Raw genomic sequence first — 112,151 nt, forward strand, 5'->3', positions numbered from 1 at the left:
TCGAAAGCGTCAAGGCGGCCAGCGACATCCTTGCGCCGCTGGATGGCGAGATCGTCGAGGTCAACGACGCGATTGTCGACGATCCGGGCAAGGTCAACGAGGACCCGATGGGCGATGCCTGGTTCTTCAAGATCAAGGCCAGCGATACAGCGCCCTTGGCGGATTACATGGACGAGGCCGGCTACAAGAGCTTCATCGGCTGAGCCTGACGCAGCCGGAGGAGCCTCCGGCGGGGATATTTGGAGCAAGAGGAAGCGGGGGGGCGGGGCCTTTTCTGTGACCGTGGGAGATATTGAAATGCCGTTCAAACCGACCGACTACCTGCCATATGATTTCGCCAATCGCCGCCATATCGGGCCAAGCCCGGCAGAGATGGATGGCATGCTCGAAGTTCTGGAGGTTGACAGCCTGGATGCTCTGATTGACGAAACCGTGCCCAAGGCGATCCGGCAGGAGGACCCGTTGGACCTTGGCCGGGCCAAGTCTGAACGCGAGCTGTTGCATTTCATGCGCGTGACGGCTTCGAAGAATAAGGTGCTCAAGTCCCTGATCGGGCAGGGGTATTACGGCACGGTGACGCCGCCGGCGATCCAGCGCAACATTCTTGAAAACCCGGCCTGGTACACGGCCTATACGCCCTATCAGCCGGAGATTTCTCAAGGGCGGCTTGAGGCGTTGTTGAACTTCCAAACCATGGTCAGCGACCTGACCGGGTTGGAAATTGCCAATGCGTCACTTCTGGATGAGGCAACCGCCTGTGCCGAGGCGATGACCATGGCGCAGCGGGTCTCGAAGTCGAAGATGCAGGCGTTCTTTGTCGATCGCGACTGTCATCCGCAGAATATCGAGGTGATGAAAACGCGCGCCGCGCCCTTGGGTATCGAGATCATTGTCGGCAATCCCGACAAGATGGATGCGGAAGCGGTGTTCGGCGCAATCTTCCAGTATCCCGGTACATATGGTCATGTGCGCGATTTTTCCGCACACGTCGAAAAGCTGCATGAAAACAAAGGGGTCGCCGTGATGGCAGCGGACATCATGGCGCTGACCCTGCTGAAAGAGCCGGGGGCGATGGGGGCCGATATTGCCGTGGGCAACACCCAGCGGTTTGGTGTGCCGGTTGGCTATGGCGGGCCGCACGCGGCCTATATGTCGTGCCATGAAAAGCACAAGCGGGCCATGCCGGGGCGGCTGGTGGGGGTCAGCATCGACAGCCATGGCAATCGGGCCTACCGGCTGGCGCTGCAAACCCGGGAACAGCATATCCGTCGCGAGAAGGCGACATCGAATGTCTGCACCGCGCAAGCGCTGTTGGCGGTCATGGCGGGGATGTATGCGGTCTATCATGGGCCGGACGGGCTGAAAGCCATCGCTCAGAGAATCCACCGCAAGACCGTGCGCCTGGCCAGGGGGCTGGAGGAGAACGGGTTCAAGGTCGACCCGAAGGTGTTCTTTGACACGATTACGGTGGATGTGGGCCCGCTGCAGGCGGCGGTGATGAAATCGGCGGTGGACGAGGGAGTCAATCTGCGCAAGGTGGGCGATCGTCGGGTTGGGATTTCCTTCGACGAGGCCACGCGAAGCGGCGATACCGAACGGGTGTGGAAGGCCTTTGGCATTACCCGCAAGGATAATGATTACACCCCGGAATACCGCGTGCCCGAGGCGATGCATCGCAAGAGCGACTATCTGACCCACCCGGTGTTCCAGATGAACCGGGCCGAGACCGAGATGATGCGTTACATGCGCCGTCTTGCGGATCGTGACCTGGCGTTGGACCGGGCAATGATCCCGCTGGGCTCCTGCACGATGAAGCTCAATTCGGCGGCGGAAATGATGCCGGTCAGCTGGCGTGAATTCTCGATGATGCATCCGTTCTGCCCCAAGGATCAGGCCGAGGGCTATCGCATCCTGTTGGAAGATCTGACCACGAAACTCTGCCAGATCACCGGCTATGATGATTTCTCGATGCAGCCCAACTCGGGGGCGCAGGGCGAATATGCCGGGCTGTTGACGATTGCGGATTATCACCGTGCGCGCGGAGAGGGGCATCGCAATGTCTGCCTGATCCCAATGAGTGCCCATGGCACCAACCCGGCCAGCGCCCAGATGGTTGGCTGGAAGGTGGTACCGGTGAAATCAGCCGAGAATGGCGACATTGATCTGGAAGATTTCCGCGCCAAGGCCGAGGCGCATTCCGAGAATCTCGCCGGGTGCATGATCACCTATCCCTCGACCCACGGGGTGTTCGAGGAAACGGTGGTCGAGGTCTGCAAGATCACCCACGATCACGGCGGCCAGGTCTATATCGACGGGGCCAATCTGAACGCGATGGTGGGGCTGTCGCGGCCCGGTGATCTGGGCGGAGATGTGAGCCATTTGAACCTGCATAAAACCTTTGCCATTCCGCATGGCGGTGGTGGTCCCGGCATGGGGCCGATCGGGGTCAAGTCTCACCTGATCCCGCACCTGCCCGAGAAGGCAGGAGCGGTGAGTGCCGCGCCGTTTGGATCGGCCTCGGTGCTGCCGATTTCCTGGGCTTACGTGCTGATGATGGGCGGTGAAGGGCTGACCCAGGCGACCCGGGTGGCGATCCTCAATGCCAACTATATCGCCAAGCGGCTGGAAGGGGCCTATGACGTGCTGTTCCGCGGGCCGGGCAACCGGGTGGCGCATGAGTGCATTCTGGACACGCGGCCCTTCGCCGAAAGTGCCGGGGTCAGCGTTGATGACATTGCCAAGCGGTTGATCGACAACGGTTTTCACGCGCCAACCATGAGTTGGCCAGTGGCCGGTACGCTGATGGTGGAGCCGACCGAAAGCGAGACCAAGGCCGAGCTGGACCGGTTCTGCGACGCGATGCTGTCGATCCGCGAGGAAATCCGAGCCATTGAGGATGGCAAGATGGACGCCGAGAACAATCCTCTGAAAAACGCGCCGCACACGATGGAGGACCTGGTTAAGGACTGGGATCGTCCCTATACGCGCGAAGAGGCCTGTTTCCCGCCCGGTGCTTTCCGGGTCGACAAGTATTGGCCGCCGGTCAACCGGGTCGACAATGCCTGGGGCGACCGCCACCTGGTCTGCGTCTGCCCGCCGATGGAGGATTATGCCGACGCCGCGGAGTGAGTGACTTGCAACCGTGCCGCGTGTGGTCAGGATGGACATGAGTATTTGGGCCAGTAGTAAAGCCCGGATTGGTGCTCTTTCTTGGCGGTAAATACTCCAGGGGGTCTGGGGGACTGGTCCCCCAGGACCTGCGTCCTCTTAGGATCTTTCCTTCCGAAAGGCCCTGTCGGCAGCGGGCCCGAACGCAGTCAAACCTGCGCGCGCAGCACTCCGCTGGATCAGGTTTCGGCCAGTGCCGGGGCGAGCGTGTCGCGAACGGCGTTCCAGGTGTCTTCGTCACAGGCGGTCAACAGATGACCATCCTTGACCGAGATGTCATAATCGCGCCCGTCGACGAACCGGCTGACGCCGCCGGCACGCCGGGTGATCAGCACGCCCGCAGCGTGGTCCCAGGGATTGAGTGTCCCTGACAGCACGAAATCGACCGCGCCTGCCGCCATCAGCCGGTATTCATGAGCCGAGCAGCGCAGGGCGTTGGTGCGGTCGAACGCGGTGAGTAGCGGGGCCAGGACCTCTTGCTCGTCCTGGGGCATCAGCGACAGGTGGACAAAGCCTGACAGCGTTTCCAGCGCCCCGCCGTCGGAGGTGAAGAGCCGTTTTGCCGGGACGCCGATTTCCGATTGCAGGGCGTGGCCGTCCTCGGAGGCGAACATCCAGTCATCGGTCTGCGGGTCGTAGATCAGCCCGAAAATCGGTTTTCCGAAGCGGGTGGCGGCGAGGATGATGCCGAAGAGCGGTACGCCGTGGGCAAAGTTCCAGGTGCCGTCGAGCGGATCGACGATGAAGGCCAGTTCGGCCTGCGCTGCGGTGTCGCGCAGGCTGGCATCGCCAGCAAAAGCTTCTTCGCCAAGAACCACGGCATTGGGGAACAACCGCAAGATGGCACGGGCGATCATCGCCTCGGCGCCTGTATCAGCGGCGGTGACGATATCCTGCGGCCCGGACTTGGTGGAGATCTGCCCGGCGGTCAGTTTGCGAAAGCGCGGGCTGATCTCGGCCCGCGCGGCGCGGCGGACAATCTGGACCAGGCTTTTTTCCTGAGCCGGGGTCAGTCGGGTGGCGGGCATGGGAAGGTTGTCGCTGGGCATGGCTGTGCGCTCCGTACGTCGGATCCGTATTTTGCAGGTGCAGCATTTGGATGCCACCGGGCGGCGGTACGTGCAAGGGGAAGATTCCCACAATTCACTCGCGCGAGCGGAGAGTGCGGGCCGGGCGGGTGGCCAGGGCGCGCAGCGCAAAGCCGGCGCTGGCCAGGAGGGTGGCCGCGACCCCACCCAGGATGATGGCGAGCCCCGAGGGCCAGATCACTGCGAAATCGGTGTCGAAGACGAAGTGGCAGACCGCCCAGCCGCCGGTGATGCCAGCGATCAGCGCGACAGTGCCGGCCGCAAGACCCAACAGGCCCGAGCGGATCAGGAAACTCGACAGGATGCGGCGACGGGTGGCACCGAGGGTTTTCAGCACGGCGGCTTCATGTGCGCGGGCAGGGCTGCCAGCGGCTGCGGCACCGATCAGAACCAGGAAACCGGTCAAAAGCGTGGCCGAAGCCCCCCAGGCGGTTGCCGAAGCGAGTGAGGACAGCATCTCGGTGACGCGGGCGATGGCGTCCTTGACCCGGATGGCGGTGATGTTGGGAAAGCGCTGCGACAGCTCGCGCAGGATGCGGGCCTCGTGATCGGGTTCGGCATAGACCGTGGCGATATAGGTGTGCGGCGCAGCCGAGACCGAAGCGGGGTCCATGATCATGACGAAGCCCATGCCGGCGGTGGAGAAGTCGACCTCGCGGAAGCTGGTGATCGTGGCCTCGATGTCGCGGCCCATGACATTGACGGTGAGCGTGTCGCCCAGCGACAGGCCCATTTCCTCGGCTTCTTCGGCGGCGAAGCTGACTTGTGGTGGACCGATATCCCCGGACCCCCACCAGTTGCCGGCAACCACGCGGGTGTTGTCGGGGATATCGGTGGCGTAGGTGATGCCGCGGTCACCCTGGACGACCCAGTGTTCTCCGGCGACCTCGCGTGCGGGGCGGTTGTTGATATGCGAAATCACGCCGCGCAGCATGGGCGCGTTTTCGATTTTCGAAACCGCGCTGTCACCTTCCAGTTGCTCGGTGAAGCCGGGCATCTGGTCCTTCTGAATATCGACGAAGAAGTACGATGGCGCGATCGTGGGCAGGTCGCGGGCGATGGCGCCGCGCAGGTTGCCGTCAAGCTGACCGACTGTGGCCAGAACGGTGAGCCCGAGGCCGAGGGAGAGAACGACGGGCAATGCTTCGGAGCGCGGGCCGGAGATTGCGGCAAGGGCCCAGCGCAGGGCAGGGCGGCCCTGGGCCAGAGGGCGCAGGCGGCGGGCGATGAAGCGGGCCAATGCAGCCGAAAGGCCCAGAAGCAGAAGCGCGCCAAGCAGACCAAGGGCGGTGAAACCGGTGAGCCGGAAGGAGCCCGAGAAGGCCCCGGCGGTGCCGATAAGCACGGTCAGAAGCGCCAGTGTGGCCAGGATGTAGCGGGCGCGTGGCAGGCGGGCGGCCGCGCCCATGGCATCGCGGAACAGTGTGGCGGCGCGGATGCTCTCTGTCCGGGCGAGTGGCCAGAGGGTGAACAGCGCGGCGGTGAGAGCACCGTAGAGGGCGGCCTCGAAGAGCGGCGCGGGATAGAGCGAAAAGATCGCCGGGACCGGGAGCTGGGTCTGGAGGATGGGGGCGAGGGCAAGCGGCACCAGTCCGCCAAGCGCGAGACCAATGGCGATGCCGAGGGCGGAAAGCGCGGCGATTTGCAGGGCATAAGCAAGGAAGACGGTGCCATTTGTCGCGCCCAGCGTGCGCAGGGTGGCGATGGTGGCGGCCTTGGCCGAAAGATAGGCGCGCACCGCAGCCGACACGCCGACACCTCCAACGGCCAGGCCCGACAGGCCGACGAGGACCAGAAATGCTGAGAGGCGTTCGACAAAAGTGGCAACCCCGGGTGCGCCGTTGCGGGCATCGCGCCAGCGCAAGCCGGATTTGGGCAGCTCGGCCTTGGCCTTGGCCTCGTAAGCGGCGAGATCGCTGCCCGGGGGCAGGCGCAGGCGGTACTGGGTCTCAAAGAGCGTGCCGGGGGACAGGAGGTTCGACTCTGCGAGCGCCGACGTGGCGACCATGGTGCGCGGACCGAGGCCGAAGCCGCCGGTGGCATTGTCGGGTTCATTAACAAGGATGGCAGAGAGGCGGAAAGGGGTGCCGCCGAGGGCAAATTCATTTCCGGGGGTGAGGCCGAGCCGGTCGGCAAGGACGCGGTCCATCACCGCGCCGGGCAGGGTATCTTCCCCGGCCAGCGCCTGGTCTAACGGCATGTCGGGGGAGAGAGTGACCGTGCCTACGAGGGGGTAGGCATCATCGACGGACTTTACCTGGGTCAGGGCGCGATCGTCACCGACCACGGCCATGGAGCGAAAATCGGCAATTTCCGAAACTTCGGTGGCGTTGGCCTGCATCCAGTCAAGCTCGGTCTCGCTGGCAAACCGGTAGGTCAGTTCGATTTCGGCATCGCCGCCAAGCAGGGCGGCGCCCTCCTGCACCAGGCCTGCCTCGATCGCGGCGCGGACCGAGCCGATACCTGAGATGGCAGCGACACCCAGAGCAAGACAGGCGAGGAAGATGCCGAAGCCGCGCAAGCCGCCGCGCAGTTCGCGCCGGGCGATACGGGCGGCATGGCGCAGGCTCATGCGCCGGTCTCCAGCCGGCCGTCGAGCAGGTTCAGCACACGGTCGCAACGCGTGGCCAGGGCGGGGTCGTGGGTAACGAGCACCAGCGTGGCACCGTGGGCCGCGCGCAGGGCGAAGAGTTGTTCGATGATGGTTTCACCGGTGGTGCTGTCTAGATTGCCGGTGGGTTCGTCTGCCAGCAGGATGTCGGGACGCGGGGCGGTGGCGCGGGCAAGCGCAACGCGTTGCTGTTCGCCGCCGGAAAGCTGGGACGGGTAGTGGTCGGCGCGCTCGGCCAGGCCGACATCGGCAAGCGCCTGGCGGGCAAGCGCGAGGGCATCGCGCGTACCGGCCAGTTCAAGCGGCGTGGCAACATTTTCCAGCGCGGTCATGGTCGGGATCAGGTGGAAGGATTGGAACACGACGCCCATGTGGGCGCGGCGGAAGCGGGCCAGTTCGTCCTCACTCATCGCCGAGAGGTCATGATCGAGCGCCGTAATGGTGCCACCCGAGGCCAGTTCCAGCCCGCCCATCAGCATCAGGAGCGAGGATTTGCCGGAGCCTGAGGGACCGACAAGCGCCAGGGTCTCACCCCGGTTTACATCCAGTGTTATGGCGTGAAGGATGTCGACGGGGCCGGCATTGCCCTGAAGTGACAGAGAAACATCAACGAGCGAAATGGCAGGTGGGATCATGGCGGTAATTCAATTCCTTGGGTCTCTCACATATGGGGTGATGGTGGCAGCCCGCAAGGCGGGGCTACTGGCAATTTGCGCCATTTTTCTTGCTGGACAGGTGGCGGCCGAGAAAGTTCATCTGATCGCCTTCGGTGACAGCCTGACCGCAGGTTGGGGATTGCTGGACCATGAGGGCTATGTGCCGGTGCTGCGCGGCTGGATGGAGAGCCAGGGTGAAGATGTGCGCATCGTGCAGGGCGGCGTGTCGGGCGAGACCACGTCCGGCGGGTTGGCACGGTTGGAATGGGCGCTGAGCGAGGAGTTGCAGGGCATCATCATCGGTCTCGGCGGCAACGACATTCTGCGCGGTGTCGATCCGGGCGTTGCGCGGGATAACCTGAGGAAAATGCTTGAAATCTGTCGGGAGAAGAAACTGGAGGTCCTGCTGGTTGGTATGCCGGTGGCGGCGAATTACGGCGCGGCATACAAGGCCGAGTTCGAGGCGATCTGGCCGGACTTGGCCAAGGAGTTCGGCGTGGCGTACTATGCGAACTTCCTCGCACCGATCCAGAACAGCGCGGCCGACCCGCTGAGCTTCATGCAGGAGGACGGGATCCACCCCAATGCCGAAGGGGTGCAGCGGATCGTTCTGGGGATCGGGCCGGACGTGCAGGCGATGGTGGCGCGGATCCGGGCGAAGTGAGGAACGGTGGGTGACGCTCCCGCGTGCCGCGGATCGCCCCACCCGCCGTCCCATGGGCCGCAATGCGCAACGTGAGTAGGTGACATGCCGGGACGTCTGTTTCTGGAACGCAAAATGGAAGAGATCGGCGACTGGATCGGGCGGGCCGGTGCACCGACACAGGCGCCGCGCCGCAATATTCAGCCGGGGCAGGATCTGGTTGTGCTGACGAATGGTGGCTGGCGGTCGATGCGCTGGGGCCTGATCCCGGTGGGGCGGGTCAATGCCCGTGGGCGTCCAGTGATGGAGACGATCATCAACGCACGCTCTGAGACGGTGTTCGACAAGAGCGCCTTTGACGGGGTGCGGCGGGGCGTCGTGGTGGTGGATGGCTGGTACGAGTGGACCGGCAAGAGGCGGAAGAAAGTGGCGTGGCGGATTGCGCCAACGGACGGGGCACCATTGATCTTTGCCGCGGTCTGGGACGTGTGGCGCGCACCGGGCGGGCGCGAGCTGGCGCAGGTCGCCACCGTGACCTGTGCGCCGAACAAGGATGTCGAAGCGATTCATCACCGGATGGGGGTGTTATTGACGCGCAAAGATGCGGGAACATGGTTGGAAGGTGAGGACGCAGAATCAAAGGCGTTGTGCGTGCCCTGGCCAGAGGGTCGCCTTGGGATCGAAAGGGCGGGTGATGTGGATTGGAGCGCGGCGTGAAGGACGAGGCCGAAAGCGAGCTTAACCGGCTGATGCGCGGGGTGTCGAGCGATCATGTCGAAACCGTGCGCGATGCCTGGCGCGCGGTGCTGGCGGCAGGCGACAGTGCGGTTCCGCTTGTGCGGCACCGGTTGCAGAGCGATGTTTGGGGCTCGCCGCCGAAGGGACCGGTTGGCAAGTATCTTGGCGTGCTTTTGGCGGTGCTGCATCAGTTGGACGCGAAGGTCTTTGGTGTCGAGATCGAGCGGCTGCAGTGCGAGCGATTGCATCCGATCCATGCGCAGACAGTGAAGATCATGGCCGGGCGGCGCAATGAGGCGCCGGTGGCCTGGGTTGGGCCGATCACAGAGCAGGTGCCGGTCTATGTCAGCAAGGATCTCGATGATCGGCGCGGGATAGCCGAGAAGATCGACCACTGGTGCCACACGCCGGGGCTTGATTTGCGCAAGGTGACGCGGATCGACGTGATCGATCATGCGCCGGGGATCGACTATCTGGGCTGCTATGACCTGTTTTTCTCTGGCATTGTGATGGTCTGGCCGGGGATACGGGCTGGGCCGCGCTGGCTCAGGCGTCTGGCGCGGGAACACACGTTCTATCACGAGGTCGGCCACCATGCCTGTGGTCATGCCGAGTTCGGGCAGGTGACCGAGCAGGAGCGCGAAGCGGATGCCTATGCCGCGAAGATGATGCGGGTGGCGCACCCGGTGTTGATCCGGGTTGGACGGGTGATCTTCTGGCCGCTTAGGGGATTGGCACGGCGCAGCCGGCTTCGCCGTGAACGGTTGTCGGAATGAAAACGGGCGCCCGCGAAGGGACGCCCGTTTTGCAGAATTCGATATCGCTGTGGCCTCAGGCCAGGGCGATGTTCACCGCGGCTTCGCGGCCGTCACGGCCGGGCTCGATGTCGAAGGTGACTTTCTGGTTGTCGGCCAGGCCGGTGAGGCCCGAGCGTTCAACGGCAGAGATGTGCACGAATACGTCGCGCCCGCCATCTTCGGGGGCAATGAAGCCATAACCTTTGGTGGTGTTGAACCATTTGACGGTGCCATTAGCCATCGTCGTTTCTCCTATTTTAGCTGCCCACGGAATGCGGCAGGTCGGCGTAGTCAGTGCAAGATCGAGTGACTGGGCCGATAGAGGAGCAGTAGGTCGATAGTGGTAACGTCGCGCGAGTCATATGGGGGCGGTGCGACAAATAAGCAAGGAAAAGTTTTGAAACACGGGGGGATGGGCCGGTTTCCGCGTGAGCTTGTGCGGGGCCGGTTATCAATGGGTGAAGCGATTCCCTTGTGCCGGATGCCCGCTTTGAGCCCTTGATGACCAGTGTTGTTGCGGCAGTTACTGGCCATAACCGCATGGGAATGCAAATTCATGTATTTGTCCGGTTTGAAGTGTGAATGAAACAGGCCAGCCGACCCGCCATAGGGATTGGTTTTGTTCGCGAGATTGGCTTTTGATCGTCCCGAACTTGTTATCCCGCGCCGCCCGGAATAGCGTGCGCCGATCCCGAATGTAGCCGAAAGCCAATATCCTGAACGACTCTTCCCTGTATTTCATCGGCGACCCTCCCGAGGCCCTCAAAGCGCTTTGGGCCGAAAAAGGTGTCATAGAGCCTGGAGCGGTTTGGTCTCCTCTCGACGGGGGGCGAACCAACTTGATATGGCGGGTTGATACCGCTGGACGGTCACTTGTTTGCAAGCTGTATAAGGAAGGGCGTGATACGCCCTTGTTCGTCAACGATGCGAAGGCTGAAGCGCTGGCTTTGCAGACCTTGACCGGGACGGGCATCGCCCCGGAACCTGTTGCCACCTCTGACGGGGAAGCCGGGCAAAGCCTGATTTATTATTTCGTTGAAGGCGTACCTTGGCGCGGCGACATAGCTAAAGCTGGCAGGCTGCTCAAACGATTGCATGACGAACCTGCACCACAAAAACTGCCACGTGGCCCAATGGGACCCTTAAAGCTGCTTTCACAAGCCAAGGGCATGTTGGACGAAATTGGATCGCTGGGCGACCGTCTGCGCGAATTGGAGCCGCAAGCCCCTGACGTCACTGCCGGCGCGTGTGCATTCCTGCATGGCGATCCTGTCCCGGGCAATCTCGTGGAGGGGAAAGACGGCCTCACGCTAATTGACTGGCAATGTCCGGCGATAGGGGACCCATGCGATGATCTGGCGGTGTTTCTGTCGCCTGCGATGCAATATGCTTATGGCAATGCGCCCCTGAGCCGATCTCAGGAGGAGGCGTTTCTACTGGCATATGGCGACAGAACCACCATCGACCGCTACCGGAAAATGGCTCCTGTGTATCACTGGCGAATGGCGATCTATTGTCTGTGGCAGCACGCCCAGGGGGAGCCCGATTACAAAACCGGTGCTGAACTTGAAATCCGGCGTTTGAAACGCGGGTGACTGCATTGACCGATGATGCGCCTTCGTCGCTCAGCCTGAGACAGGTCGGTTCGGTCCGCAAAGCCGATCGCCGCGTCGGCTGATTGAAATGCCATCCTATGCGCCGTTCACCAGGGGCTTCGCCGCCAGAGCATCGGCCAGCGACTGGAACCGCGCTTCGGCGACTTCGCCGAAGAGGGGGGCGGCGTCGGCGGAGAGGGTAAGTTCGAGGACCTTTTTCTTCGGATAGAGTTTCAACTTGCCCAGTTCGGCGTCCGTCTTCAGCCAGAGCATGGCGCCGAAGCGCATGGCCTTGCCGATGACTTCGGCGATCTTCTGGTCGTTTTCCGGGATCAAGTCGAACAGGGGTTCGAACCGCGAACCCTTGCGGGTATTGGAATAGCGGTGCATCAGCGCAAGCCCGAGGAAGATGCGTTCAGAGTGTTTCAACCCGCCCAGGTTGGCGCGGGTGGCGTTGTCGAAACAGAGTTCGGCGCGGTAGTCGGGATGCGCCCGCCAAGTCACGTCATGCAGCAGGCAGGCGGCCTTGATCAGGCGGCGGCGTTCCTGCGGCGCGTTCTTGAACAGCGGCTGGATGAAATCATAAAGCGTGCGGCCAAAGCCGGGCAAGCGCGCATCCTTGGCCTCGCCGAAATAACAGGCCTCGATCAGCGGATCGCGGTCGCGCAATCTTTGCGGCATCTGTTCATATAGCATGCCCTCGCGGATGCCGTAGGAGCTGACAGCAATGTCGCGCGGACCGAAGGTCTTGATCACCTCTTTCAACACCTCGATGGCGACCGGCACCAGCGCCATACGGGTCGAGGAGATACCGCAGCGGGTGCGCAGGGCGTCGGCATCCTGTTCGAGGATGTATTTGGCGGTGGCGAACACCGCTTTTCGACTCATCCGGTATTCGTGCAGCACGTGCAGCGGATAACCGCGCCGGTCCATGTCGATCTTGGCAATCGCCCGCCACGAGCCGCCAACGAGGAACAGGCGGTTGTGCTGTTCGCCCATCGCGGCGTAGAGGTCGGCCATGACCGATTTGATATGCGCCTTGCGGCCCTTCTTGCCGCCCTTAATGTTTCTGAGTTGCAGCGGGCCGAGGCGTGAGGTGACGCGTTTGCCAACCTCGCCATGGTTGATTTCGGCCAGTTCCATCGAAGCGCCGCCGATGTCGCAGATCAACCCATAGGCGCCGGGCCAGCCCAAGAGAACGCCCTGGGCCGAGAGGCGCGCCTCTTCCAACCCGTCGATGACGTGGAGTTTCAATCCGGTTTCGGATTCGACCAGGTCACGGAATTCACGGCCATCCTCGGCATCGCGCACGGCGGCGGTGGCGACGGCGGTCAGGGGGCCGGTGTTCATGCCTTCGGCCAGGCGCTGGAACCGGCGGATGGCGGCAAGGGCGCGAACCCGGCCCTGGGGGTTCAGGCGGCCGGTTTCGGCAATTCCATCACCTAGGGCACACATGATTTTTTCGTTGAAGAAGTAGGCCGGGCTACGGGCGGCACCGTCAAACACCACCAGTCGAACCGAGTTCGAGCCGACATCGACCACGCCGACACGCGACAGGGCGCGGGAAGAAGGGTCATCGAATAGTGGGCGGCCAAAATGGCCCCAATCGCTTGAATTGGCAGGATTTTCGCCGTCCATGTCATCCCCGGGCATGTATGCGCGCGTTGCTTACCCGGTTATGGCAGGTCCGGGCGGGGCGGGTCAACGGGTGGTTTGGCACAGCGTGAAATTGCGGCACGGTTATGCCCGCCGACCCTGTTTCAGATCAGCAGGATTTCAGCGTCCTCCGCCGTTCCGGCGGAGCTGTCCGGCTCGTCAGTGAGCGGGACCGAGATGCTGGCATAGAAGGCAGCAGATGCATCGGCCGAGACGGTGTATTCCTCGGCGACATATTCCCGTAGCAGCCATTCGATATAGGCCTCGCCATAAGTGCCGTCTCCGAACCAGACCTCGGGGTCGTAGGCGGCATATTCAGCAAAGCTTTGGCCTACGGTGGCGGTTTCCTCGGGCGTCAGATTTTCCTCGAGTCCCCAGCTTTCGTAGCCGACATAGTGGGTGACGGTGAAGGAGGCGTCATAGGCTTGAAGCGCGGCGGTGGCGAATTGGGTGGTGTGAACGTGATCGGAATGCTCGATCTCGCTGGTGTGATCCTGAAGATGGATGTGATCGGGTTGGTGTTGTTCCATCAAGGCACCGATCACGCCGGTCAGCTGTTCAGCGCTGTAGCTGGCGCTTCCGTCGATGGTGTTGATCGTGTTCAGCGTACCATTCCACAACTGTTCGAGGCTCTGGAAGTCCTGGGAATCGGTGCCCGACCCGGTGCTGAACCCATCAGGCAGGCGCAGGAAATAGAGGCGGATGTCGGGTTGCGAGGCGAGGTAGGAACTGGCGATCTCGTAGACGGTATCACCATAGGTGACGCTGACGGTTTCATTCACCCAGTCGTCTGCGCCAGCCATGTAGGAGTAGGCCGCGCGGATGCCATCCTCGCGGTCCTGCCAATACTCCGGATCCTGTCCTGCATCACCCGAGGTCAGGTAAACCGTGGTGACGGGTGTGTCGCCGTCGATGGCGTAATCAATGGTGGGGTTGATGAATAGGAGGTCGTCGTCAGGATGAGCGACGATGATCATGTCACCGCCCTCGGTGGCCGGATCGGTTGGGTCCGTTGGCCCGGTGGGGTCGGTCGGGTCAGTCGGGTCTGTCGGGTCTGTGGGATCAGTTGGGTCTGTGGGATCAGTTGGTGAAGTGGTGTCCTCGGCGACGGTGATGTCGATCACCTCACCGATCAGGGGCGTGTCTTCTGCCCAGTTCGACGATCCGACCAGCATGTTTTCCCGAGGCTCGTCAGCGGGCACGACGCCCTGGGCTTCGGCAAGGCGCACCCCGTCCTTTTCAATATACATCAGGCCGGTGTCGTCGACGCCCGCGGTCCAGGTGGCGACCTCGCCTTCAACGATGGCATTTTCGGCGATCACCCGATAGGCGGTGCCATCCTGCCACACCTCGAGCATGATGTCGGTGGTATTTTCGATCTGACCAAAGAGGATGTTGTTGGTGGCCGGACCGTCGCCGAAGTCGAACACCCGCTGCCAATAACCGCCCATGACATCGTCGAAGCGCACTGCGACGTCGACCGCGAAGGCGCCGGTGATTTGGGGCAACTCGCCGGAGGTGTCGGGTGGTGTCGGGTCAGTTGGTTCCGTCGGGTCTGTCGGGTCAGTTGGATCAGTCGGGTCTGTCGGGTCTGTGGGATCAGTTGGGTCTGTGGGATCAGTTGGTGAAGTGGTGTCCTCGGCGACGGTGATGTCGATCACCTCACCGATCAGGGGCGTGTCTTCTGCCCAGTTCGACGATCCGACCAGCATGTTTTCCCGAGGCTCGTCAGCGGGCACGACGCCCTGGGCTTCGGCAAGGCGCACCCCGTCCTTTTCAATATACATCAGGCCGGTGTCGTCGACGCCCGCGGTCCAGGTGGCGACCTCGTCTTCAACGATGGCATTTTCGGCGATCACCCGATAGGCGGTGCCATCCTGCCACACCTCGAGCATGATGTCGGTGGTATTTTCGATCTGACCAAAGAGGATGTTGTTGGTGGCCGGACCGTCGCCGAAGTCGAACACCCGCTGCCAATAACCGCCCATGACATCGTCGAAGCGCACTGCGACGTCGACCGCGAAGGCGCCGGTGATTTGGGGCAACTCGCCGGAGGTGTCGGGTGGTGTCGGGTCAGTTGGTTCCGTCGGGTCTGTCGGGTCTGTGGGATCAGTTGGGTCTGTCGGGTCGGTGGGGTCTGTGGGATCGGTCGGGCCCGTGACCGGATCGCCGCTGATGGTTTCAAGCCCCAGCACAACCCCGTCCAGCGCATCCGTGCCCGAGGCGGTGGCCGCCCCGACCGCGACGGGGTCCATGAGCGCATCAGAAGGCGGGTCGGCCTGAAGTTCGCCCAGGCGGACACCGTTGTGCTCGACCCACATCAACCCGTCGTCATCAATACCTGCCGACCAGTGGCCCAGCGTCCCTTCGGTTAGCGCGCCCGGGATCACCAGTTGATGGGTGACGCCATCCTGAACGATTTCGAACAACAGGTCGTTGCTCTGGCCGTATTGGCCAAGGGTCACGCCGTTGGTACCGGCGGCATCGGAAAAGGCCACAAGCGTTTGGTCGGCACCGGAGAGATTGTCGAACCTTGCTTGCAGGTTGATGGTGAAGGCCCCGGTCAGGGCAGTGGGGTTGTTCAGCAGCCCGCCATCGACCGCATCTCCGGCATTTGTCACGTCGAGGCCCAGAACCGCACCGTCAAGCGGCGCATCCTCGGCCCAGTTGGACTGTCCAATCAATTCGTTGGTCCGGAGCGTGGCGTCGGGCACGACACCCTGGGCCGTGGCCAGAAGCGTGCCGTTCTTTTCGATATACATCTGCCCTGTGGCATCGATACCAACGGTCCAGGTCGCGACCTCGCCTTCTACGATGGCGTCGGGGGCGATCACCCAATGCGAGACCCCGTCCTGGTAGATCTGAAAGATCAGGTCATTGGTGTTTTCATATTGGCTGAGAAGAATGTTGTTTGCGTTGGCGCCATTGCCGACATCGAACAGGCGCTGCCAGCTGCCTGACATAAGGTCATCAAACCGGGCAACCAGCACGATTTCGAATGCGCCGGTGATGTCTTCTATGTCGCCCAGCGGTTGGCCCGGGTCAAAAGGGGGCATTGTGAGTCCCTTGGGTTAAATGCCTTTTTGTTCGAAGCGCCGTCGCGCAGAGAGAGACAGCCAGATGGAAAACTCGGTTAAGCCACTGCAAAAAACGGCGCCGGAATTGGCAATAGAATAATTGTCCGGGACGGTATCACGTGACAGGTCGCAGCTTTGTGCGCACGCGCCGTGCCTGTTGTTCTTCAGCCCCAGTGGTCGATCAAGATGACCTTGGGTAAGGCTATCGCAGGATGTGACTTATGTGGTGGGTTTTTCTGTTTCCATTTTGGAAACTCAGTGTTTCCAAATCATGGAAACGCTGAGTTTCATATGTCTGTTCAGATGGTTATGCGGATATGTTCCAAATGTAGGCCGCCAACGACGACGTAAGATCCGCCCTGCGCGGGGCCGCGATTTGGCGCTCAATGTGTGGCTAACCGGCGCGAATCAATAAATTGGACACACTGTCCAGGCCGGCCCCCGTGACGTCGATTGTTCGACGTCACGGGGCACATTGAAGTCCATTGGATGAGGCCGGGAAAAGTGCTTTGCTGAAAAGTCGGTTCGTCACCCAGCGGGTCGGCGGCTTCATTTTCTCAATACCTGATCTAGGCCCGATGCAGGCCCAGCTTGCCTGACCCTTGAGGACGGGCGCTAGTCTTCGCTATGGGTCAATTTCGGTACATCTGCGGCCCCGGCGCTGCCCCGGCCGGAAAGCGAGGGGTTTTCCATGAAGAAACGGTGGCAGTTGAAGGCGAATTTGCCGTCGGGCAGTGGCGCGCGGGAAAAGCGTCCATCGGGCGACATGACCCAGCTTTGGGCAATGTCGGCCATGTTGGCAGCCATGATCTGATCGGTGATCTGGGCCTTGACCGTGGCGTTGGTGATCTCGACCAGGGTTTCGACCCGGCGGTTGAGATTGCGGCCCATCCAGTCGGCCGAAGAAATAAAGACCCGCGCCTTTTTGTGCGGCAGACCCTTGCCGTTTCCGAAACAGACGATGCGGGAGTGTTCGAGGAACCGCCCGACGATGGACTTCACGCGTATATTGTCGGACAGGTCCTTGATGCCGGGGCGAAGCCCACAGATGCCACGGATCACGAGGCTGATCTTGACCCCGGCCTGAGAGGCGGCGTAGAGCGCGTCGATCACCTCGGAGTCGATCAACGAGTTCATCTTAGCCCAGATTTCTGCCGGTCTGCCTGCTTTGGCATGGGCAATCTCACCCTCGATCATTTCCAGAAGCTTGGGCTTGAGCGAGAGCGGTGAGATTGAGAGGTTTTCAAGCGCCTCGGGCTGGGCGTAACCCGAGAGATAGTTGAACACCTTGGTGGCGTCGCGGCCAAGGGCTGCATCGCAGGTGAACAACGACAAGTCGGTATAGATGCGCGCCGTAATGGGGTGATAGTTGCCGGTGCCATAGTGGGTATAGGTCACCAGCCGGTCACCCTCGCGCCGCACCACGGTGGAAATCTTGGCATGGGTCTTGAGGTCGAGAAATCCATAGACCACATGCGCGCCGGACCGTTCCAACCGGCGGGATTGGCGGATATTCGCGGCTTCATCGAAGCGGGCCTTGAGTTCGACCAGCGCGGTGACGGATTTGCCGTCCTCGGCCGCCTCGCACAGCGCTGAGACGATGGGCGAGTTGTGCGACGTGCGATAGAGCGTCTGCTTGATCGCCACCACATTGGGGTCCCGAGCGGCCTGTTCGAGGAACCGCACCACCATGTCAAAGGTTTCGTAGGGGTGGTGCAGCAGCATGTCCTTTTGCCGGATCGCGGCGAAGAGATCGCCATCGAAATCAGTCACCCGTTCGGGGATGCGCGGGGTGAAGGAAGGCCAGAGCAGGTCGGGGCGGTCATCCAACACCAGCTCGCCCAGATCCGCCATGCCAATCAGGCCGTCGATTTCGACAATCTCGTCGTCGGTGACGTGCAGTTCGCGCCGGATCATCGACAGCAGGCTGGCGGGGGCGTCGGCAGAGATCTTCATCCGAACCACCTCGCCGCGCTTGCGGCGTTTGAGGGCGGTTTCGAACTCGCGGACCAGGTCTTCGGCCTCGTCCTCGACTTCGAGGTCGCTGTCACGCAGCACCCGGAATGCGCAATGACCCTTGAGCGCGTAGCCGGGGAAGAGCGAGGAAATATGTTCCAAGAGAAGGTCTTCGAGCGGCAGGAACCTGTGGGTGCCGTCCGTAGTGGGCAGGGGAACGAACCGGTCGATTTGATGCGGGATCGGCAGTAGCGCCTGAAGCGGGCGCTTGTCGGATTTGCGCTGTAATTGCAGGGCAAGGGCAAAGCCGGTGTTGGGAATGAAGGGGAACGGGTGGGCCGGGTCGATGGCCAGCGGCGAAAGTACCGGGAAAACCTGGGCCAGGAAGACGTCGCGCAGGTGGGTGCGGTCAGCGTCGGTCAGCGTGTCGCGCAGGCAAAGGGAAATGCCAGCCTGTTGCATTTCCGTGGTCAGGTGGTCGAACGTGTCCTGCTGATGCGCCATCAGGCGGCGGGCCTCGGCGTGGATCAGTTTTAGTTGTTCGGCCGGGCTGAGGCCGTCGGCGGCAGGAGTGGTGACGCCTTCGCGGGTAAGTTCGCGCAGGCCAGCGACGCGGACGGTGTAGAATTCATCGAGGTTGGTTGCCGAAATCGACAGGAACCGCAGCCGTTCCAAGAGCGGCACGCGCGGGTTTTCGGCCTCTTCCAGCACTCGCCAGTTGAAGCCCAGCCAGGAAAGTTCGCGATTGTAGAACCGGGCCGGGGTGGTCGGGTCGAAATCTGGCAGAGTGACCGGTTCGGGAAGCGGGTTTTCAAGAAAATCGGCGTGCGTCATGGCGGGTTTGTTCCGGCAGGCATGTAACAGGATAATGAAGGCGAAGCGGGATAATGCGCCCGTTGGGCGAGGATGTCCAGATGGCGCGGATCGGCATGGCCAAACGAGAGGTGGCTGGGAAGGACAGGTACCCAGCCACGCCCCGTTGGACTTTTTTCGATGCGACCGGTTAGGAAGGAGGACGCGGGCCGCATCCGTCTTTCCGGCGCTGCCTCAGGGAGGAGGAAGAGGAAAGCGTCGGTGTGAGTCGAGATTGCTGCGCTGCGGCAAAAATGGGAAGGGTTGAATGCTGCAACTGCACGGCGGCGTGTGGGTTGCTGCTTTTTCGGTGCGAACAAGCTGTTTGGTGCCAAAGGATTGAGCGGTTTGGCGATGGCAAACCTGAAACGGGCGAGCGGATTGATCTCTCGTAAGGTTGTGCGCTGATCGGTTTTGTAAAATCGGCGTGAAGCCAGCCACCAGCTGCGGGTGCTGGTGTGACTCTTACTTATTGCGGCTGGGGCTGGCGCGATTGGAGGGCAAGATGCTTAGAAATGGCAAATTGGGTCTTGTGGTTGCAGGGTTTCTCGCGGCCTGCACGTCGCCTGGAATGACAACGGATAGCGGATTGCACCAGGGGGCCTTGGGGGCCTTTCTGGCGGTCGCACCCGATATGAGCACCTGTAGCGCCGAAGCGGTGTCGGAGCGGCTGGATGTCCGGTTCGAACTGGTCAAGCAGGGGCGCGGGGCGAAGGTCTTCCGGGCCGAGGGCAGTGGAGTTATTGCGGATTACGAGCTGAAAGTGCCGAAAACCGGAAGCGGTTTGGCGACGATTCTGATCGCTAACGTGATTTCGGGGACGGTGCGTTATCAGGCGCTGTCCGACAAGCTGGGCGGGTCGATTGACGGATCGTTCGATGTTCAACCCGCAGGCGGGCCGGTGGCCTACTACGAGACGTTCAGGCCGGGGCGAAATGAGATCCACGTCGGTGCCGGTCTTGATAAGCCACTCAGCGCCGTCGATGTGATTGTGGAGTGCCGCTAGGCAAAGCTGTTATCGCATAACCCCGTCCAGCACCTCGCCCGCCAGTTTGCGGTTGACCTCGCGTCCCTGTGACAGGGCAGCGTGATCGAGGGCCGCAACCACTTGGCGGGCCATGTCGAAGCTGCGATCGATGCGACGGGTCAGGTAGGGGATGGTGTCCGGTGTGGGCGAAAGCTGCCGGTCGGAGAACAGCTTCATCAGCACCGCCATGAGAAGTTCGTCATCGGGGCTTTCGACGATCACGTTGGCTGTGCCTTCGACCCGGCTGGTGAGATCGGGCAGGATCAAGCCCCAGCGGGACGGGGGCAGATGGGCCGTCATCAAAATCGAGTGGCCCTCGGCCAAGGCAAGGTTGTGGAGGTGGAACAGCGCGACTTCAGCCTCGGCGTTGCCAGCGATCATCGGCACGTCTTCGATTGCGACATTGGCTTGCGCCAGCGTTGGGATGTCGAGCCGGGGCAGGGCGGTGGCCTGGACGATCTGGGCGCCCGATTGGGCGGCCCAGACATGAGCGAGATGGGTCTTGCCGGCTCCTGATGGCCCGACCAGGGCAAGTTTGCGCGAAGGCCAGCTTTGCCAGTTTTCGACCATCGCCACCGCATGGGCATTGGCGGGCGAGACAAAGAAATCCTCGCGGCCCAGCGCTTCGATGGCGGGCAGGTCAAATGCAAGCTGATGCGACATTACTCGGCGTTGGCCTCTTGGCTGTCGTCCTGGTCCGCCAGCCCGCGATAAAGGCGGCTGTCGCGGTAGCGATCGGTGAAAAAGCGTGCAAGCACACCCAGCGAGGCCGCCAGCGGCACGGCCACCAGCATCCCGACAAAGCCGAAGAGCGAGCCGAAAACCGACAGCGCGAAGATAAGCCAGACCGGGTGCAGGCCGACGGATGAGCCGACCAGTTTGGGGGTAAGAAGGTTACCCTCGATCACTTGGCCCAGAACGAAAATCCCGGCGACAAGACCGAGCGAAAGCCAGTCTCCCCAGAACTGGAACAGGCCGAGGCCAATGGCGAGCACCCCGCCGAGGATGGCCCCGACATAAGGGATGAAGGTGAGGGCACCGGCGACAAACCCGACGACGAGGCCGAATTGCAGCCCGACGAGCATCAACGCCACGGCGTAATAGGTGCCAAGGATGAGGCAGACCGTCCCCATGCCACGGATGAACGAGGCCAACGTGTTGTCGATCTCGCCCGCCAGTTTGCGGATCACCGGCGCGTGGTCGCGCGGCAGCATCTCGTCGACCGCGGCGATCATGCGGTCCCAGTCATAGAGCAGGTAGATCGCCACCACCGGTACGATCACGAACAAAAGCGCGATGTTGATGATCGAATAGGCAGAGCTGAGAACCGCTTCCAAGAGTTGGCCGCCGCGTTCCTGGACCTTTTCGCCGACGGAAGTGAGCGAGCGGCGCAGAGTGCTGTCGGCATCCATTAGCTCGGGGAAACGATCGGTCAGGAAGGTCTGAAGATCGCGGGCCAGCTGCGGTGCAGTATTGAACAGCGCGATGGCCTGTTCGATCAGCATCGGAATGATCAGAAGCGCCATGACGACAAAAGCCACGACGGCAAAGATCGAGATGATCAGCGTTGCCACGGCGCGCGAGGCGCCCATGTCCTCGAGCCGGTCGGCGACGGGGTCGAGGAAATAGGCCACGGCGCCGCCAAGAACGAAGGGCAGGATCACGTCGCCCAGGTACCACAGCGCCAACACCAGGACGACGGTTACGAGGCCCCAGTATCTCATTTGTGTGCCGACTGGCAGTGCCATGAACTCACCTTCTTGTTGCAGGTATATGTCGCCGCTGCGTCCCGGCAATTCAAGTGTTGAATCGAGGAAGGTCTGGGGAGGTTCAAACGTGAACGCAAACAATGCACTGACAGAAATTACAGGTTACACGGACTCGACAGGCCGGGGGGCAAGGGGTTAGGCCTGAGTATTATGCGAGATCAGGATTTGAGTTTGACGGGCACGAATACGCCCGATGCCAAGGTGGCTCTGCTGGACGTGGCCCGGATTGCCCGGGCGGGCACGTTGCAGGAGGCATGGCAATTCTTTTGTGACGCGATGGCGCGCTGGGGGTTCGACCAGGTGAACTACGGGGTGACGCGGTTTCGGGTGGGCGACAATATCGGCTCGCAGGATGACATCCTGTATTTGACGACCTTGCCGCATGATGTTGCGCAGGAGTATTTCGATACCGGGTTTTTCGCCAAGACTGCGATTTTCCGCTGGCTGGGGGAACATGTGGGATCGGTGTCCTGGGGTTGGGCCCATGACGAGATGGCGGCGGGGCGGCTGAGCCCGCAAGAGGAAGAGGCGCAGCGTCAGACCGAGGCATGGGGCGGCTGGATCGGCTATTCGATTTCTTTCCCCGAAAGCTCGAAACGCGAAAAGGGGGTGCTGGGCCTGCACGCGCGCGCCGGCACGAGCCAGGCGGATGTGGATGCGCTCTGGGCTCGCGATGGCGAGATGATCGAGGCGGTGTGCCTGGCGGCAAACCTGAAGCTGAGCCAGATGCCGGTGCCTGGCGCCAAGTTGACCGAAAGGCAGCGCGAGATCCTTGAGTGGATTGCCGATGGCAAGAGCCTGCAGGATGTCTGTGTGCTGACCGATCTGTCGCTGAGCGCCGTGGACAAACACCTGCGCAAGCTGCGTGACAACCTGGATGTCGAGACAACGGCCCAGGCGGTGGCCAAGGTGACGTTCCTGAACCAGCTGTTCCAGCGCAGTGAGCCGCACAAGCCATAGACCGTTCACCCCCCGCGCTGACGGGTTTCGCGTTGGAAGATGTAGAGCGCGGCGCCGATGATGATGGCTGCGCCCAGCAGGGTGTAGGCGTCGGGGATTTCCCCGAAAATCACGAAGCCCAGAAGCGCCGCATGGATCAGCTTGGTATATTCGATATTGCCGATGACGCTGGCCTCGCCCAGGCGCAGTGCCTTCACGCCGATCCATTGGCCGAGCGTTGCCAGCATGCCCATGGCGGCAAGAAACAGGAATCCGAAGACGTCTGGTGTTACCCAGAGCCATAGGAGTGGAATGCCAGCCAGCAAACCGACAAAGAGCGATTGGTAGACCAGCAGCGTTGCCGTGCTGTCGGTTTGTGATAGGCGGCGCACCGAGGTGACGGCCATGGCGGCACCAAACGCGCCCAGGAGCGGGATCAGCGCATGGAGGTCGAAAAGACCGGTCGCACCGGGACGCATCACGATCACGACGCCGAAAAAACCAACCGCAATGGCGGTGAGGCGGTGGCGGCCTATCGGCTCGTTCAGGAACCACAGGGCCAGCAATGCGGTGAAGAAGACCTGGGCAAAACCCAGCGTGGTGGCCGTGGTGAGCGGCAGCACCGCAACTGCCCAGATGCCGCAGGACAATGCCGTGAAGGCGCCGACCAGCCTAACCCCGTGCAGCAGAGGGTGACGGGTACGCAGGCTATCGGGAAAGCCGCGCGAAATCGCGGGCAGCGAGGACAGAAAGACCGCGACCTGGCGGAAGAACAGGATTTGCAACACGTGGTAGTCGCGCACGGCAAATTTCGCCATTGCCGCAACGATGGCAAACAGCGCGGTGGCCGCAAGCGCCCAGAGAATAGCCCTGGAATTGTTGGTCATCAGAGGTCCTTGAAGGTTGCCTGGTAATTTGGTACCATGGTAACTGTAAATGTAAAGTGCAAATAGAGGAGGGGTGAAGTGACGCAAGCCAGAAATGTGGAGCGAGTACAGACTGGGGTGCGAATTGAAAAACGCGTGTTGCAGGTGCTCAAGGCGCTGGCGGCGCACAAGGAAATCGGGCTGGGCGATCTGATCGAGGGGATCGTGCTGCACAGTTTCGAAGGGAAGCCGGTCTTTGCGACCGAGACATTGAGTTTCATCGAGCAGATGCGGGTGGCCTATGGGCTGGACCTGAGTGCGGAAGACAGCCACTTGCTGACCGAGGAGTAGGGGGCGGTTGTCCTGCTGATGGCGGCCGAAGCGTCATGCGTGCGGATTTCCGCAGTTCCGGAAATGCAGGTAACGGCGCAAGGTCAAGCTGTTCCGTGAGTGTGGGGTGTCACGCCGGGTCCGGGTTGTTCGTGAGTGTGGACCCGGGGAAGGCTGAGCCCTTCAGGAGCCGCTGCCGCAGCTTCGGGTTGGTCGCCTCGGGCTGCCTCAGGCAGATGGCGCCGCCGCTGCCATCCCCATTGCGGCGGCGGCGCGTTTTGTTTTGGGGTTCAGCGGGCTGACAGCGCGGGCTTGCTTGGCGTGCACATAGCCCATAAACCGGGCGCACCCTAAGTGATGCGAGAATCGAAGACATGCGCCTGACCCGCTATTTCCTGCCCGTTCTGAAAGAAAACCCTGCCGAGGCCCAGATCGTCAGCCATCGGTTGATGTTGCGGGCCGGGATGATCAAGCAGGCCAGCTCGGGCATCTATTCCTGGCTGCCGCTGGGGTTCAAGGTGCTGCGCAAAATCGAGAATATCGTGCACGAGGAACAGATGCGCGCGGGCCATTTGCCGATGCAGATGCCGACCATCCAATCGGCCGATTTGTGGCGCGAAAGTGGGCGATATGACGATTATGGCGAGGAAATGCTGCGGGTGAAGGACCGGCATGGGCGTGACATGCTGTTTACGCCCACCGCCGAGGAATTGATCACCGACATTTTCCGCGGCAACGTGTCATCCTACAAGGATCTACCGCTGACCATGTACCAGATCCAGTGGAAGTTCCGCGATGAAATCCGGCCACGGTTCGGCGTGATGCGCGGCCGCGAGTTCTATATGAAGGACGGCTATAATTTCGACCTGACCAAGGAAGACGCGCTGCATGCCTATAACCGCCACCTGGTGAGCTATCTGCGCACCTACGAGCGGATGGGGCTGCAGGCGATCCCGATGCGGGCGGATTCCGGCCCGATTGGCGGCGATGATACGCATGAGTTCCTGGTGCTGGCCGAGACGGGTGAATCCGAGGTGTTCTATGACAGCGCGGTGACCGACCTGACCTTTGGCGACCGTGACATTGATTACGCCAGTCACGAGCAATGTGCCGGGGTGATGGAAGAGTTCACCTCGAAATATGCGCGTACGGATGAGACCCATGACGAGGCGCTGTTCAACGAGATCCCGGAAGAGCGCCGCCGGGTGGCGCGCGGTATCGAGGTGGGGCAGATCTTCTATTTCGGCACCAAGTATTCGGAGCCGTTGGGCGCGACGGTGCAGGGGCCGGATGGAAAACCGGTCGAGGTTCATATGGGCAGCCACGGGATCGGGGTGTCGCGCCTTCTGGGGGCGATCATCGAGGCCAGCCATGACGACAATGGCATCATCTGGCCCGAGGGCGTGACCCCGTTCCACGCCGGGATCGTCAACCTGAAACAGGGCGACGATGAGGCTGACGCGGCCTGTGAAGCGATCTATGCGGCGATGGAAGCGGCGGGGCTGGAACCGCTTTATGACGACCGCAAGGAACGTGCCGGCGGCAAGTTCGCCACCATGGACCTGATCGGGCTGCCCTGGCGCATCACCGTCGGGCCGCGCGGGCTGAAGAACGGTGTGGTCGAGCTGACCTCGCGCCGGACCGGGGAAAGCGAAGAGTTGGCGCCGGAAGAGGCGGTGAAGCGGCTGGTCGAGATTTACGCAGGGCACCGGGTTCGGGGATTGTGAAACCGCGAACCGCTGTTTCTTTTAATAAATGCCCGAGATAACCTGACGGAAAGTTGGGAGATGTCGGGATGCGATGGATTGTAGTTATAGCGCTGATGTTGGCGGGTGTTTCACCCGGATACGCCAATGATGCCAAGATGATACAACGGATCGAGATGGCTTGGCATGACTGGGCGGTGAAAAACCGAATTCCGACCGGGGCGATTGTCATCACCAAAAAGGGAAAAGTGGTGTTGCGATAGGAGGTTGCAGACGCGTTTCTTAGGAGACTGATCTGGACGTAAAGAAACGCCCGCCCTACACTGCCTGCCAAAACCAAGAGGCAGGGCAGATGCTTCTCAGAACGATCACATTGGCGGGCGGCTTGGCCGGGGCGGCGGGGATGTCGCAGTTTCCCGAGTTTTCCCAGCAATATGTTCAGCGCCTGGGCGGGGCGGTGGATGAACTGAGCCGCTTTGTCGAGGAGTTTGACGCCGATGCCGCCAGGCTGAACCTGAGCCGGGAAGCCGCGTTGCAGGATTTGGCAGCGGGCGGCGCGATGGGAGCCGAACGGGCCGGGACTGTGGGCGCAACACTGGCGCGCCATGCGCGGCTGAGCGCGGATTTGCAGGCGTTGCAGGCGGCGGGGCCATTCACCCGCGCCTATCGCGCCACGCGGCTGACCGACACCGAGATTGCCACCAATGCCTGGACTGCGTTCAAACCGGCGATGCCGCTGACCTTTGAAGGCGCGAGTTTTGCCGGGATCGGGTTTCTGGGCGGAATCCTTGCACTGGGCGGGGTTTTCGCGCTTTTGCGGCGGCTGTTCGGGCGGCGGAAACCCACACAGGCCGAGGCCAATCGCTTGACCTGAGCCGGCGCGCGGCGCAAGTTGCGCGGCAACAACGACAAGAGACCTTTTATGGCAGGCAGCACCCCCCCGTTTTCCCGTTTCGAGTTCATGATCGCCTGGCGATACCTGCGCGCCCGCCGCGCCGAGGGCGGCGTCAGCGTGATGACCTGGATTTCGTTGATCGGCATCACGCTGGCGGTGGCGGCGCTGATCATTACGCTGGCCGTGCGTTCGGGGTTCCGGGCCGAATTCGTTGACACGATCCTGGGCGCCAATGCCCACGTGACGGTCTATAATTCCGCCGAGGTGGAGGCGAATGGCAGGCTGGACCGGACCATCGCTGACTACGAAGCCATGGCCGAGAGGGTGCGTGCGGTCGAAGGAGTGATCCGGGCGGCACCGCTGATCAAGGGTCAGGTGATGGCCAACGCACGCGGTCGCAACGCCGGCGTCGAAGTCTTCGGTATCACAGAGGAAAACCTCAAAACCATCCCGCGTGTCGCCAACCCGCAGGAGGCCTACGGCGACATCAACCGGTTCACCCATGGGATTGCCATCGGATCGGGAGTGGCACGGGAACTGGGCGTGGCCGCGGGCGAAAAGATCAAGATCATCAGCCCCAACGGAATCAAGACCGCCTTTGGCACCAGCCCCCGGGTCAAGGCCTATGAGGTGACTTACGTTTTCACCGCCGGGCGTTACGACATCGATCGCACACGGGTCTACATGCCCTTTGCCGAGGCACAGTCGTTCTTCAACCGCGAGGGTGTGGCCGATGAGCTTGAGGTCATGGTGGCCGAGCCTGAGAATGTCGACATGCTGGCGGTGGATCTGATCCGGGCCGGTGGCGAGCGCACGCTTCTGTGGACCTGGCGGGATGCGTCCGGGTCGTTTCTCAAGGCGCTGGATATCGAGGACAACGTGATGTTCGTGATCCTGTCGATCCTGGTGCTGATCGCGGCGATGAACATCACCTCGGGGCTGATCATGCTGGTCAAGAACAAGGGGCGCGACATTGGCATCTTGCGGACCATGGGCCTGACCGAAGGCTCGGTGCTCAGGGTGTTCTTCATCTGCGGCGCGTTTACCGGGGTGATCGGCACGGCGTTCGGCGTTCTTTTGGGCTGTCTCTTTGCCATCTATATCGATCCGATCTTTGCGGTCGTTGATTGGCTTTCTGGTGGTGGCGTCTGGAACCCGGAGCATCGCGGCATTTCCTTCCTACCGGCAAAACTGGTCTTGGAAGACGTGCTTTCCGCCGTAGCCCTATCGTTAGGGCTTAGCTTTATCGTTACCATATTCCCGGCCCGGCGTGCGGCCCGGATGAACCCGGTGGAGGCGCTGCGCTATGAGTGATCCGGTGCTGGAGCTGGCGGGCGTCGCCAAGACATACAACAAGGGCAAGCCTGGCGCGGTCGAAGTGCTGTCAGGCGTCGACCTGACGGTGCGGGAGGGTGAGATCGTCGCGCTGGTGGCGCCGAGCGGTGCCGGCAAATCGACGCTGTTGCACATTGCCGGGCTGTTGGACGTGGCCGACACAGGATCGGTGAAGATCTCCGGGCAGGAGATGGTGGGCCTCAGCGATCGCCGTCGCACGGCGGCGCGGCGGCAGGAGGTCGGGTTCGTCTATCAGTTTCACCACCTGCTGCCCGAGTTCACGGCGTTGGAGAATGTTGTGCTGCCGCAACTGGCCAACGGGACCGCGCGGGCCGAGGCCAATCTTCGCGCTGCCGACCTGCTGGCGCGGGTCGACGTGGGCGATCGCGCCGATCACCGGCCCGCAGCGATGTCCGGCGGCGAACAGCAGCGGGTGGCGTTCTGCCGGGCGCTGGCCAACGGGCCGCGGCTTCTGCTTGCGGACGAGCCCACCGGCAACCTGGACCCGGCCACGTCGGAAACGGTGTTCGAGACCCTGATCGAACTGGCGCGTGGTACCGGTCTGTCGGCACTGATCGCCACCCACAATATGGCGCTGGCCGCCCGGATGGACCGGATTTTGCGCTTGGACAATGGGACGCTCGTGGCCGGCTAGGTGGTGCGGTCTTAGCCAAATCCACCCTGTTGAAATGAGCAATTGGTCCAAGTACGAGAATGGGCTGGGTCTCTTTCTTGGGAGAATACTCAAACACAAACGATCCGTCGGGTGCGTTGCAGGCAATCGCAATGCTGCATTTGCCGCCCCGCCGCGCGAAAGCGCGCGCTACCAGATTCCATGCAGGTCGAGCGAAACGAGGCACCCGGCGACGGCACAAAACCTCTCAGTTTATCCGATCAGTGAGAAATGATGCCGTTCGGTGCGGATACCGCGGGCTTTGAGTTCCTCTTCGAACCGTTCATGTGGCGGCACACAGGCATGGGGCAAGCGTAACTTGCGGCTGTCGACAAGGATCAGGGTGATGCGCACCGACAGGTCGAGCCGCGTGTCGAACCGTACCCGGTCGATCAGGTTGAAGGGTACCGTGTCGCCACTGCGCAGGCTTTGCCATGTGATGTGGCGCTCGCCAAGGGACAGGGTCGAGCGCGGGTTGGCGATGAACTCCCACAGGGCAGGCAAGGTGAATGCAAACACCGCCGCCGCGATATAGGGTGAGAGATCGATGATCCAAAGACCCAAGAGCAGCGCGCCCCAGATCAGGGACAGGACGACGGCGGCGCGGCGCGAGCGGCCTTGGTTTTCGAACTGATAGTCGATCATTCTCTGACCCTAGCGTCCGCCCGATACGTCGAGATGAGCGCCGGTGACGTAGGAGGCGGCATCGGACAAAAGCCACAGTACCGCCTCGGCCACTTCCTCGGCGCTGCCGGGGCGGCCGATGGGGACGGTGCCGCCCAGCCGCTTGGCCCGGTCGGGTTCGCCCCCCTTGGTGTGGATGTCAGTCAGGATCAGGCCTGGGCGGATGGCGTTGACGCGAATACCTTCGGGCGCAAGCTCATCGGCGAGCCCCTTGGTGAAGGTATCGATGGCGCCCTTCGAAGCGGCATAATCAATATAGAGATTGGCCGAACCCAGCCTTGCCGCCGCCGAAGAGATGTTGACGATATGGCCCTTGGCCGGCGCGGCGCGCATATGGGCAACGGCGTGTTTGGCCACGAGAATGGCCCCGACGACATTGATGGCAAAGATGCGTGTCAGGCGCTCGGCATCGAGATCGTTGATCGAGGCCGTGGGTGCCACGATCCCGGCGTTGTTGATCAGGTCGATCGGCGTGGCCGGGTTGATCCCGGCAAAGAGCGCTTCGATCGAAGTCGGCTCGGCGACATCGCATTGCACAACCTGCGCGGTCTGACCTGCCGCTTCGATGTCGGTGGCAACAGCGCGAGCGGCGGCTTCGTCGGAATGGTAGGTCAGGATGACGTCGCGGCCTTGGGCCGCGCCGAGGCGGGCGCAGGCGGCGCCGATGCCGTTTGATCCACCGGTGATGAGAAGCGTGTTGTGAGGCATGTTCAGGTAATCCGGAAGGCGCGTTTGACATCGTCGAGCGCCTCTTTCTGCTGGGTGTTGAGCGAGGTGGAACTGGCTGTCAGGGTGGCGTTCACGATCGACAAGAGCGGGGTGAAGACGTCCTGCCCGGCCATCCGTACAAGTTTGCGCGAGAGCCGCGAGATGGCGGCGTCGGGCGAGCCACATTCCGACGCCATCCACCGCCCCAGGATGGCGAGTTCATCGGCGTCCTGTTTCGACAGGTTCAACGTCTTTCCCATGGACCGCGTCAGCGCGCTGCGCTGTTCCGAGGTGGGCAGGTCATCAAGCTCGAGAAACGCCGAGGCGATTCCGGCGATGGCAATCGAAGGCTCTTCAATCGATTCTGCCGGGTGGATGTCGGCGTTGCGGCGAAATCCGAAGCGGCGCGCAGCCAGGCGCACGTCATTGGCCATGTCGATCAGGTCGCCCGCGGCGTCGGCGGCGTTGCGCGCCCTGATGACAAAGTAGAGAACGGCGGTGATGGCGCCGACAATGGCAAGCAGAACTGGCATGGAACAACCTTTGTGAACCTTTGTGCAGCCGGAGGTTAGGCGGCAGCAAGCGCTGGGGCAAGCGGTTCGGTGTTAATGCGTCGCGGTTTCGGCCACAGAATCCACCATGGCATAGCCATCATAGGCGATGTCACCGGACCAGCGCCACGTCGCGATAAGCGGGGCGTCACGGGTCAGGGTCTGGTGCGGGATCACTGAGGGATGGTGAATGATCTCGCCGGTGTGGCGTTGTACCGGGGCGTCGTCGCCTGTGCCCCAGAGCGAGCGGCCCCCCAGCAGGATATAGGTTTCCTCGGCTGGGTGGGTGCGCAGCCCGTAGTGAAAACCGGCTTGCTGGACATAAAGACCGACGCGCACGGTTGGATGGTAAAACTGGCCGGTGGGGCCGATCAGTTCATTCACCAGCATACCCGCGGCCCAGTCGGGTTTCAGTCCGGCGATGGCGCCGGAGGCATCGGTCCAGTGTAGATGGGGCAGGGCACGGGCAATGACCTCGTGACCCGGGTGGGCGTCGATGGCGAGCGCATCGAGGGCCAGTTGCGGCATGTCGTTGAGAGGCAAGGGCATGGGGGTGGTGGCGGCCTTGATCAGGGCGCAGGACGCATCGTGTGCGCCCTTGCGGTGTTCGCCCGCGTATAGGCCGGCGAGGAACATCATCAGTGAGCTGAGTTTGTGGGGTGTAGGATGGGACATGGGCCGAGCACCGAACAGGGGTTGATCGGGTCATTTGGCCGGATTCGACAAGTATATGCGCGCCGGGTTGCGGCATGGGTTAGTCGCGATCAGGCGGCTTGATTGCGACGTGGTTTGGTCGGTTTTGGTCCGGGCGGCTTGCCTCGCCCGGACGTGCGAGTCTCGCGAGACGGCCTGTCAGGGCAAGGCGAGCGGTGCTCTCATCCCAGGATACGGGTGAGCATTTCGGTGCTGTCGCGGGATAGGTCCGGGGTGGCGAGGATGCGTTCCAGTTGGGCCTTGATCAGGTCCTGGCGGGTGGTGTCATAGCGTTTCCAGGACTCGAAGGCGGTGCACATCCGGGCGGTGGTCTGGGGATTCAGCGGATCGAGCGCAATCAGGTTGTCGGCCAGAAGCTGGTAACCTGCACCGGACCTCTGGTGGAAGCCTGCGCCGCTCATCGTCAGCGCGCCGAGCGTGGCGCGGAAACGGTTGGGGTTCTTGATGGTGAAGTCCGGGTGTTCGGTCAGGCGCGCGGCGATCGTCGCGGCGTCCGAAGGGGCAGCATGGATGATCTGGGCCGAGAACCATTTGTCGATCACCAGCCGGTCATGTTGCCATTGCTCGTAAAACCGCGTCACCGCATCGGCGCCATTGCCCGCGGAGATGAGGGCGCCAAGGGCGCTGAGTTGCTGAGTCATGTTGTCGGCGTGGTCGAACTGTTCCTGCGCGAGGTGGCCGCCGTCGAGCCGGTTGAGCATGGACATGGCCGCATTGGCAAGCGAGCGGGTGCCGGATTGTTCGGCATTGGGCGCATAGGCGGCCGTGACCTGATATTGGGCGTGCAGGCGGGTGATGGTGTCCTGATAGGCCTCAGCCCGGACCTGCTTGAGGGTTTCGAGTGCCTCGTAGATCGCATCAGGATCGGGGGTTTGGCCTTGGTCGAACAGGGTCTGGGCCAGTTCGTCTTGCGAGGGCAGGCCAAGGGCGAGGGCGCGGAACGCCGGGTCCTGGGTGTCGTCGCGCAGCAATGTGTGGAGTGCATCGAGATAGGCCGAGGACGGGGCGGCCCCGTCGCGGATCATCGCCAGGAGGGTTTCCAGGGCCAGGTTGTCACCGGCCTGCCAACGGTTGAACGGGTCGGTGTCGTTGGCCAAGAGGAAGGCGTTGGTGGCGGTATCCGTATCCTGTTCAAGGATCACCGGGGCGGAGAAATCGCGCAGGATCGAGGGCACGGGTTTGGTGGCGAGACCCTCGAATGTGAAGCTTTGCTCAGCCTCGGTCATTTCGAGCACGGTGGTGTCCTGCACCTCGTCGCCGTTGGGGTTGAGCAGGCCAACGGCGATGGGAATGACGCGGGGGTCCTTCATTTCCTGTCCCGGAGTGGGCGGGGTTTGTTGTTTGAACGTCAGGGTATAGCTGCCGTCGTTGAAGTCATCCTTTACCGACAAGCGGGGCGTGCCGGCCTGTTCGTACCAGCGTTTGAACTGGCTGAGATCGCGACCGGTGGTGTCTTCGAACACCTTGAGCCAGTCTTCGATGGTGGCGGCGTCGCCGTCGTGGCGGTCGAAATAGAGGTCGAGCGCCTTGGTGTAGGCATCATCGCCCACCAGCGTTTTCAGCATGCCGATCAGCTCGGCACCTTTTTCATAGACGGTGGCGGTGTAGAAGTTGTTGATTTCGACAAAGCTGTCAGGGCGCACCGGGTGGGCGAGCGGGCCGTTGTCTTCGCGGAACTGGCGGCCACGCAGGGCGATGACGTCGTCGATCCGTTTGACGGGCGCGCTGCGCATGTCGGCGGTGAACTGGGCATCACGGAAGACCGTCAAACCCTCTTTGAGGCACAGCTGGAACCAGTCGCGGCAGGTGATGCGATTGCCGGTCCAGTTGTGGAAGTATTCATGCGCGATGATCGCTTCGATGCGCTCGAAGTTCATGTCCGTGCTGGTTTCGGGGCTGGCCAGAACGCAGGAGGAGTTGAAGATGTTCAGCCCCTTGTTCTCCATCGCGCCCATGTTGAAATCATCGACTGCGACAATGTTGAATTCATCAAGGTCGTATTCGCGGCCATAGATGTCCTCGTCCCATTTCATTGATTTTTTCAGCGCCTCCATACCGAAGGCGCATTTGTCTTCGTCGCCGGGGCGGACCCAGATGGCGAGGTCGACCTCTTTGCCGGACATGGTGGTGAACTTGTCCTCGTGTGCGATCAGATCGCCCGCGACGAGGGCGAAGAGGTAGGCCGGTTTGGGCCAGGGGTCCTGGTAGATGGTATAGTTGGGGGTCTGATCCTGGGTCAGATCGGTGTGGTAGAGTAGGCCGTTGCCATTTGAGAGCATCACCGGGGTGTGCTCTTGCGTGCTTTCAATCCGGACGGTGAATTGTGCCATCACATCGGGGCGGTCGGGATACCAGGTGATCTTGCGAAAGCCCTCGGCCTCGCATTGGGTGCAGTACATGCCGTTTGACATGTAGAGCCCTTCGAGCGCCGTGTTGTCCTGTGGGTTGATTTCGACTTCACACTCCCAGTTGAAGGGGGCGTGGGGGACATCAACCTCGATCCCGCCGGGTTCTTCGTAGATTTTGGGTTCGTGACCATCAACCTTGATCGATATCGTCTTGAGACCTTCGCCGTGCAGGAAGAACGGGCGGTCGTGCACGTCATAGTCAGGGCGGAAGCGAATGCGCGAGATCACGCGGGTGGCGGTGGGGTGCAGGCGGAAGGTCAGGTGCACATCGTCGATGATCCAACCGAAGGGTTTGTAATCCTTGAGATAGATGGTTTCACCGTCGGCCATGGGTCGTGCTCCTTTTTGACAGATCATAGGTGTAACCGGATGCGGGCGGGTGGCAAGGGGCAGGTCCGGTGTTTTGGCCGCTCACGCGATTATCTGGAAAAGCCGAAGAGTGATTTGGCCATTCCTGGGAAACCGGGTTGTTGCCTATGGGAAGCTTTTTCGGCAGGGTTCAAGTATACGGAGGCATACAGGAGCGCGGGCCATGGTCGAACGGGTGGAGAAATACGGGCTGCGAGTGGCTCGAGAACTGGTCGATTTCGTCGAAGGGCGGGCCTTACCCGGAACCGGCGTCGAAGTCGAGGCATTCTGGTCGGGTTTTGCAAGCATCCTGCACGAGTTGGGCCCGGAGAACCGACGCCTGTTGGATGTCCGCGAAGAGATGCAGGGCAAGATCGACGCGTGGCATATCCAGAACCGGGACAAGCCGCATGACCACGAAGCGTACAAAGCGTATTTGGGCGACATCGGCTACTTGTTGCCCGAGGGAAAGGATTTCCAGATCGACACGAGCAACGTCGATCCCGAGATCGCCGAAGTGCCGGGGCCGCAGCTTGTCGTGCCGATTACAAATGCGCGGTATGCGCTGAATGCGGCGAACGCGCGCTGGGGATCGCTGTATGATTGCCTGTACGGCACAGATGCGATGGGAAGTTTGCCACCAAGCGGCGGGTTCGAGCGTGGCCGCGGCGCGCGCGTCGTAGCGCGGGCGCGGGTGTTTCTGGACGAGACATTTCCGATCGAAGGAACCTCACATTGTGATGTGCGGCGCTACCGAGTGAAGGACGGGGTGCTATTGGCGGATGATCATCCGTTGGTGCAACCGGAGAAATTCTCAGGTTACATCGGTGATCCTCGGGCACCGGATTCCGTTCTTCTGATCAATAACGGGTTGCATGTCGAGCTGGTCTTTGACCGGGCGCATCCCATCGGGTCGCGCGATCAGGCGCTCTTGGCCGATGTTCGGCTGGAAAGCGCGATGTCGGCCATCATGGACTGCGAGGACTCGGTCGCCTGTGTCGATGCCGAGGACAAGGTTCTGGCCTATTCCAACTGGCTTGGCCTGATGAAGGGCGATCTGGAGGCCAAGCTGGATAAGGGCGGCAAGACGGTTACGCGGCGGCTGGCCGAGGATCGGGTGTTCACCGCGCCAGACGGAAGCGAGAGGCGCATGAAGGGGCGCGCACTGCTCTGGGTGCGCAATGTCGGGCACCTGATGACCAACCCGGCGATTTTGGATCGAGACGGCAACGCGGTTTTCGAAGGATTGATGGATGCAGCGATCACCACGCTGATTTCGATGCACGATCTGAAGCGCGAGAGCGGCAATTCGGTGAAAGGCAGCGTCTACGTGGTGAAGCCCAAGATGCACGGACCGGAGGAGGTGGCTTTTGCCGATCGGATTTTTGACCGGGTCGAGGACATGCTGGGCCTGCCGCGTCACAGCGTGAAGATCGGGGTGATGGACGAGGAGCGGCGCACGTCCGTGAACCTGAAAGAATGCATCCGGGCGGCCAAGAGCCGGGTGGCTTTTATCAACACCGGTTTTCTTGACCGGACGGGCGACGAGATCCACACATCGATGGAAGCCGGACCGTTCAGCCGCAAGGATTTCATCAAGCGCAAGCCGTGGATCGGGGCCTATGAGCAGCTCAACGTCGATATCGGGTTGGAATGCGGATTGATGGGGCGGGCCCAGATCGGCAAGGGCATGTGGGCGATGCCGGATTTGATGGCGGCGATGCTGGAACAGAAGATCGAGCATCCCAAGTCGGGGGCAAGCTGTGCCTGGGTGCCCAGCCCGACGGCGGCGACCTTGCACGCGTTACATTACCACAAGGTGGACGTGCGCGCAGTTCAGGCCAAGCTGGTCCAAGGGGAGAGGCGCGGGACGAAAAACGCCCTTCTAACCATTCCGGTGGCGCAGTTCCGTGGCTGGAGCAAAGAACAGATTAGCCGCGAGGTGGAAAACAACGCGCAGGGTATCCTTGGATACGTGGTGCGTTGGATCGATGCCGGGGTCGGGTGTTCCAAGGTGCCCGATATCAATGACGTGGGACTGATGGAAGATAGGGCGACCTGTCGGATCAGTTCACAGGCATTGGCGAATTGGCTGCATCATGACGTTGTCGACGCACAGGACGTAATGGCGGCGATGCGCAAGATGGCGGCGGTGGTCGACGGCCAGAACGCGGGTGATCCGACCTATCGGCCGATGGCACCGGGATTTGACGGCATTGCGTTCCAGGCGGCCTGCGATCTGGTATTCAAGGGGCGGGTGCAGCCGTCTGGCTACACCGAACCGGTATTGCACGCACGGCGTCTTGAGTTGAAGGCGACGATGCGGGGCTGAACCTGCGACACGACAGGACGGCGGACCGACCTGTCGCGTTCTCAGCCTCGTTGGTCCGGGGACTAACCTGCCAAGGGTTCGATTTGACGGCGGGCCGTCGCGATCTGATAAATTGCCGACAGAACGACGAGTCCGTAGACGATACGGGCAAGAGCTGTCCCGTCGCCGAAGATCGCCGCGACAAGGTCAAAGTTCAGCGCGCCGACAAGGCCCCAGTTGAGGCCGCCGATGACCAGAAGAATGAAAGTCAGTATGTTGAGCGATTGCATGGTGTTTCTCCTTTGAAGGGTGGGATCAGGGTCGTAGGACGCGGTCGATCACATGAATCACGCCGTTTGAGGCCATGATATCTGCAGTGGTGACGCGTGATTTATTGACGTGGACGCCGTTGGTGCCGTTGATGTGGACGCTCTTGCCCTGAACGGTTTTGACGCGGGTGCGCTGCCCGGCAAGTTGATCAGAAGTGATTGCGCCAGGAACCACGTGGTAGGTTAGCACCGCGACGAGCTTGTCACGGTTTTCAGGCTGCAGCAGCATTTCGACAGTGCCTTTGGGCAGAGCCGCAAAGGCCGCGTCGGTCGGGGCAAAAACCGTGAAGGGTCCTGGAGATTTCAAGGTGTCGACCAGGCCAGCAGCCTGAACGGCGGCGACCAGCGTTTCAAAATTGTCGTTTGAGGCAGCGATGTCGACGATGTCGGGTTGGCCCATCTCGGTGCAGGCGGGCAGGGCGGCGAGCATCGAGAGCCCGGCAATCCCGGCAAGTGCGGTGCGGCGTTGCATATGAAATATTGGGGAACGGGCGCGGCGCAAGAGAGCTGCGCCGCGCTGTGTCGTCAGCCCTGAGGCGGCAGGATGACCTTGTCGATCACGTGGATCACACCGTTTGAGGCGGCGATGTCGGCCGAAACAACCTTGGCGTTGTTGACCATCGGTCCGTTGTCGAGGTCGATGGTGATTTTGCCGCCTTGAACCGTGGCAGCCTGCATGTTGTCAGAAAGGTCCGAGGACATCACCTTGCCGGGCACCACGTGATAGGTGAGCACGGCAACGAGTTGGTCTTTGTTCTCGGGCTTGAGTAGGGTTTCGACGGTGCCTTTCGGCAGGGCGGCGAAGGCCTCATCCGTAGGAGCGAAAACGGTGAACGGGCCATCGCCCTTGAGCGTGTCGATCAGACCGGCGGCGGTCAGCGCGGCGGCCAGCGTGTTGAAGCTGCCTGCACCGACGGCGGTGTCGACGATATCGGCGCTGCCGGCTGTTGCGACGATCGGCGTGAGTGCCAGACCGGCAATCATGGTGAAGTCCTTGATGCTGGGAACCTTGAGCGACATGGAGTTTCCTTTCGATTGGGTTGCACGGCGGGGTGCCGCTTGTGAGGTATTTATTGATGTGCAAAAAAATTTCACACAATGCACAATTTCGTGATGGTAAATAAAATTGAATACTGTGAAAAAGAGCGCTAGAAACATTGCGCATGAGGAAAGAAATAGGAGCCGTAGCGATGAGCGACACGTTAAGCGAGGGTCTTGAAACCTATCGAATCGGGCCGAAGTTGCGTGAGCTCAGGCTGGCCAAGGGGCTGGCACTGGCCCAGCTTGGCGATCACACCGGTCTATCGGCAGGGATGCTTTCAAAGATCGAGCGCGGGCAGGTGTTTCCGACCTTGCCGACGCTGCTGCGCATCGCATTGGTGTTCGGGGTGGGCTTGGATCACTTCTTTGCTGAAGGAGCTGAAAAGCCGATTGTGGAAGTGGTACGGGCGCGGGATCGATTGAAACTACCCGATACACCCCAGGGGGAGCCCGCGTTTCATTTCGAAAGCCTCGATTTCCCGGTGTCAGACAGCAGGTTGGGGGCCTATCTGGCCGAGTTTCCGGGCGGTGGGCCGATGACGGAGCCCCATGCCCATGCCGGAGTGGAACTGATCTATGTGCTGAGCGGTACCCTGGAGATCGGCATTCATGACGGGATCAGGATGTTGGACAAGGGGGATTCGATCTATTTCGAGTCGGGCTTCGACCATACCTACCGGGCAGCCGGGGGAGAGGGCGCGCAGGCGCTTGTGGTTGTGACCAGTTCCTGAGAAGCGTGCGCGCTTGCAGAGGTAGGTTTGCGCGCTTTGCTGTTTCATTCATGTCATTGTCATATTATCAAAGACGCAAAGGACACGGAGACCCATATGCGACGCCCAGTGGTTGGCATCATCGGCAATCAGCACATGATCAATGACACCTACGAGGTGCATGCGGGCGGGTCGATGACTTCGGATGCGGTGGCGAACGTGTCGAATTGCTTGCCGTTGCTGATCCCGTCAGACCCGCGCTACGTGAGCGTTGATGAGCTCTTGGACGTCTGTGACGGGTTTGTCCTGACCGGGGGGCGGCCCAATGTGCATCCCGAGGAATATGGTCATGAGGAAACCCCGGCGCATGGGGATTTTGACCGCTGCCGCGATGCGATCACCCTGCCGTTGGTGCGCAAATGTGTCGAAAGTGGGCAGCCGTTTTTTGGCATCTGCCGGGGCTACCAGGAAGTCGCCGTCGCGATGGGGTCGACCCTGCACCCGGAAATCCGCGACCTGCCGGGGCGTGACAATCACCGGATGCCGCCCGAGGGTACATTGGAAGAGAAATTCGCGATGCGCCACGTGGTGACGGTGAGCGAAGGCGGGCCGTTCGAGCAGGTGCTGGGCGCCCGCGAAGTGATGACCAATTCCCTGCATGGCCAGGGGATCTGCAACGCGGGGGAACGGGTTGTCATCGACGGTTATGCCCCCGACGGCACGCCTGAGGCGATCTATGTCAAGGATGCGCCGGGGTTTACCCTGTCGGTACAGTGGCATCCTGAATGGCAGGCGGGGCTCGACCCGGTCTCGCGGCCCCTGTTCGAGGCGTTTGGTGACGCCGTGCGTGCCTGGGCCGAGGAGCGGCGGGCGATGCCGATGCTGAAATCAGCGTGAGAGGGTGGCCTGAAGCGGACCTTCACCGCAATCTTCGTTAATGTTTACTCTGCGGGACTAGTCGGCCTGATGCAATTGCAGCATACGCATTGAGTTTCGGACGAAACTCGAAAGACTTATCAGGTGTTGGCTACGGGGCGAGGGCGCAAGACTGGTAATATGAGGATGTTTGCGGCGTACTGAGATTGGGTGAGGAAAAAAACGTCTTTCAGTTTTGAAATGAGTAAAAGGAAGATCGGGCCTTTGGGGGCAACGCCCCCAAAGGCCGGTTTTCTCAGTGACCTAAGAAGAAGGCCGCACGCTCCAGTCCGAGATCGGAACGAACAGGAACTTCACTTTGCGTTTGCCTTTCAAACGGTAGATTTCATTTTCGGGCATCCCTGGAAGGGCCACGCCGGTGGTGCAAAGGTGGAAGCCGGGATCGTTCGTAAGGACAATACGGGGGTCACCCTCGGAAATCTGCGAGTTCAGTGATGCCACGTAGTAGCCATCGGGGTTTGGTTTCACATCCCACAACGAGGTTATCTCGTTTTCGTGGCCTGCGCCGCAGAAGCGTTCGATACGGCTGTCCGCATTAGCAGCGCCCGTAATGGTGGCGGCGGTGAGGGCGGCGATGATGGTAGTCGATTTCATGTGTCTGGTCCTTTCATTGGCTGCCGTGCGCGGCTAGTCCGCAGGGGGGCGAATCTTGCCAACTGAACGGCGGATCGGTTATGTTAGAAGGGCATTGGGGGTGCTGAAATGTCCCGAACCGACCCCGAAAAAACACTGAAATCTTCTGAAATCTTTCGAGTTGGTGATTTCCTATTCGACCCGAAACGGCTTCAGTTGCAAAACCTTGACCACGAGCGCGAGGCCTTGCGCAGTCAAAGCGCGCAGGTTCTGGCGGAATTGTTAAAAGACCCGGGCGTCGTTGTCAGCAAGGACGCGTTGGTCCAATCGGTCTGGGCCGACACTTTTGTCACCGACGACAGCCTTGTCCAGTGCATCTCCGATATCCGCCGTGCCATCGGCGACAGCGACTATTCGATCATTCAGACCATACCTAAGCAAGGCTATCTCGTGATCGCCGAACCCTACGCACCTGAAATCGATACGGAGCGGACGAAAAAGCTCTCCGGCAATTCCGGGCCCGGCTTCCAATCGAAATACCTCGTGGTCGCCGCTCTGGCCGTTTTGGCTATCGGTGTCAGTGCCTACTCGTTCTGGCCGACCGAACCTCTACCCATCGAAAAAAAATCGGTGCCACTGCCAACCGGCCCGCGTATCGCGCTCATTCCGTTCGAGAACCTGGGCGAGGATCCCAACGACACCTTCTTCAGTGAGGGCCTCACGCGGGACATCAACGCGCAGCTATCCCGGTTCTCGAACCTCTTTGTCATTGCCCCAACGGCCGGGGAGGCTTTTCGCGACAACCCCGACTGTGAAACCATTCGCGAGGAACTGCGGGCGGATTACATCCTGACTGGCACCGTCCAGAGGTACAATCAGCGTCTGCGCGTCACAACGGCGTTCCAGGATGCCGAAACCTGCCTGCAACTGCCACCGCCCGGCCCGTTCGACCGCGACATGAGTATCGCCGATGTTCTCGATATCCAGCTTGAGATTGCCAGCCAGGTGGCGGCCGAAGTTGGTTCAGGCGATGCGCCGCTCTTCAACGTGGCCGTCCAGCGCGAGATTCGTGAAAAGGCGCCCGAAAGTCTCGACGCCTATGAATGCGTTCTGCTTTCCTACTGGTTCTACCAGACATTCGGTCTTGAGGCGCATCGTCGGGCTCGCGCTTGCCTGGAGCGAACAGTGAAAGAGGAACCGGGGTATTCGCTGGGTTGGTCCCGATTGGCCTTTACCTATCTGGAATCCAAGAAACGTGCGCACGACACGCCCCCGGATTGGGCCGAGTTGGCCCGTGTTGCTGCCAACAATGCATTCGACACTGATCGGGACAATCCGGATGCCTATTATGCAATGGCCATTCGCAGCAGAATGTTAGGAGAGGATATCTCTGTGTTCCGATCCCTTGCGGAAAGGGCGATCACGCTGAATCCAAACGACTCTTGGATTCTTGCCGACCTCGGTATTTTTCTTGCCTATTCTGGTGCGTGGGAAGAAGGAAAAGAATGGATTACGAGAGCGAGAGCGCTAAATCCCAAATTGCATATTGGTTATACAAATGCATGGGTTCTGCATGCTTTCGTTCGGGGTGATTATGCCGAGGCTCGCAATTACCTTTTAAATATGCCCAAGCATGGCCCGATGAATTGGGTTCCTTTGACAGCCAGCTATGCGCTGAATGGCGAACAAGAGATGGCGGAAGAGACCTTGGCGCACATCCAAACAAACTGGCCCGACTTCCTCAAAGACCCGCTCGCCCCGTTCCGGGCCAGGAGCATGCCGCAGCAGTTGATCGACAAGCTGATGATGGGCCTTGACCGAGCGGGTTACGAGATTCCATCAGAATAGGAACGACTTGCAGTCGGTCCAATTAGGTGGCGATGGCCGAATTGCCGCGAGAACGACAAGTGGCTGCTATTCTGGCCGCAGCGCAGAATTTCCTTTGGACCAGATCTGGTGCACGGGTTTTCTGCGACTGCAAGCCAAACAATCGATGCGACCGCTTGGGCTCGAACCGGCCATTCGCCGAATTAACGCTGATTATCTGCTCAGGGCCAATGTGCTTGGTCACAGCTCAAGGACGAAATGACTGTTTTTGCCCAAAACCCCGCATCAGGGCGTCAATGAGATGTGTTGCCCGTCGAAACAGGATCACGCAACCAAGGGCATCTCGCAGGGCTTGGCCGTGAACATCCGCGACAGGAGTGTGGCGCTTTCATGTGCCTTCAGGCAACGACGCGCGGTGGGACCATGGGCGGCAAGGTTGTCGCGCAGGTTCGGATAGGCGGTGAACATTTCTTCCTGTACCAGCGGATGCAGCGCCATGAGGCCCTGGTCCGCCAGGTGGAAGCTTTCAGTTTCGGCGCCTTCGGCATAGATCACCTGGTGTCGATCGAACATCAGGTGAATGTAGGTCACGCGCTCGCGGGGGGTGGTTTCCGCGCCTTGGAAATCGAGCATGTGGGTGGCGGGAACGAAGACTTCGGCATCACCAAAGAATAGTTCGGCACGCCAATCCGAGATAAGCATGCGGTGCTGCGGCGATACCGTCAGTGGGCGGCGCGCGCCGGTGAGTTTGGGGGCGAGCGTCACCGGGGCGTGTTTTCCTGTCCCCGATACATCGCTGAGACCGGTCCAACCCAGGCGCTGCGGGCCATCATCCTTGGTCAGGATCATGTCACCGGGGCGCAGGTCCTCGACCGGGCGCTCGCCATCTGGGGTGGCGATCATCGTGCCGGGGGTGAAGCAGATGATGTGCTCAATATTGGTGAAGGTGACGACGGTGCCATCCAGCATGGTGATGGTGCCGTCGAACGCGTCAGGATCGCCCACGGAAGGCGAGAAGGTCAGGGTTGTGCGGTCGCCCAGACCGTTGAGGTCGAGCGTGTCACCGCCGGGTTCACCGGTGGTGCCGCCATCGATGGTGATGGTGCTGGCACCGGCCTCGCCCAGATCGGTGAGGATGAAGAGATCTTCGCCTTCACCACCATAGGCGTCGTCGCCTTCGGCGAGAAAGAAACTGTCATTGCCGAGCCCGCCAAACAAGTCGTCGGCACCGATGCCGCCCAAGAGAGTGTCATCACCCTCTTCACCGTAAATTGAATCGTTGCCCAATCCGGAAGCAATATAGTCTGCACCAGCACCTGCCATGACCGAGTCATTGTCGCCGCCTGCGGACCCGGGTTGCAGTGGGTTGCCGTCGCCATTGTCGATCCGGTCGCCTTCGAGATCACCATTGTAGTTCGCGTCAATCGTGTCGGCCCCGCTTGTGCCTTCAACGATATAATCTGGCGCAGGTTCAAGCGTGATGTTCTGGAGATCTGCGGCGCCGTTTCCGAACGCATCCATTTCAGCCTGCGTCGCGGTCTCATCAGGCATGAAGGTCAGGCGGGTTGTATCGCCTGCTGATGGATAGTCGTGGACTGTGATGATAATAACAGCAGAGCCCTCGAACTGGTCAGGGATTTGCTGCGCGCCATCGTTGTTCAGCGTCGGAAGGGTCGCCGCCAGTTCGAAGGTGAAGTCATACAAGACGCCGCCGATTTCAATCTGCGTATCAGGGTCAGGCGCGCCGCCGTTGGGTTCCAGGAATAGGTCGCCATTTGTGCCGGAAGCCACAAACGTGATCTGCGTCGCCGGGTCGCCAGTGAGGTTCAGTGCAGGGTTGTTTGCGCTGTTGCTGTCGGTTCTCGCCCAGAAAGTCAGTGACATCGGCCTTGCTCGCTTATCTTAGTTTGTCGTGACATCGCCGCGTCGTCATCAAGATTGCCCGCAACCAGGGCTGCGGTAGAGAACAGGTTCTCGCCATAGCCTGCCGGTCCACCAAGACCTGAAACCATTGTTGCCATCGTGCTGCCTCACAACCTTGCCTGGCGTGTCGGTCTTGCGCCGAGTGCTGCCAGGACCCCGATACCACGGGGGGTTACTTCCAGAGTGGATACAAAACGGGTGAGGCCGGATTGCGCGGCATTTGAGAAAAGTTTGCGACAAATGTGGCGAAAATCCGGATAGATCGGCCCAAAAGCCAGTTTCCAGCCACATTCGGATGCCGGAACACGAACAATCCCGGCAACTGGCCGGGATTGTCATGCCATTTGCATGGTCTGCAGTTCAGAGATCGGTGCGCAAATGCCAGAGTTCGGGGAACAATTCCACGTCGAGCATCCGCGACAAGTAGCTGGTGCCCGAGGTGCCGCCGGTGCCGCGTTTGAAGCCGATGATCCGAGCCACCGTGGTCAGGTGGTTGAAGCGCCAGCGGCGGAAGTAATCCTCGAGATCAACCAGTTTCTCGGCCAGCTCGTAAAGCTCCCAATGGGTTTCGGGGGCGGTGTAGACCGCCCGCCAGGCGCTGGCGACGATTGGGTCAGGCTGATGCGGGATTGAGAGGTCACGGGTCAGCACGTGGTTCGGCACGGGCAGGCCGGATTTGGCCAGCGCCTGCAGGGCTACGTCATAGAGCGAGGGTTGGGTGAGTTCGGCTTCTAGCGTTGCCAGTAGGTCGGGCCGGTGGGCATGGGGGCGCAGCATGGCCGGGTTGCGGTTGCCCAGCAGAAACTCGATCTGGCGGTATTGCCAGGACTGGAAACCCGAACTTTGGCCGAGGCTGTCACGAAAGCGGGTATAGTCGCTCGGTGTCATGGTGCGCAGCACGTCCCAGGCGGAATTGAGCTGTTCGAAGATGCGGGCGACCCGCGACAGCATCTTGAAGGCCGGGCGCGTGTCGCCGGTTTGCAACTGTGTGCGGGCGGCAGCCAGTTCGTGGATCGCGAGTTTCATCCAGAGCTCGGATGTCTGGTGCTGGATGATGAACAGCATCTCGTCATGGGCGTCGGATTGCGGATGCTGGGCGGAAAGGACCGGATCGAGATCGAGATAATCGGTATAGCTCATCCGCCCGTCAAAGGTCATCTGGGCGCCATCGTTTGCGGGGTCATAGGGGGTGTTGGTCATTGGCGGTCTCCTGAAATTGGCGTGGGTGGTGCGTGAAATCACGCACCCTACGGTGTCAGGAGGTCAGTGGCGGGTGAGACGCGTGGACATGCCGAGGCGGCGCCAGAGGGCGATCCAGCCGGAAGGACGGCAGAGGGGTAGGAGCAGAGCGCCAGTCACGTGACGCGCGCGCGCGTCTTGTATTCGGGCGCGTCCCAGAGGTTGTTGGTCATCACGTCTTCGAGGATCTGAGCGGCGCGGGTGACATCATCGGCGTCAATGAACAGAGGCGTGAAGCCAAAACGCATGATATCCGGGGCGCGAAAATCGCCGATCACGCCGCGGGCAATCAGGGCCTGCATGGCAGCGTAACCTTCGTTGAAATGGAACGAGACCTGGCTGCCGCGCATGTTGGGGTCGCGCGGTGAGGCCAGAGTGAGCATCGGGCAGCGGGATTCGACCTCTTTGATGAACAATTCGGTCAGCTCGATCGAACGGGCGCGGACCTCGTCCATTGTGGTCATGTCCCAGATATCGAGCGCGGCTTCGAGCGCGGTCAGAGCCAGCACCGGCGGGGTGCCGACACGCATCCGCTCGATGCCCGCGCCGGGGCGGTAACTCTGCTCGAAGGCGAAAGGCGCGTCATGGCCGAGCCAGCCCGACAGGGCCGGAGAGGTGGCTTCGGCATGGCGCGGGGCGACATAGATGAAGGCCGGCGCGCCGGGGCCGCCGTTAAGGTATTTGTAGGTGCATCCCACCGCGAAGTCTGCATTTGCCCCGGCGAGGTCCACCGGCGTGGCGCCCGCGGTATGGGCCAGATCCCAGACCGTAAGAACTCCTTTTTCATGGGCCAATGCGGTCAGGGCCTTCATGTCATGCAGGCGGCCGGTACGGTAGTCGACCTCGGTGATGAGGGTCACCGCGACCTCTTCGGTGATGTTGTTGGCGACCTCTTCCGGGGCGACAATGCGCAACTGGTGGCCTGCGTTCAGCGATTTGATCAGGCCCTCGGCCATGTAGAGATCAGACGGAAAGTTGCCGCTGTCGCTGAGGATCACCTTGCGGTCGGGGTTGAGCGCCAGCGCCGAGGCGAGCGCCTGGTAGACTTTGATCGAAAGCGTGTCGCCGATCACCACGTGGCCCGGTTTGGCCCCGATCAGCCGGGCGATGCGGTCGCCGACGCGGGTGGGCTGTTCCATCCATCCCGCCTTGTTCCAGCCGGTGATCAGCATCTCGCCCCACTCGTCCTGCATGGTGGCCTGCATCCGCGCCGGCGCAGCAATTGGCAGGGGACCGAGCGAATTGCCATCGAGATAGATCATGCCTTCGGGCAGATGAAACAGGGCCTTGGTGGCTGCAAAGTCGGTCATGGAGGCCTCGATTTATTTTAAGCTTGAAGCTTTAGTATCTGGTGGGCGGCGGCCTGTCCAGTGGGGTAATCGGCCATAATGTCCGGCTCGGGAGTTGGAACCAAACGCGTGTACATATGGCGGTGTCGGATTGAGTATTTGCGCAAAGAAAGAGACAGGTCAGAGACCAAGGTCGGCACGTGCCTTCTTAGGCAGCGCGGCGGCGATCATGTCGAAAGAGGCCTGGATATGAGACTTCAGCTCGGTGTCCGAAAGGCCGGGGCTGTCGTATTGTTGCAGCCATTTCATCCCGCGCGAGGCGAGGTAGGGGGCCGGACGGATGCCGGGGGTGTCCTGCAGAACCTCGAAGGCGATGTCGGAGCATTTGAAGGTGAAGGCATCGCGGCCATCGGCCCAGCCACAGATGGCAAAAACCTTGCCGCCGATCTTCCACACATCCGCGTTGCCCCATTGCACCACGTGGGTGGTGAGGCCGAGACCCGCGCAGAAGCTGTTGAACTCGTCGCGGGTCATCCGTGGGGGCCGACTGCGGGTGTCAAACCTGGCCGCCAGCGATACGGACCTCGGTGCCGTTGGTGCTTTCGCTGAGCGGATTGCAGAGCCAAAGCGCGGCAGCGGCGACCTCTTCGGGCGTGATCAGCTTCTTATGGCGGTTCTGTTGCACCATGATGTCGCGGGCCTCGTCTGCCGAGACACCGGCCCGGGCGGCGATGGCATCGGTGTTGCGGCTGACGATCGGGGTGTCGACATAGCCCGGGCAGATCGAGTTGAACGTGTAGGGTGCGCCCATGAAATCCTCGGAAAACGAGCGGATCATGCCGATGACGCCGTGTTTCGAGGCGGCATAGGCCCCGGCCCCGGGCGCGCCACGCAGACCGGCGATGGAGGAGATGGCAATTACCCGGCCCCAGTCGGTGTCCAACATCGAGCGCAGGCTTTCGCGGATGGTGAAGAAGCAACCATCGAGGTTGATCGCCATGATCCGGCGCCAGAGCTCGGTGTCGGTCTTGTGCAGTTTGCGGCCCTCGGCGATGCCCGCATTGGCGACGCAGATCTGAATTGGGCCACGGGCGGCGACGGCGGCGTCGATGCCTGCGGCGACCTGCCCTTCGTCGGCAACGTCCATGGCAAGGGGGTGCATACCGTCGCTTGCGACGTCTTCAAGGACAGTCAGGCGGCGGCCGGTGATAGTGACCTGGGCGCCCTCGGCCACCAATGCCTGGGCGATCGCCAGACCGATGCCGGTGCCCCCACCGGTGACCATTGCGTGTTTTCCGTCAAGTGTGCCCATTGTTCGCTCCCTTTGTGTTGGCGCAAGGGTAGCAAGGAAGGGGCAGGGTGCAAGCAGCCCGTTGCGTCACGGGACAATCGTCGTATCGAGACGCGAGGGGTCAGCCCTCTGGCATTACCTGGACCAGGCGGGCAGCGATCGCGTCGGCATTGCCGGGATAGACCGGAAGGCCACGGGGCAGCCAGCCCTGACCGCGTGGGCCGCCGGCGATGCCTTCGGTCACGTCGACAAGGCCGGGGAAACCCTGGGCGGCTAGTATCTTGATCAACTGACCGGTGCGGTTGCCGGTGCGGCAGATCATTGCCATCGGCTTGGCCATGTCGGCCTTGCGTAGGGCAACAATGGAATTGATGAAATGCTCCTGCTGCGTCATGTCCAGCGCAATGGCGCCTTCGGGAATGCCGGTCTGGGCCCATTCCGGCGGGGTGCGAATGTCGATCAGGATGATCTCGCCCGCTTTGGCCTTGGCGTAGGCTTCGTCTGCATCCATCACGGAGGTCGGCGCGGCCTGGGCGAAGGAAGCCTGCGGAAGGGCTGTGGCAAAAACCAGTGCTGCACCGGACAGGAGAAACCCACGGCGGGTCAGAGAGGAAGGCAGTATCGGCATTGCTCGTAGGTCCTTTGATTGTGTCGCGTTTGATCAGATTCTAGTCATTGATCCAGGAGGTTGATAGGTCAAGAGAGGGCGAGTGCGACCATATGTCGATACACGGTTTCGTGAATTGTGCGCTTGCAAGGGTCACGGCGCAGCCATGGACATTTGCCGCAGTGCGGCTATAGAGGGGCCAGCTTGCAAGGGGACGCTATGATGAGGACATCCATTCGCGCCATTGGGCTGGCAACGGTGCTTGGCCTTGCGGTTTTGCCGATGGTAGTGCAGGCCGATGATGAGGCGGTGGCCGAGGCGATCACGGATTACATGGACTTCGCCACCGAGACCGCCGGGATCATCTTGGCTGACCAAATCGACAAGGACGTTTTCGAAGCGGCGACCTTTTTCGACGTGCGCAGTGCGGTGGAATACAAAAAGGGTCATATCCCCGGGGCGCGCAACATCGAATGGCGCAGCTTGCCGGGCCGGATCGACGAGATCCCCGAGACCGGGTTGGTCGTGTTTTATTGCAACACCGGGATGCGGTCGGCTCAGGTGACATTTGCGGCGCGATTGATGGGGCGGGAGAATGTTCTCGTGATGCAAGGTGGCATGGAAGAATGGCAAAAATCGGCGGCGTACAAGCCATGAACCTGACGCTGAAACAATGGATCGACATTCCGCCGGTGTGGTTGGCGCTGTGTCTGGGTATTGCGTGGTGGCAGTCGGCGGCCTACCCGATGGGTCTCAGCTTTGGTGGAGCAGTGGCAGATTTTCTTGGTGGGCTGTTGGTGGGCGGCGGGCTGGTTCTGATGGCGTTGGCCGTCTACGAAATGCGCCGTCAGCGCACGACGATCATCCCGCATCAGAATGCCAGCGCTCTGGTGCAGTCGGGGATATTCTCGCGTTCGCGCAACCCGATTTACCTGGGCGATGCGATGATCCTGGCTGGTTTGATCCTGTACTGGGACGCGGTGCTTTCCCTGCCGCTGGTGCCGATCTTTGTCTGGTGGATCGAAAAACACTTCATTTTGTCCGAGGAAGACCGGCTGAGACGCAAGTTTCGGGTCGATTTTGCCCGCTATTGCCAAAATACACGGCGTTGGGTTTGACAATTCTCAAGAAGAACCTGCAAGTGGTGTGCGAAATGATGAACAGGTCTGGTTTGCGGCGCCCGGGTGCGACATTCGTACAATCGAACATGTAAGTCAGATGTGACATAACACGCGGCAACCGCGTGAGAGAATTGGGCCGACCCTCGGGGCCGGCCTTTGTAACGAGACAAGCGTAAGCGAGACAAGGGGACCACTGACGTGATAATCGGAACTCCAAAGGAAGTCTTTGAGGGCGAAGCCCGGGTCGCGATGACCCCGGACTCGGCTCTGCAGCTGCAAAAGCTGGGCTATGAGTGCATGATCGAGACCGGGGCCGGGGCGGCCGCTGGTTTTTCGGACAAGGATTACAAGGACGCGGGCGTGACGGTGAAAAAGACCGCCAACGCGCTGTGGAAAGATGCCGAGATCATCGCCAAGGTGCGCCAGCCCGAGGAGGCCGAGCTGAAGCGGTTGGCCAAGGGCAAGACCTTGATCTCGTTCTTCAACCCCGGTGGCAACGAAGACGGCATGGAAGCCGCCAAAGCCAAGGGCGCCAATGTGATCGCCATGGAAATGGTGCCGCGGATTTCTCGCGCCCAGAAGATGGATGCGCTGAGCTCGATGGCGAATATCGCCGGGTATCGGGCGGTGATCGAGGCCGGGAACAATTTTGGCCGGTTCTTTACCGGGCAGATCACGGCGGCCGGTAAGGTGCCGCCTGCCAAGGTTCTGGTTGTCGGCGCCGGTGTGGCCGGTTTGGCCGCGATTGGCACCTCGACCTCGCTGGGCGCAATCACCTACGCCTTCGACGTGCGGCCCGAAGTGGCCGAGCAGGTGGAATCGATGGGCGCCGAGTTCGTCTATCTCGATTTCGAAGAGGAGCAGCAGGACGGCGCGGCCACGGGCGGGTATGCCGCCGTGTCGAGCCCGGAGTTCCGTGAAGCCCAGCTTGCCAAGTTCCGCGAACTGGCCCCGGAAATGGATATCGTGATCACCACCGCGCTGATCCCGAACCGCGAGGCACCGGAGCTGTGGACCGAGGACATGGTCAAGGCGATGAAGCCGGGGTCGGTGATCGTCGACTTGGCTGCCGAGAAGGGTGGTAACTGTAAACTGACCGTGGCGGACGAGAAAATCGTCACCGACAACGGCGTGACCATCATCGGTTATACCGACTTCCCGTCGCGCATGGCGACGCAGTCGTCGATGCTTTACTCGACCAACATCCGTCACATGATGACTGACCTGACCCCGGAAAAAGACGGTCAGATCAATCATGACATGGAAGATGACGTGATCCGCGGCGCGACAGTGACCTTTGAAGGCGACATCACCTTCCCGCCGCCACCACCGAAAATCCAGGCGATTGCGGTGCAGCCCAAGACCGAGGTCAAGGAGCTGACCCGGGAAGAGAAACTGGCGGCCGAAGCGGCTGCATTCAAGGCGCAAACCAAGCAACAGGTGACCCTGTTGGGAGTCGGTGCCGTGCTGATCCTGCTGGCGGGGCTTTATGCACCGGCAAGCTTCATGCAGCACTTCATCGTCTTCGTGCTGGCGGTGTTCGTTGGGTTCCAGGTGATCTGGGGCGTCAGCCACAGCCTTCACACGCCGCTGATGGCGGTCACCAACGCGATTTCGTCGATCATTATCCTGGGCGCATTGATGCAGATCGGATCGGGGTCGTTCCTCGTGATCCTGCTGGCGGCGCTCAGCGTCTTCATGGCCGGGATCAACATCTTCGGCGGTTTCCTTGTCACCCGGCGCATGCTCGCCATGTTCCAGAAATCGTAAAGGGAGGCCGGGGATATGGAATTCGGATTTACGACCGCAGCCTACGTGGTTGCAGCAGTTCTTTTCATCCTGTCGCTGGGTGGTCTTAGCGGTCAGGAAAGCGCAAAACGCGCTGTCTGGTATGGTATTGTCGGTATGGGGCTGGCCGTGGCGGCCACGCTGATCGGGCCCGGGTCCGGCATGTGGCTCTTGTCGATCCTTCTGATCGCAGGCGGCGGTGCGATCGGCACCTATGTGGCGCAGCGCGTCCAGATGACCGAGATGCCGCAGCTTGTGGCGGCGATGCACAGCCTTGTCGGTCTGGCGGCGGTCTTCGTCGGCTTCAACGCCCATTTCGAGATCGGTAACGCGGCGGCTGCCGTGGCCGCCGGTGGCGATGCGGTCAAGGAACTGGGTAGTTTCGGCGCGCTCATTGCCAAGAAGACGGCGGCAGAGATCAACATCCTGAAGATCGAGCTGAGCCTCGGCGTCTGGATTGGTGCGGTGACCTTTACCGGGTCGGTGGTTGCTTATGGCAAGCTGGCGGGCAAATTGACCTCGGCGGCGGAAAAGCTGCCGGGTGGGCATATGCTGAACGCTTCAGCCGCGATCATTTCGTTCGTTTGCTTGATCTGGTATTTCAACACTGGTGGCATGATGCCGCTGATCATCATGACGCTGGCGGCGCTGTTCATCGGCTATCACCTGATCATGGGCATCGGCGGGGCCGACATGCCAGTGGTTGTCTCGATGCTGAACAGCTACTCGGGTTGGGCCGCGGCGGCGATCGGTTTCTCGCTTGGCAACGACCTCTTGATCGTGGTCGGGGCATTGGTCGGCTCGTCCGGTGCGATCCTGTCCTACATCATGTGCAAGGCAATGAACCGTTCGTTCATTTCGGTGATCCTTGGTGGGTTTGGCGGCACGTCCGGTCCGGCGATGGAAGTGGAAGGCGAACAGGTTGCCATTGATGCCGAAGGTGTCGCAGCGGCGCTGGATGATGCCTCGTCGGTCATTATCATTCCAGGTTACGGCATGGCCGTGGCCCAGGCGCAGAACGCGGTCAGCGAGCTCACGCGCAAGCTGCGTGACCAGGGCAAGGAGGTGCGCTTTGCCATCCACCCGGTTGCGGGTCGTCTGCCCGGGCACATGAACGTGCTCCTGGCCGAAGCCAAGGTGCCCTATGACATCGTGATGGAGATGGACGAGATCAACGAGGACTTCCCGGAAACGGATGTGGCCATCGTGATCGGGTCCAACGACATCGTGAACCCGGCGGCACAGGAAGATCCGAACAGCCCGATCGCGGGGATGCCGGTTCTGGAATGCTGGAAGGCCAAGCAGGTGTTCGTGTCCAAACGCGGCCAGGGCACCGGCTATTCGGGCATCGAGAACCCGCTGTTCTATAAAGAGAACACGCGCATGTTCTTTGGCGATGCACGCGAGAGTCTGGACAAGCTGCTGGGCCTGGTCAGCTAAGCTTGAGTGATCTCGAGAGTTGGAAAGGCGTCCTTTGCGGGCGCCTTTTCTTTTTGTGAGGCTGCCCCCTCGGCGGAACGCCCACCCACCCACCCCGTTCCGCCGAGGGGGCGGCGATCGATATGAGCGGGCAACTCGCGTGGCAGGTGTTGGATGCCTCCGGCGGGGATATTTGGGGCAAAAGGAAGAGCATGGGTAGGCTGCCGCGACGTTGTCTTTGACTTGGGGCGCGGGGTGGGTATGGCTGACGGGGCATTGCAGGAGGACGCGCCAGATGAGCCATCATATCGAGATTGCCCGCGAAGCCCGGGTTGTCACAATTACCATCAACCGGCAGGACAAGAAGAACGCCCTGACGCAGGAGATGTACGGCGTCTTGGCGGATACGCTTGTTGCTTATGGCGAGAATAATGACGAACGTGCGCTGGTGATCACCGGGGCAGGCGAGATGTTCACCGCCGGCAATGATCTGGGCGACTTCGCCAAGGGCGATCGCGAGAAAGAGGTGCCTCCGGTGTGGCGCTTCCTGAACGCCATCCGGGATTGTCCCAAGCCGGTAATTGCCGCGGTCAACGGCCCGGCCATCGGCGTGGGGTTGACCATGCTTTTGCATTGCGACCTGGTCTATGCCGGGCGGGCGGCGACCTTTGCCGCGCCATTCGTCAAACTGGGCGTGGTGCCCGAGGCGGGCTCATCGGTGCTCTTGCCTGCGGCGGTGGGTATGGCGATGGCCAACGATATTCTGCTGGCAGGACGGGTGTTGAACGCTGACGAGGCGCTGAAGGTCGGATTGATCTCGCGCGTCTTTGACGCCGACGTGTTGATCGATGAAGTGGGCAAGATTGCCATGGCGATGTCGATGGCCGCGCCGACCTCGATGAAGCTGTCCAAGGGGTTGATCCGTGACGGGCGCGAAGCGCTGGCCGAGCATATGGCGGTAGAGGCGAAGCTGTTCGCGTCCCAGTTGCAGGGGCCGGAGTTTGCCGAGAGCGTGGCGGCGATGGCAGAAAAACGGTTGCCGGATTACGGATGATCAACGCCGGGAGAGTTCGCAATGACACCTTTGGAATTTGGTCAGAAAATCCTGGCCGAGCAACCGTTCAGTGTTCTGTTGGGGGCTGAGCTGACTGAACTGGAGATCGGTCGTGCCGAGTTGCGGCTGCTGCTAAAAGACAAGCATAAACAGCAGCATGGCTTTGCCCATGGCGGTGCGGTGGCCTACCTGGCCGACAACGCACTGACCTATGCAGGGGGTAGCGTACTGAGCAACCCGATCACGCTGGAGATGAAGATCAACTATATCCGGCCAGGGATCGGTACGGCGTTGATTGCGCGCGCCGAGGCGGTATCGTCCGGTAAGCGCCAGGCGGTTTGCGAATGCAAGGCCTATGCGTTGCAGGAAGATGGCGAAGAAAAGCTCTGCGCTGCCGCACTGGGCACGATCATGGCGCGGGATTGAGGCTGGGGGCTGACCCCTGCGCGCTTTTGGCAATTGCGGAAACGCCGTGTGCGGGAGTATTTCTGGCGAGGTGAAGCCGGGGCAGGACAAGGCAGGACCAATGGAAGATCATCCGCTGAGATACGAGCTTGCCAATGAAATGCATGCGCGCCCCTTCATGGCGGTGGATGTGCCGTCGACGGTGGTTTTCCTGGCGCTGAAACGGCCAGGCAATGCGGCGGGCCGAGATCGCGATGCGGATATGGCGCATCTTTGTGCACTGCTCGATCGGCACGGGGCTCCGCACCCCAAGCCCGGTGCCACGCATTTCGTGGGGCAGATCGGGCGGCATTGGCTGAAATGGGAGAGCCACACCGAGGTGGTGACCTATACCGCCTTTCATGAGGGGCTGTCGACGCGGGCGTTCGACCCGGTGGACTTCGAGGTGTTTCCCGAAGATTGGTTGGCCGAAGCACCGGGGATGCGGCTGAGTTCGGCGCTGATCCGGGTGGACCGGATGGGCGACGATGCCGAGATGTCGGCGCGGTTGGCTGAGTGGTTTGTGCCGGAATGCCTGGCGGCCAGCAGGGTGTTGGATGACGCGGCGGTGATGGCAGGAGATTTCCGGATTGATCCTGCCGGACATGCGCGGTTCGCGGTGTTCGTGCGTGAAGGGGTTGGCCAGCGCAGGGTTGGTCGGATCGTGCAGCGGCTTTGCGAGATCGAGACCTACAAGGCCCTTTCCTTGCTGGGATTCGCGCGGGCGCGCCAGTTGTCACCCGAACTGGCCCGCGTTGGCGCAAGTCTGACCTGGCTGGTGGATGAGATGGGCGAGCAGGGTCAGGACGCCGATGCGACGCTGCGCGAGCTTCTGGGCATATCGGGTGAGCTTGAAAAAGTGTCAGCCCAGACTTCGTTCCGCTTCAGTGCGACGGGAGCCTATGAGCAACTGGTGCATGAACGGGTCGAGGTGATGCGCGAGGATCGGTTCGAGGGGCGCCAGACATTTGCCGAATTCATGCTGCGGCGGTTCGATCCTGCGATGCGGACGGTGAAGGCGACTGAAGCGCGGCTGACGGCGATGCTGGCACGTGCCGAGCGGGCCGGGGAGTTGTTGCGCACGCGGGTGGATGTGGAACGTTCAGCGCAGAACCAGGCGTTGTTGGAAAGCATGGATCGGCGGGCGGATTTGCAATTGCGGTTGCAGCGCACGGTCGAAGGGCTGTCAGTGGTCGCGATCTCGTACTACGCGATCAACCTTGTGAGTTATGGGCTTTATCCGTTGGCCAAGTTGGCGGGGATCGAAAAGACCATGCTGACAGCGATGGCAACCCCGGTGGTGGTGCTGATCGTGTGGTGGGTGGTGCGGCGGATACGCAAGGCGCATTGATTAACTGAAGGGTGAACCCGCGCGGGGCGGGGAACCACCCACCCGACGTATCAACCCGAAGTGTCCTCGAGGACCATCTCAGCGCCTTTTTCTCCGATCATCAGGGCGGCGGCGTTGAGGTTGCCGGAGACCATCGTCGGCATGATTGAACAGTCGATGACTCGTAGACCGTCGACCCCGTTTACACGTAATCGTTCATCGACAACTGCGCCATCGTCGACGCCCATGCGGCAGGTCGAAGAGGGGTGGTAGACCGTCGAGGCGGTGGCGCGGATATAGGCAAGCAACTCGTCATCGGATTGCACCGATGGTCCCGGTTCGATCTCGCGTTTTCGATGCCCGGCCATGGCGGGGCTGTCCATGAACGCACGCAACTGCCTTAGCCCGTCGATGTTGGTGCGCCGGTCGGTTTCGGTGGCGAGGTAGTTGCACCAGATGTCTGGCGCCTGATACGGGTCGGGCGAGCGGATATGGACGTGGCCCTGGCTTTCGGGGCGGAGCTGGTAAAAGGATGCGGTGAAGCCCGAGAACTCGTGCAAGCGGTCGCCCATCCGGTCGGTGGAGAAGATGATGAACAGGCTCTGGATATCCGGGGTGAGCAGTTCTGGGCGGGTTTTGAAAAAGGCTCCGGCGTATCCGGCACTGACCGTCAGGGGACCTTTGCGGCGGAAGACATAATCCAAGCCGATGCCGAAACGCCGCAAGAGGTTGTGGTACTGGTCGTTTAGGGTGTCGCGGCTAGCGCTTTCATGGACTGTGCGGACCTGAAGGTGGTCCTGGAGGTTCTCGCCGACCTGGCGCGAAGCATGGCGAGTTTCGATGCCATGTTTCGCCAGCAGATCAGGATTACCGATTCCGGACAATTCAAGGAGTTGCGGCGAGTTGATGGACCCGGCCGCGAGCAGGACCTCGCGGGTTGCGCCGACTCTATAGCGTTGACCGTTCGCCACGTATTCCACGCCTGTGGCGCGTTTGCCGTCAAACAGGATGCGGGTGGTGAGAGCGTGGGTCTGAATCGAAAGGTTGGGGCGTTTGCGGGCCGGTTTGAGATAGGACTTTGCGGCGCTCCAGCGCAGGCCGTTTTCGTGGGTGGCTTGGTAATAGCCGGTGCCGTCCTGGGTTACGCCGTTGAAATCGGGGTTGTCGGGCAGGCCGGATTCGCGGCAGGCGGCGATATAGGCACCACAGAGCGGATGCGGAGCGGTGACGTTCGAGACGGGTTGCGGGCCATCGCCGCCGCGCCATCTGTTGCCGCCGTTCTCGTTGGTTTCGGAGCGTTTGAAATAAGGCAGCACGCCGTCGAAGCCCCAGTCAGTCAGGCCTGCCCGCGCCCAACCGTCAAAATCCTGTTGCTGGCCGCGTACGTAAAGCAGTCCGTTGACCGAGGAGCTGCCGCCCAGCACCTTGCCGCGGGGGTGATAGATGGTGCGGTTGTTGAGGTTGGCCTCGGGGACACCTTCGTAGCACCAGTTCACTTTCGGATCGCGGAAGAGCTTGCCATAGCCAAGCGGGATGTGGATCCACGGGTTGCGGTCTTTGCCGCCTGCTTCCAGTAGAAGTACCTTGTAACGGCCGTTTTCAGTGAGGCGGTTGGCCAACACGCAGCCCGCCGAACCGGCGCCGACGATGATGAAATCGAAAGCTGCCGTATCGGTCAAACCGGGTCTCCTAAGCTGGGATCAGCGCCCGCGGATGCGTGGGTCCAGCGCGTCGCGCAACCCGTCGCCGAGGTAGTTCACCGACAGCACTGTCAGCGAGATGGCAAGGCCCGGTAGCATGACACGTTCGGGGAATTCCTGCATCCGCGGCACCGCATCGGCCAGCATCTTGCCCCAGGTGGGGAAGTCAGACGGAAAGCCGACGCCTAGGAAGGAAAGCGCAGATTCGGTGATGATCGCGGTGGCAAGGCCAAGCGTGGCCGACACCATGATCGGCGACAGAACGTTGGGAAGCAGGTGGCGGAAGATGATGCCGCGCGCGGTGGTGCCGGCGGCCGAGGCAGCCAGCACAAACTCGCGCTCTTTCAGCGCGAGGATATCGCCGCGAACGATCCGGGCGGTCTGCATCCACGAGGTGATGCCGATTACTCCGACGATCAGGATGAACATGCCGGTCTCGGGTCCGAAATTTGCCCTGAGCGGTTGTCGGAACAGTGTCACGGCCACCAGCAGGAGCGGCAGGATCGGCAGGGAGAGCACCAGGTCGGTGAACCGCATCAGGATACCGTCAAGCCGTTTGAAGTACCCCGCGAGCACGCCGATCGAGGTGCCGATCAGCATGGTGAGCAGCATTGCAGCCCAGCCCACCGCCATCGAAGTGCGGCCTCCGGCAATGATCTGGGCCAGGTGATCACGGCCGAGGTTGTCCGAACCAAGCGGATGGGCCCAGCTGATCTTGGCGTCCGAATTCCAGATGACGGTATAGATCGGGCGGATGTCCTTGTTGCGGATATCGAGCTTTTTCGGATCGAGTTGCCAGATCAGGTCGCCGAAGAGCACCGCGAGCGTGATGAAGATCAGGAACCCACCACCCATCAGCGCGCCTTTGTGATGGCTGAACTGATCCCAGACGTCACGCCATTGCGAGCTTGGCGGTGTGGTGATGTCGCGCTCTTCCAGCGCGTTGAACGCGGTAGGCTCAGTCATAGCGGATCCTCGGGTCGAGCACGCCGTAAAGGATGTCGGCGATCAGGTTGAAGGCGACGATCAGGATGGCGAAGATGAAAGAGATCGTCATCACTGTGGGCAGGTCATTGGCGAACAGTGCGTCGATCAGGTAGGCGCCGATGCCATTCACCTTGAACACGACCTCGGTGATAATGGCGCCGCCAAAGATGCCGGGGACACCAAGCGCGATCACCGTGACCACCGGGATCATCGAGTTCCTGAGCACATGGACCATCACGACGATGGCTTCGGAAAGCCCCTTGGCGCGGGCGGTACGGACATAGTCCTGATTGAGATTGTCGAGCATGGCGGCGCGCATGAAACGGCTGATCTGGGCGGTGGTCTGCAGCGCCAGTACCATCACCGGCATGATCATCTGGCGCACCTGGTAGGTGAAGCTTTCCCAGTCGGTGACGCGATGGGTGGTGTCATAGATCGACGGGAACCAGCCCAGACCGACGGAAAAGATCACGATCAGCAGCGGCCCGGTGAAGAACGGCGGGATCGAGAAACCGACCATGGTGATGAAAGTCCCGGCCTGGTCGAACACCGAATACTGGCGATAGGCCGAGTAGATGCCGATCGGAATTGCAATGAGGATGCCGACGATATAGCTGAGGCCAACCACGGTCAGGGTTTGCGGCAGGCGCTGGATCACGATGTCCATCACCGGCGAGCGGGTCTGCCACGAGATCACCCGGAGCTTGCCTTCGGAAAAACTGGTGCCGAAGAGATAGTCGAACAGCACCTGCGGTTCGATCCAGAAGACCTGGATCAGCCATTTCAGATACTGGATATGCACCGGCTGGCCAAGGCCGAGCGCTTCGCGCATCTTCTGTTTGACTTCCGGCGGTACGGTCAGGGGCACCTGGGCCATCGGGTCGCCAGGGGCGAGCTGCAGCAGCAGGAAGATCACCAGTGAAATGAAGATGAGCGTCGGGATCGCAAGGACCAGTCTGCGGATGGTGAATGTCAGCATTCGAAGGTGCCTTTGATCGGGGGCGTCATGCGGTCACGCAGATGCAGAAAGGGTGCCCCGCGCGGCGGCGGAACACCCAGATTTGTCAGTTCGCTTACTTGATGCGATGCCAGTCGGCAACATTCCACAGTTCGCTGTCCCAGGTGTTGAGAACAACACCGCCGAGGGTCATCGAGTGGGCCGAGACACGGCCACGGTCAACCAGCGGAATGATCGTGTAGGTTTCTTTGGTCAGCATCTCGTTCATCTGCTTGGCCAGCGCATAGCGCTTTTCAAGGTCCGAGGTGCGGCTCAACTCGTCGATCAGCGCATCATAGGCCGGGTCGCAGAAGCGGTTGATGTTTTCGCCCTGCCATTGGCTTTCCGGCTTGGGCTCGTTGCCACAACGATACATCGACAGGTAGGCCTGAGGATCGGTGCCGTCGAAGTTGTTGGCGTACATTTCGACGTCGGCATAGAACTTCTGGAACGTGTCGGGCGAACCCGGGTCACCGCCGAAGAACACCGAAGCGTTCAGGTTGCGCAGCTCGGTTTCCACACCAATCTGTTGCCACCAGTCCTTGATCAGGGCCTGGAAGTCCTGACGCACGGCGTTGGTCGAGGTCTGGTAGAGGATCGACAGGCGCACGCCGTCCTTGGCGCGAACACCGTCCGAACCCTTGGCCCAGCCGGCGTCATCCAGAAGCTTGTTGGCACCAGCGATGTCCTGGGTCATGCATTCGGTGTTGTCCGAGGCATAGACCGCCGGTCCGGGAACCAGGTTGCAGGTCGGACGACCGGCCTGACCATAGCCCACTTCGACCAGCAGAGTGCGGTCGATGGCCATGGAAAGTGCCTTGCGCACATTGATGTCGCTGAGGAACGGGTGCGGTGCCTTGACCGTCGAGCGGGTGTCCGCGTCGAGATCGGGCGACGGGTTGGTCAGGTTCATTTCCAGACGTTCAACCAGGGTGCCGAAGGCTGCGATCGGCTTGCCTTTGCCGCCTTCTGCCATCTTGGCCAGAACGTCGGGAGCCAACTGCATGTTCCACGCATAGTCGAATTCGCCGGTTTCCATCACCGCGCGGCCCGCAGCCGTGGCATCGCCGCCGCCCTTGAAGGTCAACGTGGCAAAGGCCGGTTTGGCCGGATCGCGATAGTTCGGGTTGGCCGACATCGAGATCACGTCATTGGGTTTGAATTCATCAACAACGAAGGGGCCGGTACCGATCGGGCCAAAGTTGGCGGTGGTGCATTCCGGGGCCTTGGCACCCATGCAGTCGCCAAACTGTGCCGCCTGGATGATCGGGCTCTGACCGCCCATGAAGGGGCCGTAGGGGTTCGGTTTGGGTTCCTTGAAGGTCACCGTCACCGTCAGGTCGTCGACCACGTCGACGCTGTCAACACCGTCGAATTTGGCCAGCTGCGCACAGCCGCCTTCCGGGTGCATGCAGTAGTCGGCGGTGAACTTCACGTCAGCCGAAGTCACAGCAGAGCCATCCGACCATTTCAGGCCCGACTTGAGCTTCCAGGTGATGGATTTGAGGTCTTCGGAAACACCGCCATTCCCTGTCGTCGGAATTTCTTCGGCCAGGTAGGGCACGAGGTTGCCGTCTTGGTCGTAGCGACCAAGCGGTTCGATCACCAGCGATGCGGATTCGATGTCCTTGGTGCCGCCCGAGAGATAGGGGTTCAGAATCGACGGGGCCTGCCAGTAGATAATGCTGACATGGCCATCGGACCCGCGCTCGGCCGAAGCCGCAGGGGCCATCGCAAAAGCAGCAGCCGCGCCGAGTAGAATGGTCTTGAGTTTCATTTTTCGCTCCTTGTTGGTGGGCTCGCGCCTCAATCACGTATGGCGTCTTGCGCGCCAATTGCTTGGTTCCAGGATGCCACCACACAACCACCGAGCGCGCCCGGCAATTGGTAAAAAAACGGACACCACAGAAACTACACCTCGGTATCGAAAACCGAGTCCGGGGAAAAAGCAACCCTGCCGAAAGGTAAACGCCGATTTTTTCGGCAATCCCGGTGGTTTGATCCAAATGTTTGACATCTCCAAGCTGCCCACATTAGCGTTTGGCATTCGTCATCGGGATGAAAGCGGGGGCCAGGATGCTGGACGACACAGGTAACGGGCCGGACAATGGGCCGATCGCCAGGATTGAAAACCTAAGAGTCGAATTTCAGACCAAGGATGGTCCGGTGCTTGGGGTCGAGGACGTTTCCTTCGAGGTCAATCCGGGCGAAACCGTATGCATCGTTGGTGAATCCGGTTCCGGCAAATCGGTGTCGTCGCTGTCACTGATGCGGCTGGTCGAGTTTGGCGGCGGCGACATTTCCGGCGGCCGGTTACTGTTTGATCGGCGTGACGGCGGGGTGGCCGATCTGCGTGAAACTGAACAGGGTCTGATGCGGACGATTCGCGGCAACGAGATCGGAATGATCTTTCAGGAGCCGATGACCGCGCTGAATCCGGTGTTCACCGTCGGGCGGCAGTTGACCGAAGGGCTGAGGTTGCACCGGGGGATGAACAAGAAGCAGGCCGAGGCGCGGGCGTTGGAGCTTTTACGGCAGGTGCGTATCCCCGAGCCGGAGCGGCGATTGCAGCAATACCCGCACGAGTTGTCGGGCGGGATGCGCCAGCGGGTTGTGATCGCCATGGCGCTGGCTTGTGAACCGCGTCTACTGATTGCCGACGAGCCGACTACGGCGCTGGATGTGACCATCCAAGCGGAGATCCTGGCGTTGATGGACCGGCTGAAACGTGAGACCGGCACTGCGGTGATGTTCATCACCCATGACATGGCGGTGGTGGCGCAAATGGCCGACCGCGTGGTGGTTATGTTCCGCGGTAAGAAGGTCGAGGAAGGCCCGGTTGAGGAGATTTTTGCAAATCCCCAACATGATTACACCAAAGCTTTGTTGAGCGCAGTGCCGCGCCTGGGCGAGATGACCGGCAAGGATTTACCCGAACCGATGAAGCTTTTGGGTGTTGAAGGTCATTTGACCGACCCCATTCCGGGCAGTGACGAGGTGCTGTTGGAGGTCAAGAACCTTGTCACCCGGTTTCCGGTCAAGGGCGGGTTCTTTCGCCGTACTGTGGCACAGGTGCACGCGGTCGAAGATGTTTCCTTTACGCTGAAGAAGGGCCGTACGTTAAGCCTTGTCGGGGAATCAGGCTGTGGCAAGTCGACGGTGGGACGCTCGCTGCTGCGCCTTGTAGAACCCGACAGTGGCCATGTGACGGTTGGCGGTGTGGACATCATGGCACTGGGCCGTAAAGAGCTGCAAAAAGCCCGCAAGGATATGCAGATGGTGTTCCAGGACCCGTTTGCCAGTCTCAATCCGCAGATGCACCTGATGGACCAAGTGGCAGAGCCGCTGCGCAATTTCGGCATGACCAACCGGCAGGATTTGCAGGACCGGGTGGCACAGATTTTCGATCGGGTTGAGTTACCGCGCAGTTTCATGCGGCGGTATCCGCATGAATTGTCGGGGGGGCAGCGGCAGCGGGTGGCGATTGCCCGTGCCCTGGCGCTCAATCCGAAACTGATCGTGGCGGATGAAGCGGTGTCGGCTTTGGATGTGAGCGTGCAGGCGCAGGTGCTGAACTTGATGATGGAATTGCAGGCGGAGCTTGGACTGTCCTACCTGTTTATCAGCCATGACATGGCGGTGGTTGAACGGGTCAGTCACGATGTCGGTGTGATGTATTTGGGACGGATCGTTGAAATGGGCCCACGCCGGGCAGTGTTCGAGGACCCGCAACATGCCTATACCCAAGCGCTGATGAAAGCGGTTCCAATCGCTGATCCAACAAAGAGAAAATCGGAAAAAGATTTGAACTTCAAGCCGATACCGTCTCCAATTCATCCTCTGGATTACACACCGGAGCCGTCGGAATACCGAGAGGTCTCGCCCGGCCACTTCATCCTGACAACTGATAGCGGGTATTGACCTCGCGCCCCGGTTGATTACCAAGTTGCCGTAGCTGGGTTTCTTGTGGTAATACTGTGCCACGAGATTTCGGCGCGCTCAAAAAAGGCGCCTGAGGAGAGCTGTACAGAAAGGGCTAAATCATGAAGAAAATTGCACTTGCCGCTGCTGTGGCCGGATCGCTGATCGCGATGCCTGCCGTTGCCGAGACCAAAGCCGACCCGTTTGTTTCGACCCAAGGTGCCTTGGGTGGTATGGGGCTTGCGGCGATTGGCGCGACGACCGTGTTTATTCTCGTTGCAGCGAGCGACGGCACCTGACCCAAAAGGTCCGAACCAATCCAAACCAGAGAAACCGGGGGCTAAAACAGCCCCCGGTTTTTTTAGGTGTATCAGACGGCCAAAAGCCTATTTGTTGCAAAAACAGCGAGCGCCCCGCCTGTTGTCGTATTCAAGCGGTCGTCGGGTTTGGCCAAGTTCCGCTTCAACTCGATTGCGAATGATACTAGCGTGGATTGGGTTGGATCGGGAAGCAGCAGGGCAGGGCAGGATGCAGGTTTTTTCACCTCTGGAATTGATGGCAAAGCTGGTGAGCTTTCCTACCGTGAGCCGCGACAGCAACTTGCCCCTGGTCGATTGGGTCGAGGAATACCTGACCGGACATGGAATCGCCTGCCACCGGCATTATCGCGAGGACAATCAGCAGGCGGCTCTGTTTGCCCATGTTGGGCCCGAGATCGCGGGCGGCGTTGTATTGAGCGGCCACACGGATGTTGTGCCGGTGGATGGCCAGCCCTGGGCCAGCGATCCGTTTTCCGTGGTCGAGCGGGATGGCAAGTATTTCGGGCGCGGCACCTGTGACATGAAGGGGTTCGATGCGCTGGCGATTTGGGCGCTGGTAGAGGCCCATCGCACCGGTGTCAGGCGGCCATTGCAGATCGCGTTGAGCTATGACGAAGAGGTGGGGTGCACCGGCGCGCCGCCAATGATCCAGGCAATGCAGGGACCGTTACCCAAGGCCAGCGCGGTGATCGTGGGCGAACCTTCGATGATGCAGGCGGTCACCGGTCATAAGGGCGGCCTGGGAATTTCCACTCATGTTCAGGGGTTTGAGGTGCATTCCTCACTTCAGCATACTGGCGTGAACGCGGTGATGGAGGCGGCGCGGATGATCCAATGGGTCAACGAGGTCAACGAAGAAAAAATGGGCTGTACCCCGGATGAACTGGCGGCGATGTTCGAGCCACCCTGGACACTGGGGCATATCGGCACGATCGAAGGCGGCACCGCCAACAACATCACCGCCAAGGATTGCCACTTCGTCATGGGGTATCGGGTGCTGCCCAGCGAAGACAAGAATGACTATCTAAAGGGTTATCTGGACAAGGTTGCCGAGGTCGAACGTGCCATGCAGGCGGTGCACCCGGAGGCAAGGATCGAGACCGAAACGCAGTTCGACGTGCCGGGGTTGCAACCAGAAAACGACGGCGAGGCCGAGACGCTGGTGCGGCGGATCACCGGTGACAATGGCACGCATGTTGTCAGCTATGGCACCGAGGCCGGGCAGTTTCAGGAGGCGGGCTATTCCGCCGTGATCTGCGGGCCGGGCAGCATCGAGCAGGCGCACCAGCCCGACGAATATATCACCAAGGAACAGTTTGAGGCCGGACATCAGTTCATGCGTGATCTTCTGGATGTTCTGAAAGTGGGGTGAACCATGGTCGTGCGCAACCGTATTGCAGAGATGGCCAGCGAGGTCGCCGAATGGCGACGTGATTTCCACGCCCATCCCGAACTTCGGTTCGAAGAGCATCGCACGGCGGCGCGGGTGGCCGAGCTTTTGCGCGAATTTGGCTGTGATGAAGTGATCGAAGGCTTTGGCGGCACCGGTGTGGTCGGGGTGATCCACGGGAGCAAGGACAGCAAGGGCCGGGTTCTGGGCTATCGCGCGGACATGGACGCACTGCCGATTATCGAAGCGACGGGCTTGGACCATGCCTCGACCAATCCAGGCAAGATGCATGCCTGTGGTCACGATGGGCATACATCGATGCTTTTGGGGGCTGCAAAATACCTGTGTGAAACCAGGGGGTTCGACGGCAAAGTTGTGCTGGTATTCCAGCCCGCCGAAGAGGGCGGCGGCGGGGCGCGAGCAATGCTGGATGCGGGGCTGATGGAGCGTTGGGGCGTCCAGGAAATCTATGGCATGCACAACTGGCCCGGCATGGCAGTGGGCGAATTTGGCGTGCGCAGCGGGCCGCTTCTGGCCTCGGCTGACAAGTTCGAGATCACGGTGCGCGGCAAGGGCGGGCATGGGGCGATGCCGCATCAGGCGGTGGATACCACGCTGGTGGCGGCGCAGATCGTTGTTGCGCTGCAGTCGATTGCAAGTCGCAATGTGCATCCCTTGCGGAATGTGGTGGTGTCGGTCTGCGCGCTTCATACCGAGACAGAGACCTATAACGTGATCCCGGATTCGGTGCATATGATGGGCACGGTACGTACCTATGACAAAGAAGTGCAGGCGCTGGTGCAAGAGCGGATCGGGGCGCTGGCCCAATCGACGGCGGCGGCCTATGGTGCCGAAGCTGAATTGAATTATCTTGGCGGGCCACCGGCGCTGATCAATCACGAGGCCGAGGCCGACCTGGCGGCGCAAGTGGCGCAAGAGGTGGCAGGGGTCGTGCATCGTGACTTTGATCCGTCCATGGGCGGCGAGGACTTTGCCGAGATGTTGGAGGCACGGCCGGGCTGTTACCTGTTGATTGGCAACGGGGACAGCGCGGCGCTGCACAATCCGAAATACGAGTTCAATGACGAGGCCATACCGGTGGGAGTCAGCTGGTACGCTGAAATGGCCGAGAAACGCATGCCATTGGGCTGAGGGGCCCGGCAGAAACCTAGGAGCGAGACATGCCTGTAAAGAACCGATTTGCCGAACTGCACAGTGAGATCACCGAGTGGCGGCGTGATATTCACGCCCATCCGGAGCTGTTGTTCGATACGCACCGCACTTCGGCGCTGGTGGCAGAGAAGCTTAAGGAATTTGGCTGTGACGAGGTGGTGACCGGGATTGGCCGCACGGGCGTTGTCGGCGTGATCAAGGGCAAGAGCGATAAATCCGGTAAAGTCATTGGCTTGCGCGCCGATATGGATGCTCTGCCGATCGAAGAGGCGACCGGGGTCGACTATGCCAGCGAGACACCCGGCATGATGCATGCCTGTGGTCATGACGGGCATACGGCAATGCTTCTTGGAGCCGCGAAATATCTGGCAGAGACGCGCAATTTCGACGGCACGGCGGTGGTGATCTTCCAGCCTGCCGAAGAAGGCGGCGGTGGCGGCAAGGAGATGTGCGACGACGGGATGATGAAGCAGTTCAACATCCACGAAGTGTACGGGATGCATAACTGGCCGGGGCAGCCGGTGGGTGCGTTTGCCATCCGTTCGGGTCCGTTCTTTGCCGCGACGGATGTGTTCGAGATCAATTTCGAGGGGCTTGGCGGCCATGCGGCGAAACCACATGAGACGGTGGATACGACGGTTATGGCGGCGCAGGCGGTGTTGGCGTTGCAGACGATTGCCAGCCGCAATGCCGATCCGATCGACCGGATCGTGGTCTCGGTGACGTCGTTCGAGACCTCGTCCAAAGCGTTCAACGTGATTCCGCAGGGTGTTCAGATCAAGGGCACCGTGCGCACGATGAGTCCCGAGATGCGTGATCTTGCAGAAAAACGAATCGCCGAGATTTGTTCCGGCATAGCGACGACCTTCGGTGGCAGCGTCGATGTGAATTATGACCGCAACTACCCGGTGATGGACAACCACCCGGAGCAGACCGATTTCGCCATCGAGGTGGCCAAGTCGGTCTCCGGCGTATGCGAAGAGGCGCCGCTGGTGATGGGAGGCGAAGATTTTGCCTTCATGTTGGAGGAACGCCCCGGCGCCTATATCCTAGTCGGCAATGGCGACACGGCGCATGTTCACCACCCGAAGTACAATTTCAACGACGAGGCCATCCCGGCAGGGTGCTCGTGGTATGCCGAGATCGTCGAGAAACGGCTGCCGGTGTGACGGTGCGCATGATGCGCACCCTACATTAGCGCGGAAGGGTTAACGGTTCGGCGAGGGCGGATTGCAAATCGTCTTCGCTGATCATGTTGAGCTTTGCCATGTCGCGCAGGACACTATCGCGGCGCTCCAGCGCCACGTCTGTTGAGCTGCTGAAGCGGGAGGGCGCCTCGAGAAATCCTGCGAGCGTCGCTGTTTGCGCCAGTGACAACTGATCTGATCCTCGCAGGAAAAACCGACGGGCAGCTGTGTCATGTCCGCGCGCGCCCTGTCCGAAATCGACGTGTTGCAGGAGCAGGCAGACCATGTCGTCATGTGTTCCCCGGGCCGCAAGCACAAGCGTCATCGCGATCTTTCGAGATTGAAGTTTCGCAGCAGATTCTGTCGGATACGCTTGGCGCAGAAGGAGTTCCGCTGCGGTGACAGTGATGATGCTGGCCGCACGAGGGCGGTTGCGAAACTCGTGATCCTCGGCGGCGATGACGGCGTCGATCCAGAGCGGCTCGATGGTTTCGCACAGGCGTTTGGCGGCCTTAATCTCGGGGGTGAAGTCGACCTCGGCCTGAATCGGGTTGGCAAGAAAAAGCCCGAGCACCAGCGCCACCAGAAATCGCATGAACGGCGCGGGGCGTCGGCAGGCCATAACGCTCAGCCGCCGGTGTGGCTCATATGGCGGGACATCTTGCCGGCAACATCCTGCCGGGAGTAGTCGAAATCATGGCCCTTGGGCTTCAGACGGATGGCCTCGCGGATAGCCTCTTCGAGAAGGGCATCGTCTTCGGAAGCGCGCAGGGGCACGCGCAGGTCGGCGCGGTCTTCCTGGCCGAGGCACATGTAAAGCTCGCCGGTGCAGGTCAGGCGCACGCGGTTGCAGCTTTCACAGAAGTTATGAGTGAGCGGAGTGATGAAGCCGACTTTCTGGCCGGTTTCCTCAATCCGCACGTAACGGGCCGGCCCGCCGGTGCTCTCGGACAGATCGGTCAACGTGTAGTGCTCGGCCAGCTTGGCCCGCAGTTCTTTCAGCGGCCAGTATTGGCCCAGCCGTGTCAGCCCGTCGATGTCGTCGCCCATTGGCATGACCTCGATCCAGGTCAGGTCCATGTCGCGCGAGGCCACCCATTCGGTCAGCCCGAGCAATTCGTCATCGTTGAACCCCTTGAGGCCGACGGCATTGATCTTGACCCTGAGGCCCGCATTCTGGGCTGCGTCAATGCCGCGGATGACATTGTCGAGCTTGCCCCAGCGGGTGATGTCGGAAAATTTCTTGGCATCCAGCGTGTCGAGCGAAATGTTCACCCGGCGCATGCCAGCGGCAAAAAGATCATCGGCAAAGCGGTGCAGCTGCGAGCCGTTGGTGGTGAGCGTCAGTTCCTTGAGCGCGCCGCTTTCAAGATGTCGGGACATGGCGTTGAAAAAGGTCATGATGCCCCGGCGTACCAAGGGCTCGCCACCGGTGATGCGCAGTTTCTTGACCCCAAGGCGGATAAAGGCGGTAGATATCCGGTCCAGCTCTTCCAGGGTCAGCAAGTCGCGCTTGGGCAGGAAGGTCATGTTTTCCGACATGCAATAGGTGCAGCGGAAGTCGCAGCGGTCGGTGACCGAGAGGCGCAGATAGGAGACCGGGCGCTGGAAGGGATCGATAAGAGGTGCTGTCATGACCGGGCAAAGGTAGTTCCCGGCGGAGGGTCGCGCAAGGGTAATTTCTTGCAATTGATGCTTTGGCCGCAGGCGTCTAGGGTCGGGCCATGATGCGGGTAGTTGTGGCAGTCTTGGTGATGGGGCTGGGCGCGGGATGCGCCCAGATTCAGAAGGAAACGGCAAAGCCGATGGTCGTGGTTGCTGATAGTGGCCAGATTCGGCCAGTGGCGCGGCCAGTGGCGTTGAAGCCGGCGAAGAGGCCGCCTGCCAATGCACGTACCGTGGCACAGTTCGACACCACCAGCAGGGAAGAGAAGAAAGCCGCCGAGGTCGAGGCCAAGCAAGCGCAGCAAAGCGGTGAGGGGCGGCTGCTGGGGCGGACAGTGGCCTCGCTTGGCGATCCGGCCGACCCGGGGTTATGGATCAAGACGCCGCTGGTTGATGCCCCTGCCCAGGGACGGGTGATCTATCCGGTGAATGGCAAAGGCGTGCAACTGGACCTGATCCCGATTGACGGGCCGAAAACCGCTGGAAGCCGGATATCGCTGGCAGCGTTGCGAGTGATCGGGGCGCCCTTGGCGGGGCTGCCCGAGGTTGAGGTTTATCAGCAGGATTAGCGGAGACCGCGAAAGCGTCTCCCGCGCGCCCAACCCGACACTTTCGGGCGTGCGATCCCTGAATGGAGAGCTGAGCGCTGGGTGAGGCCGCAGGAGCCTCCGGCGGGGATATTTGTGGCAAAAGGAAGAGGGCGGTCGATCTTAGGTTTTTAGGTACTTGCCAGCTTCCTTGCGGGCGAAGGGTTTCATCCGCTCGCCGTATTGGTCGAGGAAGGCGCGGGTGCGTTCTGGGTCGTGTTTTGACAGGTCACGCAGCCACCAGGCGACGGACTTCTGGATGAACCAGTCTGGGTCATCGACATATCCGGCGGCCCAGCCGAGGATGCGGTCGCGGATAGCAAGGTCGGCGGGTTTGGGGTGGTTCTGCTTGGTCCAGGACAGAGTGATCACCAATGCAGCACGGCGGGTCCACATGTGACCGGAACTGGTCCAAGATTCGACCGTGTCGATGCGGGTGGGATCAGCAATCAGGCGCCTCGAGCCGGCCATGCAGGCGTGATCGGCAATTGCCCAGCTATCGAAATCCGGGACCCAGGATTGAATGAGCGTCCAAGCCGCATCGTCGGGGCGGATGCGCGCCTGGGTCAGCAGTTTTGCAGCCGCGACGCGGGCCTCGAAGATGTCGGTCTGCCAGAGCTGATCGGCCAGGGTGACCCGTTCAGCTATCGTCAGGGTCTGGCGCCATATCTTGGTGATGTCGTTCAGAGCGGGGTTTGGGATGCCCAGGACTTTGCTGGTTTGTTTGTGATACTTCGCCTGACCCTCGGCGCGCCCCGGTTCGATATGGGCCTTAAGAGTTTCAAGGGCCTCGTCCAGGGTCATCGTGTCGGTTTCCCGTCGATGGTCTGGCTGTTGCGTTCGCCCCAATAGGTCTTGACGCCTTCGGGGCCGCGATCCTCGCTCCACTTGTCGAGCGCGCCGCGGTCAGATTGAAACTCCATAAAGGGCACGGCATAGCCACAGGAAGTCTGAACCAGGTCGATGGACATGTCATAGACCTGTCGCGCACCCACATGGGGGGGGAAATTGGCGTCGAGATCGACGAATTCGGCATCCTCGGCATGAATGGTGCGGGCGGTGCCATAGGCGCGCAGAATGAGCGGGCGTGTGGTGAAGGAGCACCACATCAGTGTCATGCGATTGGCCTGTAAGAGGTGGCCGGCGGTTTCATTGCCCGAGCCGGTGAGGTTGCGCCACAGAATGCGATTTGGCCCCAACACACGCAGCGCATCGCCACCCTTGGGGGAGACGTTGACCCGGCCATCCGGTGCCGCACTGGCAACAAAGAAGATGTGCTGCTCTTCGATGAACTTGATATGCGCGTCGTCGAGAGCGGCAAACTGCTTGGCCATTATTCCACCGTCACCGACTTGGCGAGGTTGCGCGGTTGGTCCACATCGGTGCCCTTGGCGACGGCGGTGTGATAGGCCAGAAGCTGCGCGGGCAGGGCATAGAGAATCGGAGCGAGGACGTCGGCAATCTGCGGCATCAGCAGGGTGATCCAGGCATCTTCAGCAGCCTCGGCGGCACCGGATTCGTCCGTGATCAGAACCACGCGGCCACCGCGTGCAATGACCTCCTGCATGTTCGAGGTGGTTTTGTCAAAAAGCCCGTCGCGTGGCGCCATGACGACCACGGGCACATGTTTATCGATCAGCGCGATCGGGCCGTGCTTGAGTTCGCCGGAGGCATAAGCTTCGGCATGTATATAGCTGATTTCTTTCAATTTCAAAGCGCCCTCGAGGGCGAGGGGATACATAAGGCCACGGCCCAGGAAAAGAATATCGCGGGCCTCGGCCAGTTTGCGCGCAGCGTCGGCCATGGTGCTTGAGCCCTCCATCGCCGTGTTGAAGGCCGCGGGCAACGAGCGTAGCTGGCTGAGGTGGTCGGCGAGCGCGTCAGCGTCCATGATACCGCGGTCCCGGGCGGCCTTGAGGGCCAGCATCAGAAGCACGGTCAATTGGCATGTGAAGGCCTTGGTCGAAGCGACACCTATCTCGGTTCCTGCCAGGATCGGCAGGGCCAGATCGCTTTCGCGAGCGATCGAGCTTTCCGGTACGTTGACCACCGAGAGGATCGTGTCGGCGCGGCCCTCGCAATAGCGCAGGGCGGCCAGCGTATCGGCGGTTTCGCCCGACTGGCTGACGAAGAGCGCGGCGGTGCGGGCGGTGATCGGCGGTTCGCGGTAGCGGAATTCCGAAGCGATATCGACCTCGACCGGGATGCCGGCCAGTTGCTCGAACCAGTATTTCGCGGTCAGGCAGGCATAGAAGGCCGTGCCGCAGGCGACCATGGTCAGGCGGTCGATCTTGGTGAAGTCGATGCCATTGCCGGGCAGGGTGATGTCGCGCCCGTCGGCCGAAAGGTAATGCATGATTGCCTCGCCGATGACGCGGGGCTGTTCGGCGATTTCCTTGGCCATGAAATGTTTATGGCCGCCCTTATCGACCTGGCCAGAGTCGATGGCGACGGTGCGGATTTCGCGATTGGCGGTTGTACCGTGTTTGTCGGTGATCTCAACGCTTTGGCGGGTGACGACGGCAAAATCGCCTTCTTCGAGATAGGTTATGCGGTCGGTCATGGGGGCGAGCGCGATGGCGTCGGAGCCCACGAACATTTCGCCGTCGCCATAACCGATCGCCAGAGGCGAGCCCTGGCGGGCAGCAACCAGAAGGTCTTCTTCGCCGTCAAACAGGAAACAGAGCGCGTAGGCACCCTCGAGTTGGTCGACGGTGGCGCGGGCGGCGTCGCGCGGGGATAGCCCCAGATCCATGTGGTGCTGGGTCAACAGGGCGACGGTTTCGGTGTCGGTCTCGGTGACGAAACCGATGCCCTTGGCCGCCAGATTGGCGCGGATTTCGCGAAAATTCTCGATGATTCCGTTATGCACCACGGCCACGGGACCGGCGCGGTGTGGGTGGGCATTGTCGACCGTGGGCGCGCCATGGGTGGCCCAGCGGGTATGGCCGATCCCGGCCTTGCCGGGCAGGGGATCGTGCACCAGAAGGTCAGAGAGGTTGACCAGTTTTCCAACGGCGCGGCGGCGGTCGAGATGACCGTCGTTCAGCGTGGCGATGCCGGCGCTGTCATAGCCGCGATACTCCAGCCGCTTGAGGGCTTCGACCAAAAGGGGGGCGGCCTCGTGATCACCCAGAACGCCAATGATTCCACACATTTATCCGCGTTCCTTCATCTGTTTTTCTTTCTTGGCCCGCAGGATGTTCATTAGTTTGCGGGCAAATCCGGGTTTGTTGACTTGCTCGGCGCGGCTGATCGCCATGGCACCATCGGGCACGTCCTTGTTGACCACTGCGCCTGTGGCGGTCATGGCTTCGTCGCCCACGGCGACCGGTGCGATCAGCATGGTGTTAGAGCCGATAAAGGACCGCGCACCAATGGTGGTCTTGTGCTTCATCACACCATCATAGTTGCAGGTGATGGTGCCTGCGCCAATATTGGTGGCCTCGCCGACCTCGGCATCGCCGATATAGGTCAGGTGATTGGCCTTGGCTCCTTCAGCGAGCGTGGCATTTTTGATCTCGACGAAATTGCCGACATGGGTGTTTTCGGCCAGCTCCGCACCTGGGCGCAGGCGGGCATAAGGACCGACGATGGCACCGCGTGACACATGCGCCCCCTCGATATGGGTGAAGGCCCGGATGTGGGCGCCGGATTCGATGGTCGCGCCGGGGCCGAAGACCACGTTGGGTTCGATCAGTGCGTCGCGGCCAATGACCGTGTCATGGGCAAAATAGACGGTTTCGGGGGCCATCAGCGTGACGCTGTTTTCAAGAGCCTCGGCGCGGGCGCGGGATTGGAATTCCGCCTCGGCCTCGGCGAGTTGGGCGCGGGAATTGACGCCGAGGGTTTCGGCCTCGTCACAGGTGACAGCGGTAGCCGAAAGCCCCTGCGCATTGGCGATGCCGATGATGTCCGTAAGGTAGTATTCACCGCTGGCGTTGTCGCTGTTCACGTCATCAAGCAGGGAAAACAGCATTTCCGTACGCGCCATGATAACGCCAGAATTGCAAAGGGTTATGGTTCGTTCCTGATCCGATGCATCGTTGAACTCGACAATCCGGTCGAGCCGGTCGCCATCCATCACCAGCCGACCATAGCGACCGGGATCGGCAGCCTCGAAACCCAGCACCACGACATCGTGTTGGGCACGGGCCTTTGCCATACGGGTGAGCGTCTCGGGTCGGATGAAGGGGGTGTCGCCGTAGAGCACGATGGCGTCCCCGCCGAACCCCGCCAGCGCCTCTTGTGCCATCTGGACCGCGTGGCCGGTACCTTGCTGCTCCTTTTGCAGGACCACCTCGGCACGCGAATCAAACTCCTGCGCGGCGGCGGCTACGGCTTCGGCCCCATGACCTGCAACAATGATCGTGCGCTCGGGATCAAATGCGGCGCCTGATTTCATCGCATGTACCAAAAGCGGCGCGAAGGCGACCTGGTGCAGAACCTTGGGGAGGTCGGATTTCATCCGTGTGCCTTTGCCTGCGGCGAGGATGATCAAAGCGGTGCTCATAAAGGTTTCTCTTGTTATTTTCTTTGGGTGACGTTTTATCCGGTTGAAAGCGCGTGGCAAGGGCCGCCACGTTCAACATAGATTGCGGAATGTGACGGCATGCGGCGGAATACTGCTGCGAGAGGGTACGATGAAGACGGTGATTTTCGATCTGGACGGGACGCTGGCGGATACTTCGGGCGACCTGATCGGCGCGGCCAACGCCTGTTTTCGCGAGATGGGAGCGGGGGATGTTCTGGATCCAGCGCGCGATGCCGGAACCGCGCTGCGCGGTGGCAAGGCGATGTTGCGGTTGGGGCTGACCCGATTGGAGGCGCTGGACGAGGCGGTCATTGACCGGTGGTATCCGCGGCTTCTCGAAGTTTATGGTGAAGAGCTTGACCATCATACGGTGATGTATCCCGGCGCGATGGAAGCGGTTGCAACGCTGGACAGTGCGGGCTTTGGCGTGGGTATCTGTACCAACAAGCCCGAGGCCTTGGCCGAGGAACTGCTGCGACGGCTTGGTGTGCGGGATGCGTTTCATTCGCTTGTCGGCGCCGATACGCTGCCTATGCGCAAGCCCGATCCCGAACCTCTGTTCGAGGCGGCGCGCCGGGCCGGGGGGCATCCTGAGAAATGCCTGCTGGTCGGCGATAGCGATACCGACCGCAAAACGGCGCGAGCTGCAAGGGTGCCGTGTATCCTGGTCGAGTTCGGCCCTTCGGGCGAGGACATGGCGGCGCTGGAACCCGAGGCGCTGATCGGGGCGTTTGGCGAGTTGCACGGCGTTGTCGAACGGTTGTTGGGATAGGGCCATGGAGACGTTCAAAGGCAATTTCACTCAGCAGGAGCCGATCCCCGACGAGGCAATCGAGGCCGCCGTCGCGGTCATGCAAAGCGGGCGATTGCACCGTTACAACGTGGCCGAGGGTGAAGCCGGGGCAGCGGCGCTTTTGGAGCAGGAGTTTGCAGAGGCTATGGGCGCGAATTTCTGCCTTGCCGTGGCCTCGGGCGGTTATGCGCTGGCCTGTGCCTTGCGCGCGGTGGGGGTGAAGCCGGGTGACAGAGTGTTGACCAACGCCTTTACCTTGGCGCCTGTGCCGGGCGCGATCGCCAGTGTCGGTGCTGTGCCGGTTTTTGTTGGCGTGACCGAGGATCTGGTGATCAACCTCGACGACCTGCGTGCCAAGCTGGATCACACCGAAGTGCTGTTGCTCAGCCATATGCGCGGGCATCTTTGCGATATGGATCGGCTGATGGCACTGTGCGACGGGGCCGGGGTCACGGTCATCGAGGATTGCGCCCACACGATGGGGGCAACTTGGAAAGGGCGGCTGTCCGGTACGGATGGTCTGGTTGGCTGCTTTTCCACCCAGACCTACAAGCACCTGAATTCGGGCGAGGGTGGGCTCTTGATCACTGATGATGCCGAAGTTGCGGCGCGAGCAGTAATGATGTCGGGTTCTTACATGCTGTACGAGCGGCATCTGGCGGTACCGGAGCCGGAGGTGTTTGAAGAGGTGAAATACCTCACGCCCAACATGTCGGGAAGAATGGACAACCTGCGTGCGGCGATCTTGCGACCGCAACTCCGCAAGCTTCCCGCGCAGTGCGAGGCGTGGAATGCGCGGTACCGCGTGGTCGAAGAGGGCTTGCGCGGTACGCCTGGGTTGCAGGTGGTCGAGCGGCCCGACGAAGAATACTATGTCGGCTCGTCGATCCAGTTCCTGTTGCTTGATTGGAGTGAAGACAAGATCGACGCGGTGATCAAGCGCTGCTCCGCCCGTGGTGTTGAGTTAAAGTGGTTCGGTGGGGCCGAGCCCGCCGGATTCACCTCGCGCTATGACAGTTGGCACTATGCCCCGTCCGAGCGGATGCCGGACAGTGATCGGGTGCTGAAGGCGATCATCGACATGCGCCTGCCGCTGACCTTCGACCTTGACGATTGCGCCCTGATCGCGCGGATCATTCGGGCCGAGGTAGGGGCGGTCTTCCAGGGCAACTGACGCGCCCAACCATTGAAAACCGGGTCATGTCGCACGCGTGGGAGCCTCCGGCGGGAGTATTTCGGCCAAGAAAGAGGCCAGGGGCTTGGTTCTCTTTCTTGGCGGTAAGTACTCCGGGGGTTTGGGGGCTGGCCCCCAATCAACAAAACCTGTGTGCGCAGCACTCATCTGGATCAGGTTGATCCGAATCATTCCTTCCTCTATTAAATGAACAACTGTTCAATAAACTGGAGGGCGGCCTATGTTCCTGGGCGCAATGAAATTTGATCTGGGTGAAGACGTGATGGCCATGCAGGACATGGTGCATCGCTGGGCGCAGGAGCGCATCAAGCCGATGGCGGCCGAGATCGACGAGAAGAACGAATTCCCCAACGAGCTGTGGAAAGAGTTCGGTGAACTGGGCCTGCTGGGCGTGACTACCCCCGAAGAATATGGCGGGGCCGATATGTCCTACCTAGCCCACGTGGTCGCGGTCGAGGAAATCGCCCGAGCCAGCGCCAGCGTTGCCTTGAGCTACGGCGCGCATTCGAACCTCTGCGTCAACCAGATCCGCCGCAATGCCACCCACGAGCAGAAGATGAAATATCTTCCCAAGCTCATTAGTGGTGAGCATGTCGGTGCGCTGGCTATGAGTGAACCCAATGCGGGCTCGGACGTGGTCAGCATGAAGCTGCGCGCCGACAAGAAGAATGATCGTTTCGTGCTGAACGGCAACAAGTACTGGATCACCAACGGGCCGGATGCCGACGTGCTGGTGGTCTACGCCAAGACCGACATGGACGCTGGCCCGCGCGGGATCACGGCCTTCATCATTGAAAAGGAAATGGTCGGGTTCAGCACCTCGAACCATTTCGACAAGCTGGGCATGCGCGGCTCCAACACCGCCGAGCTGATCTTTGAAGACGTGGAAGTGCCCTACGAGAACATCCTTGGTGAAGAAGGCAAGGGCGTTGCCGTGCTGATGTCCGGGCTCGATTACGAGCGTGTGGTTCTCAGCGGCATCGGCACCGGCCTCATGGCGGCCTGCATGGACGAGGTCATGCCCTATATGAAGGAACGCCAGCAATTCGGTCAGCCGATCGGAAACTTCCAGCTGATGCAGGCCAAGATCGCCGACATGTACACCGCGATGAACTCAAGCCGTGCCTATGTCTACGAGGTGGCCAAGGCCTGTGATCGGGGCGAGGTGACCCGTCAGGACGCGGCGGCCTGTGTGCTTTATGCCAGCGAAGAGGGCATGAAGGTGGCGCATCAGGCGGTACAAGCCTTTGGCGGGGCAGGGTATCTTAGCGACAACCCGGTGGGCCGGATTTTCCGCGATGCCAAGTTGATGGAAATCGGCGCGGGCACCAGCGAAATCCGCCGCATGCTCGTTGGTCGCGAGCTGATGGGGATGATGGGTTGATGCGCCTCGGGCTTGCTGTTCTGTTCATGGCGGCAAGTCCCGCCATGGCGCAGGAGCTGGTCTATGATGGCCAGATCACCGTGCGTTGCCTGGCCGGGGCCGAGATGCCCGAGTCCCGTCGCGCATGTGTCGGGTTGGCAGCGGATTCCTGTATGAACAACACGCCAGGTGGCAGCAGCACCGTGGGCATGGGCGGTTGTTTGTCAAAAGAGCTGGATTGGTGGGATGTCAGGCTCAACGAGGTCTACGGCCAACTGATGGCGAAATCACGTGCCAATGACGAAGAGATGGCGTCGATGGGGTCGCATTTGCCGACCCAGGCACCGGCCTTGCGGGACATGCAGCGCGCCTGGATCACGTTTCGCGACAACAAATGCGCCTATGAGGCGACGCTCTGGCAAGGCGGCACCGGGGCGGGGCCAGCCTATGCCGGGTGCCTCATGAACACCACTGCCGAGCAGGTATTTTTCTTGGAAGAAGCGGTGGCCTGGTAGCGCCACCCGGAGGACGACATGAAACTGAATTCACAGGCTTTGCCGACATCGGATGCCTTCAAATCGAACCGTGATGGGCATCTCGAGGCTCTTGGCGTAATCCGCGAGGCCGCCGAACTGGCGGCGCTTGGCGGCGGGGAAAAGAGCCGTGCGCGCCATGTCAGCCGGGGCAAGATGCTGCCGCGCGAGCGGGTGGCGAACCTGCTCGATCCCGGCTCGCCCTTCCTTGAAGTCGGCACCACGGCGGCACATGGCATGTATGGCGGGGCGGCACCCAGTGCTGGTGTGATCACCGGGATTGGCCAGGTCATGGGCCAAGACGTCATGGTGGTGTGCAACGATGCCACCGTGAAGGGCGGCACATACTATCCAATGACCGTGAAGAAACACCTGCGCGCTCAGGAGATTGCCGAGCAGAACAACCTGCCTTGCGTCTATCTGGTCGATAGCGGCGGCGCCAACCTGCCGCAGCAGGACGAGGTGTTCCCGGATCGCGACCATTTCGGGCGGATTTTCTACAATCAGGCCAACATGAGCGCCAAGGGCATTCCCCAGATCGCGGTGGTGATGGGCTCGTGCACGGCGGGTGGGGCTTACGTGCCTGCGATGTCGGATGTGACCATCATCGTCAAGGAACAAGGCACGATCTTCCTTGCCGGTCCGCCGCTGGTCAAGGCAGCCACGGGTGAGGTGGTCAGCGCCGAAGATCTGGGCGGCGGTGACGTCCATACCCGCCTGTCCGGTGTGGCCGATTACCTGGCCGAGGATGACGGCCACGCACTGGCGCTGGCGCGGCGTGCGGTGGGGCAGCTCAATCGCACCAAACCGCTCACCGTCGATTGGCAAAGCCCGGAAGAGCCGGCCTATGATCCCGATGAAATCCTTGGCGTGGTGCCGGCCGATCTGCGCACGCCCTATGATATTCGCGAGGTGATCGCGCGGATTGTGGATGGCTCGCGCTTTGACGAGTTCAAGGCACGTTTTGGTGAGACTCTGGTCTGTGGCTTTGCCCATGTGAAGGGCTGCCCGGTGGGGATCGTCGCCAACAACGGCGTGCTATTCTCTGAAAGCGCCGTGAAGGGCGCGCATTTTGTCGAGCTGTGTTCGCAGCGGAAAATCCCGCTGGTGTTTTTGCAGAACATCACTGGTTTCATGGTCGGTCGGAAGTATGAAAACGAGGGGATTGCCCGCCACGGCGCCAAGATGGTGACGGCGGTGGCCTGCACCAATGTGCCAAAGATCACCATGCTGGTGGGCGGCTCGTTCGGGGCTGGCAACTATGGCATGGCGGGTCGTGCCTATAGCCCACGTTTCCTGTGGACCTGGCCCAATTCGCGCATCAGCGTAATGGGTGGCGAACAGGCTGCGGGCGTGTTGGCCACGGTGAAACGCGACGCCATTGAGCGGGCTGGCGAAAGCTGGAGCGTCGAGGAAGAGGCCGAATTCAAGCGCCCCACCATCGAGATGTTCGAGGAGCAATCGCATCCTCTCTATGCCTCGGCCCGGCTTTGGGATGATGGCATTGTCGATCCGCGCAAGACCCGCGATGTGCTGGCCCTGAGCCTCAGAGCATCGTTGAATGCGCCGATCGAAGACACGCGGTTCGGCGTGTTCCGGATGTGATGAGGTCCTATGTGATGGTCTGGCGGCGCAGGAGGATGGCCCATGGATGAAGGCATGCACTATGGCAAACGCGACAAGCTGACCGGCGAACGCTGGGTCTATGTCAGCCGGGCGGCGGCGCATGCCCATCCGAAAGGGCAGATGCATTGGACCTTCCTTCTGGTCGTGGCCTGGCTTGTCTGGTCGGCGATTGCCAAGTACCGGCTGGGGCTTGAAATCAGCGGGACCGGCTTTGCCGCCGCAGCGGCTTTCCTGCCAATCTTCATCGCTGTTCTGGTCCTGTTAAGGGCTCCGATCGCGCGGATCCTGTTGATCGTCCTGGGGGGCTTCACGATCTATGTCACCGTCAAAAGCGGTGCTTTCGGAACCGGGCTGGGCGGGCTAGCCGACATGCTGGTGACTGTGGCGGTCACCATCTGGATGTGGGAGGGCGAACGGCCGAACCTGGCCTTCGGCTATCGCTTTCGCAGCAACCGCCGGGATGATGAGGTCGGCAATGGTTGACTATGCTCCGATCTCAACACGGCTGACGGAACGCTTCGGCCTTGACGCACCGATCGTCAGCGCGCCAATGGCTTTTGCCGCGGGTGGGGCCCTTGCGGCCGCGGTCAGCCGCGCCGGGGCGCTGGGGTTCATCGGCGGTGGTTACGGCGACGCCGATTGGCTTGAGGCCCAGTGGCAGGAAGCGGGCAATCAGCCGGTCGGCTGTGGTTTTATCACCTGGAAAATGGCGCAGTCGCCCGAACTTTTGACGCTGGCGCTGGACCGCAAACCGGCGGCGATGTTCCTGTCTTTTGGCGAATTGCGTCCGCATGCCGAGCAGGTCAAGGCGGCGGGTGTGCCGCTTTTTGCCCAGGTTCAGACCCTGGCCATGGCGCGTGATGCGGTGGCAGCCGGGGCGGATGTGATCGTGGCCCAGGGGTCCGAGGCCGGCGGGCACGGCGCGACGCGGGCGACAATGACGCTTGTTCCCGAAGTGGTGGATGCCTGTGCCGACAAGGCGCTGGTTCTGGCGGCGGGCGGGATCGCGGATGGTCGCGGGTTGGCCGCGGCGCTGATGCTGGGCGCCGATGGGGTGCTTATGGGGACAAGGTTCTGGGCCGCGGGGGAAGCCTTGGTCGCGCCCGGCTTTCATGACGCGGCGCTGATGGCCGATGGGGATGGCACGCTACGCTCGTCTCTTCCGGACAAGGCGCGTGGCTATGACTGGCCGGGAGAATTCGACATTCGCACGTTGCGCAACCGCTGGATCAAGCGCTGGCAGGAGGACCCTGTGGGCCCGGTAAGCCCGGACGCGCAAGAGGGCTTTGCCAAGGCCGTGGCAGACGGGGATGCGGATGGCGCACCCGCCATTGTCGGGGAAGGAATAGGGTTGATCTCGGCGGTGATGCCTGCTTCGGAGATTGTTGTGCAAACCATGGCACAGGCGAAGGCGGCGCTGGCGCGATGGTGAAGGGTGACGCGAAAAAAGCCGGGCTGTCATGGCAATCAGGAGAGGCGCCGTGCTGATCCTTGCGCGTGCCTTGATTGTGACTGCCGCGACACTTGCGGTGTGGCTTTACCTCGTGCGTTGGCAGGACCGTGGCCGCGAGTTGAATACCTGCCGGATCGGGTTTGTCTATGACGGCGACACGGTGGCGTTAAAATGCGGCGACAACGAGCGCACTGCGCGCGTGGTCGGACTTGATACGCCGGAAACCCGAGATGCGCGATGCGATGCGGAATTCCAGGCCGGCAAGCGGGCGACTGAACGGTTGCGGGAATTGGTAAAGGGCGGCGCGGTCTCCTATCGCCGCAAGGGGACCGACAAGTATGGACGTTTGCTGATCGAGTTGTCGGTAGACGGTGAAGACGTGGCCGGCACGCTTGTGCGCGAAGGGCTGGCGATGCCTTATCGCGGTGGCGGGCGGATCAACTGGTGTCAGCGGTTGGGGGAGTCGTAATGCTGATGATCGTGGCTCTCAAACGATACCCCGGTGCCCAGGCCTTTCGTTTTGGTGACGATGCGGAACTTAATGCCGAAATCCTGTCGCTGGTGCGCGCGGGCAAGAAGACCGTGACCTGTGATGCGGTCGAGGCGTTTGTCACGCGGGGCGAGGATCTTCCGGTGCCTGGGCGGATCGACATTGCCTGCGACTGGGATTGGCGTCCGGCCTGTGCCGTCGAAACAGTGACTTTGGAACGTAGGGCGTTCGAGGAGATGGACGAGGTCCTGGTGGCCGATCAGGGTGAGTTTTCTGATCTGGAAGAGTGGCGGCAGGGCTATCGGGCCTACCTGGAACGCTCGGTCGGGTTTCGACCGGGGATCGAAATGGCGGTGGAGCGGTTCCGGCTGGTGGAGGACCTGGGATGATGTGGCATGGGATGGATTTGGCGGTGTTGTGCGTGGGTTGGAGCCGGGATTCAAGTTCTGGGGCCAAGAAAGAAACGGGGGCCTGGTGAGATGATCGAGGTCTGGCGTGGAAATATTACAGCACTTGAGGTCGACGCGATTGTGAATGCAGCCAATTCGTCCTTGCTGGGTGGAGGCGGTGTCGATGGCGCAATCCACCGCGCGGCTGGCCCTGAGTTGGTTGATGAATGCCGGATGCTGGGCGGCTGCAAAACCGGGCAGGCCAAGCTGACAAAGGGGTACAAACTGCCCGCGAGATGGGTGATCCACACGGTCGGGCCAGTGTGGCAGGGCGGCGATCAGGGCGAGGCGCAGGCGTTGGCCTCTTGCTACCGCGAAAGCCTGGAACGGGCGAGAGAAAAGGGCTGTGAGAGCATCGCCTTTCCGGCGATTTCTACCGGGATTTACGGCTTTCCGAAGGAAACCGCGGCGGAAATCGCGGTGCGGGAACTGAAGGATGCGCCGCTGCGGGTGATCCTGGTGGCGTTTGATGACGAAACCGAAGCGCTGCTGAGGGCGGCGGTGGATAACGTGGGTACGTGATGACGGCCCGCGACATGGAACAGGCGCCCGCGGGGCGCGAGGCATTGGGTGCGAAGGAGACGCAAGATGTTTGACAAGATCCTGATTGCAAACCGGGGTGAAATTGCCGTGCGTGTGGCCGAGACGGCCCGCAGGCTGGGAGTCAAGGTGGTGGCGGTCTATTCTGACGCTGATGCCAATGCGGCCCATGTGGCAGTCGCGGACGAGGCGGTGCATATCGGCGGCGCGGCCCCGGCAGTGAGTTACCTGCGCGGCGAGCGGATCATCGAGGCGGCGCTGGCGACCGGGGCGAAGGGAATTCACCCGGGTTATGGGTTTTTGTCGGAGAACCCGGATTTCGTCGATGCGGTGGAAAAGGCTGGGCTGGTCTTTATCGGGCCGTCGGCCAAGGCGATCAACGCTATGGGGTTGAAAGACGCCGCCAAGGTGCTGATGGAAGAGGCCGGTGTGCCGGTGGTGCCGGGCTATCACGGCTCCAACCAGGACCCCGAGCACCTGTCCGGGGCCGCCGATGCCATCGGCTATCCGGTATTGATCAAAGCCGTGGCTGGCGGTGGCGGCAAGGGCATGCGCCTTGTCGAGAAGCCAGAGGATTTCATGGACGCGCTGGCCAGCGCCCAGGGCGAGGCCAAGACCGCTTTTGGCAACGAGGACGTCTTGATCGAGAAATTCGTCAGCCAGCCACGTCATATCGAACTGCAGGTTTTTGGCGATGGCGAAAAGGCGGTGCATCTGTTCGAGCGCGACTGTTCACTACAGCGCCGTCACCAGAAGGTGATCGAAGAGGCCCCGGCGCCGGGCATGACCGAGGGAATGCGCGCGGCCATGGGGCAGGCCGCTGTGCGTGCCGCGGAGGCGATCGGTTACAAGGGGGCGGGGACGGTGGAGTTCATCGTTGACGGCTCGCGGGGGCTGCGTCCCGACGGATTCTGGTTCATGGAAATGAACACACGGCTGCAGGTGGAGCATCCGGTGACCGAAGCGATAACCGGCGTAGACCTGGTGGAGTGGCAACTGCGGGTGGCCAGCGGTGAGGGCCTGCCGATGCAGCAGGACGAACTGAGCATTACCGGGCACGCGTTCGAAGCCCGCATCTATGCCGAGGACGTGCCGAAAGGGTTTCTGCCAGCCACCGGCACGCTCAGCCATCTAGCTTTTCCGAAGGAGGCACGGATCGACAGCGGAGTGCGGCAAGGCGATACGATCAGCCCTTGGTATGACCCGATGATCGCCAAGTTGATCACCCACGGACCAACCCGCGAGATTGCCCTGAAACAGCTGGAACGCGCATTGCGGCACACGGATGTGGGTGGAACGGTGACGAACGTGTCTTTCCTGGCGCTCTTGGCTGCACAGCCTGATTTCGTTGCCGGTGATGTGGATACCGGGCTGATCGAGCGACATATCGAGGCGCTGTCCGTGGCGCCGTTGGCCTGTACCAAGGCGCGCTCGGTTGCGGCGCTGACTGCGCTGGGCCTTATGCAGGCGCCGGATAGAGCACCGCAAGAAAGCATGGTTCTGTGGTCGCCGCTGACCTCGACCGTGGCGCTGAGCCATCATGATGAGCTTATCGAGGCGCGTGTGACCGTCGAAGGGTCGGGGTCTTACCTTGTTGATCTGGGCGAGGTCCGGCACCACGTCACCCATACCGGCGGCGCTTGGTGGGTCGATCAGACCAAGGTACAGGCGCGGACCTCCTTGACCAACGGAGAACTGACCGTGTTCTGGGGCAATGGCTATCGGTTTCAGGTGATTGACCCGCTGGATCGTGCAGCGGTTGGCGGAGCGGCTTCGGGTGTGATCGAGGCGCCGATGCCGGGATTGGTGAAAGCGGTGATGGCTGAAGCCGGGCAGGCAGTACAGGAAGGCGACCGGCTGGCGATCCTTGAGGCGATGAAGATGGAACATGCGTTGCTGGCGGCACGGGATGGGGTTGTGGCCGAAGTTCTGGTGGCCGCAGGGGACCAAGTTGAGGCCGGGGCGGCGCTTATCCGGCTGGAGGACGAGGCGGAGGAGGCAGCGTGAAGCGAGTGCGGACTGAAACGCGTTGCCCGGGGCATCCCCCCCATCGGCGACAGGTGTGTGCACGACAAGCACCGAGAGCGACCCGCCCGGAGTGGCCTTGGCGCATAAGCGCATCGCCACTTCCTGCTCGTCGCGTGTCGGGGACGTCTGAATGAACGTTGGCACGCCGGTTCTGAACGGATTTTGCCACTCGGTCTATACGTGGTCAGCACGGATCGCTCTGGTCGAGAAGGGTGTGGATTACGCATATGAGGAGATCAACCCGTTTAACCCGGACGAGGCCGAGCGAGGACGGTTGCTGCATCCGTTTCTGCGGGTTCCGGTGCTGCTTCATGGCGGCGCGAAGTTATTCGAAACAGTGGCAATCCTGACTTATGTCGATGAGGCATTCGAGGGGCCATCCTTGATGCCCGAGAACGGATTGGCGCGTGCAAGGGCGGTGCAGGTCATGTCGATCACGGATGCCTACGTCTATAAACCATTGGTGCGGCAGGTGTTTTCGCATGGCTGTTATCGAGCTCTGATGGGGCATGAGTGTGATCCTGACGTCTTGCGGCAGGGGCTTAACACGGCGCCAGTTGTTCTGGACGCGCTGGAGGAGATTGCGGTGGAGGGGCTGGCCTTGAAACCCGGTCAGGCTGGGCTGGCGGAGGGTCATCTCTTTTCCCAACTGGATTACTTTGCCATGGTGCGCGAGGGGCGCGAGTTGTTGCGCATGCGGCCCGCTTTGCGTGCATGGTTCGATGCAATGGCGGAACGCCAGGCGGTTATTGCGACCCGCCCGAATTTGATGAAAGGACTTGAATGATGGGTGACGAAATCAGATTGCATAGCGTGGCTGGGAGCCGGTCATTCAGGGTGCTGTGGCTGCTTTTTGAAATGGGGCTGGAGCCGGAGGTTCTGACCTATGACATCGCCAAGGGCGAGTTGCGCAGCCCCGAGTTCCAAGGGCTGAGCCCGGCCGGGCGGGTGCCTGTTCTTGAAATCGACAGCAAGGTTCTGTTCGAGTCTGGCGCGATCACGCAATACCTGTGTGAAACAAGGCCCGAAGTCGGGTTGGCCCCGGGTGTGGGTGAGGAGGAACGTGAGCATTACCTGACCTGGGTGCACTATGCCGAGACCATTGGCGTGCTGATTCAGAACCTCAACCTGCAACAGGTGTTCCTGCCCAAGCCTGAGATGCGCTCGCCTACGGTGATCGGGATCGAGGTTAAGCGGCTGGCGATTTCGCTGAAGCCGCTGGAGCAGATTCTGGCGCAGCAGGACTACCTGCTGAAACGGGGCTTCTCGGCGGCAGACACGATGATGGGGTTCACCCTCGAAAGCGCGCGCCACTACGTGAAATTCGACCGGTTTCCCAACGTGGCCGCGTATCAGGCGCGGCTTGAGGGCCGGGAGGCCTATCAGAAGGCGCTGAAGGCGGAAGGGTTGCAGCAGTTTTACGACCGGGACTTTTACGAGGTGCCCGAGGCGTGAAGGTGATGGGGCGACAATTGAGTATTTTTGGCAAGATGAAGAAGTGGGGCTTGGTTGATGGCTGAACGGATCGAGATATTCGAGATGGGACCCAGGGATGGGTTGCAGAATGAAAAGCGCCAGATTCCGACCGATGAAAAAATCGCGCTGGTCGATTGCCTGAGCCGGGCAGGGTTCCGGCGCATCGAGGTGGCGAGCTTCGTCAGCCCGAAATGGGTGCCGCAGATGGCGGATTCGGCACAAGTGCTGGCGGGGATCACGCGGGCCGAGGGCGTGTCCTATGCGGCGCTGACCCCGAACATGCAGGGTTTTGACGGGGCGGTGGCCGCCAAGGCGGACGAGATTGCGGTGTTCGGATCGGCCTCGGAAGGGTTTTCCAAGGCCAATATCAACGCCACGATTGAAGAAAGCATCGAGCGGTTCGACCCGGTGATCGCGGCGGCGAAAGAGATCGGGTTGCCTGTCAGGGGCTATGTTTCCTGCGTGACCGACTGCCCCTATGACGGGCCGACCGATCCGGGCGCGGTGGCGCGGGTGGCCGATTTGTTATGGAACCGCGGGGTTTACGAGATTTCCCTGGGTGACACGATCGGGCAGGGACGGCCCGAGACGATCGACGCGATGCTGGCGGCGGTTCTGGACGTGGTGCCGGCAGACAAGCTGGCCGGGCATTACCACGACACGGCGGGTCGGGCGCTGGAAAATATCGAGGCCTCGCTGGCACGGGGGCTGCGGGTGTTCGACGCCGCCGTGGGGGGCTTGGGGGGGTGTCCTTATGCGCCGGGGGCCAAGGGGAACGTGGCGACCGAGGCGGTACATGATCGTTTGATCGCAATGGGTTACGAGACCGGGTTGGATCGCGCGGTGCTGGATGAAGCCGGGGCGATGGCACAGGCGATGCGGAATGGGTAGACACGAGTTTTCGCGAAAACTCGGCGTGCCGAAGGGCGCGGAAAGGAAAAGGGAAGTACCATGTATGAGACGTTGAGCATCGAAACCGATGACCGGGGTGTGGCGACGCTGTGGCTGGACCGGGCCGAGAAACACAACGCCATGTCGGGCGCGATGATCGAAGAGCTTGCCGCGGCCGCAAAGGCATTGGACAACGACGCGGATGTGCGTGTCGTCATTCTTGCCGCAAAGGGCAAGAGTTTCTGTGCCGGTGGCGATCTGCGCTGGATGCAGGACCAGATGGCCGCCGATGCCGAGACGCGCCGGGCCGAGGCGCGCAAGCTGGCAATGGCGCTTTATGCGCTGAATACCCTTTCCAAGCCGTTAATCGCCCGGGTGCAGGGTAACGCGTTCGGCGGCGGCATCGGGATGATGTCGGTGGCGGATGTGGCGATTGGGGTGGACAGCGCCACGTTCGGCCTGACCGAGGTCAAGCTGGGCCTGATCCCGGCGACGATTTCGCCCTATGTTCTGGCCCGAATGGGCGAGGACAAGGCGCGGCGCGTGTTCATGTCGGCGCGGCTGTTTGGGGCGCAAGAGGCTGAAAAGCTTAATCTTTTGGCGAAGGTTGTGTCCGAAGACGAATTGGACGAAGCGGTCGAGGCCGAGGTGAAACCCTACCTGAGCGCGGCCCCCGGCGCAGTGGCGGAAAGCAAGCGGCTGGCGCGGATGCTTGGGCCATCCATCACCCCGGAAATCGTCGATGAAACCATCGACCGGCTGGTGCAAACCTGGGAAGGGGACGAGGCCAAGGAAGGCATCGCAGCCTTCTTCGAAAAGCGCAAGGCGCCGTGGGTTCGTTAACGCACCGCCCCAATGGGTTAATTCATACTTTGGCAAGACATGCGGGTGTATGGAATGCGTCTGGCATCTGTCGGGTATCTGTCCCGCGAACCGTGGGGCAGGGAGTCCTAAACAAAGAGATTAACTTGGCGTGCGTTGCGATGGTGCTGACGGCCTGCAAGGCCGGTGAGTCGTGGGAATTATCACCGATAAAACCAACAAATGGGATGTAGTTTTTCGCTGCTGTGCTTGGAACAGCGGTGAACGTACATCGTCAAACCCGCCTGAACCCCTTGTTTTTCAGGTATTGTGTGCAATTGCATACACAAATATCACAGCACACTTTCAGCTTTGAGAATGTGTGCGTGGATCGGTTGACCCTGCCATGGGGCGGGAGTAAACCGACACACAAGATTTCGCTGCTAATAGGCGTATGAAACATACGCAGGAAGGAGCCAAGATCCATGGATCTCGCTGACGGGATGCTCCGGGACTATCTCCCCATTCTCATCTTTATTGCCATTGCTGTTGCCATTGGCCTTGTCCTCATTCTTGCCGCCGCCGTGCTGGCGGTGCGTCACCCCGATCCTGAAAAGGTGAGTGCGTATGAATGTGGTTTCAACGCCTTTGACGACGCAAGGATGAAATTTGACGTTCGGTTCTACCTCGTGTCGATCCTGTTCATCATCTTCGACCTTGAAATCGCGATGCTTTTCCCTTGGGCGGTGGCTTTCAAGGATGTGTCGACCGTCGGCTTCTGGTCGATGATGGTGTTTTTGGCGGTGCTGACCATCGGCTTTGCCTATGAGTGGAAGAAGGGGGCGCTGGAGTGGTCATGAGCGATACCGCAATTATCAGCCAGAACCGCGAAGTCAGCACGCAGGAACTGAATGCCGAGCTGCAGGACAAAGGGTTCCTGCTGACCAACACCGAGGACCTGATCAACTGGGCGCGCACCGGCTCGCTGCACTGGATGACCTTTGGTCTGGCCTGCTGCGCGGTCGAGATGATGCATGCGTCGATGCCGCGCTATGACCTGGACCGGTTCGGGGTTGCGCCGCGCGCCAGCCCGCGCCAGTCGGATGTAATGATCGTGGCGGGCACGCTGACCAACAAGATGGCACCGGCGCTGCGCAAGGTTTACGACCAGATGCCCGAGCCGCGCTACGTGATCTCGATGGGGTCCTGCGCCAATGGCGGGGGCTATTATCACTATAGCTATAGCGTGGTGCGGGGATGTGACCGGGTTGTGCCGGTCGATATCTACATTCCGGGCTGCCCGCCGACGGCAGAGGCACTGGTTTACGGGTTCCTGCAGCTGGCACGGAAGATCCGGCGCACGGGTACGATCGCGCGCTGAGACGCGCATTGGGGATGTTGACTGCGCATAAGAATTGGCGCGGGAAGGAAAGAGACGGATGAGCGACGCAATGAACGAGCTGGGCGCGCATATCGAGGCCAAGCGCCCGGACTGCGTGCTGGGTTGGGATGTGAGCTTTGGCGAGCTGAATGTCGATGTAGCACCGAGCGCGATCACCGGGCTGGTCGAGTTTCTGAAAACCGATCGGGAATGTAAATTCTCGACCCTGGTGGACATCACCGGCGTCGATTACCCCGAGCGGGTCAAGCGCTTCGACGTGGTCTATCATTTCCTGAGCATGTATCAGAACCACCGCATCCGGCTGCGGGTGTCGATCCGCGAAGATGAGATGGTGCCGTCGGTGGTGGAAACCCACCCGAGCGCCAACTGGTTCGAGCGCGAAGTGTTCGACATGTTCGGCATCATCTTTACCGGCCACCCGGACCTGCGCCGCATCCTGACCGACTATGGTTTCCGCGGCCATCCGCTGCGCAAGGATTTCCCGACCACCGGCTATACCGAAGTGCGTTACGACGAGGCGCAGAAGCGCGTCGTCTATGAACCGGTATCGCTGGTGCAGGAATACCGCCAGTTCGACTTCATGTCCCCGTGGGAGGGTGCCGAATATATCCTTCCGGGTGATGAAAAAGGGGAGGAGGCGAAATGATGGACGGCTCCAAGGATTTCAGCGATGCCCTGACCGGCGAACAGCAGATCCGCAACTTCAACATCAACTTTGGCCCGCAGCACCCGGCGGCGCACGGCGTGCTGCGCCTCGTGCTTGAGCTGGACGGCGAGATCGTCGAACGCTGCGACCCGCATATCGGCCTGTTGCACCGTGGCACCGAAAAGCTGATGGAAAGCCGGACCTATCTGCAATGCCTGCCCTATTTCGATCGGCTGGATTACGTCGGCACGATGAACCAGGAACATGCCTGGTGCCTGGCGATCGAAAAGCTGACCGGGGTGGAAGTGCCGCGTCGGGCGCAGCTGATCCGGGTATTGTATTCCGAGATTGGCCGCATCCTGAACCACCTGCTGAACGTGACCACGCAGGCGATGGACGTGGGCGCGTTGACGCCGCCGCTTTGGGGGTTTGAGCAGCGCGAATTCCTGATGGAGTTCTATGAACGCGCCTGTGGTGCACGGCTTCACGCCGCGTATTTCCGCCCGGGTGGGGTGCATCAGGATCTGCCGCCCAAGCTGATTGACGATATCGAGGAATGGGCGAGCGTCGAATTCCCGGCCTTCATGAAGGATATCGACGAGCTTCTGACCGAAAACCGCATCTTCAAGCAGCGTAACGTCGATATCGGCGTCGTTGATGAGGAAATGGTGCAGCAATACGGCTTCTCGGGGCCGATGGCACGTTCTGCGGGCCTCGCCTGGGACCTGCGTCGGGCACAGCCCTATGAATGCTATGACGAGTTCGATTTCCAGATTCCGATTGGCAAGAACGGCGATTGCTATGACCGTTACCTGATGCGGATGGAAGAGATGCGCCAGTCGACGTCGATCATGTTGCAGGCGATTGCCAAGCTGCGTGAACCCGAAGGGCAGGGCGATGTTCTGGCCCGCGGCAAGCTGACCCCGCCGAAACGCGGCGAGATGAAGACCTCGATGGAGGCTCTGATCCATCACTTCAAGCTTTATACCGAAGGGTTCCACGTACCGGCGGGCGAGGTTTACGCCTGTGTCGAGGCGCCCAAGGGAGAGTTCGGCGTTTACCTGGTGAGCGATGGCGGCAACAAACCCTACCGCGCCAAGATCCGGGCGCCGGGATACCTGCACCTGCAATCGATGGACCACATTGCCACCGGCCACCAGCTGGCCGACGTGGCGGCGATCATCGGCTCGCTGGACGTCGTGTTCGGGGAGATCGACCGCTGATCCAACGGCGCCTCATAACTTCTGCACTTGCTGCGATGCTGGCTGTGCCCTCTGTGGTGCTGGCCGAAGACACGCTTGTCGGCAAGCAACTATTGATGCGCGCGCAGATCATCGAGCGGGCACAGGCGCAGGGCTGTCATCTGCATATTGATGAAGGCGAGCAGATCGCCGAGACGCTGGGTATGAGCCGGTCCGAAATGAAGGACGTGGCACGCCATATGTTGGCGGCGGGCGAAGCCGGCGGCAAAGGGGCGATCCTGACCCTGAGCACGGAACTGTGCGGCAAGACGCCCGATCCGCTGCCCGAGCCGGAACCGCAGGACACAAGCGGCAACCCGATGGGTCTGCCCGGTGGGCCGACGCCGATGAATGCACCGCAAGAGGCGTTTGTTGCCTTCATGGAGCAGATCGGCTGCGCGCTGGATTGGGATGTCGCCGAAGAGGCGCTGACCGGCGCGGGGTTCGAATACGGGATCATGGAAGTCTTGCTCTATGACTTTATCCACGAGGGAATCGTGGAAGAGCAGGGCGAGACGCTGATCCTGACGCAGGGGGAGTGTACGTGATGCTGAACAATATTGGATTGCCGGGATTGCTCTTGATCACTGGTTCCGGTGGTGGACTTGATTTCGGGTCGGTTGTGCTTGCTCACGGTTTCGGCTCGTTCAACATTGCGATGATGCTCATGGTCGCGGGGGTGAATTGATGAAACGGTTTGTACTTTTTTCAGTATGTGCGTCTGCCCTGTCGGGCTGTCTTGCCATAGCGCCGTCGGGGATCACGCCCGAGCAGCGCGACGATTTTGTGCTGGCGGCCTCGACCATCGGTTGCGTAATGCGCGACGAGAGTGACTATCAGCCGGTCGAGTTGCAGGCCGGTCTGACCCGCGAACAAACGCTGGCTCTGGTCCAGCACCATCTGACCTGGGGCGGGGCCGAACAGCTGCCCGGCGACCAGGGCGTGAAAATTACCACAGGAGCCTGTGCCTGATGCTGCGCCGCCTGCACTTTGAACAACCCAAAAGCTTTGCCTTTACGCCCGACAACCTGAAATGGGCCGAAGCGCAGATGACCAAGTATCCCGAGGGCCGTCAGGCCAGCGCGATCATTCCGCTGTTGTGGCGGGCGCAGGAGCAGGAAGGCTGGCTTTCCCGTCCGGCGATCGAGACCGTGGCCGATATGCTGGGCATGGACTATATCCGGGCACTCGAGGTCGCGACCTTCTACTTCATGTTCCAGTTGCAGCCGGTGGGCCAGGTGGCGCATTTCCAGATCTGCGGTACCACGTCCTGCATGATCATGGGGGCCGAGGACCTGATCGCGGTGATGAAGGACAAGATCGCCGCCAAACCGCATGAAATCTCGGCCGATGGCAAGTTCAGCTGGGAAGAGGTCGAGTGTCTCGGGTCCTGTTCGAACGCGCCGATGGCCCAGATCGGCAAGGATTACTATGAAGATCTGACGCCCGCGCGTCTGGGGGAAATCCTTGATGATCTGGCCAAGGGCGAGGTGCCGGTGCCGGGGCCGCAGAATGGCCGTTACGGGGCCGAACCGCTGGCCGGTCTGACCTCGCTGACGGAACATGAAAGCGGCAAGACCCAGTATAACGCAAGCGTGCAGCTGGCGACCGACCTGGGCGAGACCGTCAAGCGGATTGACGGCTCCGAAGTACCGCTCACCACGCCGTGGCTGGATGCCAAGGCGCGTGGCGGCAGCAAGCCCGCGGCCAAAAAAGCAGCGGCGAAGAAACCGGCAGCAAAGAAAGCTGCGGCGAAACCGGCGGCCAAGCCCAAGGCTGAGGCCAAACCGGCCGCAGCAACCGGTGTCGAAAAGAAACCGCGCACGATGAAAGCGCCGCGCAAGTCGGGTGCCGACGATCTGAAATTGATCACCGGCGTCGGGCCGAAGCTGGAAGGCGTGCTCAACGAGCTGGGTTTCTGGCATTTCGACCAGATCGCGAAATGGACCGGCGACGAGATCGCCTGGGTGGACTCGCGGCTCAAGTTCAAGGGCCGCATCGAACGGGACAATTGGATCGACCAGGCGAAGACCCTGGCGGAAGGTGGCGAGGGTTAAAGCTCGCAAGTAGGCTGGAAAGGCAAGGTATCGGTTACGAGGGCAGAACGACAACGTTCAATGTTTAGGGGGGGAATACCATGATGGAGAAAATGGGAATGTGTAATTGGATCAGCTGGTTGATCGGGCTTGTGGCGGCAATTGTCGTCTACATGGCGTCGGTTGCGGCTGTGACATGGATACCGGCCCTGCTGATCGCGATTGCGGTCGGCTGTTTTCTTGGTCTTGTGCTGAGCCATCTGTTCTGCGGAGGAGGAGCCGCGGACGAGGCAGAAGTACATGGTGCCGCAACTGACGCGACTGCCGCGCGTGCGGATGATGGCGCTGTTGAAGCCGAAGCGCAGGCCAAAGCGGCTCAAGAGGCGATGGCAGCGGAAGAAGCCAAGGCTGCGGCCGACGCGAAAGCCGCTACCGAGGCGCAAGCTGCTGCGGACGCCAAAGCCACTGCCGATGCTGCCGCGAAAGACGGTGGCGCGAAGGTCAAGTCAACTTTGCTGGAAGGCGAAGAAGAGTTGGCAGCCCGCAAGGGCACCTGGAAATACGAGGGCGGCGCCGACGCAGCCAAATCGGGTGCAAGTCAGTCGACCAAAGACGCGACATCGACGCCAGACTATGACGGCGACGGCGTTCTGGAAGGCGAAGACGAGGGCATCAAGCCTGCCGCACTTGATGGTCCGCGCGATGGCCAGGCCGATAACCTGAAGGAAATCAAGGGGATCGGTCCGAAACTGGAAATCCTGTGCAACGAGTTGGGGTTCTATCATTTTGACCAGATCGCCGGTTGGACCGCCGACGAGGTCGCCTGGGTCAACGCCAACCTGAAAGGCTTCAAGGGCCGGGTGAGCCGCGACAACTGGGTGGAACAGGCCAAGATCCTGGCCGCGGGCGGGGAGACCGAGTTCTCTGAGCGCGTGGACAAGGGTGAGGTTTATTGAGGAGACGATGAGTGAGCGAGCAATCACAAGCAGCGTTGGCGCGGAAGGGGCGGGTTGCCGCCCTGGTGATCGCGTGCACGGCGGCGCTTTGGGTGCTCGCGGTGTTCATCGGAGGAAAAATCGGGCTGAGCCAGCGATGGCTCGTCCTTATCGATCTGTTCGCATTGGTCGGCTTCGTGCTGGCCATCGTGATGATCTGGCAAATCTGGCGGGCACGCCGGAATATCGAAGGCTGAGCGAATGCTGAAAGACCAGGACCGCATCTTTACCAACCTCTACGGCATGCATGATCGCACGCTGGCAGGCGCCAAGGCCCGTGGCCATTGGGACGGCACCGCCGGGCTAATCGAAAAGGGCCGTGACTGGATCATCGACGAGATGAAAGCCAGCGGGCTGCGTGGCCGTGGCGGCGCGGGCTTCCCGACGGGGTTGAAGTGGAGCTTCATGCCCAAGGAAAGCGATGGTCGCCCGGCGTATCTGGTGATCAATGCCGACGAATCCGAGCCTGCGACCTGCAAGGACCGGGAAATCATGCGCCACGATCCGCATACGCTGATCGAAGGCGCACTGATTGCCAGTTTCGCGATGAATGCGCATGCGGCCTATATCTATATTCGTGGTGAATACATCCGCGAGAAAGAGGCGCTGCAGGCGGCGATTGACGCGGCCTACGATGATGGTCTTTTGGGGCCGAACGCGGCCAATTCGGGCTGGGATTTCGACCTTTACCTGCATCACGGCGCTGGCGCCTATATCTGTGGCGAGGAAACCGCGCTGCTGGAAAGCCTGGAAGGCAAGAAGGGCATGCCGCGGATGAAGCCGCCATTCCCGGCAGGCGCTGGGCTTTACGGTTGCCCGACCACGGTGAACAACGTGGAATCGATTGCCGTTGTGCCGACGATCCTGCGCCGCGGCTCGGACTGGTTCTCCAGCTTTGGCCGTCCCAACAACGTTGGCACCAAGCTGTTCGCGCTGACCGGCCATGTGAACAACCCCTGCGTCTTCGAGGACTCGATGTCGATGTCGGTGCGCGAGTTGATCGAGAAGCATGGCGGCGGTATTCGCGGTGGCTGGGATAACCTCAAGGCGATCATTCCGGGCGGGGCGTCCTGCCCGATCCTGCCCCGCGATGCGCTGGAAGACGCGATCATGGATTTCGACGGCATGCGCGAGAAGCAGTCGTCTTTCGGGACCGGCTGCATGATCGTGATGGATCAGAGCGTCGACGTGATCAAGGCGGTCTGGCGCCTGAGCAAGTTCTTCAAGCACGAAAGCTGTGGTCAGTGTACGCCATGCCGCGAGGGCACCGGCTGGATGATGCGGGTGATGGACCGGCTGGTGCGCGGCGAGGCCGAGATCGAAGAGATCGACATGCTCTATGACGTGACCAAGCAGGTCGAAGGCCACACGATCTGTGCCCTGGGCGATGCGGCGGCCTGGCCGATCCAGGGTCTGATCCGCAACTTCCGCGAGGAGATCGAGGACCGGATCAAGGCGCAGAAAACGGGCCGTATGGGCGCGATGGCGGCGGAGTAATTGACGATGCGCAGACTGTTTGACGGATTTCAAAGCCTGATCGCCGCGGTGATTACCGCAGGCGTCGGTTTTGTGCCGGCATGGTATGCGCATCAGGCCATTGCGGCCGATCTGGGCCCGGTCTGGGTCTATGCCAGCGTGGCTGCCCTGATCGTGGTCAGCGGCATCATGGTGCTGGCGTTTTTACGCAAGGCGGGTCAGGGCATCGGCCCGCTGCGCGAGAGGAGGAGACGCGGATGACGAGGATGATGAAACTGACCACGGTGGTACTGCTGACCAGCCTGGTGGCGTCCTGCGGCGCGGTGCAGAAGCTCAAGCCGAAAAAGGGGCTGTACTTTGACGGGCAGCGCTATCGGGTGCGCGCCCAGAAGGTGGGCGACGAGCGCGAGGAATTCCAGGCAACGGTGTCCAAGGCCAGCCGCAGCATTGAAGGCACCCGCGAGGCCGGGCGCCACGCGTCGGTGACCTATTGCATCAACAATTACGGCCGTTCGGACATCGAATGGGCTGAGGGTCAGGGCCCGGACGACGAGAATATCGAACAACGCATCGTCAATGATCAGGTAACGTTCCGGGGTCGCTGCAAAGCATGGTCATAAACCGCGCATATCCTGGCCAATATGGGCAAAAACCTGCCAAAACAGCGGGTTATGGTGCCTGTTATTGCATATCAAACGCCGGTTTCCCCATCTCGGGCAACGAAGGGGGACGTGTGTCTGCGTCCTTCCGCCGTTGCATGAGAGGAGTTACACACATGCGTATTGTTATTGCCGCCGCTCTCGGCCTGGGACTTGCCACCACAGCGCTCGCCAAGACACCGCTGCGCGACGTCAGCGCGATCGACGACAACATGCTCTATGTCGCGCTGGCGCTGGAGGTCAGCGATAAATGCGGCACGATCGACGCCCGCAAGGTCAAGGGCCTGAACTTTCTCTGGTCGCTGAAACGCAAAGCCAATTCTCTGGGTTACAGCGATGACGAAATCAATGCCTACCGCAAAAGCCCTGATGAAAAGGCGCGGATGCGGTCCAAGGGCGAAGCCTATGTAAAATCCAAAGGGTTCAATCCGAAAAGTTCTGAGGGACTGTGCAAGTTCGGCCAAGCCGAAATTGCCGCTCGCAGTACGATCGGGGGCCTGTTGAAAGCAAAGTGAGACCTGGATGAGCGACGAACGCAAGATCATCATCGATGACCGGGAGATCGAAGTCGACGGAGCGATGACGCTGATACAAGCCTGTGAAGTGGCCGGGATCGAAGTGCCCCGGTTCTGCTATCACGAACGCCTGTCGATTGCCGGTAACTGCCGTATGTGTCTTGTGGAAGTCGTTGGGGGGCCGCCCAAACCCGCGGCCTCCTGCGCCATGCAGGTGCGCGATCTGCGTCCCGGCCCCGAGGGCCAGCCGCCGGTGGTCAAGACCAACTCGCCCATGGTGAAAAAGGCGCGCGAAGGGGTGATGGAGTTCATGCTCATCAACCACCCGCTGGATTGCCCGATCTGCGACCAGGGCGGCGAGTGTGACCTTCAGGACCAGGCGGTGGCCTATGGCATGTCGGCGGGCCGGTTCAACGAAGCCAAGCGCGCGGTCGATGATCTTGACCTTGGGCCGCTGGTGTCGACCACGATGACACGGTGCATTTCGTGCACGCGCTGTGTGCGGTTCACCTCGGAGGTGGCCGGGATCAACCAGATGGGCCAGACCGGTCGCGGCGAAGATGCCGAGATCACCAGCTATCTGAACATGACGCTGGATTCGAACCTGCAGGGCAACATCATTGATCTGTGCCCGGTGGGGGCGCTGACCAGCAAACCTTATGCGTTTACGGCGCGTCCATGGGAGCTTTCCAAGACCGAGACCATCGATGTGATGGATGCTTTGGGGTCGAACATCCGCGTGGATACCAAGGGCCGCGAAGTGATGCGGATCATGCCGCGCAACAACGATGCGGTGAACGAAGAGTGGATTTCCGACAAGTCGCGCTTTGTCTGGGACGGGCTACGCCGTCAGCGTCTGGATACGCCTTACATTCGTGAGAATGGCAAGCTGCGCAAAGCCTCGTGGGGCGAAGCGCTTGGCAAGGCTGCCGAAGCGATGAAGGGTGCCGAGAAAGTGGCCGGTCTGGTTGGCGATCTGGCGTCGGTCGAAGCGGCGTTTGCGCTGAAAAACCTGGTTGAAGGGCTGGGCGGCAACGTCGAATGCCGCACCGATGGGGCGAAGCTGCCCGAGGGCAACCGGTCCGCTTACGTTGGCAATGCCAGCATCGAGGACATCGATGCCGCCAAATACATCATGCTGATCGGCACCAACCCGCGTGACGAGGCACCGGTGCTGAACGCCCGTATCCGTAAATCGTGGATCAATGGCGCGAGTATCGGCCTGGTGGGTGAAGCGGTTGACCTGACCTATGATTATGCGCATGTCGGCACCGACCGGGCCGCGCTTGACGGCCTGCTGGGCGGCAAGCATGGCGACGTTCTTGACGCGCCGTCGGTCGTGATCGTCGGACAGGGCGCCTTGCAGGAAGCCGATGGCGAGGCCGTTTTGGCCGCGGCGATGCAACTGGCCGAGGAAACCAAATCGACGCTGATGGTGCTGCACACGGCTGCGAGCCGGGTTGGCGCGATGGATGCTGGTGCCGTGACCGAAGGGGGCCTGAAGGCCGCCACCGAAGGTGCCGACGTGGTCTATAACCTTGGGGCCGACGAGATCGACATCGATGAGGGTGCCTTCGTGATCTATCAAGGCTCGCACGGGGATCGTGGGGCGCACCGCGCTGACGTGATCCTGCCGGGGGCTGCCTACACGGAAGAGCAGGGGCTGTTTGTCAACACCGAGGGCCGTCCACAACTGGCGTTGCGCGCCGGATTTGCACCGGGCGAGGCCAAGGAGAACTGGGCGATCCTGCGGGCGCTGTCGGGCGAGTTGGGCAATGCCCAGCCGTGGGACAGCCTGATCCAGCTGCGCCAGGCGCTGGTCGAGGCGGTGCCGCATCTGGCCCGGATCGACCAGGTGGTGGAAAATGAATGGCAGCCGCTGAAACCCAGGAAACTGGGCAAGGGCAGCGTGGCCTTCCGCAATGCGGTCAGCGATTTCTACCTGACCAACCCGATTGCTCGCGCAAGCGAGGTGATGGCCGATCTGAGCGCGATGGCCAAGGATCGGGCTGCGGGGAAACTGGCGGCGCAATGAGACTGACCCTTCGCATAACCCCCCTGATGCTTGCCGCATTGGTGATGGGCTGCGAGATGGCGCAGGAAGCTGACACCGGCGACGAGGTCAGCCGCTTCCTGCCGCCCGAGGGCGTGGAATATCGCGGGATCGAGACGCGGCTTCTGGATGGCGATCTGGTTCAATTCCTGGTGGAGCTGGGCCCGAGTGCGAACCACGTCCACGTCGAACGTTATGCGGAATGTGCGGCGGCGCAATATGCGCTGATCCGTGGATACGGCTTTGCGCGCCATGTGCGCACGACCGTTGATCAAAAGGAAACAGGCTGGCAGGGCGATGCGGTTTATACCATCTCGCCCAGTCTGCCCCGGGGATTGAAGACCATCGACGCCGAAGTCGTGGCCGGCAATTGCGCGGAAAACGGAATACCGATGGTGTGAGGACCTGATGGCAGATTTCTTCCAAAATACGAACCTGGGTATCCTGCTTTGGGAAGCAGGCAAGATCCTGTTGGTGACAGTGCCGCTTTTGGTCAGCCTCGCCTTCATCATGTATGGTGAGCGCAAGATCTGGGCCGCGGTCCAGCTACGGCGCGGACCGAATGTGGTGGGCGTCTTCGGCCTGCTGCAAAGCTTTGCCGACTTCCTGAAATACATGGTCAAGGAGATCGTCGTTCCGGCGGGCGCGGACAAGTTCGTGTTCTTCCTGGCGCCGATTATCTCGGTGGTCATGGCACTGATCGCCTGGGCGGTGATCCCGTTCAACGATGGCTGGGTGATTTCCAACATCAACGTGGCGATCCTGTATGTCTTCGCGGTGTCGAGCCTTGAGGTTTACGGCGTGATCATGGGCGGCTGGGCGTCGAACTCGAAATACCCGTTCCTTGGGTCGCTTCGTTCGGCGGCACAGATGATTTCCTACGAGGTCAGCATCGGTCTGATCATCATCGGGGTGATCCTGTCGACCGGTAGCATGAACTTTGGTGACATCGTGCATGCGCAGGATGGCGGATATGGCATCCTGAGCTGGTACTGGATCCCGCATTTCCCGATGCTGATCCTGTTCTACGTCTCGGCGCTGGCCGAAACCAACCGCCCGCCGTTCGACCTGCCCGAGGCTGAATCGGAACTGGTTGCCGGCTATCAGATCGAATACTCGTCGACGCCGTTCGTGCTGTTCTTCATGGGCGAGCTGGTGGCGATGATGCTGATGACGGCGCTTGTGACATTGATGTTCTTCGGTGGCTGGCTGTCGCCGATCCCGGGCCTGCCGGATGGTATCTTCTGGATGCTGATCAAGATGTTCTTTGTCTTCTTCACCTTCTCGATGGTGAAGGCGATCACGCCGCGGTATCGCTATGACCAGCTGATGCGTCTGGGCTGGAAAGTGTTCCTGCCGCTGTCGCTGTTCTGGGTGGTCTTCGTGGCCTTTGCGGCAAAATTCGAATGGTTCTGGGGCACGTTCGCCCGCTGGGGCATGGGGGGCTGATTGATGGCTAATGTCGACTATAAACGCGCGGTCGGATACTTCCTGCTGACCGATTACCTGAAAGCCTTCAAACTGGGGATGAAGTATTTCTTCCGCCCCAAGGCGACGCTGAACTATCCCCACGAGAAGGGGCCCTTGAGCCCGCGTTTCCGCGGTGAACACGCGCTGCGCCGCTATCCCAACGGGGAAGAGCGTTGCATCGCCTGTAAGCTTTGCGAGGCGATCTGCCCGGCGCAGGCGATCACCATTGACGCCGAACCGCGCGACGATGGCAGCCGCCGCACCACGCGCTATGACATCGACATGACGAAATGCATCTATTGCGGTTTCTGCCAGGAGGCCTGCCCGGTGGATGCGATCGTCGAGGGACCGAATTTCGAGTTCGCCACCGAGACCCGCGAGGAGCTGTTCTACAACAAGGACAAGCTCTTGGCGAACGGCGAACGCTGGGAAGCCGAGATTGCCCGCAACCTTGAACTGGATGCACCCTACCGATGAGCGACGCCAAGACCCCCTTTGAAATGATGATGGCCCAGGCTCAGGAGATGGCCAAGGCCTTCAATCCTGCGCTCGAGTCGTTCTCGCCCAAGGGGTTCGAGAAGCTTTGGCCGACCATGCCCAAGGAGATGATGGAAACCTTCTTTGGCAAGGGCTTGTCCAAGGACGGGCTGGACGCAAAAACCCGGCTTCTGCTGAACCTTGCAGGCATGACCATGCAAGGGGCGCAGGCCGACACACCGTTCCGGATGACCGTGCGCCACGCGCGCGAGGCCGGGGCCACAGATGAAGAGATTGCCGAGACCATCGCACAGATGTCGATGTTCGCCGGTATTCCCGCCATGACGCGGGCCATGGAACTGGCCCGGGATGTGATGGCCGAAGATGAGGAAAAAGACACATGAGCGTAGCAGCACTGGCATTCTACCTCTTCGCAATCAGCGCCATCATCGGCGGGCTGTTCACGGTGATCAGCCGCAACCCGGTGCACTCGGTGCTCTGGCTGATCCTGACCTTCCTCAGCGCTGCGGGGCTGTTCGTCCTTCTGGGGGCCGAGTTCGTGGCGATGCTCTTGATCATCGTCTATGTCGGCGCGGTCATGGTTCTGTTCCTCTTCGTCGTGATGATGCTCGATGTGGATTTTGCCGAGCTGAAGGCCGGGATGGCGCAATACCTGCCGATTGCCTTGGCGATCGGTGTTGTCCTGCTGATGCAGCTGGGTCTGGCCTTTGGTGACTGGCATGTGGCCGAGGGGGCCGAGGCCGCGCGCGCCGCGGTGACGCCCGACAACGTGCAGAACACCGCCGCCCTGGGCATGCTGCTTTATGATCAGTATTTCCTGCTGTTCCAGCTGGCCGGTCTGATCCTGCTGGTGGCGATGATTGGCGCCATCCTGCTGACCATCCGTCATCGCCCGGACATCAAGCGTCAGGACATCCTGCAACAGATGTGGCGTGACCCGGCCAAGGCAATGGAACTGAAAGACGTGAAACCGGGGCAGGGTTTGTGATCGCAAAGGCCATCATAACGTCAGTGCTTGCCGCTCTGGCAGTGCCCGCCATGGCGCTGACCCCGTTGCCGCCGTGCGACGAGGATGCTTATGGCATGTCCTCGGCCGAGTATGCCGATTGGGACAACGGGCTGGTTCTGGCCTCGTATTACTGGCGGGGCGAAGGCCCGGCGGACGAGCCGTGGAAAGAGACGGCTGTGGTCAGGTTGATCGACTGCAAGAGCGGCGATTTCATTCTGCTGTCACGTCCTGACTGGCAGAAGGACCGCTATAACCTGCCGGAACAACACGCCCGGATCGTCGATCAACTGGCCGAGGCCGAGAAAATGACGCTGGCGCAGTTCCGCCGCAAGATGACCCGCGCCGGCGCTATCGTGTCGCGCTATTCCGACAATGAAGAAAGCTGCAGCTGCCGGGAATACTTTCCCGAGTTGCGCGGCGACAAAACACCATTCCGAGGGACAAACGGATGATAGGACTTGAACATTACCTGACCGTGGCGGCGACCTTGTTCGTCATCGGTATCTTCGGGCTATTCCTGAACCGCAAGAACGTGATCATCCTGCTGATGAGCATCGAATTGATGCTGCTGGCTGTGAATATCAACCTCGTGGCGTTTTCGAGCTATGCCGGCGACCTGGTCGGGCAGGTCTTTACCCTGTTCGTGCTGACCGTGGCCGCCGCCGAGGCCGCCATCGGGTTGGCGATCCTCGTCGTCTTCTTCCGTAACCGCGGCACCATTGATGTCGAAGACATCAACGTGATGAAAGGGTAAGGGTACAATGGAAAGTATCATTCTTCTGGCCCCGCTATTTGCCTCGATCATCGCGGGGTTCGGCTGGCGGCTGATCGGCGAGACCGCCGCGCAATGGCTGACCACCGGGGTTCTGTTCCTGATCTGCGTTCTGAGCTGGATCGTGTTCCTGGGCCATGACGGCACCACGAGCCATGTCGAGATCTTCCGCTTCATCCAGTCGGGCACGCTCGACACCTCCTGGGGTATCCGGATGGACCGGCTGACCGCGATCATGCTGATCGTGGTGACCACCGTGTCGGCGGTCGTGCATCTCTACTCGATTGGTTACATGGCCCATGACGAGAACTGGAAAGAAGGCGAGAACTACAAGGCGCGCTTCTTTGCCTACCTGTCGTTCTTTACCTTTGCCATGCTGGCGCTGGTGACTTCGGACAACCTGGTCCAGATGTTCTTTGGCTGGGAAGGCGTGGGCGTGGCCTCGTATCTGCTGATCGGGTTCTACTACAAGAAACCGTCTGCAAACGCCGCCGCGATCAAGGCCTTTGTGGTCAACAGGGTGGGCGATTTCGGCTTTGCGCTGGGCATCTTTGGCCTCTTTTACCTGACCGACAGCATCAAGCTGGATGACGTTTTCGCCGCCGCGCCCGCGCTGGCCGAGACGCAGTTGCATTTCCTGTGGACCGAGTGGAACGCGGCGAACCTGCTGGCGTTCCTGCTGTTCATCGGCGCGATGGGTAAATCGGCGCAGCTCTTCCTGCACACATGGTTGCCGGACGCGATGGAAGGCCCGACGCCTGTGTCGGCGCTGATCCACGCCGCGACCATGGTTACTGCCGGGGTGTTCCTGGTGAGCCGCATGTCGCCGCTTTATGAATTCGCGCCCGAAGCCAAGACCTTCATCGTCTATATCGGGGCGATGACCGCCTTTGTCGCGGCCACGATTGGTCTGGTGCAGAACGACATCAAGCGCGTGATCGCCTATTCGACCATGTCGCAGCTGGGTTACATGTTCGTGGCGGCCGGTGTCGGTGTCTATTCGGTGGCGATGTTCCACCTGTTTACCCACGCGTTCTTCAAGGCGATGCTGTTCCTTGGGGCAGGGTCGGTGATCCACGCGATGCATCACGAGCAGGACATGCGCAACTATGGCGGTCTGCGCAAGAAGATCCCCTATACCTTCTGGGCGATGATGATCGGTACGCTGGCCATCACCGGTGTCGGCATTCCGCTGACGGCCTATGGCTTTGCCGGGTTCCTGTCGAAAGACGCGATTATCGAGAGCGCCTATGCCGGCACGCAAGGGGGCTTTGCCTTCTGGGCGCTGGTGATCGCAGCTCTCTTCACCAGCTTCTATAGCTGGCGGCTGATGTTCATGACCTTCTATGGCAAGCCGCGCGGCGACAAGCACACCCACGAGCACGCCCATGAAAGCCCGGCTGTGATGCTGGTGCCGCTGGGGGTTCTGGCGCTTGGCGCGATCTTCTCAGGCATGCTGTGGTACGGCTCGTTCTTCGGCAAGGAAGCCAAGGTCAACGAGTTCTTCGGGATCGATGCGCATGCGAGCGCCGAGAAGGCGGACGATCATGCCTCGCTGGATCAGCCGCTGGTTCTGGCTTCGGCCGAAACCGAGGGGCAGGTGATCCTGGTGGCCGGCGCTGCCGCGAGCGACGACACGTCCGATGACGGCCACGCCGTCCCGGCCCATGACGGGACCGCGCCCAAGGGTGCGATCTATATGGGCGCGGACAACCACGTGCTGCACGATGCGCACTATGTCCCGAACTGGGTCAAGGTCAGCCCGTTTGTCGCGATGATCACGGGCTTCCTCTTTGCCTTCTGGTTCTACATCGTCAATCCGGCCATGCCCAAGAAACTGGCCGAAAACCAGCGTCCGCTCTACCTGTTCCTGTTGAACAAGTGGTATTTCGACGAGATCTATGACGCGATCATCGTGCGTCCCGCCATGGCCCTTGGCCGCTTCTTCTGGAAGCGCGGCGATGGCGATACGATTGACGGCGCGCTCAACGGTGTGGCCATGGGTATCGTGCCCTGGTTCACCCGGCTCGCTGGTCGTGCGCAATCCGGCTACATCTTCACTTACGCCTTCGCCATGGTGATCGGGATCGTTGTCCTGATCACGTGGATGGTCATCTCCGGGGGAGCCCACTGATGGATAACCTTCTTTCCATTGTTACTTTTATCCCGGCGCTGGCCGCACTTATCCTGATGGTGTTCCTGCGTGGCGATGACGAGGCCGCCAATCGCAATGCCAAGTGGGTGGCATTGCTGGCGACCAGCCTGACCTTCCTGGTTTCGCTGTTCATCCTGGCGCAATTCGACCCCAATGACACCGGCTTCCAGATGGTGGAAGAGCGGACCTGGCTGATGGGGCTGCAATATAAGATGGGCGTTGACGGGATCAGCGTTCTCTTCGTGATGCTGACCACCTTCATGATGCCGCTGACGATCTATGCCAGCTGGGGCGTGGAAAGCCGGGTCAAGGAATACATGATCGCCTTCCTGATGCTGGAAACGCTGATGCTGGGCGTGTTCATGGCGCTGGACCTGGTGCTGTTCTATCTTTTCTTCGAGGCCGGTCTGATCCCGATGTTCCTGATCATCGGCATCTGGGGCGGCAAGGACCGGATTTATGCCAGCTTCAAATTCTTCCTCTATACCTTCCTTGGCTCGGTCCTGATGCTGGTGGCGATGGTGGGGATGTTTGCCGATGCGGGCACCACAGACATTGAACAGCTTCTGACACACCAGTTTGGCTCCGAGACCTTCTCGCTTATGGGCTTCCAGATCGTGGGTGGGATGCAGACCATCCTTTGGCTGGCCTTCTTTGCCAGCTTCGCGGTGAAGATGCCGATGTGGCCGGTGCATACCTGGCTGCCGGATGCACACGTGCAGGCGCCGACCGCTGGTTCGGTCGTGCTGGCGGCGATCCTGTTGAAGATGGGTGGCTATGGCTTCCTGCGTTTCAGCCTGCCGATGTTCCCGGTGGCCTCTGACATTCTTGCGCCACTGATCTTCTGGATGAGCGCCATTGCGATTGTTTACACCTCGCTTGTGGCGATGGTGCAGGAGGACATGAAGAAGCTGATTGCGTATTCCTCGGTCGCGCACATGGGTTATGTGACCATGGGCATCTTTGCCGCCAACCAGCAGGGCATCGATGGCGCCATCTTCCAGATGATCAGCCACGGCTTTATCTCGGGGGCGCTCTTCCTTTGCGTTGGCGTGATCTATGACCGGATGCATACCCGTGAGATTGACGCTTATGGCGGTCTGGTGAACCGGATGCCGGCCTATGCGCTGATTTTCATGTTCTTCACCATGGCCAATGTCGGCCTGCCGGGCACCTCCGGGTTCATCGGTGAATTCCTGACCCTGATGGGCATTTTCCAGGTCAACACCTGGGTGGCGCTGTTTGCGACCTCGGGCGTGATCTTCTCGGCGGCTTACGCGCTCTGGCTCTATCGCCGGGTGGTGTTTGGCGACCTGATCAAGGAAAGCCTGAAGACCATCCAGGACATGACAGGTCGAGAAAAGGCGATCTTTGCGCCGCTGGTGGCAATGACCCTTCTGCTGGGCGTCTATCCGGCGCTTGTTTTGGATATCATCGGTCCCTCGGTTGAGGCGCTGATTGGCAATTACGAGACCGCCCTGGCGGATGCGGGTGCATCCACCATGGTTGCGGCCTCGCACTGACGGAGAGAAATGATGATCCAGGCTGATCTCAATATTATCCTGCCCGAACTGGTTCTCTCGCTGTTTGCGATGGCGGCCCTGATTTTCGCGGTCTACACGAGCAAGGACAAGCTGGCGGTGCCGCTGATCTGGCTGACCGCCGGTCTGATGGCGGTGCTGGCCGCGTGGATCGGGATTACCGGCAACGGCACCAAGGAAGCGTTCGGTGGCATGTTCATCGACGATGGCTTTGCCCGCTTTGCCAAGATCACCATCCTGCTGGCCGCCGGTTCCGTGCTGGTCATGGGGCAGGAGTTCATGTCGCGCCGCAACATGCTCAAGTTCGAGTATCCCATCCTGGTGGCCCTGTCGGCCGTGGGGATGATGATGATGGTTTCGGCAGGCGATTTGATGGCGCTTTATATGGGGTTGGAGCTGCAATCGCTGTCGCTCTACGTGGTCGCCGCGATGCGTCGTGATAGCGTGCGTTCGACCGAAGCGGGTCTGAAATACTTTGTGCTGGGGGCGCTTTCCTCGGGGCTGCTGCTATACGGCGCGTCGATGGTTTACGGCTATGCCGGCACGACGCTGTTTTCGGGCATCATCGACGCGGCAGGCGAAGGCCAAGCGCCGATCGGGCTGCTTCTGGGCCTGATCTTCGTGATGGCGGGCCTGGCCTTCAAGGTCAGCGCGGTGCCGTTCCACATGTGGACACCGGACGTTTACGAAGGTGCGCCGACGCCGGTAACGGCCTTCTTTGCCACCGCGCCGAAAATGGCGGCGATGGCGCTGCTGGCGCGAGTGCTGCATGATGCCTTTGGCGGGGTCACTGGCGACTGGACGCAAGTGTTGGCGCTGCTCAGCTTGCTGTCGATGTTCCTGGGGGCCGTCGCAGCGATTGGCCAGACAAATATCAAACGTCTGATGGCGTTTTCGTCGATTGCCCATATGGGCTTTGCCCTGATGGGGCTGGCCGCCGGGACCGCCTTTGGCGTGCAGGCGATGCTGATCTACATGGCGATCTACGTGACCATGAATGTCGGCACCTTCGCCTTCATCCTGAGCATGGAACGCGACGGGCAGCCGGTGACGGATATTGCCTCGCTGAACCAATATGCCAAGGCGGCGCCGGGCAAGGCGCTGGCGATGCTGGTGCTGCTGTTTTCGCTGGCCGGTGTACCACCGCTGGTGGGCTTCTTCGGCAAGTTCTATGTGCTGCGCGCAGCCTATGAATCCGGGCTGGCCTGGCTGGCGATTGCCGGTGTGGTGGCCTCGGTCATCGGTGCCTTCTATTACCTGCGCATCGTCTACTTCATGTATTTCGGCGAAGAGGGCGAAGGGCTGGACAAGGGCCGTTCACCGGTGCCGGCCGTGTTCCTGATGGCCAGCGCGGTGGTGATCGGCGTGGCCTGGTTCCCGGGACTGAACCTGTTGGGGATCGAGGGCATGGCACAGGCGGCGGCTGCTGCGCTGGTCAACTGATCCCGATTGGAGAGATTGGAAAGCGCCCGCAGGAGTTGCGGGCGTTTTCACGTTTTGAGGGCTGGGAAATGAGTATTTTTGCAAAGAAAGAGTGGCAGGTCGGGGCATGAGCGGCTGGCCGAGCGGATATGGGCGACGGATTTTGGCGGAAGTGGACAGCACCATGGCCGAGGCGGCGCGCGTGGGACCAGGGCTGGCGGGACCGACATGGATATTGGGGCTGCGTCAGACCAAGGGGCGCGGCCGGCGCGGGCGGGCCTGGCGCGATCCGGAAGGGAACTTTGCCGCGACGCTGGTCATGCGGCCCAGTGAGCCACCCGAGGAGGTGGCCTTGCGGTCGTTCGTGGCGGCGCTGGCGCTGTACGATGCTTGCGTGCAGGCGACCGGACGGGCTGATGGGTTTTCCTTGAAGTGGCCGAATGACGTATTGCTGAACGGCGGCAAATTGGCCGGGATCCTGCTGGAGAGTGCCGGACAGGGCGGGGTGATTTCGCACTTCGCAATCGGGGTCGGGGTGAACCTGCGGTCTGTTCCGGAGACGGTGGAAGACGGGGCGGTGGCGCCGGTATCGCTGATGGGGGAAACCGGGGTTGAGATTGATCCGGAGGGCTTTCTTGATCTGCTGGCCCCGGCGTATGCCAAGCGTGAAGAGAGCTTTACCACATACGGTTTTGCCCCGATCCGCGAAGCGTGGCTCGCCCGCGCAGCAAGGCTGGGCGAGGTGGTGACGGCACGTACTAGCCGCGACGAGACCACCGGTACGTTTGAAACGGTGGACGAGGCGGGCAATCTTGTTCTATCCACGGCCAAAGGCCGGGTGGTGATTGCCGCCGCGGACGTGTTTTTCTGAAGGGGGCGCACATGCTTCTGTGCATCGACTGTGGCAATACCAATACGGTTTTCTCGATCTGGGACGGCGAGAAATTCCTGTGCACACTCAGGACATCGACCCACCATGCCCGCACGGCGGATGCCTATTTCACCTGGTATTCTACCCTGATCAAACACTACGGGATCGAGACCGATATCACCGATGTGATCATCTCTTCGACGGTGCCGCGCGTGGTGTGGAACCTGCGGGTCTTTGCCGACCGGTTTTTCAATGCCCGCGCGCTGGTGGTGGGCAAGCCGGAGTGCGCCCTGCCGCATCCCCCGAGGGTGGACGAGGGCACCATCGTGGGACCGGACCGGTTGGTCAACGCGGTGTCGGCCTTTGACCGCCACGGCGGCGATATCATCGTGGTGGATTTCGGCACGGCGACCACGTTCGATGTGGTGGCCAAAGACGGGGCCTATATCGGCGGGGTGATCGCGCCGGGCGTGAACCTGTCTCTGGAGGCGCTGCACATGGCCGCCGCCGCCCTGCCGCATGTGGATATCACCAAGCCGCAGGCGGTGATCGGCACCAACACGGTGGCTTGTATCCAGTCGGGCGTGTTCTGGGGGTATGTCGGGCTGGTCAAGGAAATCTGCGCCCGGATCAAGGCCGAGCGCGAACGCGAAATGCAGGTGATTGCCACCGGCGGGCTGGCGCCATTGTTCCAGCAGAGCGAGGCGCTGTTTGATGCGTTTGAAGAAGACCTGACGATGCACGGGCTGACCGTGATCCACGATTACAACAAGGAAATCGGCAACATATGAGCAGTGCACGGCTGATCTATCTTCCCCTCGGCGGCGCCGGGGAAATTGGCATGAACGCCTATGTCTATGGCTATGGGCCGCAGGATCAAGAACGCTATATCCTGGTGGATATTGGCGTGACCTTTCCGGACATGGATGGCTCTCCGGGGGTGGATTTGATCCTGCCGGATATGAGCTGGCTGATCGAGCGGCGCGACCGGCTGGACGCGATCTTTATCACCCATGCCCACGAGGACCATATCGGGGCCGTGGCGCGGTTTCCCGAGCTTTTGGAGGACACGCCGGTTTATGCCCGCGCCTTCACGGCGCATCTGGCGCGGCTGAAGGTGGAAGAGGCGGGGCTTGATCCGAAGATCGTCAGGACGGTGTCGGCCTGGCCGGAAACGGTGACGGCGGGGCCGTTTACCGTGGGCTTTGTTCCGATTTCGCATTCGATTCCGGAAAGCGCCGGGATGGTGATCGACAGCCCGGAAGGCCGGGTGGTGCATTCGGGCGACTTCAAGATCGACCGCACACCCGTGGTGGGCGAGCCGTTTGACGAGGAGGTCTGGCGCGAGATTGCCAAGCCCGGCGTCAGGGCGCTGATGTGTGATTCGACCAACGTGTTCTCGCGCAAGGAAGGCCGCTCCGAGGCGGAATTGCCGGGGGAAATAGAGGCGTTGTTCTCTGACGCCAAGGGCATGGTGGTGGCGACGACCTTTGCTTCGAACGTGGCGCGGCTGAAAACACTGGCCGAGGCGGCAGACCGGGCCGGGCGCTCGATTTGCCTGTTGGGCCGGGCGATGCGGCGGATGATCGAGGCGGCGGTTGCGACGGGCGTGCTGCACGGCTTTCCCAAGGTGATCAGCCCCGAAGATGCGTTGAGCGTTCCACGCGAGAACCTGATGCTTCTGGTCACGGGGTCACAGGGCGAGCGCCGGGCCGCCAGTGCCCAACTGGCGCGGGGCAAGTTCAACGGGATCACGATGAAAGAGGGCGATATGTTCCTGTTTTCGTCGAAGACGATTCCGGGCAACGAGCGCGGCGTCATTCGCATCATGAACCAGTTCTCGGAAATGGGCGTCGATGTGGTGGATGAAAGTGCCGGGTTCTACCATGTCTCGGGCCATGCCAACCGGCCTGATCTGAAGACCATGCATGATTTGGTCGACCCGCAGATGGTGGTGCCGATGCATGGCGAACACCGGCACCTGCGCGAGCATGTGAAGCTGGCCGGTGAAGGCCGGCGCAAGGGGATCGTGGCCGTCAACGGCATGATGATCGACCTTTCCGGCAACGAACCGACGGTGGCTGAGTATATCGAGACCGGGCGAACCTATCTCGATGGTTCGATCCAGATCGGGGCGCTCGATGGGATCGTGCGCGACCGGATTCGCATGGCACTGAATGGACATGTGACAGTGACGCTGATCCTGGATGAACGCGATGAGCCGTTGGGCGAGCCGTGGTGCGAAAGCATGGGGCTGGCCGAAGTCGGGCGCTCGCGTGTGTCATTGGTCGAGATTCTCGAGGCCGACCTGGGGCAGTTCCTGGGGCGGGCCAGCGAGAAGACGCTGGCGGATGACGACAAGCTCGAGCAGGAGTTGAAGCGGATCGTGCGCAAGGTGTCACAGGACGAGATCGGCAAGAAGCCCGAGGTGACGATCATTACCTCGCGATTGGCGTGACCTGTTAGCAAAAACAAAGGCCAGCGCAGGGCTGGCCTTTGTCATGTGTCTGTTTTTACGTCGAAATCAGTCGGTGCGACGCTCATCAAAGCTGAGCGCGATGAAGCCGGGCATGTGATCGCCCATGCCGACAACCTTGTTGCCGCCTCCCTCTTGTTTCCTGCCACCGCGGCCGCGGCCACCACGGCTGGGCTTGTTTTCGGGGGCGGGTTTGCTCTCGGGTTGCTTGGCCTCTTGAGCGGCCTCGGCGGGTTTGGCTGCGGGTTTGTCCTCGGGCTTGCGGCGCGTGCGGCGGGCCGGCTTGGGGGCTTCCTCGGCGGTTTCGGGCCTGTCGGTTTTGGCCGGCGCAGCGGCACCTTTGAGCGGGCTGTCGAGACGCGGGATTTCCTTTTGGATCAGGCGTTGCACGTCTTCGAGGTTCTTTTCGTCGCGCGGATTGCACAGCGTGATCGCCTTGCCTTCGCGCCCCGCGCGGCCGGTGCGGCCGATGCGGTGAACGTAATCCTCGGCGTGGCCTGGCACGTCGAAATTGATCACGTGGCTGACCGAAGGCACGTCAAGACCGCGTGCAGCCACATCCGACGCGATGAGAAGCTTCAATTCGCCGTTGCGGAAGCCGTCCAGCGTGCGTGTGCGCTGCGACTGGTCCAGATCGCCATGGATCGGGGCCGCGTCATAGCCGTATTTCTTCAAAGATTTTGCGACGATATCCACGTCCATCTTGCGGTTGCAGAAGACGATGGCGTTGGTCAGCGCGTCGCCCTCGGCATCGATCAGAAGCCGTAAGAGCTTGCGTTTCTCGCTGTCGGCGCGGTCGCGGCGCGAGCCCCTGAACATTACCACGCCCTGTTCGATGGTCTCGGAGGCGGTGGCCTGGCGGGCCACTTCGATGCGTTCAGGCGTGTGCAGGAAGGTGTTGGTGATCCGCTCGATCTCGGGCGCCATCGTGGCGCTGAAGAACAGCGTTTGGCGGGTGAACGGCGTCAGGCCGAAGATGCGTTCGATATCGGGGATGAAGCCCATGTCGAGCATCCGGTCGGCTTCGTCCACGACCATCACCTTGACGTCGCTGAGGATCAGCTTGCCGCGCTCGAAATGGTCGAGCAGGCGGCCCGGCGTGGCGATCAGAACGTCAACCCCCTTATCGATCAGGGTGTCCTGTTCCTTGAACGAAACGCCGCCAATGAGCAGCGCCTTGGAGAGTTTGACATGCTTGGCATAGGTGTCGAAGTTTTCGGCCACCTGGGCGGCGAGTTCGCGGGTGGGGCAGAGAACGAGGGAGCGCGGCATGCGCGCACGTGCCCGGCCACGGGCCAGCATCGAGATCATCGGCAGGACGAACCCTGCGGTCTTGCCGGTGCCGGTTTGGGCGATGCCAAGGACGTCACGGCCTTCAAGGGCTGGAGGGATGGCGCCTGCCTGGATGGGGGTGGGTGATTCATAGCCGGCTTCGTCGACGGCTTTGAGAACCTTCGCGTGCAACTTCAGGTCGGAAAATTTTGTCATGTGTATCCGTGGTTTACGGACATTTTCGCGCCCGTAGCGTCTGTTCGGGTTGGGTCCGGTTGACCCGCGGTTGTCCGCAATGCAACCCGTGCGCCCTCCATAGGGAAAATTGGGCTTGCGGTCAATGCAGGCTGGGCCGGCGTGCGGATTGGCCGCGTATTGTTGCCAGTTTGGAAGCAATTCTAGGCAAGATCTGGGAAATGTTTCTCCAGTTTCGCTTCCAGATCCATCTCGTAACAACGCAGCAGCCCGCGGGCCTTGAGCCGGGCGCGCAGATCGGGCGTGGCGCGGCAGACTTCGTCGAA

110 protein-coding genes and 1 pseudogene (2 of these 111 cut by a window edge) are annotated in these 112,151 nt (G+C 61.1%); 74 read left to right on the top strand and 37 right to left on the bottom strand.

Going from position 1 to position 112,151, the window contains the following annotated elements:
* Together gcvH and gcvP are read left to right on the top strand one after the other, a co-directional pair.
* Nucleotides 1-203, top strand: partial view of a glycine cleavage system protein GcvH gene (gene gcvH / locus RXV86_RS16275; protein ID WP_316301313.1) — the 3' portion only. It extends 157 nt beyond the left edge of the window; the window shows 203 of its 360 coding nt (coding positions 158-360); the start codon falls outside the window, past its left edge; it ends in the stop codon at nt 201-203.
* A gap of 94 nt (nt 204-297) precedes the next feature.
* On the top strand, nt 298-3,129 hold the full coding sequence (gene gcvP, locus RXV86_RS16280) for an aminomethyl-transferring glycine dehydrogenase (protein WP_316301314.1): 2,832 nt from the start codon (nt 298-300) through the stop codon (nt 3,127-3,129).
* Nucleotides 3,130-3,347: 218 nt separating this feature from the next.
* Here the strand turns inward: gcvP and RXV86_RS16285 are convergent, their stop codons facing one another.
* The 3 genes from RXV86_RS16285 to RXV86_RS16295 form a co-directional block, all read right to left on the bottom strand.
* Entirely contained in the window at nt 3,348-4,217 is an 870-nt protein-coding gene (locus RXV86_RS16285; protein WP_316301315.1) for an inositol monophosphatase, read from the bottom strand.
* A 94-nt stretch (nt 4,218-4,311) separates the two neighbouring features.
* Complete coding sequence (locus RXV86_RS16290) at nt 4,312-6,828, bottom strand: FtsX-like permease family protein (protein ID WP_316301316.1); 2,517 nt, start codon at nt 6,826-6,828, stop codon at nt 4,312-4,314.
* Nucleotides 6,825-7,502, bottom strand: coding sequence for an ATP-binding cassette domain-containing protein (locus RXV86_RS16295; RefSeq protein WP_316301317.1), 678 nt, complete (start codon nt 7,500-7,502; stop codon nt 6,825-6,827). The genes RXV86_RS16290 and RXV86_RS16295 overlap by 4 nt, the downstream gene beginning before the upstream one ends.
* Here RXV86_RS16295 and RXV86_RS16300 point away from each other — a divergent pair.
* From RXV86_RS16300 to RXV86_RS16310, 3 genes are all read left to right on the top strand, one after another.
* Nucleotides 7,486-8,187: an arylesterase gene (locus tag RXV86_RS16300; protein ID WP_316301318.1), complete on the top strand. Its 702-nt coding sequence runs from the start codon at nt 7,486-7,488 to the stop codon at nt 8,185-8,187. The two genes, RXV86_RS16295 and RXV86_RS16300, sit on opposite strands and share 17 nt — an antisense overlap.
* A gap of 84 nt (nt 8,188-8,271) precedes the next feature.
* On the top strand, nt 8,272-8,883 hold the full coding sequence (locus tag RXV86_RS16305) for an SOS response-associated peptidase family protein (RefSeq protein WP_316301319.1): 612 nt from the start codon (nt 8,272-8,274) through the stop codon (nt 8,881-8,883).
* The gene (locus tag RXV86_RS16310; RefSeq protein ID WP_316301320.1) at nt 8,880-9,680 is read left to right on the top strand and encodes a hypothetical protein; all 801 of its coding nucleotides are present in this window, start codon (nt 8,880-8,882) and stop codon (nt 9,678-9,680) included. Before RXV86_RS16305 ends, RXV86_RS16310 begins: the two co-directional genes overlap by 4 nt.
* Before the next feature lie 55 nt (nt 9,681-9,735).
* On the opposite strand, the gene RXV86_RS16315 is transcribed toward RXV86_RS16310, so the two are convergent.
* A complete protein-coding gene (locus RXV86_RS16315; protein ID WP_316301321.1) occupies nt 9,736-9,942 on the bottom strand; it encodes a cold-shock protein in 207 nt (68 codons plus the stop codon).
* Between the two features lie 550 nt (nt 9,943-10,492).
* On the opposite strand from RXV86_RS16315, the gene RXV86_RS16320 reads away from it, so the two are divergent.
* On the top strand, nt 10,493-11,296 hold the full coding sequence (locus RXV86_RS16320) for a phosphotransferase (RefSeq protein WP_316301583.1): 804 nt from the start codon (nt 10,493-10,495) through the stop codon (nt 11,294-11,296).
* 96 nt (nt 11,297-11,392) lie between these two features.
* On the opposite strand, the gene RXV86_RS16325 is transcribed toward RXV86_RS16320, so the two are convergent.
* The 3 genes from RXV86_RS16325 to RXV86_RS16335 form a co-directional block, all read right to left on the bottom strand.
* Nucleotides 11,393-12,949, bottom strand: coding sequence for a Ppx/GppA family phosphatase (locus RXV86_RS16325; RefSeq protein ID WP_316301322.1), 1,557 nt, complete (start codon nt 12,947-12,949; stop codon nt 11,393-11,395).
* Nucleotides 12,950-13,056: 107 nt separating this feature from the next.
* A complete protein-coding gene (locus tag RXV86_RS16330; RefSeq protein WP_316301323.1) occupies nt 13,057-16,008 on the bottom strand; it encodes a PIG-L family deacetylase in 2,952 nt (983 codons plus the stop codon).
* Between the two features lie 636 nt (nt 16,009-16,644).
* Nucleotides 16,645-18,819 carry an RNA degradosome polyphosphate kinase gene (locus tag RXV86_RS16335; protein ID WP_316301324.1) on the bottom strand — a complete coding sequence of 725 codons (2,175 nt, stop codon included), beginning with the start codon at nt 18,817-18,819 and terminating at the stop codon, nt 16,645-16,647.
* A gap of 589 nt (nt 18,820-19,408) precedes the next feature.
* On the opposite strand from RXV86_RS16335, the gene RXV86_RS16340 reads away from it, so the two are divergent.
* Nucleotides 19,409-19,843 (top strand): hypothetical protein, encoded by a 435-nt coding sequence (locus RXV86_RS16340; protein WP_316301325.1) that lies wholly within the window; start codon nt 19,409-19,411, stop codon nt 19,841-19,843.
* A gap of 9 nt (nt 19,844-19,852) precedes the next feature.
* Here RXV86_RS16340 and RXV86_RS16345 read toward each other — a convergent pair whose 3' ends face one another.
* Both RXV86_RS16345 and RXV86_RS16350 read right to left on the bottom strand, forming a co-directional pair.
* Complete coding sequence (locus RXV86_RS16345) at nt 19,853-20,527, bottom strand: DnaA/Hda family protein (RefSeq protein ID WP_316301326.1); 675 nt, start codon at nt 20,525-20,527, stop codon at nt 19,853-19,855.
* The gene (locus RXV86_RS16350) at nt 20,527-21,612 is read right to left on the bottom strand and encodes an AI-2E family transporter (RefSeq protein ID WP_316301327.1); all 1,086 of its coding nucleotides are present in this window, start codon (nt 21,610-21,612) and stop codon (nt 20,527-20,529) included. Before RXV86_RS16350 ends, RXV86_RS16345 begins: the two co-directional genes overlap by 1 nt.
* 192 nt (nt 21,613-21,804) lie before the next feature.
* Between RXV86_RS16350 and RXV86_RS16355 the strand changes: the two genes are divergently transcribed.
* Nucleotides 21,805-22,593 carry an autoinducer binding domain-containing protein gene (locus RXV86_RS16355; protein WP_316301328.1) on the top strand — a complete coding sequence of 263 codons (789 nt, stop codon included), beginning with the start codon at nt 21,805-21,807 and terminating at the stop codon, nt 22,591-22,593.
* A gap of 5 nt (nt 22,594-22,598) precedes the next feature.
* On the opposite strand, the gene RXV86_RS16360 is transcribed toward RXV86_RS16355, so the two are convergent.
* Nucleotides 22,599-23,459, bottom strand: coding sequence for a DMT family transporter (locus tag RXV86_RS16360; RefSeq protein WP_316301329.1), 861 nt, complete (start codon nt 23,457-23,459; stop codon nt 22,599-22,601).
* A 78-nt stretch (nt 23,460-23,537) separates the two neighbouring features.
* Here RXV86_RS16360 and RXV86_RS16365 point away from each other — a divergent pair, with 78 nt between their 5' ends.
* From RXV86_RS16365 to RXV86_RS16390, 6 genes are all read left to right on the top strand, one after another.
* Nucleotides 23,538-23,789: a hypothetical protein gene (locus tag RXV86_RS16365; protein WP_316301330.1), complete on the top strand. Its 252-nt coding sequence runs from the start codon at nt 23,538-23,540 to the stop codon at nt 23,787-23,789.
* 353 nt (nt 23,790-24,142) lie between these two features.
* Nucleotides 24,143-25,495 (top strand): proline--tRNA ligase, encoded by a 1,353-nt coding sequence (gene proS / locus RXV86_RS16370; protein ID WP_316301331.1) that lies wholly within the window; start codon nt 24,143-24,145, stop codon nt 25,493-25,495.
* A gap of 68 nt (nt 25,496-25,563) precedes the next feature.
* A complete protein-coding gene (locus RXV86_RS16375) occupies nt 25,564-25,737 on the top strand; it encodes a hypothetical protein (protein ID WP_316301332.1) in 174 nt (57 codons plus the stop codon).
* An 89-nt stretch (nt 25,738-25,826) separates the two neighbouring features.
* The gene (locus RXV86_RS16380) at nt 25,827-26,348 is read left to right on the top strand and encodes a DUF2937 family protein (RefSeq protein ID WP_316301333.1); all 522 of its coding nucleotides are present in this window, start codon (nt 25,827-25,829) and stop codon (nt 26,346-26,348) included.
* A gap of 48 nt (nt 26,349-26,396) precedes the next feature.
* Entirely contained in the window at nt 26,397-27,683 is a 1,287-nt protein-coding gene (locus RXV86_RS16385) for a lipoprotein-releasing ABC transporter permease subunit (protein WP_316301334.1), read from the top strand.
* Nucleotides 27,676-28,359: an ABC transporter ATP-binding protein gene (locus RXV86_RS16390; RefSeq protein WP_316301335.1), complete on the top strand. Its 684-nt coding sequence runs from the start codon at nt 27,676-27,678 to the stop codon at nt 28,357-28,359. The genes RXV86_RS16385 and RXV86_RS16390 overlap by 8 nt, the downstream gene beginning before the upstream one ends.
* Nucleotides 28,360-28,590: 231 nt before the next feature.
* On the opposite strand, the gene RXV86_RS16395 is transcribed toward RXV86_RS16390, so the two are convergent.
* From RXV86_RS16395 to pepN, 5 genes are all read right to left on the bottom strand, one after another.
* Entirely contained in the window at nt 28,591-29,022 is a 432-nt protein-coding gene (locus RXV86_RS16395) for a hypothetical protein (RefSeq protein WP_316301336.1), read from the bottom strand.
* Nucleotides 29,023-29,031: 9 nt separating this feature from the next.
* Nucleotides 29,032-29,769 (bottom strand): SDR family oxidoreductase, encoded by a 738-nt coding sequence (locus tag RXV86_RS16400; protein WP_316301337.1) that lies wholly within the window; start codon nt 29,767-29,769, stop codon nt 29,032-29,034.
* Between the two features lie 2 nt (nt 29,770-29,771).
* Nucleotides 29,772-30,302, bottom strand: coding sequence for a hypothetical protein (locus RXV86_RS16405; protein ID WP_316301338.1), 531 nt, complete (start codon nt 30,300-30,302; stop codon nt 29,772-29,774).
* A 72-nt stretch (nt 30,303-30,374) separates the two neighbouring features.
* Nucleotides 30,375-30,995 carry a dimethylsulfonioproprionate lyase family protein gene (locus RXV86_RS16410; RefSeq protein ID WP_316301339.1) on the bottom strand — a complete coding sequence of 207 codons (621 nt, stop codon included), beginning with the start codon at nt 30,993-30,995 and terminating at the stop codon, nt 30,375-30,377.
* A gap of 200 nt (nt 30,996-31,195) precedes the next feature.
* Nucleotides 31,196-33,772, bottom strand: a complete 2,577-nt coding sequence (gene pepN / locus RXV86_RS16415) for an aminopeptidase N (protein WP_316301340.1) — start codon at nt 33,770-33,772, stop codon at nt 31,196-31,198.
* A 202-nt stretch (nt 33,773-33,974) separates the two neighbouring features.
* Between pepN and RXV86_RS16420 the strand changes: the two genes are divergently transcribed.
* A complete protein-coding gene (locus RXV86_RS16420; protein WP_316301341.1) occupies nt 33,975-36,122 on the top strand; it encodes a malate synthase G in 2,148 nt (715 codons plus the stop codon).
* A 62-nt stretch (nt 36,123-36,184) separates the two neighbouring features.
* Here the strand turns inward: RXV86_RS16420 and RXV86_RS16425 are convergent, their stop codons facing one another.
* From RXV86_RS16425 to RXV86_RS16435, 3 genes are read right to left on the bottom strand one after another with little or no spacing between them, the layout of a single operon-like run.
* Nucleotides 36,185-36,391: a DUF378 domain-containing protein gene (locus RXV86_RS16425; protein ID WP_316301342.1), complete on the bottom strand. Its 207-nt coding sequence runs from the start codon at nt 36,389-36,391 to the stop codon at nt 36,185-36,187.
* Between the two features lie 25 nt (nt 36,392-36,416).
* A complete protein-coding gene (locus tag RXV86_RS16430) occupies nt 36,417-36,902 on the bottom strand; it encodes a fasciclin domain-containing protein (RefSeq protein ID WP_316301343.1) in 486 nt (161 codons plus the stop codon).
* A 53-nt stretch (nt 36,903-36,955) separates the two neighbouring features.
* Nucleotides 36,956-37,414: a fasciclin domain-containing protein gene (locus RXV86_RS16435; protein WP_316301584.1), complete on the bottom strand. Its 459-nt coding sequence runs from the start codon at nt 37,412-37,414 to the stop codon at nt 36,956-36,958.
* A 206-nt stretch (nt 37,415-37,620) separates the two neighbouring features.
* On the opposite strand from RXV86_RS16435, the gene RXV86_RS16440 reads away from it, so the two are divergent.
* Both RXV86_RS16440 and RXV86_RS16445 read left to right on the top strand, forming a co-directional pair.
* The gene (locus tag RXV86_RS16440) at nt 37,621-38,202 is read left to right on the top strand and encodes an XRE family transcriptional regulator (RefSeq protein WP_316301344.1); all 582 of its coding nucleotides are present in this window, start codon (nt 37,621-37,623) and stop codon (nt 38,200-38,202) included.
* A gap of 96 nt (nt 38,203-38,298) precedes the next feature.
* A complete protein-coding gene (locus RXV86_RS16445; protein ID WP_316301345.1) occupies nt 38,299-39,078 on the top strand; it encodes a gamma-glutamyl-gamma-aminobutyrate hydrolase family protein in 780 nt (259 codons plus the stop codon).
* A 282-nt stretch (nt 39,079-39,360) separates the two neighbouring features.
* Here RXV86_RS16445 and RXV86_RS16450 read toward each other — a convergent pair whose 3' ends face one another.
* Nucleotides 39,361-39,711, bottom strand: a complete 351-nt coding sequence (locus RXV86_RS16450; RefSeq protein WP_316301346.1) for a hypothetical protein — start codon at nt 39,709-39,711, stop codon at nt 39,361-39,363.
* Between the two features lie 108 nt (nt 39,712-39,819).
* On the opposite strand from RXV86_RS16450, the gene RXV86_RS16455 reads away from it, so the two are divergent.
* Complete coding sequence (locus RXV86_RS16455) at nt 39,820-41,538, top strand: winged helix-turn-helix domain-containing protein (protein WP_316301347.1); 1,719 nt, start codon at nt 39,820-39,822, stop codon at nt 41,536-41,538.
* Between the two features lie 303 nt (nt 41,539-41,841).
* Here the strand turns inward: RXV86_RS16455 and RXV86_RS16460 are convergent, their stop codons facing one another.
* From RXV86_RS16460 to RXV86_RS16485, 6 genes are all read right to left on the bottom strand, one after another.
* Nucleotides 41,842-43,401 (bottom strand): Hint domain-containing protein, encoded by a 1,560-nt coding sequence (locus RXV86_RS16460; RefSeq protein ID WP_316301348.1) that lies wholly within the window; start codon nt 43,399-43,401, stop codon nt 41,842-41,844.
* A 399-nt stretch (nt 43,402-43,800) separates the two neighbouring features.
* Entirely contained in the window at nt 43,801-44,640 is an 840-nt protein-coding gene (gene kynA, locus RXV86_RS16465) for a tryptophan 2,3-dioxygenase (RefSeq protein ID WP_316301349.1), read from the bottom strand.
* 155 nt (nt 44,641-44,795) lie between these two features.
* Nucleotides 44,796-45,989, bottom strand: a complete 1,194-nt coding sequence (gene kynU / locus RXV86_RS16470) for a kynureninase (protein WP_316301350.1) — start codon at nt 45,987-45,989, stop codon at nt 44,796-44,798.
* A gap of 159 nt (nt 45,990-46,148) precedes the next feature.
* Nucleotides 46,149-46,502, bottom strand: coding sequence for an MmcQ/YjbR family DNA-binding protein (locus RXV86_RS16475; RefSeq protein WP_316301351.1), 354 nt, complete (start codon nt 46,500-46,502; stop codon nt 46,149-46,151).
* A gap of 22 nt (nt 46,503-46,524) precedes the next feature.
* Nucleotides 46,525-47,280 carry an SDR family oxidoreductase gene (locus RXV86_RS16480; RefSeq protein ID WP_316301352.1) on the bottom strand — a complete coding sequence of 252 codons (756 nt, stop codon included), beginning with the start codon at nt 47,278-47,280 and terminating at the stop codon, nt 46,525-46,527.
* Between the two features lie 100 nt (nt 47,281-47,380).
* Entirely contained in the window at nt 47,381-47,887 is a 507-nt protein-coding gene (locus RXV86_RS16485; protein WP_316301353.1) for a rhodanese-like domain-containing protein, read from the bottom strand.
* 201 nt (nt 47,888-48,088) lie between these two features.
* Between RXV86_RS16485 and RXV86_RS16490 the strand changes: the two genes are divergently transcribed.
* The 7 genes from RXV86_RS16490 (at nt 48,089) to RXV86_RS16520 (ending at nt 55,043) form a co-directional block, all read left to right on the top strand.
* A complete protein-coding gene (locus RXV86_RS16490; protein ID WP_316301354.1) occupies nt 48,089-48,523 on the top strand; it encodes a rhodanese-like domain-containing protein in 435 nt (144 codons plus the stop codon).
* Complete coding sequence (locus tag RXV86_RS16495) at nt 48,520-48,984, top strand: isoprenylcysteine carboxylmethyltransferase family protein (RefSeq protein WP_316301355.1); 465 nt, start codon at nt 48,520-48,522, stop codon at nt 48,982-48,984. The genes RXV86_RS16490 and RXV86_RS16495 overlap by 4 nt, the downstream gene beginning before the upstream one ends.
* 201 nt (nt 48,985-49,185) lie before the next feature.
* Nucleotides 49,186-50,757: a Re/Si-specific NAD(P)(+) transhydrogenase subunit alpha gene (locus tag RXV86_RS16500; RefSeq protein WP_316301356.1), complete on the top strand. Its 1,572-nt coding sequence runs from the start codon at nt 49,186-49,188 to the stop codon at nt 50,755-50,757.
* 15 nt (nt 50,758-50,772) lie between these two features.
* Nucleotides 50,773-52,215 carry an NAD(P)(+) transhydrogenase (Re/Si-specific) subunit beta gene (locus RXV86_RS16505; RefSeq protein ID WP_316301357.1) on the top strand — a complete coding sequence of 481 codons (1,443 nt, stop codon included), beginning with the start codon at nt 50,773-50,775 and terminating at the stop codon, nt 52,213-52,215.
* A 274-nt stretch (nt 52,216-52,489) separates the two neighbouring features.
* Entirely contained in the window at nt 52,490-53,248 is a 759-nt protein-coding gene (locus RXV86_RS16510) for an enoyl-CoA hydratase-related protein (RefSeq protein ID WP_316301358.1), read from the top strand.
* A gap of 21 nt (nt 53,249-53,269) precedes the next feature.
* Nucleotides 53,270-53,674 carry a PaaI family thioesterase gene (locus RXV86_RS16515; RefSeq protein WP_316301359.1) on the top strand — a complete coding sequence of 135 codons (405 nt, stop codon included), beginning with the start codon at nt 53,270-53,272 and terminating at the stop codon, nt 53,672-53,674.
* A gap of 100 nt (nt 53,675-53,774) precedes the next feature.
* Nucleotides 53,775-55,043 carry a DUF3422 domain-containing protein gene (locus RXV86_RS16520; protein ID WP_316301360.1) on the top strand — a complete coding sequence of 423 codons (1,269 nt, stop codon included), beginning with the start codon at nt 53,775-53,777 and terminating at the stop codon, nt 55,041-55,043.
* Between the two features lie 50 nt (nt 55,044-55,093).
* Here RXV86_RS16520 and RXV86_RS16525 read toward each other — a convergent pair whose 3' ends face one another.
* From RXV86_RS16525 to RXV86_RS16540, 4 genes are all read right to left on the bottom strand, one after another.
* Nucleotides 55,094-56,701 carry a choline dehydrogenase gene (locus tag RXV86_RS16525; RefSeq protein WP_316301361.1) on the bottom strand — a complete coding sequence of 536 codons (1,608 nt, stop codon included), beginning with the start codon at nt 56,699-56,701 and terminating at the stop codon, nt 55,094-55,096.
* 21 nt (nt 56,702-56,722) lie between these two features.
* Complete coding sequence (locus RXV86_RS16530) at nt 56,723-57,688, bottom strand: ABC transporter permease (RefSeq protein WP_316301362.1); 966 nt, start codon at nt 57,686-57,688, stop codon at nt 56,723-56,725.
* Nucleotides 57,681-58,688 (bottom strand): ABC transporter permease, encoded by a 1,008-nt coding sequence (locus tag RXV86_RS16535; RefSeq protein ID WP_316301363.1) that lies wholly within the window; start codon nt 58,686-58,688, stop codon nt 57,681-57,683. The genes RXV86_RS16530 and RXV86_RS16535 overlap by 8 nt, the downstream gene beginning before the upstream one ends.
* Nucleotides 58,689-58,782: 94 nt before the next feature.
* Nucleotides 58,783-60,483 (bottom strand): peptide ABC transporter substrate-binding protein, encoded by a 1,701-nt coding sequence (locus RXV86_RS16540; protein WP_316301364.1) that lies wholly within the window; start codon nt 60,481-60,483, stop codon nt 58,783-58,785.
* A gap of 299 nt (nt 60,484-60,782) precedes the next feature.
* Here RXV86_RS16540 and RXV86_RS16545 point away from each other — a divergent pair, with 299 nt between their 5' ends.
* From RXV86_RS16545 to RXV86_RS16565, 5 genes are all read left to right on the top strand, one after another.
* Nucleotides 60,783-62,627: an ABC transporter ATP-binding protein gene (locus tag RXV86_RS16545; RefSeq protein WP_316301365.1), complete on the top strand. Its 1,845-nt coding sequence runs from the start codon at nt 60,783-60,785 to the stop codon at nt 62,625-62,627.
* Between the two features lie 122 nt (nt 62,628-62,749).
* Entirely contained in the window at nt 62,750-62,926 is a 177-nt protein-coding gene (locus RXV86_RS16550; RefSeq protein ID WP_316301366.1) for a hypothetical protein, read from the top strand.
* 229 nt (nt 62,927-63,155) lie between these two features.
* Nucleotides 63,156-64,319 carry an acetylornithine deacetylase gene (gene argE, locus RXV86_RS16555; protein WP_316301367.1) on the top strand — a complete coding sequence of 388 codons (1,164 nt, stop codon included), beginning with the start codon at nt 63,156-63,158 and terminating at the stop codon, nt 64,317-64,319.
* Nucleotides 64,320-64,322: 3 nt separating this feature from the next.
* Entirely contained in the window at nt 64,323-65,489 is a 1,167-nt protein-coding gene (locus RXV86_RS16560) for a M20 aminoacylase family protein (RefSeq protein WP_316301368.1), read from the top strand.
* Between the two features lie 29 nt (nt 65,490-65,518).
* Nucleotides 65,519-66,679: a M20 aminoacylase family protein gene (locus RXV86_RS16565; protein WP_316301369.1), complete on the top strand. Its 1,161-nt coding sequence runs from the start codon at nt 65,519-65,521 to the stop codon at nt 66,677-66,679.
* A 25-nt stretch (nt 66,680-66,704) separates the two neighbouring features.
* On the opposite strand, the gene RXV86_RS16570 is transcribed toward RXV86_RS16565, so the two are convergent.
* Together RXV86_RS16570 and moaA are read right to left on the bottom strand one after the other, a co-directional pair.
* Complete coding sequence (locus RXV86_RS16570) at nt 66,705-67,292, bottom strand: transglycosylase domain-containing protein (protein ID WP_316301370.1); 588 nt, start codon at nt 67,290-67,292, stop codon at nt 66,705-66,707.
* 32 nt (nt 67,293-67,324) lie between these two features.
* Entirely contained in the window at nt 67,325-68,332 is a 1,008-nt protein-coding gene (gene moaA / locus RXV86_RS16575; RefSeq protein WP_316301371.1) for a GTP 3',8-cyclase MoaA, read from the bottom strand.
* An 89-nt stretch (nt 68,333-68,421) separates the two neighbouring features.
* Here moaA and RXV86_RS16580 point away from each other — a divergent pair, with 89 nt between their 5' ends.
* Nucleotides 68,422-68,931: a hypothetical protein gene (locus tag RXV86_RS16580; RefSeq protein WP_316301372.1), complete on the top strand. Its 510-nt coding sequence runs from the start codon at nt 68,422-68,424 to the stop codon at nt 68,929-68,931.
* A 141-nt stretch (nt 68,932-69,072) separates the two neighbouring features.
* Here RXV86_RS16580 and RXV86_RS16585 read toward each other — a convergent pair whose 3' ends face one another.
* The 4 genes and pseudogenes from RXV86_RS16585 to glmU all read right to left on the bottom strand — a co-directional run bounded on the left by RXV86_RS16585 (nt 69,073) and on the right by glmU (nt 73,462).
* A complete protein-coding gene (locus RXV86_RS16585; RefSeq protein WP_316301373.1) occupies nt 69,073-69,753 on the bottom strand; it encodes a DNA alkylation repair protein in 681 nt (226 codons plus the stop codon).
* Between the two features lie 2 nt (nt 69,754-69,755).
* Nucleotides 69,756-70,283 (bottom strand): annotated as a pseudogene (locus RXV86_RS16590) (pyridoxamine 5'-phosphate oxidase family protein); the annotation flags it as partial.
* Nucleotides 70,283-72,106, bottom strand: a complete 1,824-nt coding sequence (glmS, locus tag RXV86_RS16595; protein ID WP_316301374.1) for a glutamine--fructose-6-phosphate transaminase (isomerizing) — start codon at nt 72,104-72,106, stop codon at nt 70,283-70,285. The pseudogene RXV86_RS16590 and the gene glmS, both read right to left, overlap by 1 nt.
* On the bottom strand, nt 72,107-73,462 hold the full coding sequence (gene glmU, locus RXV86_RS16600; RefSeq protein WP_316301375.1) for a bifunctional UDP-N-acetylglucosamine diphosphorylase/glucosamine-1-phosphate N-acetyltransferase GlmU: 1,356 nt from the start codon (nt 73,460-73,462) through the stop codon (nt 72,107-72,109).
* Between the two features lie 130 nt (nt 73,463-73,592).
* Here glmU and RXV86_RS16605 point away from each other — a divergent pair, with 130 nt between their 5' ends.
* The 43 genes from RXV86_RS16605 (at nt 73,593) to RXV86_RS16815 (ending at nt 110,340) form a co-directional block, all read left to right on the top strand.
* Complete coding sequence (locus RXV86_RS16605; protein ID WP_316301376.1) at nt 73,593-74,255, top strand: HAD-IA family hydrolase; 663 nt, start codon at nt 73,593-73,595, stop codon at nt 74,253-74,255.
* A gap of 4 nt (nt 74,256-74,259) precedes the next feature.
* Nucleotides 74,260-75,450 (top strand): DegT/DnrJ/EryC1/StrS family aminotransferase, encoded by a 1,191-nt coding sequence (locus RXV86_RS16610; RefSeq protein WP_316301377.1) that lies wholly within the window; start codon nt 74,260-74,262, stop codon nt 75,448-75,450.
* Between the two features lie 241 nt (nt 75,451-75,691).
* Nucleotides 75,692-76,855 carry an isovaleryl-CoA dehydrogenase gene (locus tag RXV86_RS16615; RefSeq protein WP_316301378.1) on the top strand — a complete coding sequence of 388 codons (1,164 nt, stop codon included), beginning with the start codon at nt 75,692-75,694 and terminating at the stop codon, nt 76,853-76,855.
* Nucleotides 76,855-77,349 carry a lysozyme inhibitor LprI family protein gene (locus RXV86_RS16620; protein ID WP_316301379.1) on the top strand — a complete coding sequence of 165 codons (495 nt, stop codon included), beginning with the start codon at nt 76,855-76,857 and terminating at the stop codon, nt 77,347-77,349. The genes RXV86_RS16615 and RXV86_RS16620 overlap by 1 nt, the downstream gene beginning before the upstream one ends.
* 18 nt (nt 77,350-77,367) lie before the next feature.
* Entirely contained in the window at nt 77,368-78,972 is a 1,605-nt protein-coding gene (locus tag RXV86_RS16625) for a carboxyl transferase domain-containing protein (RefSeq protein WP_316301380.1), read from the top strand.
* Between the two features lie 42 nt (nt 78,973-79,014).
* On the top strand, nt 79,015-79,476 hold the full coding sequence (locus RXV86_RS16630) for a hypothetical protein (protein ID WP_316301381.1): 462 nt from the start codon (nt 79,015-79,017) through the stop codon (nt 79,474-79,476).
* Complete coding sequence (locus RXV86_RS16635) at nt 79,469-80,425, top strand: nitronate monooxygenase (protein WP_316301382.1); 957 nt, start codon at nt 79,469-79,471, stop codon at nt 80,423-80,425. The genes RXV86_RS16630 and RXV86_RS16635 overlap by 8 nt, the downstream gene beginning before the upstream one ends.
* A 28-nt stretch (nt 80,426-80,453) precedes the next feature.
* Nucleotides 80,454-80,915 carry a thermonuclease family protein gene (locus RXV86_RS16640; protein ID WP_316301383.1) on the top strand — a complete coding sequence of 154 codons (462 nt, stop codon included), beginning with the start codon at nt 80,454-80,456 and terminating at the stop codon, nt 80,913-80,915.
* Nucleotides 80,915-81,325, top strand: a complete 411-nt coding sequence (locus tag RXV86_RS16645) for an ASCH domain-containing protein (protein WP_316301384.1) — start codon at nt 80,915-80,917, stop codon at nt 81,323-81,325. Before RXV86_RS16640 ends, RXV86_RS16645 begins: the two co-directional genes overlap by 1 nt.
* Nucleotides 81,326-81,415: 90 nt before the next feature.
* Nucleotides 81,416-81,907: an O-acetyl-ADP-ribose deacetylase gene (locus tag RXV86_RS16650; RefSeq protein WP_316301385.1), complete on the top strand. Its 492-nt coding sequence runs from the start codon at nt 81,416-81,418 to the stop codon at nt 81,905-81,907.
* 66 nt (nt 81,908-81,973) lie between these two features.
* Nucleotides 81,974-83,932: an acetyl/propionyl/methylcrotonyl-CoA carboxylase subunit alpha gene (locus tag RXV86_RS16655; RefSeq protein ID WP_316301386.1), complete on the top strand. Its 1,959-nt coding sequence runs from the start codon at nt 81,974-81,976 to the stop codon at nt 83,930-83,932.
* 151 nt (nt 83,933-84,083) lie between these two features.
* On the top strand, nt 84,084-84,740 hold the full coding sequence (locus tag RXV86_RS16660) for a glutathione S-transferase family protein (RefSeq protein ID WP_316301387.1): 657 nt from the start codon (nt 84,084-84,086) through the stop codon (nt 84,738-84,740).
* Nucleotides 84,740-85,408 carry a glutathione S-transferase family protein gene (locus tag RXV86_RS16665; RefSeq protein ID WP_316301388.1) on the top strand — a complete coding sequence of 223 codons (669 nt, stop codon included), beginning with the start codon at nt 84,740-84,742 and terminating at the stop codon, nt 85,406-85,408. The genes RXV86_RS16660 and RXV86_RS16665 overlap by 1 nt, the downstream gene beginning before the upstream one ends.
* Nucleotides 85,409-85,465: 57 nt before the next feature.
* Complete coding sequence (locus tag RXV86_RS16670) at nt 85,466-86,320, top strand: hydroxymethylglutaryl-CoA lyase (protein ID WP_316301389.1); 855 nt, start codon at nt 85,466-85,468, stop codon at nt 86,318-86,320.
* A 60-nt stretch (nt 86,321-86,380) separates the two neighbouring features.
* Nucleotides 86,381-87,163: a crotonase/enoyl-CoA hydratase family protein gene (locus RXV86_RS16675; protein ID WP_316301390.1), complete on the top strand. Its 783-nt coding sequence runs from the start codon at nt 86,381-86,383 to the stop codon at nt 87,161-87,163.
* 461 nt (nt 87,164-87,624) lie between these two features.
* Nucleotides 87,625-87,981, top strand: coding sequence for an NADH-quinone oxidoreductase subunit A (locus RXV86_RS16680; protein WP_316301585.1), 357 nt, complete (start codon nt 87,625-87,627; stop codon nt 87,979-87,981).
* A complete protein-coding gene (locus RXV86_RS16685; protein WP_316301391.1) occupies nt 87,978-88,502 on the top strand; it encodes an NADH-quinone oxidoreductase subunit B family protein in 525 nt (174 codons plus the stop codon). The genes RXV86_RS16680 and RXV86_RS16685 overlap by 4 nt, the downstream gene beginning before the upstream one ends.
* 58 nt (nt 88,503-88,560) lie before the next feature.
* Nucleotides 88,561-89,169, top strand: coding sequence for an NADH-quinone oxidoreductase subunit C (locus tag RXV86_RS16690; protein ID WP_316301392.1), 609 nt, complete (start codon nt 88,561-88,563; stop codon nt 89,167-89,169).
* Complete coding sequence (locus RXV86_RS16695) at nt 89,169-90,392, top strand: NADH-quinone oxidoreductase subunit D (RefSeq protein WP_316301393.1); 1,224 nt, start codon at nt 89,169-89,171, stop codon at nt 90,390-90,392. Before RXV86_RS16690 ends, RXV86_RS16695 begins: the two co-directional genes overlap by 1 nt.
* Nucleotides 90,393-90,427: 35 nt before the next feature.
* Nucleotides 90,428-90,958, top strand: a complete 531-nt coding sequence (locus RXV86_RS16700; protein ID WP_316301394.1) for a hypothetical protein — start codon at nt 90,428-90,430, stop codon at nt 90,956-90,958.
* Nucleotides 90,958-91,098 (top strand): hypothetical protein, encoded by a 141-nt coding sequence (locus tag RXV86_RS16705; protein ID WP_316301395.1) that lies wholly within the window; start codon nt 90,958-90,960, stop codon nt 91,096-91,098. Before RXV86_RS16700 ends, RXV86_RS16705 begins: the two co-directional genes overlap by 1 nt.
* Nucleotides 91,098-91,382, top strand: a complete 285-nt coding sequence (locus tag RXV86_RS16710; protein ID WP_316301396.1) for a hypothetical protein — start codon at nt 91,098-91,100, stop codon at nt 91,380-91,382. The genes RXV86_RS16705 and RXV86_RS16710 overlap by 1 nt, the downstream gene beginning before the upstream one ends.
* A complete protein-coding gene (nuoE, locus tag RXV86_RS16715) occupies nt 91,382-92,467 on the top strand; it encodes an NADH-quinone oxidoreductase subunit NuoE (RefSeq protein ID WP_316301397.1) in 1,086 nt (361 codons plus the stop codon). The genes RXV86_RS16710 and nuoE overlap by 1 nt, the downstream gene beginning before the upstream one ends.
* A gap of 80 nt (nt 92,468-92,547) precedes the next feature.
* The gene (locus RXV86_RS16720) at nt 92,548-93,402 is read left to right on the top strand and encodes a hypothetical protein (RefSeq protein ID WP_316301398.1); all 855 of its coding nucleotides are present in this window, start codon (nt 92,548-92,550) and stop codon (nt 93,400-93,402) included.
* 11 nt (nt 93,403-93,413) lie between these two features.
* Nucleotides 93,414-93,638 (top strand): DUF5337 domain-containing protein, encoded by a 225-nt coding sequence (locus tag RXV86_RS16725; RefSeq protein ID WP_316301399.1) that lies wholly within the window; start codon nt 93,414-93,416, stop codon nt 93,636-93,638.
* Nucleotides 93,639-93,642: 4 nt separating this feature from the next.
* Entirely contained in the window at nt 93,643-94,938 is a 1,296-nt protein-coding gene (gene nuoF, locus RXV86_RS16730) for an NADH-quinone oxidoreductase subunit NuoF (RefSeq protein WP_316301400.1), read from the top strand.
* A 6-nt stretch (nt 94,939-94,944) separates the two neighbouring features.
* Nucleotides 94,945-95,178 (top strand): hypothetical protein, encoded by a 234-nt coding sequence (locus RXV86_RS16735; protein ID WP_316301401.1) that lies wholly within the window; start codon nt 94,945-94,947, stop codon nt 95,176-95,178.
* Nucleotides 95,175-95,537: a hypothetical protein gene (locus tag RXV86_RS16740; RefSeq protein ID WP_316301402.1), complete on the top strand. Its 363-nt coding sequence runs from the start codon at nt 95,175-95,177 to the stop codon at nt 95,535-95,537. The genes RXV86_RS16735 and RXV86_RS16740 overlap by 4 nt, the downstream gene beginning before the upstream one ends.
* 155 nt (nt 95,538-95,692) lie before the next feature.
* Nucleotides 95,693-96,091, top strand: coding sequence for a DUF5333 domain-containing protein (locus RXV86_RS16745; RefSeq protein ID WP_316301403.1), 399 nt, complete (start codon nt 95,693-95,695; stop codon nt 96,089-96,091).
* Nucleotides 96,092-96,098: 7 nt separating this feature from the next.
* Nucleotides 96,099-98,126, top strand: coding sequence for an NADH-quinone oxidoreductase subunit NuoG (nuoG, locus tag RXV86_RS16750; RefSeq protein WP_316301404.1), 2,028 nt, complete (start codon nt 96,099-96,101; stop codon nt 98,124-98,126).
* A 56-nt stretch (nt 98,127-98,182) separates the two neighbouring features.
* Complete coding sequence (locus RXV86_RS16755) at nt 98,183-98,545, top strand: hypothetical protein (protein ID WP_316301586.1); 363 nt, start codon at nt 98,183-98,185, stop codon at nt 98,543-98,545.
* 7 nt (nt 98,546-98,552) lie between these two features.
* Nucleotides 98,553-99,593 carry an NADH-quinone oxidoreductase subunit NuoH gene (gene nuoH, locus RXV86_RS16760; RefSeq protein ID WP_316301405.1) on the top strand — a complete coding sequence of 347 codons (1,041 nt, stop codon included), beginning with the start codon at nt 98,553-98,555 and terminating at the stop codon, nt 99,591-99,593.
* Nucleotides 99,594-99,596: 3 nt separating this feature from the next.
* Nucleotides 99,597-100,091, top strand: a complete 495-nt coding sequence (gene nuoI / locus RXV86_RS16765) for an NADH-quinone oxidoreductase subunit NuoI (protein WP_316301406.1) — start codon at nt 99,597-99,599, stop codon at nt 100,089-100,091.
* Complete coding sequence (locus RXV86_RS16770; RefSeq protein ID WP_316301407.1) at nt 100,088-100,495, top strand: carboxymuconolactone decarboxylase family protein; 408 nt, start codon at nt 100,088-100,090, stop codon at nt 100,493-100,495. The genes nuoI and RXV86_RS16770 overlap by 4 nt, the downstream gene beginning before the upstream one ends.
* Nucleotides 100,492-101,100 carry an NADH-quinone oxidoreductase subunit J gene (locus RXV86_RS16775; protein WP_316301408.1) on the top strand — a complete coding sequence of 203 codons (609 nt, stop codon included), beginning with the start codon at nt 100,492-100,494 and terminating at the stop codon, nt 101,098-101,100. The genes RXV86_RS16770 and RXV86_RS16775 overlap by 4 nt, the downstream gene beginning before the upstream one ends.
* On the top strand, nt 101,097-101,573 hold the full coding sequence (locus RXV86_RS16780; protein ID WP_316301409.1) for a hypothetical protein: 477 nt from the start codon (nt 101,097-101,099) through the stop codon (nt 101,571-101,573). The genes RXV86_RS16775 and RXV86_RS16780 overlap by 4 nt, the downstream gene beginning before the upstream one ends.
* A complete protein-coding gene (gene nuoK, locus RXV86_RS16785; RefSeq protein WP_316301410.1) occupies nt 101,570-101,875 on the top strand; it encodes an NADH-quinone oxidoreductase subunit NuoK in 306 nt (101 codons plus the stop codon). The genes RXV86_RS16780 and nuoK overlap by 4 nt, the downstream gene beginning before the upstream one ends.
* Nucleotides 101,876-101,882: 7 nt before the next feature.
* Entirely contained in the window at nt 101,883-104,027 is a 2,145-nt protein-coding gene (gene nuoL, locus RXV86_RS16790) for an NADH-quinone oxidoreductase subunit L (RefSeq protein ID WP_316301411.1), read from the top strand.
* A complete protein-coding gene (locus tag RXV86_RS16795; RefSeq protein WP_316301412.1) occupies nt 104,027-105,571 on the top strand; it encodes an NADH-quinone oxidoreductase subunit M in 1,545 nt (514 codons plus the stop codon). The genes nuoL and RXV86_RS16795 overlap by 1 nt, the downstream gene beginning before the upstream one ends.
* A 12-nt stretch (nt 105,572-105,583) precedes the next feature.
* Nucleotides 105,584-107,032 carry an NADH-quinone oxidoreductase subunit NuoN gene (gene nuoN / locus RXV86_RS16800; protein ID WP_316301413.1) on the top strand — a complete coding sequence of 483 codons (1,449 nt, stop codon included), beginning with the start codon at nt 105,584-105,586 and terminating at the stop codon, nt 107,030-107,032.
* A gap of 106 nt (nt 107,033-107,138) precedes the next feature.
* Complete coding sequence (locus RXV86_RS16805; protein WP_316301414.1) at nt 107,139-107,882, top strand: biotin--[acetyl-CoA-carboxylase] ligase; 744 nt, start codon at nt 107,139-107,141, stop codon at nt 107,880-107,882.
* A gap of 11 nt (nt 107,883-107,893) precedes the next feature.
* The gene (locus tag RXV86_RS16810; RefSeq protein ID WP_316301415.1) at nt 107,894-108,673 is read left to right on the top strand and encodes a type III pantothenate kinase; all 780 of its coding nucleotides are present in this window, start codon (nt 107,894-107,896) and stop codon (nt 108,671-108,673) included.
* Nucleotides 108,670-110,340: a ribonuclease J gene (locus RXV86_RS16815; RefSeq protein ID WP_316301416.1), complete on the top strand. Its 1,671-nt coding sequence runs from the start codon at nt 108,670-108,672 to the stop codon at nt 110,338-110,340. The genes RXV86_RS16810 and RXV86_RS16815 overlap by 4 nt, the downstream gene beginning before the upstream one ends.
* Nucleotides 110,341-110,406: 66 nt before the next feature.
* Here the strand turns inward: RXV86_RS16815 and RXV86_RS16820 are convergent, their stop codons facing one another.
* Together RXV86_RS16820 and RXV86_RS16825 are read right to left on the bottom strand one after the other, a co-directional pair.
* On the bottom strand, nt 110,407-111,846 hold the full coding sequence (locus tag RXV86_RS16820; RefSeq protein WP_316301417.1) for a DEAD/DEAH box helicase: 1,440 nt from the start codon (nt 111,844-111,846) through the stop codon (nt 110,407-110,409).
* A 182-nt stretch (nt 111,847-112,028) separates the two neighbouring features.
* Nucleotides 112,029-112,151: the 3' end of a glycosyltransferase family 2 protein gene (locus RXV86_RS16825; RefSeq protein WP_316301418.1), read on the bottom strand. Its footprint extends 840 nt past the window's final position; the window shows 123 of its 963 coding nt (coding positions 841-963); its start codon lies off the right edge, out of view; it ends in the stop codon at nt 112,029-112,031.

Origin of the sequence: Aliisedimentitalea sp. MJ-SS2 (assembly GCF_032586155.1) — a bacterium.
Classification (GTDB): Bacteria; Pseudomonadota; Alphaproteobacteria; order Rhodobacterales; family Rhodobacteraceae; genus JAWHTC01.

Excerpts from the sequence above, each read along its gene's own strand:
- gcvP (WP_316301314.1), top strand. The coding sequence starts at position 298 with ATGCCGTTCAAACCGACCGACTACCTGCCATATGATTTCGCCAATCGC.
- RXV86_RS16285 (WP_316301315.1), bottom strand. The coding sequence starts at position 4,217 with ATGCCCAGCGACAACCTTCCCATGCCCGCCACCCGACTGACCCCGGCT.
- RXV86_RS16290 (WP_316301316.1), bottom strand. The coding sequence starts at position 6,828 with ATGAGCCTGCGCCATGCCGCCCGTATCGCCCGGCGCGAACTGCGCGGC.
- RXV86_RS16300 (WP_316301318.1), top strand. The coding sequence starts at position 7,486 with ATGGCAGGTGGGATCATGGCGGTAATTCAATTCCTTGGGTCTCTCACA.
- RXV86_RS16295 (WP_316301317.1), bottom strand. The coding sequence starts at position 7,502 with ATGATCCCACCTGCCATTTCGCTCGTTGATGTTTCTCTGTCACTTCAG.
- RXV86_RS16305 (WP_316301319.1), top strand. The coding sequence starts at position 8,272 with ATGCCGGGACGTCTGTTTCTGGAACGCAAAATGGAAGAGATCGGCGAC.
- RXV86_RS16315 (WP_316301321.1), bottom strand. The coding sequence starts at position 9,942 with ATGGCTAATGGCACCGTCAAATGGTTCAACACCACCAAAGGTTATGGC.
- RXV86_RS16325 (WP_316301322.1), bottom strand. The coding sequence starts at position 12,949 with ATGCCCGGGGATGACATGGACGGCGAAAATCCTGCCAATTCAAGCGAT.
- RXV86_RS16330 (WP_316301323.1), bottom strand. The coding sequence starts at position 16,008 with ATGCCCCCTTTTGACCCGGGCCAACCGCTGGGCGACATAGAAGACATC.
- RXV86_RS16335 (WP_316301324.1), bottom strand. The coding sequence starts at position 18,819 with ATGACGCACGCCGATTTTCTTGAAAACCCGCTTCCCGAACCGGTCACT.
- RXV86_RS16340 (WP_316301325.1), top strand. The coding sequence starts at position 19,409 with ATGACAACGGATAGCGGATTGCACCAGGGGGCCTTGGGGGCCTTTCTG.
- RXV86_RS16345 (WP_316301326.1), bottom strand. The coding sequence starts at position 20,527 with ATGTCGCATCAGCTTGCATTTGACCTGCCCGCCATCGAAGCGCTGGGC.
- RXV86_RS16350 (WP_316301327.1), bottom strand. The coding sequence starts at position 21,612 with ATGGCACTGCCAGTCGGCACACAAATGAGATACTGGGGCCTCGTAACC.
- RXV86_RS16360 (WP_316301329.1), bottom strand. The coding sequence starts at position 23,459 with ATGACCAACAATTCCAGGGCTATTCTCTGGGCGCTTGCGGCCACCGCG.
- proS (WP_316301331.1), top strand. The coding sequence starts at position 24,143 with ATGCGCCTGACCCGCTATTTCCTGCCCGTTCTGAAAGAAAACCCTGCC.
- RXV86_RS16375 (WP_316301332.1), top strand. The coding sequence starts at position 25,564 with ATGCGATGGATTGTAGTTATAGCGCTGATGTTGGCGGGTGTTTCACCC.
- RXV86_RS16380 (WP_316301333.1), top strand. The coding sequence starts at position 25,827 with ATGCTTCTCAGAACGATCACATTGGCGGGCGGCTTGGCCGGGGCGGCG.
- RXV86_RS16385 (WP_316301334.1), top strand. The coding sequence starts at position 26,397 with ATGGCAGGCAGCACCCCCCCGTTTTCCCGTTTCGAGTTCATGATCGCC.
- RXV86_RS16390 (WP_316301335.1), top strand. The coding sequence starts at position 27,676 with ATGAGTGATCCGGTGCTGGAGCTGGCGGGCGTCGCCAAGACATACAAC.
- RXV86_RS16395 (WP_316301336.1), bottom strand. The coding sequence starts at position 29,022 with ATGATCGACTATCAGTTCGAAAACCAAGGCCGCTCGCGCCGCGCCGCC.
- RXV86_RS16400 (WP_316301337.1), bottom strand. The coding sequence starts at position 29,769 with ATGCCTCACAACACGCTTCTCATCACCGGTGGATCAAACGGCATCGGC.
- RXV86_RS16405 (WP_316301338.1), bottom strand. The coding sequence starts at position 30,302 with ATGCCAGTTCTGCTTGCCATTGTCGGCGCCATCACCGCCGTTCTCTAC.
- RXV86_RS16410 (WP_316301339.1), bottom strand. The coding sequence starts at position 30,995 with ATGTCCCATCCTACACCCCACAAACTCAGCTCACTGATGATGTTCCTC.
- pepN (WP_316301340.1), bottom strand. The coding sequence starts at position 33,772 with ATGGCCGACGGTGAAACCATCTATCTCAAGGATTACAAACCCTTCGGT.
- RXV86_RS16420 (WP_316301341.1), top strand. The coding sequence starts at position 33,975 with ATGGTCGAACGGGTGGAGAAATACGGGCTGCGAGTGGCTCGAGAACTG.
- RXV86_RS16425 (WP_316301342.1), bottom strand. The coding sequence starts at position 36,391 with ATGCAATCGCTCAACATACTGACTTTCATTCTTCTGGTCATCGGCGGC.
- RXV86_RS16430 (WP_316301343.1), bottom strand. The coding sequence starts at position 36,902 with ATGCAACGCCGCACCGCACTTGCCGGGATTGCCGGGCTCTCGATGCTC.
- RXV86_RS16435 (WP_316301584.1), bottom strand. The coding sequence starts at position 37,414 with ATGATTGCCGGTCTGGCACTCACGCCGATCGTCGCAACAGCCGGCAGC.
- RXV86_RS16440 (WP_316301344.1), top strand. The coding sequence starts at position 37,621 with ATGAGCGACACGTTAAGCGAGGGTCTTGAAACCTATCGAATCGGGCCG.
- RXV86_RS16445 (WP_316301345.1), top strand. The coding sequence starts at position 38,299 with ATGCGACGCCCAGTGGTTGGCATCATCGGCAATCAGCACATGATCAAT.
- RXV86_RS16450 (WP_316301346.1), bottom strand. The coding sequence starts at position 39,711 with ATGAAATCGACTACCATCATCGCCGCCCTCACCGCCGCCACCATTACG.
- RXV86_RS16455 (WP_316301347.1), top strand. The coding sequence starts at position 39,820 with ATGTCCCGAACCGACCCCGAAAAAACACTGAAATCTTCTGAAATCTTT.
- RXV86_RS16460 (WP_316301348.1), bottom strand. The coding sequence starts at position 43,401 with ATGTCACTGACTTTCTGGGCGAGAACCGACAGCAACAGCGCAAACAAC.
- kynA (WP_316301349.1), bottom strand. The coding sequence starts at position 44,640 with ATGACCAACACCCCCTATGACCCCGCAAACGATGGCGCCCAGATGACC.
- kynU (WP_316301350.1), bottom strand. The coding sequence starts at position 45,989 with ATGACCGACTTTGCAGCCACCAAGGCCCTGTTTCATCTGCCCGAAGGC.
- RXV86_RS16475 (WP_316301351.1), bottom strand. The coding sequence starts at position 46,502 with ATGACCCGCGACGAGTTCAACAGCTTCTGCGCGGGTCTCGGCCTCACC.
- RXV86_RS16480 (WP_316301352.1), bottom strand. The coding sequence starts at position 47,280 with ATGGGCACACTTGACGGAAAACACGCAATGGTCACCGGTGGGGGCACC.
- RXV86_RS16485 (WP_316301353.1), bottom strand. The coding sequence starts at position 47,887 with ATGCCGATACTGCCTTCCTCTCTGACCCGCCGTGGGTTTCTCCTGTCC.
- RXV86_RS16490 (WP_316301354.1), top strand. The coding sequence starts at position 48,089 with ATGAGGACATCCATTCGCGCCATTGGGCTGGCAACGGTGCTTGGCCTT.
- RXV86_RS16495 (WP_316301355.1), top strand. The coding sequence starts at position 48,520 with ATGAACCTGACGCTGAAACAATGGATCGACATTCCGCCGGTGTGGTTG.
- RXV86_RS16505 (WP_316301357.1), top strand. The coding sequence starts at position 50,773 with ATGGAATTCGGATTTACGACCGCAGCCTACGTGGTTGCAGCAGTTCTT.
- RXV86_RS16510 (WP_316301358.1), top strand. The coding sequence starts at position 52,490 with ATGAGCCATCATATCGAGATTGCCCGCGAAGCCCGGGTTGTCACAATT.
- RXV86_RS16515 (WP_316301359.1), top strand. The coding sequence starts at position 53,270 with ATGACACCTTTGGAATTTGGTCAGAAAATCCTGGCCGAGCAACCGTTC.
- RXV86_RS16520 (WP_316301360.1), top strand. The coding sequence starts at position 53,775 with ATGGAAGATCATCCGCTGAGATACGAGCTTGCCAATGAAATGCATGCG.
- RXV86_RS16530 (WP_316301362.1), bottom strand. The coding sequence starts at position 57,688 with ATGACTGAGCCTACCGCGTTCAACGCGCTGGAAGAGCGCGACATCACC.
- RXV86_RS16535 (WP_316301363.1), bottom strand. The coding sequence starts at position 58,688 with ATGCTGACATTCACCATCCGCAGACTGGTCCTTGCGATCCCGACGCTC.
- RXV86_RS16540 (WP_316301364.1), bottom strand. The coding sequence starts at position 60,483 with ATGAAACTCAAGACCATTCTACTCGGCGCGGCTGCTGCTTTTGCGATG.
- RXV86_RS16545 (WP_316301365.1), top strand. The coding sequence starts at position 60,783 with ATGCTGGACGACACAGGTAACGGGCCGGACAATGGGCCGATCGCCAGG.
- RXV86_RS16550 (WP_316301366.1), top strand. The coding sequence starts at position 62,750 with ATGAAGAAAATTGCACTTGCCGCTGCTGTGGCCGGATCGCTGATCGCG.
- argE (WP_316301367.1), top strand. The coding sequence starts at position 63,156 with ATGCAGGTTTTTTCACCTCTGGAATTGATGGCAAAGCTGGTGAGCTTT.
- RXV86_RS16560 (WP_316301368.1), top strand. The coding sequence starts at position 64,323 with ATGGTCGTGCGCAACCGTATTGCAGAGATGGCCAGCGAGGTCGCCGAA.
- RXV86_RS16565 (WP_316301369.1), top strand. The coding sequence starts at position 65,519 with ATGCCTGTAAAGAACCGATTTGCCGAACTGCACAGTGAGATCACCGAG.
- RXV86_RS16570 (WP_316301370.1), bottom strand. The coding sequence starts at position 67,292 with ATGCGATTTCTGGTGGCGCTGGTGCTCGGGCTTTTTCTTGCCAACCCG.
- moaA (WP_316301371.1), bottom strand. The coding sequence starts at position 68,332 with ATGACAGCACCTCTTATCGATCCCTTCCAGCGCCCGGTCTCCTATCTG.
- RXV86_RS16580 (WP_316301372.1), top strand. The coding sequence starts at position 68,422 with ATGATGCGGGTAGTTGTGGCAGTCTTGGTGATGGGGCTGGGCGCGGGA.
- RXV86_RS16585 (WP_316301373.1), bottom strand. The coding sequence starts at position 69,753 with ATGACCCTGGACGAGGCCCTTGAAACTCTTAAGGCCCATATCGAACCG.
- glmS (WP_316301374.1), bottom strand. The coding sequence starts at position 72,106 with ATGTGTGGAATCATTGGCGTTCTGGGTGATCACGAGGCCGCCCCCCTT.
- glmU (WP_316301375.1), bottom strand. The coding sequence starts at position 73,462 with ATGAGCACCGCTTTGATCATCCTCGCCGCAGGCAAAGGCACACGGATG.
- RXV86_RS16605 (WP_316301376.1), top strand. The coding sequence starts at position 73,593 with ATGAAGACGGTGATTTTCGATCTGGACGGGACGCTGGCGGATACTTCG.
- RXV86_RS16610 (WP_316301377.1), top strand. The coding sequence starts at position 74,260 with ATGGAGACGTTCAAAGGCAATTTCACTCAGCAGGAGCCGATCCCCGAC.
- RXV86_RS16615 (WP_316301378.1), top strand. The coding sequence starts at position 75,692 with ATGTTCCTGGGCGCAATGAAATTTGATCTGGGTGAAGACGTGATGGCC.
- RXV86_RS16620 (WP_316301379.1), top strand. The coding sequence starts at position 76,855 with ATGCGCCTCGGGCTTGCTGTTCTGTTCATGGCGGCAAGTCCCGCCATG.
- RXV86_RS16625 (WP_316301380.1), top strand. The coding sequence starts at position 77,368 with ATGAAACTGAATTCACAGGCTTTGCCGACATCGGATGCCTTCAAATCG.
- RXV86_RS16630 (WP_316301381.1), top strand. The coding sequence starts at position 79,015 with ATGGATGAAGGCATGCACTATGGCAAACGCGACAAGCTGACCGGCGAA.
- RXV86_RS16635 (WP_316301382.1), top strand. The coding sequence starts at position 79,469 with ATGGTTGACTATGCTCCGATCTCAACACGGCTGACGGAACGCTTCGGC.
- RXV86_RS16640 (WP_316301383.1), top strand. The coding sequence starts at position 80,454 with ATGGCAATCAGGAGAGGCGCCGTGCTGATCCTTGCGCGTGCCTTGATT.
- RXV86_RS16645 (WP_316301384.1), top strand. The coding sequence starts at position 80,915 with ATGCTGATGATCGTGGCTCTCAAACGATACCCCGGTGCCCAGGCCTTT.
- RXV86_RS16650 (WP_316301385.1), top strand. The coding sequence starts at position 81,416 with ATGATCGAGGTCTGGCGTGGAAATATTACAGCACTTGAGGTCGACGCG.
- RXV86_RS16655 (WP_316301386.1), top strand. The coding sequence starts at position 81,974 with ATGTTTGACAAGATCCTGATTGCAAACCGGGGTGAAATTGCCGTGCGT.
- RXV86_RS16660 (WP_316301387.1), top strand. The coding sequence starts at position 84,084 with ATGAACGTTGGCACGCCGGTTCTGAACGGATTTTGCCACTCGGTCTAT.
- RXV86_RS16665 (WP_316301388.1), top strand. The coding sequence starts at position 84,740 with ATGGGTGACGAAATCAGATTGCATAGCGTGGCTGGGAGCCGGTCATTC.
- RXV86_RS16670 (WP_316301389.1), top strand. The coding sequence starts at position 85,466 with ATGGCTGAACGGATCGAGATATTCGAGATGGGACCCAGGGATGGGTTG.
- RXV86_RS16675 (WP_316301390.1), top strand. The coding sequence starts at position 86,381 with ATGTATGAGACGTTGAGCATCGAAACCGATGACCGGGGTGTGGCGACG.
- RXV86_RS16680 (WP_316301585.1), top strand. The coding sequence starts at position 87,625 with ATGCTCCGGGACTATCTCCCCATTCTCATCTTTATTGCCATTGCTGTT.
- RXV86_RS16685 (WP_316301391.1), top strand. The coding sequence starts at position 87,978 with ATGAGCGATACCGCAATTATCAGCCAGAACCGCGAAGTCAGCACGCAG.
- RXV86_RS16690 (WP_316301392.1), top strand. The coding sequence starts at position 88,561 with ATGAGCGACGCAATGAACGAGCTGGGCGCGCATATCGAGGCCAAGCGC.
- RXV86_RS16695 (WP_316301393.1), top strand. The coding sequence starts at position 89,169 with ATGGACGGCTCCAAGGATTTCAGCGATGCCCTGACCGGCGAACAGCAG.
- RXV86_RS16700 (WP_316301394.1), top strand. The coding sequence starts at position 90,428 with ATGCTGGCTGTGCCCTCTGTGGTGCTGGCCGAAGACACGCTTGTCGGC.
- RXV86_RS16705 (WP_316301395.1), top strand. The coding sequence starts at position 90,958 with ATGCTGAACAATATTGGATTGCCGGGATTGCTCTTGATCACTGGTTCC.
- RXV86_RS16710 (WP_316301396.1), top strand. The coding sequence starts at position 91,098 with ATGAAACGGTTTGTACTTTTTTCAGTATGTGCGTCTGCCCTGTCGGGC.
- nuoE (WP_316301397.1), top strand. The coding sequence starts at position 91,382 with ATGCTGCGCCGCCTGCACTTTGAACAACCCAAAAGCTTTGCCTTTACG.
- RXV86_RS16720 (WP_316301398.1), top strand. The coding sequence starts at position 92,548 with ATGATGGAGAAAATGGGAATGTGTAATTGGATCAGCTGGTTGATCGGG.
- nuoF (WP_316301400.1), top strand. The coding sequence starts at position 93,643 with ATGCTGAAAGACCAGGACCGCATCTTTACCAACCTCTACGGCATGCAT.
- RXV86_RS16735 (WP_316301401.1), top strand. The coding sequence starts at position 94,945 with ATGCGCAGACTGTTTGACGGATTTCAAAGCCTGATCGCCGCGGTGATT.
- RXV86_RS16740 (WP_316301402.1), top strand. The coding sequence starts at position 95,175 with ATGACGAGGATGATGAAACTGACCACGGTGGTACTGCTGACCAGCCTG.
- RXV86_RS16745 (WP_316301403.1), top strand. The coding sequence starts at position 95,693 with ATGCGTATTGTTATTGCCGCCGCTCTCGGCCTGGGACTTGCCACCACA.
- nuoG (WP_316301404.1), top strand. The coding sequence starts at position 96,099 with ATGAGCGACGAACGCAAGATCATCATCGATGACCGGGAGATCGAAGTC.
- RXV86_RS16755 (WP_316301586.1), top strand. The coding sequence starts at position 98,183 with ATGGCGCAGGAAGCTGACACCGGCGACGAGGTCAGCCGCTTCCTGCCG.
- nuoH (WP_316301405.1), top strand. The coding sequence starts at position 98,553 with ATGGCAGATTTCTTCCAAAATACGAACCTGGGTATCCTGCTTTGGGAA.
- nuoI (WP_316301406.1), top strand. The coding sequence starts at position 99,597 with ATGGCTAATGTCGACTATAAACGCGCGGTCGGATACTTCCTGCTGACC.
- RXV86_RS16770 (WP_316301407.1), top strand. The coding sequence starts at position 100,088 with ATGAGCGACGCCAAGACCCCCTTTGAAATGATGATGGCCCAGGCTCAG.
- RXV86_RS16775 (WP_316301408.1), top strand. The coding sequence starts at position 100,492 with ATGAGCGTAGCAGCACTGGCATTCTACCTCTTCGCAATCAGCGCCATC.
- nuoK (WP_316301410.1), top strand. The coding sequence starts at position 101,570 with ATGATAGGACTTGAACATTACCTGACCGTGGCGGCGACCTTGTTCGTC.
- nuoL (WP_316301411.1), top strand. The coding sequence starts at position 101,883 with ATGGAAAGTATCATTCTTCTGGCCCCGCTATTTGCCTCGATCATCGCG.
- RXV86_RS16795 (WP_316301412.1), top strand. The coding sequence starts at position 104,027 with ATGGATAACCTTCTTTCCATTGTTACTTTTATCCCGGCGCTGGCCGCA.
- nuoN (WP_316301413.1), top strand. The coding sequence starts at position 105,584 with ATGATCCAGGCTGATCTCAATATTATCCTGCCCGAACTGGTTCTCTCG.
- RXV86_RS16805 (WP_316301414.1), top strand. The coding sequence starts at position 107,139 with ATGAGCGGCTGGCCGAGCGGATATGGGCGACGGATTTTGGCGGAAGTG.
- RXV86_RS16810 (WP_316301415.1), top strand. The coding sequence starts at position 107,894 with ATGCTTCTGTGCATCGACTGTGGCAATACCAATACGGTTTTCTCGATC.
- RXV86_RS16815 (WP_316301416.1), top strand. The coding sequence starts at position 108,670 with ATGAGCAGTGCACGGCTGATCTATCTTCCCCTCGGCGGCGCCGGGGAA.
- RXV86_RS16820 (WP_316301417.1), bottom strand. The coding sequence starts at position 111,846 with ATGACAAAATTTTCCGACCTGAAGTTGCACGCGAAGGTTCTCAAAGCC.